Here is a 115,343-nt window from a genome sequence, read left to right on the forward strand (position 1 = left end):
TGATTAGCTCAAATTGTTTTGCTGGCATCATGTTTGATGTCCAAAATTGTGTTTCGTTCACTAGCAAAACTAGCTACTTAAAACTTTATTGATTACGTTTTGCTTGTTCAGTTTTCAAGGTTCATGTTCTTTATTTCGTCGTCATCTCTTGGCGACTCATTTATAATATCAAGATTCTAAAACAAAGTCAACACTTTCTCCAAAAATATTTTAATACAATATATATAAATGTTTCAAAACACAATTATGGTTAAAATGCTCACTATTTAATTGATTAATATTGCGAAGTGTTTCTAAAATATCACCTATTTATAAAAGCAAAATATAGCACTTTGCGTAGAGTACATCTCTTACCTTAAAAAAATAGGCAAACTACATAATATAGTTTGCCTGTCTATCTATTAATTAGTTATGATACGTGAAATATAAAAGCTGCGATTTTTCCCTAAATCAAAAATTTCCCCTGAATGAATTAATTTAATAAGTGGTCGTGTTGGGGCAAATTTATTTACAAACATTACTTCTCCACGTTCTAAATTAGAAAGTTCTACAATTGTACCTATCGGTAGATCTGCAACAATATCAATTAACGCACGTACAACTTTAATATCAAATTTACCAAACTCAGATTCATTAATCATTTCTATTACTTTAAATGAAGATTGCTTCGTTCTATATACTCGTTCACATGTCATAGCATGAAAAACGTCTGCAACAGCAATGATTTGTGCAAATATAGAAATATTAGCGATCTTTTCGTTCTTCGGATATCCACTACCATTTAAACGTTCATGGTGTTGAAAGATTGCTTCTTTCATTGTTTCTTTTAAAATGGTCAAATCTTTCACCATACTATGGCTATAAATCGGATGTTTATAAATCTCATCATATTCTTGCTCTGTTAATGGTGTCTTCTTATCCCTGATACGCGGATGTACTTTAGCCATACCACAATCAGCCAATAAACCACCGATGGCTACTTGAATAGTAGTTCCTCTATCATAACTAAGTTTTTGAGCAATAACTGAGGCAATCAAACCAGTTGCTACACAATGATGATACAGGTAGTCTTTAGGATTTGAATACTCATTTAAATCAAAAATAATAGTACGGTCTTCTAGTACCATCTCTACTAAAGGTAAAATAATTGTTCTGGCCTTTGCAATATCTACCTTAGCTCCCGCTTCCCAGTTTTTAAATTCTTTTTTAAACTGTTCAACAGAATGATTATAGATTTTCCTGAAAGTTGGAATTTCTTCTATTGTAACTTCGACATCGCTCTCATTCTTTTCTACACGAATATCATTTTCACTTTTGTAAACGGGGACGGTGAAAATATTAAATGCGTGAAAAACTTGCAAGTGTACATATGAAATCATTGTATCTTTAAAAATAATCGGATACTGTGTATTAGCAAATATATCTTCAGAAATTACCTTGCCAACACCTAGCTCTGAAATTGGAACATGTATAGTTTCCACAGAATGAACACCTCTCCACTATTTCTTGCTTCAAAATAAGGTAATTCCATTTTATCATGGAATTCAAAATAATTACTTATTTTTCATTCTTTACGTAAAAAAACCGATGACGACATTCAATAATGTCATCATCGGATTATATTATTCTTCGACTTCCTCTTCGTCTTCTAAAGATTCTTCCGCTTTTTCCACTTTAGCGACAGTTGCAACCAATTCGTCATCTCCAAGTCGAATTAAACGTACACCTTGCGTACTGCGCCCAATTAATGAAATATCATTCACATCCATACGGATAAGCATACCATTAATAGTTATAAGCATTAAATCCTCAGAACCATCGACGGTTTTTACAGCCACCATTGGACCATTCTTATCTGTAATCTGGATAGTTTTCAGTCCTACTCCACCACGACTTTGTAAACGATAGTCCTCTTCAGAAGTACGTTTACCATAACCTTTTTCAGTTACTACTAAAATTTCTTGCCCTGGTTCAACAATCTCCATACCAACTACTTCATCACCATCTCGTAGCTTAATGCCTCGAACACCACCAGCTGTACGGCCCATAGATCGAATGTCGTCTTCTTGGAAACGAACGAGCATACCATCGCGAGTACCAATAATCACTTGTTTCTCTCCATCTGTAAGACGTACCGAAATAAGATCGTCGTCTTCTCTCAAGCTGATTGCGATTAAACCATTTGTTCGGATGTTAGCAAATTGTGATACAGGGGTACGTTTTGTAATACCTGTTTTTGTGGTAAAGATAAAGTAAGCATCTTCATCAAACGACGCAACACGAATCATAGCTGTTACTTTTTCGCCTTTTTCTATATTAAGCAAGTTTACGATTGGTAACCCTTTAGCAGTACGACCGAACTCAGGAATTTCATATCCTTTTGCTCTAAATACTTTACCTTTAGACGTGAAGAATAAAATTGTATCGTGGGTAGAAGTATTCATTAGATGCTCTACAAAGTCGTCTTCATTTGTACCCATTCCTTGTACACCACGACCACCACGCTTTTGACTACGATATGTATTCGCAGCTAAACGCTTGATATAGCCATTATGTGTTAAAGTAACAACTGAGTTTTCAACAGGAATTAAATCCTCATCCTCAATCATTTCAATTCCACCTGATGTAATCTCAGTACGGCGCGTATCATTAAAACGTTCTTTCAACTCTAAGATTTCAGTACGAATAATATCTACAATTTTCTCTTCATCTGCTAATATTGCCTTTAATTCAGCTATAAGAACTTGAAGCTCTTGATATTCTGCTTCAATTTTTTCACGTTCTAAGCCACTTAATCGAACGAGGCGCATATCTAAAATAGCTTGAGCCTGACGCTCCGATAAGCTAAAGCGTTCCATTAATTGAGGTTTTGCTTCTTCACCACTACGTGAACCACGTATAATAGCGATTATTTCATCAATATGATCGAGTGCGATTCGTAAGCCCTCTAAAATGTGAGCGCGGTCTTCAGCTTTTCGAAGATCAAACTCTGTACGACGACGAATAATTACTTTTTGGTGTTCTAAATAATGGTATAGCATTTCTTTTAAGCCTAATACTTTAGGCTGACCATTTACTAAAGATAGCATATTGATACCGAAGCTAGATTGCATAGCTGTTTGTTTATATAAATTATTTAGTACAACATTAGCATTTGCATCTTTACGAACTTCAATCACTACACGCATACCACGACGGTCTGATTCATCACGTAAATTTGTGATTCCATCTATTTTTTTATCACGTACAAGCTCTGCAATTTTTTCAATGAGCTTAGCCTTATTCACTTGGTAAGGCAATTCATGAATAAGAATTGTTTCCTTACCATTTGCTTTTTGCTCAATTTCCACTTTCGCCCGGATGATAATGGAACCTCGACCAGTTTCATAGGCTCTACGAATACCACTACGTCCTAAAATTAATCCTCCAGTGGGAAAATCAGGACCAGGAATGATTTCCATCAGCTCTTCAGTCGTAATGGCTGGATTTTCAGAAAGTGCTATAACAGCATCAATTGTTTCGCCCAATTGATGTGGTGGAATATTTGTTGCCATACCTACAGCAATCCCTGCAGCACCGTTGACTAAAAGATTTGGATAGCGACTTGGTAAAACTATTGGTTCTTTTTCTGATCCATCATAGTTGTCTGTATAGTCAATTGTATCTTTATTAATATCACGGAGCATTTCCATTGCTATTTTAGACATACGTGATTCTGTATAACGCATGGCTGCTGCGCCATCACCATCAACAGAACCGAAGTTTCCGTGACCATCAACAAGCATATAGCGATAGCTAAAATCTTGTGCCATACGTACCATTGCATCATAGATGGAAGAGTCACCATGTGGATGATACTTACCCATGACATCCCCAACGATACGCGCTGACTTTTTGTAGGCTTTATCTGCTGTATTACCTAATTCCTGCATCCCATATAAAATACGACGATGAACTGGTTTTAATCCATCACGTACATCAGGTAATGCACGTGATACAATTACACTCATTGCATAATCAAGAAAGGATGTTTCAATTTCTTCTGTGATATTAACTCCTTTAACACCGGAGCGTTCTTGTTCTGACAAAGTGTAGACCTCCTCTCAAGAAAAATTAGATATCTAAATTAGCGTATACGGCATTTTCCTCTATAAATTGACGACGAGGTTCAACTTCATCGCCCATTAAACGTTCAAATGCTTGGTTTGCTTTAATTGCATCATCTAATTCTACTTGTAATAATGTGCGGTACTCAGGATCCATTGTTGTTTCCCAAAGCTGCTCAGCGTTCATTTCACCAAGACCTTTATAACGCTGCACATTTGGCTTTGGCATTTTTGGTAGCCGTTCTAAAATTTCTTTTAATGTCTCTTCATCATAGCAATACTCAATATGTTTACCTTGTTTCACTTGATAAAGTGGTGGCTGTGCAATATAAATATAGCCTGCTTCTATAAGTGGTCGAAGGAAACGGAAGAAGAATGTTAAAAGTAATGTACGAATATGTGCCCCATCGACATCGGCATCTGTCATGATAATGATTTTATGATAACGAGCTTTCTCTAAATTAAACTCCTCACCAATCCCAGTACCAAATGCTGTTATCATCGCACGGATTTCCGCATTCGATAAAATTTTATCTAGTCGAGCTTTCTCAACGTTAAGGATTTTACCACGTAAAGGTAAAATTGCTTGGAAGTGTCGATCACGTCCAGATTTAGCCGAACCGCCGGCAGAATCACCCTCAACAATATAAATTTCACAATCAGCTGGGTTAGTAGAAGAACAATCTGCTAATTTACCTGGTAAGCTTGATACTTCGAGCGCATTTTTACGACGAGTAAACTCACGTGCTTTTTTCGCAGCTACACGAGCACGGGCTGCCATCAGTCCTTTTTCCACAATCTTTCGTGCAACCGTTGGATTTTCTAGCATAAAACGCTCAAAGCCATCTGAGAACAAAGAATTGGTAATTTGACTTACTTCTGAATTCCCTAACTTTGTTTTTGTTTGTCCTTCAAATTGCGGATCTGGGTGTTTAACAGAAACGATAGCTGTTAACCCTTCTCGTACATCCTCACCTGTAAGATTAGCGTCAGATTCTTTTAGTAATCCACTTTTTCGTGCATAGTCATTAATAACGCGTGTAAGGGCTGTTTTAAACCCTGACTCATGTGTACCGCCCTCATACGTATTAATGTTATTGGCAAATGAAAAAATATTAGAAGAGAATCCAGCGTTATATTGCATAGCAATTTCTACTGTGATACCATCCTTCTCTCCAAGAACATCAATTGGATCATGGATTGGCTCTTTAGATTGATTTAAATGTTCAACATAAGAACGAATACCACCTTCATAGTGGTATGTTGTTGAGCGAATCTCTTCTTCACGTTCATCAGCAATCGTAATCTTAATACCACGATTTAAATAAGCCAATTCTCTAATACGATGAGCTAAAATATCATATTCATAAACAGTTGTTTCTTTAAATATTTCTGGGTCAGCTTTAAAACGCGTTGTTGTACCATTATGATCTGTATCACCGATAACTGTTAACTCTTGAACTGTTTTTCCACGTTCAAATTTTATTTCATGGATATGACCTTCACGATGTACTTGGACAATTGTTTCAACAGAAAGTGCATTTACTACTGATGCTCCAACTCCATGAAGCCCTCCAGAAACTTTATAGCCTCCACCGCCAAATTTACCACCAGCATGTAAAACAGTCATAATAACTTCAACAGCTGGCTTACCCATTTTTTCTTGAATACTGACGGGAATACCACGACCGTTATCTTCTACACGAATCCAGTTTTCTTTTTCAATTGTTACTTTGATATCTGTACAAAATCCTGCAAGTGCTTCATCGATACTATTATCAACAATTTCCCATACTAAATGGTGAAGCCCTTTAGAGCTAGTTGAACCGATATACATCCCTGGTCTTTTACGTACTGCTTCTAAACCTTCTAATACCTGTATCTGATCGGCCTCATAAGCTTGGTTTTGTAAACCTTCGTTCTCTATAGCCACGGCTTTCATCTACTCCTTCATAACATCATTGTGTGTAAATGAATGAACAGTCAACCGAGCTGACTATTACCATTCTTTTTGTAATCTAAAAAACTACCCTGGCTAACTTCTTTCAATCGCACCTTGTTTCACGTGGAACAGTTGAGCCTGTTCCATCGTTTCATGATGAATTCCCTCCACACTAGTGGTTGTAACAAAGGTTTGGACTTCACCCTGAATGGTATTTAATAAATGCGATTGGCGATAATCATCGAGTTCCGATAAAACATCATCTAAAAGTAGTATGGGTGTTTCATTTGTTTCTTGTTTAATTAATTCAATTTCAGCAAGCTTTAAAGACAATGCAGTAGTACGCTGCTGTCCTTGTGAACCATAAGTTTGTACATCATAGCCATTCACTAAAAACTGTAAATCATCTCGGTGTGGACCAACTAATGTCACGCCTCTATCAAATTCACGTTCTCTCGCTTCAATTAATTTTTGATGTAAAGTATTTTCAATTTCACTAGTAGAGTGCTCTTTTTCAATACCAGCTACCGTACGATATTTTATAACCAGTGTTTCCTTACCTTGCGATATACCTGCGTGTATGGGTTCCGCCCACTCCTGCAATAAATCCATAAATTGAAATCTTTTACGAATAATTTGGGTAGCAGCGTGAATATATTGTTCATTGTAGACCTCATACATCACATCATTGGACATGGACTTCCCTTGGTTCATTTTTAAAAAATGGTTACGTTGTTTTAAAACTTTTTGAAAGGTTAATAAATCATGTAAATAGACAGGCGAAATTTGCCCAATCTCCATATCAATAAAACGTCGACGTATTTGCGGACTTCCCTTTACAACGTTCAAATCCTCTGGCGCAAACATAACGACATTCATTTGACCAATATAATGACTAAGGCGACTTTGCTCTATATGATTTATCTTGCCCTTTTTACCTTTCTTTGTAATCGTAAGTTCGATCGGTAAAATACCATGCCTTTTTTTAACGGCCCCTTCTATTTTACCATAGTCTGAATCCCAACGTATCAATTCTTTATCGTTCGTTGTTCGATGGGACTTAGCCATTGCTAAAACATAGATGGACTCCATAACATTTGTTTTTCCTTGTGCATTTTCACCAATGAAAACATTAATTTTTGGAGAGAAGTTTAAAGCTAAGGCATCATAGTTACGGTAATTTGTAAGTTTTAATTGCTCAATATACATAATTTATTGTCCAGTTGGTCCTATAATTTGAAAACGACCACATCCAGGAATATTTATAATATCTCCATTACGTAATTTCCGACCTCGACGATCGTCTACTTCTCCATTTACATATACAGCATGTTCTTGTAAAAACCACTTGGCCATTCCACCTGAACTAATGGCATCAGTAATTTTTAAAAGTTGCCCTAACGTGATGAACTCCTCATCAATTTTAATGTCCTGCATAGTGTGTTCCCCTCCGAATACAGACTGTCTATCTCTCTATCATACCTAAAATTACGTCATAAGTAAAAAAAGATAGTCACTATGAGCGACTATCTTAACAGATCTTATATTCTTTAGTAAGTTCGTACAGGTAAAATTAATTGTAAAATAGCATCATCATGAACGGAACGTAAAATAAACGGTCTCATTGCCCCAGTAAATTGAATAACCACGTCTTGTCCATCTATTGCTTTTAATGCTTCCATCATATATTTTGCACTGAATGAGATTTTCAAACCATCCCCTTCTAATGCTTCCACAGGAATTTCTTCTTGTACTTTACCGATTTCAGGGGAATTAGAAGAAACCTCAACTGCTTGGTTATCTAGGATTTCAAAACGGACAACATTATTACGATCTCCTCGTGCAACAAGTGATGCACGGTCAATAGCTTGCAATAATGATTTACCATTAATTGTTACATTTGTTTGATATTCTTCAGGAATTAAACGAGTTGTGTCAGGATAATTTCCTTCCAGTAAGCGAGAGAAGAATAATACATCACCAGTTTTAAATAATACTTGCTGACTTGTAATAACGATTTGGACAAGATTTGTAGAATCTTCAAGTACTTTATTTAATTCATTCAAACTTTTCCCTGGAATTACTACACTATGTTCAACTTCTGGTAAATTTTCGAGTTGTACTTTTCGTCTTGCTAAACGATGACTATCTGTTGCAACACAGATTAATGTTTCATTTTTGATCTGCCAGTTTACACCTGTCAACACGGGTCTACTTTCTGAAGTGGCAACAGCGAATACTGTTTCACGGATAATTGTTTTTAAGAGATCAGCAGGAATAGTAAATTTTTGATCTTCTGTAAGCTCTGGTAATAAAGGATACTCTGCTGCATCTGAGCCAATTAAATGGAATTCCGATTTCCCTGAACGAATATGCGTTTGGAAACCAGGTGTTACTTGTATTTCAACATCGTTTGTTGGTAATTTACGTACGATTTCATTAAACATACGTGCTTGTACAACAATTGAGCCTGTTTCTGTAATGTGAATAATTTGCTGTCCATCTTCCTCTACTGGAATAAATGTTTGAATAGTTATATCTGCATCACTACCAGTTAAGCGGATACCTTCCTCTGTTACGTCAATTTTAATCCCAGTTAAAATCGGAATAGTTGTTTTTGAACTTACTGCTTTCATGACATCATTTAAACCTTCTAATAAACGGTCACGTAAAATATCAAATTTCATTCGTTTTCCCTCACATATTTATATTATTTATTTATATAAAATAAAAAGATATAGTAATAGGTCCTGTGGATTTGTGGATAAGTGTATTTTTATGAATAAAATCAGTCTATCCACATGTAGATAGACTGTGTATAAGTTTGTGTTTAAATAGTTAGTTTGTCCACAGCAATTACTTGCCTAGCATACTACGAATTTGTTTAACATCTTGTTGAAGTTGAACGTCATTTTTCAACATAGAAGATATTTTTTCGTGCGCATGGATGACAGTTGTATGATCACGGCCACCAAATTCTTCGCCAATTTTGGGCAGCGAAAAATCTGTCAACTCGCGTGATAAGTACATAGCGATTTGACGTGGAAAAGCAATTAATTTAGTACGTTTTTTGGCAGCGAAATCTTCCAATCGTATACTAAAATGTTCCCCTACTGCATTTTGAATGTCTAATATTGTCACTGTTCGCGGTTTTGAATTTGGAATGATATCCTTCAATGCCTCGGCAGCTAATGTCGCTGTAATATCTTTGTTTACAAGTGATGAGTAGGCAACGACGCGAATAAGCGCACCTTCAAGCTCCCTAATATTGGAGTCAATCTGGTTCGCAATATAAAGCATTACTTCATTTGGTACCTCTAGACCGTCTGCTTTTGCTTTTTTACGCAAAATAGCGATACGTGTTTCCAAATCGGGTGGCGCAATATCAGTTATTAACCCCCACTCGAAACGTGAACGGAGCCGATCTTCTAAAGTTGGGATCTCCTTAGGAGGTCGGTCACTTGAAATAACAATTTGTTTGGATTCTTCATGTAAAGTATTAAAAGTGTGGAAAAATTCTTCTTGAGTTGATTCTTTTCCAGCAAGGAATTGAATATCATCAATTAGCAGTACATCCACGTTGCGGTACTTATTGCGAAAATCAAGTGCTTTGTTATCACGAATTGAGTTAATAAATTCATTTGTAAATTTCTCGGATGATAAGTACACTACTTTAGCATTTGGATTATGCTCTAATACATAATGACCAATAGCATGCATTAAGTGCGTTTTACCTAGCCCTACTCCCCCATAAATAAAGAATGGATTGTATGCCTTAGCAGGTGCTTCAGCTACAGCTAGCGAAGCTGCATGTGCAAAGCGGTTACCAGAGCCAATAACAAACGTATCAAAAGTATATTTCGGGTTTAACATACCTGGTGAAATATCATGATGTTCATTATTTTTTGCTTGGATAATCGGCGCTGGCAAATCAAAATCGTCCGAATCCTGGTTTTTTTGAACAACAAATTTAATAAGCAAGTCTTCGCCTGTTAGCTCCGTTAATATACCTGTAATCAAATGAATATAATGATTTTCAAGCCAGTCTCGAGCAAACGAATTTGGCGCAGCAATTGTCACAGTGGACCCACTACCATTGTAAGATAGTAACTTCGTAGACTTTAGCCACGTTTCGAAGCTTGGTTTAGAAATTTTTTGTTCAACTTGAGCCAGGACATTGTTCCATAGTTCTTCTAAATGTTCCAAGCTGCTAATCTCCTTTACAGTGTTCAATACAAAAAAAAATCGCATTTATAGAATTGTAAATACGTTCATTTTATAACTCGTCCACATAATCACAAGTTGTGGATAAAAGTTAACCAAAGGCTGTGATGAAAATTATCCACAGCATATTAACAGTTGTGGATAATTAAAATGTTCGTTTTAGTTTTCAACAAAGTGAAGCACAGTAATCGTATCAGAAAAACAAAGCTATTTCAATAGTTTGTGAAACTTATCCACATAGCTTGCAGTTATGCACTTTATAGTTGTCCACAAGCACTGCTTATGTGAGAAACCTGTAGATAAATGTTGTGGATAAAAAATAATGCAAAAAATACTATACACAACTCTGTGTAAAAAAAACAAGTACTCTGTGGATAAATATTTTTTATGTTTATGTAGAAAAATTATTTCTAGTAGAGATCCGAACACTAGGAAATTGAGAAAGAATATATAGATAGTTCGACGGATTAAAAGAAATTTGTGAAATTCATTGACAAAATAACTAGATACTTTATATAATATTCGAGTCTGTATGTTGAAAAATTCAACTCATATCAGGAGGTGTCTATATAAATGAAACGTACTTACCAACCAAAAAAACGTAAGCACAGCAAAGTACACGGTTTCCGCGCACGTATGAGCACGAAAAACGGTCGCAAAGTTCTTGCTGCTCGTCGTCGTAAAGGAAGAAAAGTTTTATCAGCATAAAATAAGTCCACTGAGCCACATCAGTGGTCTTTTTTTTCTTTATTTTTGGTAAACCTAGAAATGAGGATCAAAAGATATTATCTAATAGCAGGTGAAAGAAATGAAAAAACGCCAACGAGTGAAGAAGAATGATGATTTTCAAAAGGTGTTTAAAAAAGGTAAATCTTTCGCTAATCGTCAGTTTGTTGTTTATTTTTTAGTAAAAGAGGGACAAACGGAATTTCGTGTAGGTTTATCAGTTAGTAAGAAGCTTGGGAATGCGGTAACACGCAACCAAGTAAAACGCTATATTCGACAAAGTATTCATGAATTAAAAGATGAGCTAAAGCCGAATATGGATTATGTTATTATCGCCAGACATCCGGCGGCCACTATGGATTTTCATGAAGTGAAACAAAGTTTGCAGCATGTACTACGAATCGCAAAGGTAATGAAAAAAGTGTAATGTATGCAACCAAGTGGTGAAATTACGCCTGTACTGTTAGCAATAGAGTAGATAATATATAATTTTGCATAAAATTATATATAAGGGAATTATACACATGGGGGTATTTAAGGCGGGAGTTTTCGCTTAAAAATATGTAAAATTCACAACTTATCTTAGGAATAAGTGTGTGCAGTTAGAATATTTAGTAGAGTGAATGTTATTGGCATGATAAAATAACTGATAACTTTATCTTCATCTTGGACTCTCAAAAGTGGACTGAAATAAAGATAAGGCTACTGACATTTAACCGATTATGTGATAGGAAACTGTCGGTACAAAAAAGAAGCATATAGAATAAGAAAAAGTGAATAGTAATTGTAGGGGGAAGAAGGTTGAAAAAACAACATTGGGTAATTTTGTCACTAGTATCGGTAGCCTTACTACTTTCTGGTTGTACAGAATTCAATGAACCAATTTCCAAAGATAGCACAGGCTTCTGGAATGAATTCATTGTTTGGCCGTTGGTATCAGCAATAAAATACTTTGCTGATCTACTAGGTACGTATGCATGGGGGATCATTGCCGTAACGATTATTATTCGTTTAGCAATTTTGCCATTGATGATCAAACAAACAAAGAGTTCTAAAAAGATGCAAGAAATTCAACCAAAATTGAAGGAACTGCAAAAGAAGTATGCTTCTAAGGATGCTCAGACACAACAACAATATCAGCAAGAAATGATGAAGTTAATGAGTGAATCTGGAGTAAATCCTCTTGCAGGATGCTTACCAGTAATCATTCAAATGCCAATCTTAATTGGTTTCTATCATGCAATTAGCCGTATGAATGCAACATCAACATTTGATTTAGGGAATTTCTTTATCTTCCCGCTAGCAGATCCTGCACCTGCATTAGCTATTACAGCTGGCTTAATGCAATTTATCGTATTACGTACAGGACCAGCCATGGATAATCCTCAAATGAAAATTATGATGTATATTATGCCATTCATGATTATTGGTTTTGGTATGGCCTTACCAGCTGCATTATCATTATACTGGGTAATCGGAAACATTATTTCGATTTTCCAAAACTTGTACATTTATAAACCTTGGAATAAAGATAAAACACAACCTGCTCAAAATGGAGGGGCTAAAAAGTGAAACAACTTACGCAAATAGGCGCAACAACACAAGAAGCGATCTCATTGGCGTTACAGAAACTTGGCAAAACCCGTGAACAAGTAGATGTTGAAGTTTTACAAGAAGGTAAAAAAGGATTTTTAGGTTTTGGGGCACGTTCTGCAGAGGTACGTGTAACAGTAAAAGAAGTTCAGGTTCCGACAATTGAAAGCGACAATGCGCAATTGCAGGTAGTAACTCAATTATATGAACCAATAGAATTAGATGATGTTGAAACACTAAGTTCACAAGTTTCTGAACAACCAAGTGAAATGGAAGAAGTTCAACAAGTCGTTAAAGAACAAGCTGAGGATGGAGACTCCGCAAATCCAATTGAAGAGGCAAAGGCTTATTTAAGTAGTATCGCTGAACAATTGGCTATTCATGATCTTGAAATTGCTACGACACGCGAAGGGAAATATGTATTATTTCAACTAAAAAGCGAGAAAGCTGCCCTGCTTATAGGGAAACGAGGTCAAACATTAAATTCCTTACAGCAATTAACGCAACTCGTATTAAATAAAAGCGCAAAGCAGTTCTTAATGGTGAAACTAGATGTAGAAAACTATCGCGAGCGTCGACAAGTAGCTTTAGAATTACTTGCGGATCGAATGGCGGATAAAGCATTACGCTTAAATCAACGTGTGGCATTTGAACCAATGCCGTCTTACGAACGGAAGATAATTCATAATCAATTAGCAAATCGTCTAGATCTTGAAACGTATTCAGAAGGTACGGAGCCTAATCGTTATTTAGTAATAGAACCAGTAAAAAATAATTAGATGATTTCACATAATCATACAGACAATATATTTTGAAAGGTCATTTTATCTTTTAGATAAAATGACCTTTTTTAATGAAACATAGCAAATTTTGTCGAAAATAGGATTAGCGAAAAATTGATTTTATCCACATTTGGAAATGATCCTTACTTTAGATTTTGCTGAAAATATGTTAGTCTAAGGTGTTAGTAAGTATTGGTCGGTTTTGATTATCCACATGTGGATAACGTTGAGGAGGTCATTAAATGGAGTTCGATACAATTGCTGCGATATCCACACCGATGGGTGAAGGTGCCATAGCCATCGTTCGTTTAAGCGGAGACGAGGCTGTGACGATTGCAGACAAAATATTCAAATCACCCGGGGGTAAAAGTTTAACAACGAAAGATTCGCACACTATTCATTATGGACATTTAGTCGATCCTAAGTCTAATGAGGTAGTAGAGGAAGTAATGCTATCACTGATGCGTGGGCCAAAAACATTCACACGTGAGGATGTAGTTGAAATAAACTGTCATGGTGGATTAGTTTCAGTCAAACGCGTGTTGCAACTTGCTTTAACAAATGGAGCAAGATTAGCTGAGCCAGGTGAATTCACAAAACGTGCCTTTTTAAATGGACGTATTGATTTATCACAGGCTGAAGCAGTAATGGATTTGATAAGAGCTAAAACAGATCGTGCGATGAATGTGGCGCTGGGTCAAATGGATGGAAAATTATCGAGACTTATTGGTGATTTGCGCCAAGCTTTACTAGAGACATTAGCCCAAGTAGAGGTTAATATAGATTATCCAGAGTATGATGATGTAGAAGAAATGACTGTACCTGTATTAGTAGAGAAATGTACATGGGTAAAAAATGAAATTATAAAACTTTTGCAAACATCTTCTCAAGGAAAAATTTTACGTGAGGGATTATCAACAGTTATTTTAGGACGTCCGAATGTAGGAAAATCTTCACTATTAAATAGCTTAGTACAAGAAAATAAGGCCATAGTGACAGATATTGCAGGGACTACTCGTGATATTATAGAGGAGTACGTCAATGTCCGAGGTGTTCCACTTCGTTTAGTGGATACAGCGGGTATTCGGGAAACAGAAGATATTGTTGAACGAATTGGAGTAGAACGCTCACGGGAAGCTCTTCGTGGAGCTGATTTAATTCTGTTTGTATTAAACTATGCAGATGAATTAACTGCTGAGGATGAGCGTCTATTCGAAACAATTGAAGCGATGGATTACATCGTTATTGTCAATAAAACAGATTTACCGCAAAAAATTGATTTGGCTCGTGTCAAAGAATTAGCTGGTGAGCATCGCATTGTAACAACTTCTCTGCTACAAGAGGAAGGTATTACAGAGCTAGAAGAAGCCATTGCTGCATTGTTCTTTGAGGGACAAATCGAAGCGGGCGATTTAACATATGTTTCAAACGCAAGACACATTGCCCTTCTACACCAAGCACAAGCAACGGTAGAAGATGCAATAGCAGCTGCACAGAACGGTGTACCAGTTGATATGGTACAAATTGATGTAACAAGAACATGGGAAATACTTGGCGAAATCATTGGTGATACTGTTCAAGAAAGCCTCATCAATCAACTATTTTCTCAGTTCTGTTTAGGAAAATAATTTTCAGAAAGAAAGGAAGGTACGAGCATGCCAACAAAATATGAGGCAGGCACGTTTGATGTGATTGTGATTGGTGCTGGTCATGCAGGTTCAGAAGCTGCACATGCCGCAGCTAAAATGGGTGCTAACACATTAATGCTAACAATCAATTTAGATATGATTGCATTTATGCCATGTAATCCATCTATTGGTGGTCCTGCCAAAGGAATTGTCGTACGTGAGATTGACGCTTTAGGAGGCGTCATGGGGAAAGTGATAGATAAAACGCATATTCAAATGCGAATGTTGAATACAGGGAAAGGCCCAGCTGTACGTGCATTGCGCGCTCAAGCGGACAAAGTTTTGTATCAACAAGAAATGAAACGAGTATTAGAGGAAACACCAAACTTAACAATCCATCAAGGAATGGTTGAAGAGTTAATTATTGAGGATGGGGAAGTAAAAGGGGTCATTACACAAATTGGTGCCGTTTATCGTGCTAAAACAGTTGTCGTGACAACAGGTACTTTCCTACGTGGTGAAATCATTATTGGTGATATTAAATATTCAAGTGGACCTAATAACCAACAACCGTCAATTCGCTTAGCTGATAATTTAAAAGAGCTAGGTTTTGATCTAGTTCGATTTAAAACAGGTACACCACCACGTGTGAATAATCGTACAATAAATTATGACAAAACAGAGATTCAACCAGGAGATGATGTTCCACGTGCATTTAGTTTTGAAACAACTGAATTCATCATGGATCAGCTACCTTGCTGGTTAACATACACAAGCCCTGAAACTCATGAAATTATTGAAGCAAATTTACATCTTTCACCGATGTATTCAGGGATGATTAAAGGGACAGGTCCACGTTATTGCCCATCTATTGAAGATAAAGTTGTACGTTTTAATGATAAGCCAAGACACCAAATCTTCTTAGAGCCAGAAGGCCGCAATACACGTGAGGTTTATGTTCAAGGTTTGTCAACAAGCCTACCAGAGCATGTTCAAACACGTTTACTAAAATCTATACCTGGCTTAGAGAATGCGGAAATGATGCGTGCTGGTTATGCTATTGAGTACGATTCAATTGTGCCAACACAATTATGGCCAACTTTAGAAACCAAACGTATTAAAGGCTTATATACAGCAGGTCAAATTAACGGTACATCTGGCTATGAAGAAGCTGCCGCACAAGGCTTAATGGCGGGCATGAATGCTGCTGCTAATGTACTAGGTAAAGAGGAATTAATTTTAAGCCGTTCGGATGCTTATATTGGCGTTTTGATCGATGACCTAGTGACTAAAGGAACAAATGAGCCATATCGTTTATTAACATCTCGTGCAGAGTATCGTTTACTATTACGTCACGATAATGCAGATCTACGATTAGTAGAGTTAGCTTATCATATGGGGATGATTCCACAAGAAAGATATGCTAGTTTCAATGAGAAAAAAGAGCTGATTGAAAATGAAATTGCACGTCTTCGTGAAGTCATTATTAAGCCAAATGAAGCGACACAATCTGTTATTCGCTCTGTTGGTGGTAGTGAATTAAAAGACGGTATTCGTGGTGCAGATCTATTAAAACGCCCTGAAATGCATTATGAGTTAATTGCTTCTTTAATTCCGGCAGAAATCGAATTAGCGGATGAAGTGAAAGAACAAATTGAAATTCAGCTTAAATATGAAGGCTATATCGAAAAAGCATTGCAACAGGTAGAGAAACTACACAAAATGGAAAACAAAAAAATTCCTGAGAATATTGATTACGATGCTATTTCAGGTTTAGCAACAGAAGCGCGTCAAAAATTAAAACAAGTTACACCACTGTCTATTGCGCAAGCCTCTCGTATTTCTGGTGTTAATCCAGCTGATATTTCAATTCTGCTTGTTTATATTGAACAAGGTAAAATTGCGAAAGTAAGCAGCTGATCATCAACAACAGTAAAGTGAATAAGAGGCGGGCATACCATTGTGCCCGCTTCCTATTTTTAAGGCTATACTATTAGTTGGAGTTGTATAGCTAGATCAACAAAGGAGACTTTACATGAACGAACAACAATTTATTGAGGCTCTGAAAGAGAAAGGTATCGAACTTTCTGATATACAGATTGCTCAATTTAAAAAGTATTTTGAATTACTTGTTGAGTGGAATGAAAAGATGAATTTAACTGCCATTACAGATTTAGAAGGCGTGTATTTAAAGCATTTCTTCGATTCGATTAGTCCTTCATTTTACTTTGATTTTTCAAAAGTCATAACTGTATGTGATGTTGGGGCAGGAGCTGGTTTCCCAAGTATCCCAATTAAAATCTGTTTCCCACATTTACAAGTTACAATTGTCGACTCTTTAAATAAAAGAATTACCTTTTTAAATCATTTAAGTGATGAGTTACAATTAGAGAATATGCATTTTGTACATGCTCGAGCGGAAGAGTTTGGCCAAAATTTAAATTACCGTGAACAATTTGATGTAGTAACAGCACGTGCTGTAGCTCGTTTATCAGTTCTAGCAGAGTTATGTGTACCTTTAGCAAAACAAGATGGATATTTTGTTGCTTTAAAAGCCGCAGCTGGGGCAGAAGAACTAAAGGATGCTAAAAAAGCTTTAACAACATTAGGTGTTAAACTGAGAGAGGAATTTTCTTTCAAGCTACCTGTTGAAGAAAGTGAACGCATTTTATATATATTTGATAAAATAAAAGGAACACCGAAAAAATATCCGCGTAAGCCAGGTGTACCAAATAAAACACCGATTCAATAATTAGTGTTTCATGTGAAACTTCTCAAAGTGGAAAATATTTTTTCTATTTTGAGCATACATACTAGTTATGGATGGTTCACGCAAAAGACATCTATGAACTATATACATTTAAAGAAATATAATAAATAATAATAGAATGACACAGAGCAAGATAGTTACTTAAAGGTGGTGCCACTTGGATGAAAAGTCCTTTTTCACGTTTTTTTGGAGGCGGAAGTAAAACAGAGCCTATTGTGAAAAATGAAGTAGAACAAGCAGAGGCGGTTCATGCAGCGGAAGAAGTCATAAAGTTGCCTATTGATCAAATTGTACCTAACCGTTTTCAGCCACGTACTATTTTTGATGATGAAAAAATTGAAGAATTATCAAGAACCATTCATACACATGGTGTGATTCAGCCAATTGTTGTACGTAAAACATCAGACAATCAATATGAAATTATTGCTGGTGAGCGTCGTTATCGAGCGATGAAAAAGCTACAATGGACAGAGGTCCCTGCTATTGTACGTAATTTAACTGATAAGGAAACAGCATCTATTGCGTTAATAGAGAACTTGCAGCGTGAAGAGTTAACTGCAATTGAAGAAGCGGTAGCCTATCAAAAATTATTAGAGCTTCATGAGCTAACACAGGAAGCACTTGCCCAAAGACTTGGAAAAGGACAATCCACTGTAGCCAACAAATTACGTTTATTAAGGCTGCCAGATGAAGTACAGCAAGCTATTTTGAAGCGGAAAATATCTGAACGACATGCACGTGCATTAATTGCTATTAAAGATCAACCATTGCAACTAGAAATTTTACAGCTAGCAATTGAAAATGATTGGAATGTGCGACAGTTAGAGGAGCAAATCCAAGCTATATTACATCCTGTAGCTGATGAGCAGGAAGAATCCATTCCAAAGAAAGCTAGGCCGAAACGTAAAGCTATAAGTAAAGATGTGCGTATTGCTTTGAATACCATCAAACAGTCGTTAACGATGGTAACGAAAAGTGGGATTACGGTGAAAACAGAAGAAGAAGATACAGAAGAATACTATCAAATTACAGTGAAGATTCCTAAAAAGAAAAAAGTGTAATAAATTATTTTGGAAAAATAATTTATGATCAAATTTATCACTGTACAAGGGAGATATCTCAGAAGGTTTATAGAGATATCTCCTTTTTTGTATTTATTCTTAATATTTTATACAACTCTCTTCAAATTTTTTGATAGAATGAAAGTTAGATAGCGGATTAAATAGTGATTTTACAAATGATTTGTCAAAGTAAACTTTGATAGATGAAAGCAGGTGCTTTTAAATGGGTAGAATTATAGCAATCGCCAATCAAAAGGGTGGCGTAGGTAAAACAACAACTTCGGTCAATTTGAGCGCTTGCCTAGCATACTTAGGTAAGAAAGTGCTTTTAATTGATACTGATCCGCAGGGGAATACAACAAGTGGACTTGGTATTAATAAAGGGGAAATACAGGGTTGCATTTATGATGTGCTCATTGATGATGAAGATGTTCAAAATGTCATTCAAAAAACAAATGTAGAAAATTTATCTATCGTGCCAGCAACAATCTCACTTGCAGGTGCAGAAATTGAATTGGTTTCGACTATTTCCCGAGAAGTACGTTTAAAACATGCCTTACAAAATGTGAAAGAGGATTTCGATTATATAATTATTGACTGTCCACCATCTTTAGGGCTTTTAACAATCAATGCGTTAACAGCTTCAGATGCGCTTATTATTCCTGTACAATGTGAATATTATGCATTGGAAGGGTTAAGTCAATTACTATCAACAGTTCGCCTCGTTCAAAAGCATTTGAATCAACAGCTTTACATCGATGGCGTTTTATTAACAATGCTAGATGCACGCACAAACTTAGGCTTACAAGTTATTGAGGAAGTGAAAAAATATTTCCAAGATAAAGTATATAAAACAATAATCCCCCGTAATGTGCGATTAAGTGAGGCACCAAGTCATGGTCAACCAATCATCACTTATGATGCAAAATCTAGAGGTGCAGAAGTTTATTTAGAGATGGCGAGGGAAGTGATTAAAAATGGCTAAAGGTCTAGGAAAGGGTATTGGGGCATTATTTCCAGGAGAGTCTTTAGAACACAGTGGTCAAGTGGAAGAAATCCAATTAGATTTAATTGTTGCGAACCCATTTCAGCCACGTAAAATTTTTGATGAAGAAAGTTTACAAGAATTAGCTGATTCTATTAAAGAACATGGAATTTTGCAGCCAATTGCTGTACGTAAAAAAGCACGCAAGTTTGAAATTGTTGCGGGAGAGCGTCGTTACAGAGCTTGTCTATTAGCTGGCCTCGAGGTTATTCCTGTCATTATAAAAGAGCTATCAGATGCACAAATGATGGAGCTTGCTATTTTAGAAAACCTCCAACGTGAGGATTTAACTGTTATTGAAGAAGCAGAAGCCTATCAGAGTTTAATGGAAAACTTACATTTAACTCAGGAGGAGTTATCGAAGCGATTAGGAAAAAGTAGACCACATATTGCCAATCACGTTCGGCTACTGGCATTACCAGAAGATGTACGTAAATTGATGAATGATGGAACTTTATCGATGGGGCAGGGACGGGCATTACTCGGCTTAAAAAATAAAAGAAGAATATCAGAAGTGGCTAATAAGGTAATAAATCTAGGATTGAATGTACGTCAAGTTGAATTATTAGTGCAAAACTTAAATGAAGAAGTTTCACGTGAAACAATCCCTCCTAAGAAAAAAGATATCTTTGTAACTGCAAAGGAGTCTCAATTACGAGACTACTTTGGAACAAATGTTCAAATAAAGAAAACAAGCAATAAAGGGAAAATAGAAATTGAATTTTATTCTGAAGATGATTTAGAACGAATATTAGAAATATTAAACATACAGGAAGAATAAAATAATATTTCTATAACTTAATCAGAGCGCCAAGCAAATAGGCGCTCTCTATTTTTTAGAGAGAAAGAAGGCTTAAGTGTGGTATTACTAGGGGCATTGATAAATGCTGTGTTAATTATAGTAGGAGCATTAGTAGGGCGCATTTTTAAAAATATCCCTGAATCTATGAAATCTACGGTTCTTTCTATTATTGGTTTAGCCGTCACATTATTAGGGATAAAAATGGGCTTTGAAAGTGATAATTTTATTATATTGGTAGTAAGTTTAGTGGTAGGTACAGTAGTAGGTGAGTGGTTAGATTTAGATAAACAAATGAATCGTCTTGGTAAATGGGTAGAGAGTTTATTTCGTACAAAAAGGGATGACCAAAATCAAATTAGCATAGCAGAGGGCTTTGTCACTGCCTCACTAATTTTTGTTGTAGGATCAATGGCTGTTATAGGTGCTCTTGATAGTGGTCTTCGTAATGATCATAATGTACTCATTACTAAAGGATTAATAGATGGATTTACATCCATTATTCTAGCATCGACATTAGGTATAGGTGTAATGCTATCCGCTATACCTGTCTTTGTTTATCAAGGATTAATTGCTCTTTTTGCAGGTGTTATAAGTTCCTTTATCCCTGATGCCGCACTACAAATGTTCATTACAGAAATGACGGCTGTTGGCGGGGTTATGATTATGGCAATAGGGTTAAACATTGCAGGTTTAGCTAAGATCAAAGCTGCTAACTTGCTGCCAGGTATCGTCATTGTTGGTATTATGGTGGCTATCTTTTACATTTTTTAGTGAATAACGATGAGCAGCTAGTAATAATGCTCTTGAAAGCTTTTCAGCCATTGCATAAGAAATATGAAGTCTGGTATTTTGTAAAACAAGCATTTCCATAAAGCCTCCAATATTGACGATTCCTTTCACGGAAATGTCTCCAATTGGGGGTAATTCTTTTTTTACAGCTTTTCCAGGAAAAATGGGTCCACTTTGAACTGAAATATGACCAACATTTTGCTCACTGCCGAGACAGGCATCAATCGCAATAATGAATGGTTTTGTAGTATGATTGTGTAGCTGTTGCATTGTAGAATCTAGGTTTAGAGCATGTAAAGGATCTTCTAAGGAACCTACAATTTCATAAGGAAAGCTAACAGATTTTTTTAAAAAGCTACCAGTTAATGGACCAAGTGTATCACCCGTACATCGGTCACTGCCAATACAACAAAAAATTAGTCTTTCATGATGAAACGGTATATGTTCTAAAAATAATGTACTTAATTGCCAAACAGCATTTTTACTCTCATGATGAAGGGAATAAGGTAGTAACAAATTTGGTATAGTATTCATAAAAAAACTCACTTTCTTTTTATTTTTAGAAGTGCTCAATTTTTATGCAGTATACGCAAATTTTTAGCAAGTTATTCAAGAGGTGGTAATGATGGAAAAGAATAAAAAGTTAATGGAGAAATACTGGGACAAGCTCACATCTGAGGATCTTTGGGAAAAGGTTATTGATGCATCTATAGAAATTTTGCTCATTCTATTAGTATCGTGGATCGCTGTAAAATTAGGTAAAAAATTTATTAAAAAAGTGTTTTTAATCCGTATGCGTTCACCATTGAGCCACTCAGACCGACGCCAACGAACAATTTCAAGATTATTACAAAGCGTGATTTCCTATGTCGTTTATTTCTCTGCAATCATTGGTATACTTTCTTCCTTAAATATAAAGGTAGCAGGTTTATTAGCGGGTGCAGGAATTGTTGGTTTAGCAATAGGTTTTGGAGCTCAAAGCTTAGTAAAGGATGTTATTACTGGATTCTTTATTATTTTTGAAGACCAGTTTGGTGTAGGCGATTATATAAAAATAAATGCTGCAGAAGGTACAGTTGTAGAAATTGGCTTACGTACAACAAAAATTAATGGTGCTACTGGTGAACAGTTCATCATTCCCAATGGTGCCATAGGCGAAGTCGTCAATTATTCTGTTAACAACTCCAAAATTTTTATAGATTTACAAATGGCCACGGATGCTGACTTTGAGAAAGCAGAAGGGATTATTAATAAGTATTTAGAGACATTGCCTAAGATGCATAAAGAATTAATTGCAGCTCCAGTATTTCTAGGTGTGCAAAATGTTAAAGGGACAGAAGTAACCATTCGTATAGTTGCTGAAACATTACCGCAGCAACAATATGGAGTAGCACGTACCATACGCCGCGATATTACGAAACTCTTTGAAGAAAATAATATACCAATGGTCTATCCAAAAATGATGTTCTATGGCAAAGATGAGGGGAGAAGTGTGTAAGATGGAGGCAAAAAAATTTGGTTTAAATGATATTGTTGAAATGAAAAAACAACATCCATGCGGTACCAACAAATGGAAAATTATTCGTATGGGGGCGGATGTACGTATCAAATGCGAAGGATGTCAGCATAGTGTCATGATTCCACGTCGTGAATTTGAGAAAAAAATGAAAAAGGTTTTATTTTCTGCGGAAGAGTCGTAACATCAGGCATATTAGACTTTTTCTGGGTGAATCAATATAATAGATAAGGTTATATGAGAGAAAATTTGAACTGAGTATAGAAAGGTTGTGTCCATCCATGGCATTAACAGCTGGAATCGTTGGTTTACCTAACGTTGGAAAATCAACATTATTTAACGCAATAACAAAAGCGGGCGCATTGGCTGCAAACTATCCATTCGCAACGATCGATCCAAACGTTGGTATAGTTGAAGTACCTGATGCACGTTTAGATAAATTAACAGAATTAGTGGTACCGAAAAAAACTGTGCCAACTGCATTTGAATTTACAGATATCGCTGGAATTGTTAAAGGTGCCTCCAAGGGTGAAGGATTAGGAAATAAGTTCCTAGCTCATATTCGTGAAGTAGACGCAATTTGTCAGGTAGTACGTTGTTTTGTAGACGAAAACATTACTCACGTTTCTGGTGCAGTAGATCCAATTGACGATATTGAAGTTATTAATCTAGAGCTTGCACTAGCTGACTTAGAATCTGTGGATAAACGTTTACAACGAGTTAGCAAAATGGCGAAACAAAAAGATAAAGAGGCTATGCTAGAGGAGCCAGTGCTTCTAAAAATTAAAGAGCAACTAGAAAACGGTAAACCAGCTAGAGCAGCTGAGTTATCAGATGATGAATTGAAGGTAATTAAAGGTCTTCATCTGCTAACAATTAAACCAATGCTTTATGTAGCAAACGTTTCAGAAGATGAAGTAGCAGATGCAGACAACAACGAGTATGTGAAAAAAGTACGTGAGTATGCATCCGCTGAAGGTGCACAGGTCATTACTATTTGTGCAAAAATTGAAGAAGAAATTTCTGAGTTAGATGATGAAGAAAAAGCTATGTTCTTAGAAGAATTAGGAATTAAAGAATCTGGTTTAGATCAACTAATTCGTACTTCTTATGACTTATTAGGTCTAGCTACTTACTTCACTGCAGGTGTACAGGAGGTACGTGCCTGGACGTTCCGTAAAGGAATGAAGGCACCTCAATGTGCAGGTATTATTCATACTGACTTTGAACGCGGCTTTATTCGTGCAGAAACAGTGGCATATGATGATCTTCTTGAGGCAGGTTCTCAAGCAGCGGCTAAGGAAGCTGGTAAAGTACGTCTTGAAGGTAAAGAATATGAAGTACAAGATGGCGATATTATGTTATTCCGCTTTAATGTATAAAAAACTTACAAGGGCAATCTAAAATGGTTGCCCTTTTTCGATTGCATCGTTATCAGAATTTTTAATGTATGGAGGCGACTTATGAATGAATCCTGTGCAAATTAAGGAACGTGGTTTAGAGTTTGAGCAGCTGGGGATGCTACCACAAGATGTCTTAGATTATATTTATGAACAACGATTATTCAAATTGTTCACGCCAAGAGAATTAGGTGGTATGGATTTAAATTTAGTAGAAGGTGTAAAGATATTTCAACAGATGTCTGCACTTGATGGCAATTTTGGATGGCTCATTACTATTGGTACAGGTGGAAACGCATTTATTCCAACATTCAGTAAGGAAATTTGTGAAAAAATCTATTCTCCTAAAGAAGCAGTTATAGCAGGGAGTGGATATCCAACAGGGATAGCTGTAAAAACAATTGGAGGCTATTATGTAACAGGGCAATGGAAGTATTGTAGTGGCTCTAATTATGCATCAACATTTACGATGAATTGTTTAATTGAAGAAGATGGTATCAAAACCGAAAAAATTATTAGCTGCTCAGTAAATCCACATGATGTAGAAATTTTGAATGATTGGTCTGCAATGGGTTTAAAGGCAACAGCTAGTCATACAATCCGTGTAAACAATGTTTGGGTACCACAGGAAGCTACTTTTCAATTAGGGGTCATCAGAAATGATTATAGCAATTCAGTACATAGCTTTCCATTTACCACTTTTGCAGAGGCTTCTTTTTTAGGCGTTTGTCTTGGGATGACAGAGAATTTTTTAGAAGAAGCTTTTGCTTTAATGAAGCAACGAAATCATGATGGAAGCAGAACTGAACGAATTGGAGCCTTCCAATTTTTATGGATGCAGCAGCATAAACGTTTCAAGCAATGCGAGGAACAGTTTTATGCAACATTATCTGTCTTTTGGCAACAGCATCAAAAAGGTGAACAATTAACGGAAGAGGAATTATCACAATTTACTCAATTGGCTAAGGATATAGCTACTGCATGCTTAGAGATAGCGAATAATTTAATACGCAGTCTCGGTATGGATGCCATTACAGAAACATCTACGATTAACCGTATTTGGAGAAACTTATATACAGCAGCCCAGCATGGATTTTTAACTCCTTAAAGTATAAATAGAATCTGTAGTTGTTCATTTCTAATCTACAGATTCTATTTAATTATGTAGTCTTACTTTAATGATGATCCTTTTCCTGCAATAGATAAACATACAGCTTTGGTAATTTAGGATCATCCTGTACGATAGCATTACGTGGATATTTGCGTAGCTCTTTATACATGGCAAAATCGCCTACAGCTCCAGCTATTAACACCGCCCCTATCAATATTAAAACAGTACTGTTAAGATAAAACCCAACAATGGTTGGGAGTACTCCAGTCATCCAGAATGGCAGTAATAAAGCTTTTTTCATAGCATGGTTGGGGAGAGGTTGCTCAGTAGTTGCATAGGCAATACCTTGCTCTAAATTTACGCCATATTTCAAAGCTTTAAAGGGAACTTTGCCAAAAATCATAAAGCCAATTAAATGAAAAGCCTCGTGTAGGATAATAAAAATTATATACAGCACAACAAATAGTGCTGTGCCACCAATCATCTTCCAAAAAGAAAAATGGAAATCTTTAAAGCAAATATATTGGATGGCAATAAATAATATGACAAGACCACTTGTCATCACAAGATTGTCAATCATTAACTTCTTTAAATCTAATTCGATAACGATAGGCTCCTTATCGTTGGTTAACATGAAGGCACTCCTTTCATAGATAATGAAATATACTGCCATTATATAACGAATTATTAGTTTGTGACTTGAAAGACATGTACCTATATGTTACAATTCATTGATGTGAGTAATAATTAATTACTTGCTCCTTGCTCCCTTAATTAGGAGAGCCTAAGTCCATAAGGAGGTGTAAACAGATGAGAAAATACGAATTAATGTACATCGTACGTCCGAACATTGAAGACGAAGCGAAGAAAGCTTTAGTTGAACGTTTCAACGAAATGTTAACTTCTAACGGTGCAGAAGTCATCGAATCAAAAGAGTGGGGCAAACGCCGCTTAGCTTATGAAATTCAAGACTTCCGCGAAGGTTACTACCAAATCGTAAAAGTAAACGCTACTTCAGATGCAATCAACGAGTATACACGTCTTGCTAACATCAGCGAAGACATCATTCGCCACATTGCAGTTCGCGAAGAAGCTTAATAATTAATTTTTTACAAAACGCTGAAAAGGAGGTTGTATTCTGATGATTAACCGTGTCGTATTAGTTGGAAGACTAACAAAAGATCCTGAGCTACGTTATACACCGAATGGAGTTGCGTCTACAAGATTTACAGTAGCTGTAAACCGTGCATTCTCAAATCAACAAGGTGAACGCGAAGCTGATTTCATTAGCTGTGTTGCTTGGCGTAAACAGGCTGAAAACCTAGCGAACTTCATGCGAAAAGGAAGTTTAATTGGGGTAGAAGGTCGTATCCAGACAGGCAGTTATGAAGGACAAGATGGTAAGCGCGTATACACAACAGATGTCGTGGCGGATAGCGTACAGTTTTTAGAACCCCGTAATGGTAGCGGTGCTCCTGCTCCTCAATATGGTGGACAAACTTACGGTAATAACCAACCGTCATATGGCGGTGGTCAACCACAACAACAGTTTGGTGGCGCTATGCCAGGGCAGGGTTCCTATGGCGGCGATTCGTATCAGCAAAATCAACCACCTATGAATCAGCCGAATTATACACGTGTAGATGAGGATCCATTTGCGAATAGCAAAGGGCCAATAGAAGTATCTGAGGATGATCTTCCATTCTAATGCTTCTAAATGATAAAAAAAGATAAGGAGGAGACACACTATGGCACCACGTCGCGGAGGCCGCAAACGCCGTAAAGTTTGCTACTTCACTGCTAATAACATTACGCATATCGACTATAAAGATGTAGATTTATTAAAAAAATTCATCTCTGAGCGCGGTAAAATTTTACCACGTCGCGTAACTGGCACTAGCGCTAAGTACCAACGTAAATTAACTTCAGCTATCAAAGTATCTCGTATCATGGGATTACTTCCATTCGTAGCAGAAGATAAATAAAATTTATTTATTAATAAAAGCACAACAAGGTTTTCATAACCTTTGTGGTGCTTTTTTTTATTTATACTGTTTTCTCAAATATTGTTGCTATAAAGGAAAGTTAGGATTATTCAACAATCGTGCACGATTGTTGAAGATCGTTATTGAACTTAAAGCACCAGGTTAGTTCAATAAGAAAAAAGAGCTGCATACGCAACTCAATGATTTTCATCTAATCATTAACATATATTTACCCCCTAGAATATATGTTAATGGTATAAAAATTGGATAAATCTTCACAAAACGGAAAAGCTTACAAATGGCACTTGGAGAGGACATTACAGGGGAACAGTTTCTGCTTGGGTTGAATAAATTATCAAATGTAAAATTATTTCAAGCTCACCTATTCGGTGGGCTTGTTTTATTTAAGGAACGATAGATATGGCAAAGGATCAACGATAGGTACCTAAAATGACATTCTTAATTACACAATATAATAAGATTAGATTCGGATAGAAGACTATTGGAAAATATTTTTCCAATTTTTATGCATCGATCAGTTTTTAGGTAAGATTATTTTCTAAAATTATTTTATATAAAATGTCACCAAATGGTAATTTCATGTGTGTTATAAGTGAAAGGAGTTGATGGATGTTGCAACAATTAGTTTGGTCGAACGAACTAGATATAGAACGAATTGTTGATAAATATGGAAATATGCTTTTTAGAATGTGTCTTGTTATTCTATGCAATGAGAATGACGCAGAGGATGTCGTACAAGACACTTTTATTACCTATCTAACTAAATCTACACCATTTAACGATTCAGAACATGAGAAAGCATGGTTGATTACTATTGCTACAAATCGTTGCAAAAATATGAGAAGGTACAATATTATTCGTAAACATATGGATATCAATGATTTGCAACTATATTGTAAGGATGATGAAAACTATGGTTTAATCGAACATCTTATGAGATTGCCAAATAAACATAAGATTGTATTGTTACTTTATTATGTAGAGGGCTATAAAGTAGATGAAATAGCAAAAATACTTGCCATTACTACTTCAGCAGTTAAAAAGCGATTACAACGTGGAAGAGAGCTTATTCGAGAAAGATATCGAAAGGAGAATGAAATATGAACTTTGATAAGATTAAAGAAGCTGTTAATTCTATTGAAATGTCAAAAACTATGAAAAATCGTGTGAAAAAGAATTGCAATATTATAGAAAAGAAAAATTTTAAAGGGCGGATTTCTGTAGCTTGTGCATTTGGATTCCTATTGTTAATTATGATAGGTATTCCATTTTTAGATAATAACGAAAACTTTCGAGTCGCAAATTTTACAATCACAGCTTATGCATTGAGTGATAATGCGAATCAGCCTAATACCAAACTTTCATCAGATAAAGCTACTTTTGAATTATCAACTGAAGCTAGAGGTAGTACAACTGATATAACTGGAGATGTAGGTAATTTAATCTTTACAAAGCTTATGCTAAATATAAGTGGAGAACATATCGACTCAATCACTTATACCATTAGCAAAGGCAAGTTTATAGAGGATGTTACACTTACAGCTAAAGAATATACAGACAAAGACTGGTTATTATCAGAAAAGATATTTATGATTGGAAGTTCGCCTGGTTCAGATATATACAATGGTACAAAGGAAATTGGAAATACCTATACGGTTAAGTATAATGAACAGGATAAATATAAATATTCACTTGCAATTCCTCATGATGGCAATTTGGTAATAGATGACGACATAATAATCAAAGTAATTGTAAAATATACAGATGGAAGCTCTGAACAACAAGATATTGTTGTAACTCAAGAATCAAATTCTATTTCATTAAAGCTTAATTAAAATAATCGAGATGATAATACTACTGTACAAAGAACCAAGTTAACTAGAGAAAAGAAAAACTAGTAGAAAAATCTATAGGATAGATTAGAAACCAAACATTGACGAGGATACTAATTACTCTTGGTAGTATTGTTGGGTACGGAATTTATGTTGAATTTAGTTAAATTAGTTAGTATCATGGGATTACTTCCATTCGTAGCAGAAGATAAATAAGATTGATGACATTAAGGTAACTGATCTTACATCAATTTTAACTACCAGCATATTACGATATTCGTATCGGGTATGCTGGTTTTTTGTTATGGTTAAAAAGAAAATTATCAGCTACTTAGGTAAAAGTTCGAATTAAAATTGAAAAAATAATGACAATGTACATAGTGATCTAAGTGATTTTTGTTCAATACTATGAAAAAATGGTACAATAAAGGGTAGTAAGTTTGACTGAAAAAAAGGAAGGTTTTCAATGCCGAATAATCAAACAAAAGCGCTTGTACAAGGCTCAATGATGGTTGCACTTTTTACAATCTTAATGTTAATTTCTGCATATGTACCATTCATCTTTATAGTAGCTTTATTATTCGCTCCACTACCGATTGCTTGGTATAGCGCAAATTACAAGCGTTCCACATCCATACTCGTAGCAATAGTAGGCTGTATCCTAACCACTATAACGAGTGGAATATCCATGCTGCCATTTGCCTTTATTTTAGGGTTAGTAGGTGTCGTTATGGGTAACGCCATTTATTTGAAGAAGAGTAAGCTTTATTTATTTATGTCAACGGGGATTGCTAATCTCCTTTCAATGGCAATTGTTTATGTTGCTTATGTAAAGCTTTCAGGGATTGACTTCATCAGCATGAGTTTAGAGATGGCACGTAAAAATTATGAGCAATCTAATGAATTTGCGAAGAATGTCACAGGCCAAGTAGCCATTAATCCAGAGCAGCTTGAGGCAATCTTTAAAACAATTGAACTGACTATGCCTGCAACGATAACAATCTCAGCATTTTTTGCTGCATTTATTATCATTACAGTCAATTTACCAGCTCTAAAACGACTAGGGGTAGATGTTCCAAAATTTGCTCCATTCCAAAATATGAGATTACCACGCTCTATTTTATGGTATTACATGATTGTTTTATGTATTAATTTATTCATGCGTCCTGAGGCTGGCTCTACACTAGATATTATTGTATTAAATGTTTCTTATATTTTATGGTTGTTACTGATTTTACAAGGAATATCTTTTATCCATTATTTTATCTCTAAAAAGGGGATGCCAAATGGAGTTAAATGGGTAGCCACTTTATTAGCAATTCCATTATCATCCTTTATGATCTTACTCGGTATTGTTGATTTAGGTTTTGACGTACGTTCACTTGTAAAGGGGAAGACTAAAGAATAAGGGGCTGATTGTAATGGGGACATTTAGAAAACGACCAATTCGCTATCCGCTTTTTGTTCTTTCCATATTTGGAACTGTGACGTTCGTGCTTCTATGTATTTGGAATATCGGGATAGGCATCGGTTATGGTGTAGGTTTTGTTTTACTGATGGCCTACACATGGAAAGTAGAGAAGATAGCTTTTGAGGAAACAGAAAAGCACATTGAATCTATCTCCTTCCGTATGAAAAAAGTAGGGGAAGAGGCACTGCTTGAAATGCCAATAGGGATACTGCTGGTTAATGAGCAGTATGAAATCGAATGGTCTAATCCATATATGCAAGGCATTTTAAATATGGAATCATTAGTTGGAGAAGGTATTGTAAATATATCGGATGACATCTATGTATTAATGAAGACCGAGGAGACTAATGAGGCGACGATTACACTACGTGATCGGAAATATCGTGTTTATTATAAAAAAGAGGAACGACTACTGTATTTCTTTGATATAACTGAACAGATTGCCATTGAAAAGCAATACTATGCAGACCGTACAGTAATCGCTATATTGTTTGTCGATAATTACGATGAAATTACGCAAGCCATGGACGATCAACCACGTAGTTTAACCAACACAATGGTTACTTCAATTGTCAATGAATGGGCTGCAGAGCATGGTGTGTTTGTCAAACGAATATCATCTGATCGCTTCTTAGCAGTATTAAATGAATCCATTTTAACGGAGCTAGAAAAGAAAAAATTTGCTATATTAGATACCATTCGAGAAAAAACAGCTCAAAAGAATTTATCATTAACATTAAGTATTGGGGTAGGAGCTGGTTCATCCTCATTAGTGGAGCTTGGTGAGTTGGCACAATCAAGTCTTGATCTTGTATTAGGACGTGGTGGAGACCAAGTGGCGATAAAGCAACCTACTGGAAAACTTAAATTCTATGGTGGAAAAACAAATCCAGTCGAAAAACGTACACGTGTTAGAGCGCGCGTTATTTCACATGCATTACGCGATTTAATTCAAGACAGTGACCAAGTGTTTGTTATGGGACATAAAAATCCTGACATGGACTCCATTGGTGCTTCTGTAGGTGTACGGAAAATGGCACAAATGAATGATGTAAAGGGCTATGTCATTATCAATTTTGATGAATTAAATGGTAGCGTTACACGATTAATGAATGAAATAGAGAGTAAATCAGATTTCTATGAAAATTTCCTTACACCAGAGGAAGCCGCTGGTAAAATGACTGAGAAATCGTTGCTCGTTATTGTTGATACACATAAGCCGAATTTAGTAATTGATGCACACCTATTGAAATTAGCTGAAAAGGTGGTTGTAATCGACCATCATCGTCGAAGTGAGGACTTTATCGAAAATCCTACACTCGTTTATATGGAGCCATATGCGTCGTCCACAGCAGAGCTAGTGACAGAGTTACTAGAATATCAGCCGAAGCGTGCAAAAATTAATATGCTAGAAGCTACTGCATTACTAGCGGGTATTATCGTTGATACCAAAAGCTTTACACTTCGAACAGGAGCACGTACATTTGAAGCAGCTTCTTACTTACGAACAAATGGTGCCGATACAGTATTGGTCCAACGTCTCTTGAAGGAGGACGTGGACACATATATAGAGCGCTCCAAAATTGTGCAAACAGTTAAGTTCGTAAAACCAGGAGTAGCTGTTGCTGTAGGTGAGGAATCAAAAGTGTATGACTCTGTCTTAATTGCGCAAACAGCAGATATTTTACTAACGATGAAGGATGTTAGTGCATCCTTTGTCATTGCACATCGGGCAGATGGCAAAATTGGTATAAGTGCACGCTCACTTGGTGAGGTCAATGTACAGCTAATTATGGAGAGGCTTGGCGGTGGTGGACATTTAACGAATGCTGCCTGCCAAATAGATGCTAAATCCATCGATGGTGTGAAAAAACATTTAGAAGAGGCCATAAATGAGGTCTTTGAAGGGAGTTCTGACTAATGAAAGTAGTATTTTTAAAAGACGTTAAAGGAAAAGGAAAAAAAGGTGAAATTAAAAACGTAGCTGATGGCTATGCACAAAATTTCCTAATCAAGAATGGCTATGCAGCGGAAGCAAATGCGCAAGCTTTAAGCCAAATAGAGGGGCAAAAGAAATTAGAGGCCAAAAATGCTGCTGCCGAATTAGCTGAAGCACAAGCATTAAAGGAAAAAGTAGAAGCACTAACAGTTGAGCTAAAAGCAAAATCAGGTGATGGTGGCCGCTTATTTGGCTCAGTATCTACAAAGCAAATTGCTGATGCATTACAAAAAGTGCACGGCATTAAAATTGACAAACGTAAAATGACTTTACCTGATGGGATTCGTTCACTTGGCTTTACAAATGTTCCTGTAAAACTACATCATGAAGTATCAGCAACGTTAAAAGTACATGTAACGGAAGAATAAGGAGCGACAATCCATGAGTGAACCGATGATGGACCGCGTTCCACCGCATAACCGGGAGGCGGAGCAATCGGTTATCGGTGCTATCTTCCTTGAGCCACAGGCATTAATAACAGCATCAGAAATTTTATTGGCAGATGATTTTTATTTAAATGCCCATAAGAAAATTTTCGAAACGATGTTGCGCTTGAGTGATCAAGGAAAAGCGATAGATGTTGTAACAGTTACAGAAGAATTATCAGCTAAAAAAGAGATTGAGGACGTTGGCGGGCTTTCTTATTTACTAGAGCTCGCCAATGCTGTCCCTACAGCTGCCAATGTCGCTCATTATGCCAAAATCGTTGAGGAAAAGGCCCTCTTACGACGATTGATTCGAGTGGCAACGAAAATTGTCGAGGACGGCTATACGCGTGAAGACGAAGTAGAGGCATTATTAGGCGAGGCAGAGAAGAAAATGATGGAGGTTGCCAATCGAAAGAATGCAGGTGACTTTAAGCATGTTAAAGATGTGCTAGTGGAAACTTTCGATAATATTGAGCAACTGCAATCACAAAAGGGAGAAGTAACGGGTATCCCGACTGGCTTCCGTGATTTAGATAACATTACTGCAGGCTTTCAACGCAACGATTTAATCATTGTTGCTGCTCGTCCATCTGTAGGGAAAACAGCCTTTGCATTGAATGTCGCGCAAAGTGTTGCTGTACAAGCTCGTGAAAATGTTGCAATCTTTTCTTTAGAGATGGGTGCAGAGCAACTGGTCATGCGTATGCTTTGTGCAGAAGGAAATATAGATGCACAAGTTTTACGTACAGGTGCTTTAACTACAGAAGATTGGGGTAAACTAACTATGGCAATGGGTAGTTTATCGAATTCAGGGATTTTTATTGATGATACTCCAGGTGTACGTATCAATGAAATCCGTGCAAAATGTCGTCGTTTAGCTCAGGAGAATGGACTAGGAATGATCTTAATTGATTATTTACAGTTGATTCAGGGGAGCGGCAAGCCAGGAGAAAACCGTCAGCAAGAGGTATCAGAGATTTCTCGTTCCTTAAAGGGATTAGCCCGTGAATTAAAGGTACCTGTTATTGCGTTATCACAGTTGTCTCGTGGTGTTGAGCAACGACAGGATAAACGGCCAATGATGAGTGACTTACGTGAATCGGGAAGTATTGAGCAAGATGCTGATATTGTTGCGTTTTTATACCGTGATGATTATTACGATAAAGAATCTGAGAATAAAAATATGATCGAAATTATCATTGCGAAACAACGTAATGGTCCAACAGGAACCGTTACATTGGCCTTTAAAAAAGAATTCAATAAATTCATTAATGTGGATTGGTCACAAATGCCACCGCCACCGCCACGTGATTAGTCAAGTTACTCGTCATTCAGATAAGTTGCCTATTAGTAATGAAATATTACCCTTAGAATAAATTAATCTGAATGTTCGATAATATTCATACCATTCTGTTATTAAACACGAACGTTGAATCAGATTTTTTGATTTTATGTTCGTGTTTTTTCGCTATTTTTTATTGACGAGTTGTTTCTATCATTGTTACAATAATTGAGGCTTGAAAATTGAGATACAAAGGTATCTAACGGAGGTGCTGATTATGACATCAGTAGTAGTTGTAGGAACACAGTGGGGAGACGAAGGAAAAGGTAAAATTACAGATTTCCTTTCGCACAAAGCCGATGCCATCGCTCGTTTTGCCGGTGGAGATAATGCAGGACATACCATTAAAATTGATGGTGAAACTTATAAATTACATTTAATTCCATCAGGGATCTTCTATAAAGATAAAACTTCAGTAATTGGTAATGGATTAGTTGTGAATCCAAAATCATTAGTAACAGAGCTTAAAGGTTTACAAGAGCGTGGTATTAATACAGATAATCTACGTATTTCTAATCGTGCACATGTGATTTTGCCTTATCATATTAAACAAGATATTGCGGATGAAGAAAGTCGTGGAGACAATAAAATCGGCACAACTTGTAAAGGTATTGGACCTTGTTATCAAGATAAAGTAGCACGTATTGGGATCCGTATGGCTGACTTACTTGATAAGGAAATCTTTGAGGAAAAACTACGTCATAATTTAGCCATTAAAAATAAGTTATTTGAGAAATTCTATGAAGTTGAAGGCGTAACATTCGAAGAAATTTTCGAGGAATACTATGGTTACGGACAAGAAATTGCTAAGTATGTTACGGACACGTCTAAAATTTTGAACGATGTCCTTGATGAGGGCGGTAAAGTGCTATTCGAAGGTGCACAAGGAATTTTACTTGATGTCGATCAAGGTACGTATCCATATGTAACATCTTCAAATCCTGTTGCTGGGGGAGTAGCAATTGGTGCAGGTGTTGGGCCATCACGCGTAACAAGCGTTATTGGTGTATCTAAGGCCTATACATCTCGAGTAGGAGATGGACCATTCCCAACGGAGTTGTTCGATGAAGTAGGTCAACAAATTCGTGAGGTTGGTCGCGAATATGGTACAACAACAGGTCGTCCACGTCGTGTAGGCTGGTTCGACACAGTCGTTGTACGTCACTCACGCCGTGTAAGTGGCATTACTCATCTTGCTCTTAACTCTATCGATGTTTTATCGGGCTTAGAAACAGTGAAAATTTGTACAGCCTATAACTATAAAGGTGAAACAATCACAGAGTATCCAGCAAATCTTCATATCATTGAACAATGTGAGCCGATTTATGAGGAGCTTCCAGGCTGGTCTGAGGATGTAACAAGCTGCAGAACTTTAGAAGAGCTACCTGAAAATGCACGCCGCTATGTGGAGCGTATCAGCGAACTAACGGGCATTCAAATTGCTACTTTCTCTGTTGGACCTGCACGTGAGCAAACAAACGTGTTAGTGGACGTTTGGGAAGCATAATGAAATAAAATGAAAGGGCGTGCCAAATGCGGCATGCCCTTTTTTAGTGAATATCTTTCTTCTTAAAGCGACCACCTTTTACCTCGGCGATATTACCGATGGCTAGAAAAGCATTGTCATCTATTTCAGCGACGATTGTTTTCAATTTAGATTCTTCTAAACGAGTAATAACGGTAAATATGACTTTCTTGTCATTCCCCGTATAAGCTCCTTCTCCGTGAAGGAAAGTAACGCCACGACCAAGTCGATCCATAATCGTTTGTCCAATTTCATCAATGTCATCACTTATGATATACACAGATTTAGATTCTTCCAATCCTTGAATAACAATATCAATCATTTTATAGGCAATATAGTATGCAATGATGGAGTACATGGCTTGCTCCCAATTAAAAATAAATCCTGCCACCGTAAAAATAATGATATTGAAGAACATGATGATTTCTCCAACTGAAAAAGGTGTTTTGCTATTAGCTAAAATAGCTAATATTTCAGTTCCATCCAATGAACCTCCATAACGAATGACAATACCGACACCAACTCCTAAAATCATTCCTCCAAAAACTGTTGCCAATAATGTGTCTTCCGTAAATGGATGGATATTATGTAAGGCAAGTGTTGAAAATGAAAGTACGGTAATACCTAGACCTGTGGACAATGCAAAGGTTTTACCAATTTGTTTATAGCCTAAAAAAATAAAAGGTAAGTTTAAAATGAAGATGAAAATACCAAGGGGTAATTTTAATAAATGAGATGTGATAATGGAAACACCCACGATACCACCATCCATAATGTGGTTGGGTACTAAAAACAGTTCCAAGCCCAATGCCATTATAATCGCGCCTAGCGAAACCATAATAATTCTTGCAAAAACTTTACGCATGCTATTTTTCTGAGGTCTCAACACTTTTGTTGTGATCTCAGAGGTTTGTGAATCACTCAATTTAATCGCTCCAATCAAATAGTGTACCTTCTATATATATTTTATCGGAATATTAAAAAAGTAAAAAGTATTAAGTCAAAATTCACTTGAAAAAATTTGAGAATAGTATACAGATGATAGTTAAATTAATTTTGAGAACCAATATATGAATAAAATTACAGTATTTATAAACTATATAAAATATATTCTATGTAACAATAAGTAGATAAATAATACATTTACATTACAAAAGAGTGAAATCGTTCAAACGTCATTTTCTTTATGGTACATTATAGGGGTGCAAAAAATCCTTGTGGGTAAATCATCCTACAGTAGGGTAAAGTTGGAAGGGGCTTTATTGATGAATTCGTTTTGGAAGAGAAAAGAAGAAAACAATAGATTCACCTACAATTTTTCTTCTTTTAAAAAGGCTTCAATCGTTGTAGTTTTAATGACAAGCCTAACAATTAACATGGGATTTGCTAAGGAATATAACAAAGAAAACTTAAATAAAATTTACCACGTCTATGTGGGGAATGAATATATTGGTGCAGTATCTGATGAGAAAGCAATTCAAGAAATAATTGCATCAAAAGAGAAAATGGCAAGTCAGCAATTCAAAGGTTTATCCATTGATGCTAGCTCAGCTGTTAAAATAATCCCAGAACAAGTATTTACAAATGAAACAAAAGATGCAGAAACATTATCAAAACTTAAGCAATCTTTAGTGGCCAAATCAGATGCCTTTACATTATTAGTAAATCATAAACCAGTAGTATCACTAAAGAATACGGAAGCTTATGAGAAAACTGTTCAAATGTTAAAGCTACAATATGTTTCTCAGCAAGAATTAGATAACTTATCAAAACGCCAAGCTAGCAATAATCTACCAGAATTAAAAGATGGTGAGGCTAGACTTCTAAATGTTTCCTTTAAACAAGGCGTTTCAGGGTTATCACAAAAAGTGACACCAACTGATATATTATCACCTGAGCAAGCCGTGAAGTTTTTAATGACAGGCTATCTTGAGCAAGAAACATATAAAATTGAATCAGGAGACGTGTTAGGGTCAGTTGCTAAAAAACATAATTTAACAACAAGTGAACTACTAGCTCTAAATCCTGGTATTACTGTAGATACAGTTTTACAAATTGGACAAGAAATAAATGTTACTGTGGCAAAGCCATTTGTAACACTTGAAGTAAAAAAGGAAAAGAAAGTTGCGGAAGTCATTCCGTTTAAAAAAGTAATTGAAGAAGATCCTACAATGTATAAAGGTGAAAAGGTCATCAAGCAAGAAGGTGTTAATGGAAAAAAAGAAACAACTTATGCATTAACATCTGAAAATGGTACACAGACATCAAAAGTTGCCTTAGAGGAAAAAATACTTCAACAACCAGTAGATGAAATTGAAGTAGTTGGTACAAAGGTTATTTCTTCACGTGGAACTGGAGAATTTGCATGGCCAGCAGTCGGGGGTTATATTTCAAGTGGTATGGGTGAACGTTGGGGAGCCTTCCATCGTGGTATCGATATCGCTCGACCAAGTAACTATAATATTTTAGCTGCTGATAATGGTGTAGTTGTTGCTGCTGGCACTTCTGGCACCTATGGTAATCGTATTGTTATTAATCACAATAATGGTTTTACAACACTTTATGGACATTTATCTTCAATTAATGTTGAAGTCGGACAAGTAGTGGAAAAAGGTTCTGTGATTGGTATTATGGGTTCCACTGGAAATTCGACAGGTACACATTTGCACTTTGAAGTTGAAAAGAACGGTTCATTAGAAAATCCGTTATCTTATGTAGGCCGATAAAACATGTTGAATAGAAGGCAGTCCGAATAATGGACTGTCTTTTTCTATTATTTCCCGAGAAATAATTGTTGAATTACATCGCTTTTTGTCACAGTATTAGAGGGATTGAATATCGATTAATGCATAGAATCCGAAAGCATGATAGAGTTAAGAGTAGTGAATTTACAAATACACATTGTTTAAGAATAGATAAGAAGCGAAAGGGAGAGTATGTATGAATAAAACAATTTTAGTTGTTGATGATGAGAAACCAATCGCAGATATTTTGCAATTTAATTTAATAAAAGAAGGCTATAAAGTTATTTGTGCTTATGATGGTGATGAGGCATTAAAGAAAGTAGAGGAAGAGCAACCAGATTTAATGCTTTTAGATATTATGCTGCCAAAGCGTGATGGAATGGAAGTTTGTAGAGAAGTACGTAAAAAATACGATTTTCCGATTATTATGCTAACAGCTAAAGGCTCTGAGATTGATAAAGTATTAGGATTAGAGATGGGTGCAGATGATTATGTTACAAAGCCATTTAGTACAAGAGAGCTGATTGCACGTGTAAAGGCCAATATGCGCCGTTTACAAGTAGTCGCTCCAACAGCAGAAGAGGCTGAGGAAGAGTCGAATGAGATTGTCGTAGGTTCACTTGTTATTCAACCAGATGCTTATTTAGTAATGAAGCGTGATGAAGCAATTGAATTGACACATCGAGAATTTGAGTTACTTCATTATTTAGGGAAACATATTGGACAAGTAATGACACGGGAGCATCTCCTACAAACAGTATGGGGCTATGATTACTTTGGTGATGTACGAACTGTTGATGTAACAATTCGCCGTTTACGTGAAAAAATTGAGGATAATCCTAGTCATCCCGCTTGGATTGTCACACGACGTGGTGTAGGTTATTATTTACGAAATCCTGAACAGGAGTAATAGGAATGCAGAAAGTGAGCTTCTTTAAATCCATTCATGTCAAACTAGTGCTGATTTATATTTTATTAATATTGCTTGCTTTACAAATTATCGGTATCTATTTCGCTCGTGAATTAGAAAGAAATTTGAAGAGCAACTTCCAAGATTCCATTTTTCAGCGAGTTGACTTGATGCAATATAGTCTTCGTGAGGAAATTTTAAAGGAACGCGATGAAAGCATGCCTAAACTAGAGGAGAGCCTAAAGTCAATTGTTATGGAGTTTTCTACTGGTTTAAGGGATGTTTCAAATGGTGATATTTTAGAAATTCGTGTCATTGACAATAGACAAAGAATACTTGCAACATCTGAGCTTGAAAACCAAAATTTAATAGGTCAGCGCTCTAATACTGACCTTGTACGTCGAGCGATATCTGCCGAAACATTGTTTGATATTATTAAGCTGGACAATAAGACGAGAAATCGTGTGTGGGTATTAGCGAATCCCATTCGTGCGGGTGCAGGACCAGACGATGAAATCATTGGTGTACTCTATATTGAAGCCAATATTGAATCAGTTTTTGAACAAATGAATGATATTAATCAGATTTTCCTTGGTGGTACGGCAATGTCCTTGGTCATTACCATCTTCTTAGGTATTCTTGTGGCAAGAACGATTACACAGCCTATTGCTGATATGCGAAAGCAGGCTCAGGCAATGGCGAAGGGGAACTACTCTCGAAAGGTACGTGTATATGGTACAGATGAAATCGGCCAGCTAGCCATCACCTTTAATCATCTAACCAATCGTTTGCAGGAAGCACAATCGACCACAGAAGCTGAACGTCGAAAGCTCGATTCAGTTCTAAGTAATATGACAGATGGTGTAATTGCAACAGATCGTAAGGGACGTATTATTCTCATTAATGACCCTGCATTGGAATTACTGCATATTTCAAGAGATATTACATTAGGGCGTCCTATCGCCTCTGTATTGGGGATTGATCAGGAATATAGTTTTGAAGACTTAATTCATATGAATGATGCCGTGAATTTAAACTTCAGTACAGCGGATGCTCCCTATATACTTCGTGCTAATTTCTCTGTTATTCAAAAAGAAACAGGCTTTATTAATGGTCTGATTACTGTTTTGCACGATATAACAGAGCAAGAAAAGATTGAAATGGATCGTCGGGAATTCGTATCGAATGTATCACATGAGTTAAGAACGCCATTAACAACAATGCGCAGTTATTTAGAGGCACTTGCAGATGGTGCATGGAAAGATGAAAATATTGCTCCTACGTTTTTAAATGTGACACAAACCGAAACAGAGCGTATGATTCGTCTAGTAAATGATTTACTGCAGTTATCAAGAATGGATAGTTCAGATTACGAGTTGAATAAAGATATTGTCTTATTTAATTCATTCTTTAACCGCATTATAGACAGATTTGAAATGTCTAAGTCTGACAAGGTACATTTTGAACGATTATTCCCTGAAACCTCCTTTTATGTAGAAATTGATACGGATAAAATCACACAGGTTATTGATAATATCATTTCCAATGCTATTAAATATTCTCCAGATGGTGGCAATATTCGCTTTGGCTTTACGGGACAGGATGACATGTTGAAAGTCATGATTTCAGATGATGGCATGGGTATTCCTAAAGAAAATGTTGGCCGTATTTTTGATCGCTTCTATCGTGTGGATCGTGCCCGTGCTCGTTCTATGGGAGGAACAGGCTTGGGATTAGCTATTGCGCGGGAAATGATTGAAGCACACGGCGGTAAGATTTGGGCTGAAAGTGAAGAAGGACAGGGTACAACAATTTTCTTCACATTACCATATGATGCAGATGAATTTGGTGAGGCAGGTGAGTGGGAATGAAATATATAGAGCCAGTTAAATCTGTTGTATTATTTCTACTTGTTATGCTGAGTGTGATTTTAACTTTTTTAATTTGGACCTATACACCTGATTATAAATATATTGAAAAAACAGAGGGCGAGGAAATTTTAATTAAGCCGCAAAAGGATATGGAGGATATTATTCGACCATACAAGGCTATTTTCCGATCTGAAGAAGAGTTTACAGGCACAGTTTCTAATGCAGCTATGAAAGACATGATGAAAGTATTTAAAGGCTGGAATGTTTTAGATTTGGTGTCTGTAAACAATAATCTTTCTGCAAACTATGTGAATCAAATTATTGGCGCAGATCATCGAATGACAATATTTTTTACAGGAGAGATTCCTTTTTCAGCTTTTAACACAACCTTTCAGTTCACTGATAAGGAATTACCAGAAACAACGTTCAATCGTATGATTATAGATTGGAGTAATTACAATAGTAAAGAATTGATGTTGTATTACATTAGTGGTAATAACCAATCATTATTCCGCTCACATGTCAGTGTGCCAAACATGAATCAATTTATACAGGAAGTCATAGAGCCTGCCAAAAAATATGAGGTTTTTAAAGAAGTAGAAAGAGAAGGCTATACATCTCTTTATTTGGCGAACAGTAATATTGAATCTGTAAAATATACGTATTTTATTGAGGATATTACGCCAGAACTATTTAAAAATGTATTATTCCCAGATCCAAATATTGTGCAGCGGAATGTGGAAAGTGCATCCTCTGAAAAATATACAGATGGTATGTCGTTAATGACCTTAGAAACAAATCTTAAATCATTAAACTATGTTTATCCTGCTGCAGAAAGTAGTATTAGAGTCGAGCCATCCAAGCTTTTAAAGGATAGCTTTGAATTTATTAATGAGCATGGAGGATTTACGGCAGATTTCCGCTATGCTGCATCCAATACCAATAAAAATCAAATAGACTATCAAATGTATTTGCAAGGTTTCCCTGTCTATAGCAATCATGTTATTACACGAATGACAACGATTTGGGGAGATAGTCGAATTTTCCATTATAAGCGTCCATACTTCTCATTGGATATGGATATATCATTGGAGAAAGAAATCAAAGAATTAGCATCAGGTGCGGAGATCGCAGAGAGATTAAAAAGCGCTAACAGTATTCCTCTGTCTGATATCGACGAAATCGTCTTAGGCTATTATTTAACACAAAATCAAGAACAGAATATATTTATATTTGAACCTTGTTGGTTTGTTATTCGTAATGGTACATGGACTAAACTGACTCCTGAAGTATTAGGAGGTGTTAAAAATGGATTGGAATAGAACAAAATCTATTTTTATATTCGTTTTTTTAATACTGAACATCTTCTTGTATTCACTTTATGTCAATCGCTATAATGAAGCGAAAGATATTGAGGTACCAGGTGAAAGAACAATAGAAGCCCGTTTAAAGGATGATAATATTACGTATGGTACATTACCAAATAATATTGAATCTGCTTCGTATATGACAGCTCAAGTGCATAAATTCACACCAGACGAATTTAGTAATAGTAACCAGCAAGTTAAATTTAAGGATGATAATAATACAAAGGCTCGTGTTATTTTTATGAGGCCTGTTAAATTACGTAATGTAAGTGATGATGCAAGCTTTACAGATTTTGCCCTGGCAAACATCATTGAAGGTGCATCTTATGCTTTATGGAAAGTAGACCGCGAAGAACGAGTCGCGATTTTTTTCCAAAAGACAAACAATCGAATGTTCTATTATAGTGGTTCATTAAAAATAAAATGGAATGCTAATAACGAAGTAACAATGTATGAACAAACAATGATTGATAATATTGAAGAAATGGAACAGCAGGAAACAGTTATTCCACCACTTCAAATAATTCAAACTTTGTATGCAAAGGGACCGCTCAAGCCAGATTCTCGCATTACACAAATGAAACTAGGTTACTCAACGCTTGTTAAATTGACACGAACTCAGGTATTGGTGCCAACATGGGAAGTTCAAGTGAAATTATCTGATGGAACAAAAGAGGAGTACTTTGTGAATGCAGTAGAAGGTAAAGTCATCGAAATCCAGGAGGACAAGCAAGAGAGCGAAGAAGAAGACTGGGGAGTTGAATAATGCGATTTAGTGTTTTAGCAAGTGGCAGTACAGGGAATTCGATTTATGTAGAGAATGACGATCATGCTTTTATCGTTGATGCGGGTCTTAGTGGGAAAAAGATGGAGCAGTTATTTACAAAAATCGACCGTAATATGAAGCAGCTCAGTGGTATCTTTGTTACACATGAGCATAGTGATCATATTAAAGGAATTGGTGTACTATCACGGAAATATAATGTACCAATTTATGCAAATGCCAAAACGTGGCAGGCAATGGATGGGCTTATTGGGGACATTCCAGTAGAGCAACGTTTTGAATTTGAAATGGATACAGTGAAGCATTTTGGTTCTTTAGCTGTTGAATCCTTTGCTGTTTCACACGATGCAGCAGATCCAATGTTCTATACTTTTCATGAAAATGATCGCAAGCTTGTTATTATTACAGATACAGGCTATGTCAGTGATCGTATGAAAGGAATTATTCGAGGCGCTGATTCTTTTGTCTTTGAAAGTAATCATGATGTCAATATGCTACAAATGGGACGCTATCCTTGGTCTATTAAACGTCGTATTTTAAGTGATGTAGGACATGTGTCTAATGAGGATGCAGCAATTGCAATGAGTGAGGTTGTATTTGATAAGACGACCAATATTTATCTTTCACATTTAAGTAAAGATAATAATATGAAAGAGCTAGCACGTATGAGTGTCGCACAAACCTTACAATCTTGTGGCATCCTTGTTGGTGAGCATGTTCATCTATTTGATACGGATGCAGAAGAACCAACAAAATTGGTGACGGTTTAATCATAGGCTATTTAGATAAAATTTGAAGCTGTTCAACGCATAAAAAAATGCATTGAGCAGCTTTTTTTATGCCTATTTTATTTGTTTTTCATCTGATTTTAATGTTTGAATCGTAAGATTAGGGTAACAACTAATTAGATAGCACTTAAAGGAAAGGATGACGAACATGAGCTATTTCCAAGATGATGATAAAAACAGTGATTTCCTTAAAAAGGATGAAGTACCGAAATCACCTCTTCAAGAAAGACTAGAGCGCGAGGAGCAAGAAATGCAGACTAAGCGCATGAAAAAGAAAGGTGGAGGAGGTAAAGGCGGCTATTTCTTTAGTGGTCTGGTCGGTGTCATTATAGGTGCTTTACTTGTGTGGCTTATGCTACCAGGACTTGTCAATCAAATGCCTGGAACAACAACAAGTAATACAGGAAAAAATAACACAACAATTAATCAGGTAGCTACAGAAGTAACAACAGATGTGACAACTGCAGTTGATAAAGCCTCACAAGCAGTTGTCGGTATCACAAATATTCAAGAAGTCACAAGCGGAGGTTTTTGGAGCCCACCATCAACGACAACAAAAGAAGCAGGAAGCGGTTCAGGTGTTGTTTATAAAATTGAAGGTGACAAAGCCTTTATCATCACAAATAACCATGTTATTGAAGGGGCAAAGCAGTTAGAGGTCACAATGCCAGACGGAACAAAAGAACCTGCACAATTAGTGGGTCACGATGTTTGGACGGACCTTGCAGTTATTTCTATTAACTCTAAAAATGTTAAAACAGTTGCGACATTCGGGAATTCGGATGTATTAAAACAAGGTGAAACAGTGATTGCCATTGGTAACCCACTTGGTTTAGACTTCTATGGTTCTGTGACAACTGGTGTTGTTTCAGGTAAAGACCGTTCTGTACCAGTAGACTTAAATGGTGATGGCACAGAAGATTGGCAACAAGAAGTCTTGCAAACAGATGCTGCGATTAACCCAGGGAATAGTGGTGGAGCACTTGTAAACTTAGCTGGAGAATTAGTAGGAATTAACTCCATGAAAATCGCTGAATCCTCAGTTGAAGGTTTAGGGTTCTCTATTCCAATTAATTCAGCTATTCCAATTATCGAGGAGCTAGAGAAAAATGGAGAAATGAAACGTCCAACAATGGGAGTTTCACTTGCAGATTTAACAGATGTGCCATCATTCTATCAGCAACAAACATTAAAATTACCTGCAGAGGTGACAACAGGTGTTGTTGTAACAGATGTCATGAATAACTCACCAGCCTTAAAAGCAGGGGTTCAACAATACGATGTTATTGTAGAGATGGATGGTCAAAAAATTGAAACAACCATTGATTTACGCAAGCATTTATATAATGACAAAAAAATTGGTGATAAGCTAACATTAAAAGTGTACCGTCAAGGTAAATTAGTCGAGCTATCACTAACATTAACAAACGGTAATACATTGTAAAGAATATGAAAAGCGATGGAGATCTAATCGGTCTTCATCGCTTTTTTATGAGGATGGAGAAAATACTTTTATGAAATATTGTGGATAACTAGAAAATTGTGAATACTATTTCCGCACAGCAAATCGGGAGTAAAAGGCACTTCTTCCATACCTGCTATTACTTTGTTACAATAGATTGTGGATAACATAGACTGATTTGTGAATAAGTTTGTGGAAATTTCGGAAAATAAGGAGACATCAAAAAATGGAAAAGTACAGCTGTGAAAGCCATATAGATCACGCTTTAGACATGTTTGTAGCAGAACAAAAAGTGTTCCCAATTATGGATAAAATCGAAGAGGATAAAAAGTTATCCACAAAGTGTAGCTACTGTGAACAGGCAGCAGAATATATTGTATCAAGTAAATAACTTTACACAATATATAGAAATGACATGTGGATATGTTGATAACTTTTGTGGATAATTTGTTTGTAAATGAATTGTAAAGGTGGATAACGTGTGAATATAACGATTGTATCAGTCGGCAAGCTAAAAGAAAAGTACTTAAAAATGGGGATCGATGAGTACGTAAAACGTCTTGGCGGCTATGCAAAAATGGATTTGGTTGAAGTGCCAGACGAAAAGGCACCTGAACAACTAAGTGAAGCTGAAATGGATATCGTCAAGAAAAAAGAGGGCGAACGCATCCTGGCGAAAATTAGCCCAGATGCTTACGTAATCGCCCTAGCCATCAACGGCAAAATGAAAACCTCCGAACAAATGGCTGCCGACATCGAATCCCTCATGACCTACGGCAAAAGCAAAATCGCCTTCGTCATCGGCGGCTCCCTTGGCCTACACGAAGATGTCCTAAAACGAGCCGACGAACAGCAGTCTTTTGGTAAGATGACACTTCCCCACCAGCTCATGAAGCTTGTGCTAGTCGAGCAGATTTACCGTAGTTTTAGGATTATGAAGGGGGAACCATATCACAAGTAAGTGCGGTTTTCTTAGTTCTATACATCTAAAAAGCTATATGTTTTAGAGGAAAGAGATGACTTGAAAGATAATTATATAATGAGAACTTTGTAGAAAAAGTATCAGGCGCTATTAAAAGTGCCTGATACTTTTTTGTTTTATTGGGAGTGGATTGGGTATTAACTAGCATAAGCAAGTTATATAGCAAGAGGTATTGTAGGAATAAACGAAAGAGAAAGGAGTTATAGCAACATGTTGTTGAGTAAAAAGTTACTATTGGTCTTTAGCACAATCGTAGTCTGCTTGTTATCTGGTTGTGGAGAGAAGCAGAAGCTTGAAGATGGATCTGAACTGATCAATAAAAATCAATTTGTTTTTGCTACTTCTGGTGAATTTAAGCCATTTAGTTATATAAATGACGATCTTACAATGTCGGGCTTTGATATTGAGGTTGGAGAAGCGATTGCAAAGGAAATGGGCCTTGAGCCGGTTCAGAAACGAATCAAGTTCAAAGGGATTGTGGAAGGGGTGAAAACAGGAAGAGCGGATGCAGCCGTTGCAAGTCACACGATTAACCCGCAGCGGAGTAAACATGTTTCTTTCTCTACCCCCTATTATTATTCAGGACCGAAAATTTTCACCAGACCGGATAGTAAAATTAGGACTGTTGAAGATTTAGAGGGAAAGGAAGTAGCTGTTGCAAAAGGATCAACATATGCCGATACAGCTTCCAAGTATACAGACAACATCAAAACATATGACAGCGATATTACGGCATTAAAGGCGTTGAGTAGTGGGCGTCATGATGCAGTAATCACAGATTTTGTTACAGGAAAAACTGCTGAAAAGGAAGGTTTTAAGATTAAGGGACAGCAATTAATTAATCGCAGTGAACAAGCGATTGTGTTGCCTCAGGATAATCCAAAGCTAGTGAAGCGAGTTAATGAATCTTTGGAACAACTTCGGGAAAATGGAACATTGACTCAAATCAGTATCAAATATTTTGGTGAGGACATTACCAAAAAATCAGAATAAACCAATGCTATAAAAGAAAGGAAGTAGTACTTTGCCAAGTTTTTCGCATTTTTTTCAAATACTAATCGAAACAAAAGGTGTATTCTTTAAAGCTATGCTTTTAACATTAGAGCTGACGGTGGTTTCTATCTTACTGGGAATCATCATCGGACTAGTCTTTGCCTTATTAAAAATTTCTAATATAAAAATTTTAGAACTTATTTCAGATATATATGTCTATTTGGTTCGAGGAACACCACTGATTGTTCAAATATTTATCCTCTACTTCGGAATTAGCGGGATTTTCCTTCTTCCTGATTTTTGGGCTGCTTCACTTGCTCTAGCGCTACATAATGGAGCTTATATTTCTGAAATCCTTCGTGGAGCAATTCAGTCAGTCGATAATGGCCAATTTGAAGCAGGACGCTCGTTGGGAATGACAAAGACACTGACATTAAGAAGGATTATTCTCCCACAGGCATTCCGTAGAGCGTTGCCGCCTTTAGGCAATCAATTTATCATCAGTTTAAAAGATTCATCGTTAGCCGCATTTATCTCCATGAATGAGCTGTTTAATGTGGCGACAACACTTGGGTCGAATAATTTCGATGAAATGACCTACTTACTCATTGTAGCAGTCTACTATTTATTGCTGGTAGCGTTGATGACATTTGTAGTGAACCGAACTGAACTAAAATTAGCAGTAAGCGACAGATAGGAGCTGAAAAAATTGGACACTAAGGAAATGATTAAAATAAGTAAATTGAATAAATCGTTTGGAGACTTACATGTATTGAAAAATATCGACATGACAGTCTACGAGAGCGATGTTGTTTGTCTAATAGGATCGAGTGGGTCAGGAAAAAGCACCCTCCTTCGCTGCTTGAACTTTTTAGAAAGAAAAGATAATGGCAATATTATAATTGAGGGAAATGAAGTCAATCCACGGACAGATGATCTTAACAAGATTAGAGAAAAGGTTGGGATGGTGTTTCAAAATTTCAACTTATTCCCACATAAAACGGTTTTAGAAAATATTATTGAAGCACCTGTTATGGTAAAGGGTGTAGACAAAGAAAAAGCTATCATCAAAGCAAAACAATTACTGAAAAAAGTAGGTTTGGAGGATAAGTCGGATGTCTATCCTAGTAAACTATCAGGGGGGCAAAAGCAACGGGTGGCGATTGCTAGAGCACTTGCGATGGAACCAGACATTATGCTTTTTGATGAGCCAACATCGGCACTCGATCCTGAGCTTGTGGGAGAGGTTTTAACAACCATGAAAGATTTGGCTGAAGAAGGAATGACTATGGTTGTTGTAACCCATGAAATGGGATTCGCAAAAGAGGTAGCTGATTGGATTGTCTATATGCATGATGGGAGAATTATTGAACGCGGCACACCTGAACAATTTTTCAATCATCCAAAAGAGGAGAGAACACGGGAATTTTTAACTGCGACAATGCTTAAATAAAACTAAAAGGTTCTGAATGGTAAGGTTTGGATCTCTTATGGGTTTGCATTAAATATATGATTACTAGATAAAGCTTGTACAGAAAAACTGCACATAGACCCGTTACAGCCAACCTTATCATGAGTAAGTGAAATTTAAATAGCAAAAGGAGAAATTGCAAAGCGCAATTTCTCTTTTTGCTGGAACAGTACTTATTTAATTATAACTTAACTTCGGTAACTTCATTATTACCATTGCCGTTGCCATTACCATTGCCGTTGCCATTGCCATTGCCATTACCATTGCCGTTGCCATTACCATTGCCATTGCCGTTGCCATTGCCATTGCCATTGCCGTTGCCATTACCATTACCATTGCCCGGCTTTTCAACCAATACATCAAATGTTAATGTGTGGTCACCATACGTTGCTGTAATTGTCGTAGTCCCTTGACCTTTACCTTTTACAGCCCCTGCTTTTACAGTAGCTATTTTATCATTTGCTACTTCGTAGGTTGTAAGCGTAGTAACATCTTTTTCTGTTGTTCTACCCTCAAAAGTAGTTACTTCAGTAATCTTAACCATAACCTCTTTACCTATTCTAGTTTCAACCTGAGCTTGGTCAATTTCTAGTGTTACGATTGGTGTTTCTACAACAGGTGCTTTTACTGTAACATTTACCGTAACTTCATGATCACCATATGAAATAGTAATCGTAGTCGTGCCCTCACCTATAGCAGTTACTAATCCATTTGCTATTGTTGCAACATTTTCATCTCCCACAACATAAGTAGCTTTTGAAGTTACATCTTCCTCTGTTGCTTCACCTTCTGGAGGAGTAGTTGTCTCTGTTACTGTAAGTTGTGCAGATTCCCCAGCTGTTAGGTCTAGCTCAGTTGGATTGACAGAAAGTGTTACTTTTGGTTCAACTACATCTTTTTCAAATATTAATGCTTCACCAACATTCCCTGCAGCGTCTTGAATTTTTACTGATACAGCATTAGTTTCTGTTGTTACTGGGAATGTGAAGCTACCGTCTTGATTTAATTCAAAAGGAACTGGCGCTTGTATTTCGCCATTCACAGTCGCAATATAGGAAGCTTTTAATTTATCATTTAAATTGTAGTTTAAACCATATAAATATAACTCTTCATTGTAGTCGATATACTTATCTGTTACCTTTCCTGTAGCGACACCTTCAGCTACTGAACCAGTAATTTCTGGTTTAGTTGTTTTCACGATAATTGGTCCAACATAATCGGAAACTACCCCTGATGCCGCAAGACCAGTAAAGTCAATAGTATAGAGACCATCTGGAATTGTTGTGGCAGGTTCTGTTCCCCATGGTTTGTATTGCCCAGCGATATTCAGCGTATAAGAGCCTTTTCCTAGCGCAGTACCTGCATGTAGATAACCGATGTAGCCATCACCATATTCTCCACCTTGAGGATTCATAATATCCCATAGCTCGATATAGTTAGTTGTTACATCGCCAGTTAATGTAAATGAAAGTACAGCTGAATCCTTCACGCCATCTCCATTAAAGGATAGATCTGTTTCTGTAATCTTTAAATCTTTAATTTCAGTTACTGCCTCGCTTCCAAAGTCAGCTGCGAATGGCAATGAAATTTCTGTAGCACCACCGCTGATGTGAATATACCCCAGTATTTCCGAGCCGTTTGGAGCTGTAGCTTGTGAAGCCGTTAATGTAAGATTTAACACTTGCTCACCAACTAGATTAAATGTTGGCTGGTCGACTGTAACAGTTGCATCACCAAATGATTTTGTCACATCAATTGATACATTATAATTACCGCCGTTCCCCTTTATATCTTTTACTAAAACTTGTTTCGTTACGGAAATATCCTGGTCTTTAAGTGATTGTGGACCAAAAGTAACTGTCCCTTTTAAGTTTTCTGAAACAGCTCCTGTTCCATCTAAAATTGCACTATCCAATGCATAGGCAAGAATTTCTGGATGTGCTGCAGCATAAGCATTTACACGACCTGCACCTTGAGAGAACACATCGTATTTTGTTTTATCTAAAACCTTTGCTGTATTAGAAAGCGCCACTTTTATATCGAACGCATTCCAATCAGGATTTGCTTGTTTAAGTAATGCAACAATACCTGTAATATGCGGTGTTGCCATAGAGGTTCCTGTTTTACGATCATATGCCTCTGCATAATCTGCATTAGGGAAGTCCTTTTTATACATTGGAATCGTTGACATAATGTTTGTTCCAGGTGCACTTACATCTGGTTTAATATCAAAGTTTGGCGTAGATGGGCCACGGGAACTTGAATCGTTTACTTCATCTCCCAGTGTCTTTGTGGAAGTAAATTGACTAAAGCTAACTTTTCCAGTTCCACCGGCTAATGCAGCACGAATTGCATTGCCATCCGTTTGGGACATATCAAATGTTGGTAGAAAAGCAAAAGAATCACCCAGGAATGTACCTGAAATATTAGGTGCATTTGTTCCACCAGCAAAGTTATGAATAATTGTGGCGACTGCTCCATTTGCCTTTGCATTCGCAATTTTATCAACAAATGCGATACTGCCACGAGAGATTAATGCCACTTTACCTTCTACATCGATTCCCTCATAGTCTTTTACTTCTCCGTTTCCAGGAATAGCAACTAGGTCAAATTCTCCTTGAAGCTGTGTTGCTAAATCCCTTCCAAAAGTTGTTCCCATTAATGGGAGCTGTTTTGTTAAGTTGTAGTCACCAACTGTAACATTCACTTCACCGTTATACATTGTTTCAGGATTTGTTGTGTTACCCACAGCAATTCCTAAACGAGCGGTTGCAGGCGTGCCCATTGTCCCTCGATTTGGGCCGGAGTTCCCTGTTGCAATTACTCCGATTGTTCCAGCCATCATTGCATTATTAATAGCAAATGAACCAGCGTCCGTTTCAGAGTTAGCCCCCCCACCAAGAGAGAGGTTGATTATGTCCATTTTTTCTGTGACAGCCGTTTCAATTGCTTTAACAATACCAGATGTAGCCCCACTTCCATATGCACCAAGAACACGGTAAGCATAAAGGTCTACTTTTGGAGCAATTCCTTTAATGCCGAAATTGTTAGCTCCAATTGCTGCAATAGTTCCAGCAACATGAGTACCGTGAGAAGTATAGAACGAGCTTCCCTTTTCATTAAATTCAGGTGTTCCAGCAGGACGCTCAGAAGGCAAGGTTTCCGATGCATCGTCATCTGCCCGAGGCTTTGTGTAAGTTGATGAATTTGGAATGAAGTTTTTCCCACCCTTGTAAATTCCGGCGAACTCAGGGTGATCTGTGTCAATACCAGTATCTAATACTGCTACCTTTATACCTTGTCCTTCAATTCCTTCATTCCAAAGCTGTTCGATGCCGAGGAAAGAAATACTTGTATTCATTTGAGCCTCTAATTGATCTTCCTTAATCAGTTCTGATGATTTCATTGTATTATCTTCAGATGCGTAAACAATTGCATCAGGTTCAATTAATGTTATTCCTTCTATTGAAAGCAGCTTTGGGAGATCATTTGCTTTCACAGTTGCTGCAAAACCGTTTAAAACAGTATCAAATGTGTAGCCTTGAGTCATTTGAACATTTTTAGTAGCTAATTCTTTCTTAACTTGTGCTTGTTGAGATTTTACATTTGATCGAACTTCATTTGCTCGCGCATTAGAGAACTTTTGGCCTTTCAATTGGCTCATTCCTTGCTCTAGTGCCACAGGCTTTTCAGATAAATGTACGATGACTGCAACTTCTTGATTGCCTGATACATTTTGTAAGCTTTCGTGAAGAGTTGGACCATCTTTAGACAAGCTTAGCTGTTCAGCGATAGCCGCCTTTAATTGAAGTATACTTTCACTTTGGCTATCCTGCTTGAATGGCTTCGAATCTTCAGCATTAGCACTCGATAATGGAACCAATAGAAAAAGCACCATAAAGAAAGCTATCATACTACTTAAAAACTTCGTAAACTTAAACTTTTTCAAATCTCATTTCTCCCTCCGCTCTTAATTATCACACTTTTCAGTTTAATGTGATATTTCCAATTTATCACAGGTGAGATAATTCGAATATCGGAATATTGAAAAATCTCAAAATATTGATAATTAGTATTACTTTGTCAAAAATGGATTAATTCTATTTTCCTAGTAATTTAATAAAAAAGTAGAACTTTCAAATGAGTATAGACTTACAGTAATTCGTACTTTTTATCATTTAAGAGTTTTATAAAAAATCTATTTGACGTCCTGTATTATTTTTTGTACGATATTGAAGAAAAGAATGCCCGGACTAGAACGGGAGAGGTTCATAGCTGATACCCTCTATAAAAAACTATGGAAACATGACAATATGCCATGTCCATATCGGACGTGGCTTTTTTTTATCTGTTTACTTATGTTTTAAATAGAATGATTGGTGATGCCTCTCTTGAAAAGTGTTGGGAAACATTTTACAAGGAGGTTTTTTTATGTCTGGCAGAAGTCATGAAGAAGGATTAAAGGATTTGACCCTATTAGGTAATCAAGGTACAAAGTATTCCTATGATTATGCACCTGAGGTATTAGAGGCAGTGGATAATCTTCATGCTAATCGAGATTATTTTGTTAAGTTTAATTGCCCAGAGTTTACTAGTTTATGTCCGCTTACAAATCAGCCGGATTTTGCTACGATGTACATTTCATATATCCCAGATAAAAAAATTGTTGAAAGTAAATCTCTAAAGTTGTATTTATTCAGTTTTAGAAATCACGGCGATTTCCATGAAGATTGCGTGAATATCATTATGAATGATTTAATTGCATTACTTGATCCAAGATATATAGAGGTTTGGGGGAAATTTACTCCACGTGGGGGTATCTCGATTGATCCATGGTGTAACTATGGGAAGCCAGAAACTAAATACGAAGAAATCGCCAATTATCGTTTAATGAACCACGATCTTAACCCAGAAAAAATTGATAATCGATAAATGAAGCAAGACAGAGGTTTTTAGCTACCCTCTTAAAAAAACTAAGAAGAAAGCAGCACTTTTTCTTAGAGTGCTGTTTTTTCGATATAAGGGAGTTTTTATAGATGAAAAAGGAAAAAGCAATTGTAGTATTTAGTGGAGGTCAGGACAGCACAACTTGTTTGTTCTGGGCAAAAGAACGCTTTGAAGAGATTGAGGCAGTAACTTTCGATTATGGTCAAAGGCACCGTCTTGAAATTGACTGTGCGAAGGTGATAACAGAGGAGCTTGGTATCAAGCATCACATACTTGATATGTCTCTCCTGAATCAACTTGCTCCGAATGCATTGACACGACAAGACATAAAGGTGAAGGACGGAGAAAATGGTGAGCTCCCATCGACTTTTGTGCCTGGCCGCAATCTCCTTTTTCTTTCATTTGCGGGCGTTTTAGCGAGCCAAGTAGGGGCAAAGCATATTGTAACAGGTGTTTGTGAAACTGATTTTAGTGGCTATCCGGATTGCCGAGATGTCTTTATTAAATCCTTAAATGTAACGTTAAATTTATCGATGGATGATTCCTTTGTGATTGATACACCCTTGATGTGGCTGAATAAGGCACAAACATGGGAATTAGCTGATCAGCTTGGGGCACTTGAGTTTGTACGACAAAGAACGTTGACTTGCTATAACGGTGTTATAGCAGATGGATGTGGTGAATGCCCAGCATGTAAATTACGAAATAAAGGGCTTGATGAGTATTTAAGTTATAGGAAGGAGTCTTAAGGCATGTCAGATTTTAAAATCGTTGAGAGACTCCAGAGAATTGATGTGGATATTCAAAGAAATCAATTGAAATATCATGCAAAGCGTGTTCTCATAAGCAAAGAATTTACCTTCGATGCTGCCCATCATCTACATCATTATGAAGGGAAATGTAAAAATCTACACGGGCATACCTATCGAGTCATATTAGGACTGAGTGGCTACACTGATGAACGTGGTTTGATGATCGATTTCGGCGATATAAAAGAAATATGGAAACAAAAAATAGGGATTCATTTGGATCACCGTTATTTAAATGAAACGCTTCCACTCATGAATACGACGGCAGAGAACATTGTTGTTTGGATTTACGAAAAGTTGACTGAGGCCTTGCGTGATGAAGGATATAACGGTGTACGTGTAGAGTTTATCAGGCTTTACGAGACTCCAACAAGCTATGCAGAAGCTAGAAGGGAGTGGATGGAAGTTGAGTAAAGTACCTGTTATCGAGATTTTTGGGCCAACGATTCAAGGAGAGGGTATGATCGTTGGCCAGAAGACAATGTTTGTAAGAACTGCGGGCTGCGATTATTCCTGTTCTTGGTGTGATTCATCGTTTACGTGGGATGGCAGTGGAAAGCACCTTATTGTCCAAATGACAGCGGAAGAGATTTGGGCTGAGCTGAAGCGGCTTGGAGGCAATGGTTTTTCATTTGTTACGATTTCAGGGGGTAATCCTGCACTCAATCCGAATCTAGCAGAGCTTATTGCCATTTTAAAAGAAAATGATATACAAATTGGGGTGGAAACACAGGGGAGTAGGTGGCAAAAATGGATGTATGAGGTTGATGAACTGACAATTTCACCAAAACCACCTAGCTCTGGGATGACCACAGATTACTCGGTGCTTTCTTATATCTTCGAAAAACTTGAATATCGAAACAATAATCACCATGTATCCCTTAAAATAGTCGTTTTTAATCAAGAGGATTACGATTATGCTAAACAAATTCACCATCGATATCCCATGATTCCCTTTTATCTTCAAGTCGGTAATGATAATCTCACGACAACTGATGATTCACTATTAATAATGCATTTATTGGATAAATATCGTGCACTAATTGATAGAGTAATGAAGGATGAGGATTTAAGAGATGTTAAGGTACTGCCACAGTTACATGCCCTTGTTTGGGGAAATAAAAGAGGCGTGTAGGGTACTCTTACAAAAATTAAATTTACTTGAGGAGTAATAGTTTGAGAATATTATTTTATTTATTATCTATTGTTATTGCTAATGTGGTAACGGCAGCATTTGCACCATTCCATTTTGGTATGTTTATTGTCCCAATGGGAACGCTTTTAATTGGGGCAACCTTTATTTTTCGGGATCTAGTACAAAATAAATATGGTAGAAAAAAGACGTATTTATTTATTATTACAGCTTTAATTTTATCAGCTGTGGTGTCATTCCTACTAGGTGATACACTTTTAATTGTAGTAGCCTCAGCACTATCATTTGTTGTCGCTGAAACGGCTGATACTGAAATTTATACTCGATTAAAATTACCAATGGCTTGGCGTGTGTTCTACAGTGGTATTGTTGGAGGATTTCTAGATTCTGCAATTTTCGTAGTAATCGGCTTAAGTCCACTTGGTGCCAATATATTGCCATGGGAAGCGGTACCTGCCGCCATTTTGGGGCAAATTATTGTGAAGACAATTATACAAATGATTGGTGCAATTATTTTAAATAAAATTGGTCCAATGAAAGGGGAATATATTATTTCAGAATAATTATTCCTTATTATGAAGATACGGATTACATGTAAGCAGACCCATTCGCTTTATTCGAATGGGTCTGTTTGATTTATATTCTTTCTAAGGTACCTCTTGCATTTTTTATGCTGTTTTCTTTTGTTTAAGGTCTAAATGATAACTAAAGAAAGTTAGTAGACTTGCACTGACGGCAACTATACCACCGACCCATGTGACATTCATCAAATTTCCTTGATGATATACAATGCCGCCTAATGCAGACCCAAAAGCGATGCCTACGTTACTTGCCACGGGCATAAGAGAAGCAGCGAGTCCTTTAGCATCTGGTTTATAAATTTCGGCCAAATCTATTAAATAAAGTTGAGTAGATGTTGTTAAGAGGATGGCCATTAGTGACATTAGTCCGATGTTCGCTAATCCTAAAATAAAATGGTTTGTTGTCCAAAATAAGCTTGTCAATACAATAGCTTGTGCGAGAAAGACAAACCGAAGTCGGCCGATGGCATTGTGAGTGGCAATTTTACCGGCAAGAATGTTGCTGAAAATCGAAAGAAAGCCGTAGCCGAATAAGATTAAACTTATAGAATTATTTGGTGCACCCATTCCCTTTAAAATAGGAACAAGGTACGTAAAGACTGCATAGGTTGCACCAAACCCGAGAGCAGGAATGAAAAAGGCAATTAAAATTCGAGGCTGAATCATTAAAGAAAATTGATCCCGTATTGAGCTTCGTACTTGGCTGAGTCGAGTAGGTAAGACAAAAAAAGATGCCGCAAACGCCAACCCTCCGAGAAGAGTGGTTAACATAAAAGTGGCATTCCAGCCGTACCATTCAGCGATTACAATTCCAATGGGTACTCCAACTACATTGGCCAGTGTAAAACCACCGAAAACAAATGATATAGCAAGGCCGCGTTTATTAATTGGCATGGTTTCGCTTGCAACAATCATGGCTAGAGAGATCAATACACCTGTTACAATCGCGGTCATAACCCGAAGTATAAGGAGCATAATATAGCTCGTTGAAATTACACACAGAGCATTTAAGGCAATGAAGGAACCTATCAAAAACAACATCCATTTACGCTTTGGAAAATGGCTTGTTGCTGACATCACGAGTGGTGTAGCGATGGCAAATGTGATGGCGAACGCAGAAACGAGTGTGCCTGCTTTTGCATTTGTCATATGAAGGCTTGAAGAAATTTCAGTTAAGATCCCAACAATAACAAATTCGCTTGTCCCGAGAACAAATGTTAATAATGCAAGTGTTAAGATAAGTAACCAATGTTGTTTGGATAACTGTGTATGATGCATAAATACCTCTTTCTTTGATGAATATAACGGTGTTACTTAGTAGACACACAATTTAAACATCATATCATAAAATGTTTTTATGAGAAATTAGATTAGTTTTCCCTATATGCTAGTGTTTGTTTTAGACAATTCTCCTCTAAAGAAGGATTTGATTACAAGTAAAAGCAAATAAAAAGGAGAGTGGCGATAGCCAATCTCCTCTTATTTTTTCTCCTTTAGTTTGTGGGCAATATACGTAGCTAGTAATTCACGGACTTCATCCGTAGAATGTGCACCCAGTAATTGAACTCTCAATTGACTAGCCCCTTTGAAGCCACGTACATATATTTTAAAGAAACGTTGTAATGCTTTAAATGAACGTGTTTCGAATTCCTTGGAATAGTGGTCATGAAGATTAAGGTGTAAGTATAGTAAATTAAGGTATTCTTTGGCACTATGCTCTTTAGGTTCCTTTTCAAAGGCAAATGGGTTTGAAAACACCCCGCGCCCAATCATTACACCATCGATACCGTATTGCTCAACTAGTTTTAGACCTGTTAAACGATCAGGAATATCACCGTTGATCGTCAGTAATGTGTTGGGAGCAACTTCATCACGTAGTTTTTTGATATCTCCAATTAATTCCCAATGTGCAGCGACCTTGCTCATCTCTTCCCTTGTACGGAGATGAATAGAAAGATTGGCGATATCCTGTTTTAAAATATGTGTAAGCCACTCACGCCATTCTGCTACATCCGTAAAGCCAAGTCTTGTTTTGACACTAACGGGTAAGCCCCCTGCTTTGGCTGCTTGAATAATATCTGCGGCTCGTTCAGGATAAAGAATTAATCCAGCTCCTTTTCCTCTTTCTGCTACATTATCAACTGGGCAGCCCATATTAATATCAATTCCCTTAAAGCCTAGTTCCTTCATACCAATACTCATTTGACGAAAATGTTCAGGGTTGTCCCCCCAAATATGTGCAACAATAGGCTGTTCATCTTCTGTAAAAGCTAAGCGGTTACGCACATTATCTAACCCATCTGGATGACAATAGCTCGTCGTATTGGTGAATTCCGTAAAATATACATCGGGTCTCCCTGCTTCTTGAATGACATGACGAAATACAACATCTGTCACATCCTCCATTGGAGCTAAAATGAAGAATGGCCGTGGTAAATCAAGCCAGAAATTTTTTTGATTCATTGCTAAAAATCCTCTCTTTCCAAAATACTACCTTGCAAAAAGATATCATATTTATTTTATTTCTACATAGTTAATTGGCTTAGCTTAAGGATAGAAATTCATCATTGTAATTAGACTTTGGCTCTCATAGATTAGAAAGTAATTAAAAATATCCAACAAAATCCTGTATTATCTATAATGATATAATATGTAATATAATGTAGAAATTTAGGGGGAGAGTTGAAGTGGGAAAATATAAATATAAAACAATCGATGTGAATGATGTACCCACAATGGCTGAGTTACTCGAAAATAGACAGAGCCTTGAGGGTGAAGTATATCCATTTCTAAACAACAGCTGTCTTCATGCTGAACATATAACAAATATGCTTGAAAACTTATTTGCTCATAATACTATTAAGGGGATTGGAGCATTTATTAAAGATGACCTAGTAGGATATTTAATCGGAGTCATCAAGAATGACTCTCTAAGAGGCAGACATGTATGGGTACCCTATGAAGGATTGGCAATCAGAAAGGATCAATCCGCTGAGCTTATTAGAAAATTATATGCAGAGATTTCAGTGGTATGGCTAGAGCAAGGTTGCTTTATGCATTACACGATCATCCCTCTTGGAAATCAGGCTTACTATGATGCCTACCAACGATTAAGCTTTTCTATACAACAAGTACATGGGGTCATGAACATTGGGGATTATAAACCATTTGAGAATATATGTAATGCAGAGATTAGGGTTGCAAATAAAATGGATAGTGAAATGCTGGGGAAAATGTCTAAGATCATTCAATCGTATCAAAATTCCGCACCTACATTTGAGCCTGTATTCCCTGAGGTTGTCATGAGCATAAAAGACTCATATAAAAATATAGTAGAGGAGAATGATGATACATGTTTCGTTGCAGTAAAGGATGGGCAGGAATTAGGATTTCAAAAATATTATCCTATACATTCAGATTTGATGACACCTGAGCATGCAATAGAGCTAACGATTGCAGGTACTTACTCTTCTCAAATGGGAAGAGGCGTGGGAAAAAAGCTGATGAATGAAGGCTATAGAAGGATGAAAGAGGCGGGCTATGAGAATATCATTACAGATTGGAGAATAACTAATCTTGCTGCATCGACATTTTGGCCTAAGTGCGGTTTTAAGCCAGTAGCCTATAGAATGGTTAGGTACATTAACAGTGATATAGCCTGGGCAAACTTTAATAATCCAAGTATAGGGTTATTGTAAATTTAGTTAGATGTTTCCAATTCTGCTGTTATGGAGAATTCAAAAAGCTGACTAGGCACTTAAAATTTAGTTTTAGATTGCTTGCCTATATTTCGTAAATATTGACATTTATTTTTTAGACAACTAAGCTTAATGGAAAAATAGTGCTGGGGGGCTGCCAGTGGAATTTATTAAATTAAATTGTCCAAATTGTAATGGGAAAATTGAATATAAAGAAGAGCAAACATTCAAATGTCCTTTTTGTGATACGGAAATCATGTTGAAAGAGAATAAAATTTATTATGTTGATCAAACGATTAATAATTATTATGGGACAGCTTCTCCTCATACACCATCCCGTCCAAAAACAAATTTAAAGCTGCTCTTTATGATACCAATTGTCATGATGTGTCTATTCCTTGGGTATTTTCTTTTAAATAGTAATCAAACAGAGGATGGAAACCGTGAAGAACTATCCGTTCGAACAGTGCCTGAAAGTGAAGTTCTTCTGTTCTTTTTAAAAGATATTTTTGATAAAGGTGGGACGATGCCAGCAAAAGAAGAGATTGCAAGTATTCGATATTTGGCTGCCTACTATTCTGATGATCAATGGCATTTTGATTATAGTCTAGAAGATCCTTTTACAAATAAGGAAGCTAAAATTTCTACTTATATCATTATGGATAAATTATTAAATACGCAAAAAATTGAACAAAAGGACTTTGAGGCCTTTACTGGATTAACGGTTTTAAAGCTCATGAATGATTATGAAATATCACAAAGTGAAAAAGTAAGCTTCCAACATCTTGAAAACTTAAAAAGTTATACAGGTAGTTTTAATGAATCATTTAGTAAAATCGCAGGATATTTTAGTGATAAGTCAAATGTTAAAGAGTTCTCTATCCAAATTAGAAGTAATGATGAACTTGCTTTATTATTAGAGTTCCCCAATCTTCAATCGCTAGAACTATCTTATGTGGCTGAAGAGGTGACAGATTTTCAGATTCTAAATAAATTATCGCTGAAATCACTTTCCTTAAAATCAATTAATGATTTAAAGTGGCTGTCTACACTAACTAATCTAGAATCGTTAGCAATAGACATTAGTGAAGCTACGGATTTTAGCCCACTTTACTCATTGACTCAATTACAAGAATTGAAGCTTACGTCAGTAAGAAATTTAAAAACGCTTGATTTTATACAAAACATGCCTAAACTACAATCTTTAGATCTTGAAAACATGAATATCATCAATTTAGATAGACTTAGAAATATGTCATCTTTAACAAAGCTACGTTTAGCTTCTCCTGGTCAAGTGGAATTGTTGGATATGGTTAACAGTCTAACGTCATTGACGGAGTTATCGTTAACTGGCTATCATGGTGATATTTCATCGATTGTAGCGCCCCATTTGAAAAAGGCAGAGCTGAAGAGTTCATTTTTACCAAAGCTAGAGGCACCCGCTTTAAGAGATTTGACGGTTTCTATAAGTGGATCAGATTCGCAATTGAATGGTGCAGAGCTACTGAAATATCCACAGCTAGAACAGCTTACAGTCATGGAGTATGGAACTCTTAATGGTATTCGTTCATTAAATGACCTACCTCATTTGCAAGCAATCAATTTAAATGAGACTCTCTTTTATGAAACCAATGACTTATTCAATTTACAGCATGTAAAAATGCTAAACTGTCATGAATGTAATTTTCAGGTGAATAGCAAGCCATTTACGAACAACGTGCTGGAGCATTTAACTTTAAATGATGTTTCCATTCAAATTGGTAATGGGGAATGGGTGCAAGAAGTAGATAAGATCATGCCTTACTTTGCTGGCTTTACAAATTTACGTTCATTCACTTTACAAGATAATTCACTACAATCGTTAAATTTCTTGGGAAATTGGCAACAAATAGAGGTGCTTCATTTAGAAAATAATGCTATTTCGAATGTAGAACCTTTAGTGAATTTGCCTAACTTAAAAAAGCTATATATTTTAGGGAATCAGGTACAAAATCAATCTGTATTAGACAAGGGGATTATGATTTATTAAAAATAATGTGAATTAATAGCAACCTACGAAATTAATATAGTAGAAATAAAAAGAGACAATGGCAGGAATATTCTGTCATTGTCTCTCTTGGATTTGTCCTACAGTTTGGATAGTTTTATAATGAATGGATGCTTAACAAGAGGAGTTGAAAGGATATGTTCGTACGTAATAAAGATTTGTATTTTATGCTATCTCTGCTAGCCATTATTGTTGTTTTGACAGGCTGTGGTACAGCTAAGGATAGTGAGAAAACTGAGGGAAACACAGCTAAAGAAACACAAGAAGCAGTGGATTATGCGTCAAAAGTGAGGGAAAATCCAATTGTGACGATTACGATGAGCAATGATGAAAAAATTGTTATTGAATTGGAGCCTACTGTAGCACCAAATACAGTGGCTAACTTTATTGCTTTAGTAAAAGATGGATTCTATGATGGTCTTATTTTCCATCGAGTTATTCCTGATTTTATGATTCAGGGTGGAGATCCTAAAGGGAATGGTACTGGAGGACCTGATTATTCGATTGATGGTGAGTTTACCTCAAATGGATTTGAAAATAATATGAAGCATGAACGTGGTGTTATTTCGATGGCTCGTTCAGATGATCCAAACTCAGCAAGCTCACAATTTTTCATTATGGTAAAGGAAGCATCACATCTTGATGGGAAATATGCTGCTTTTGGCAAGGTGATTGCAGGTATGGAAACAGTTGATGCCATTGTTGGAGCAGAGCGAGATGCTACAAATAAACCACTAGAAGATCAGCAGATGAAAAAGGTAGAGGTGGATACAAAGGGCTTTGATTATCCAGCACCTAAGGTAAACAAATAGTTTTCGTCCCAATGCTATTGGTTAAAATCTATACTATAAACATTAAAAAGGCTAAATCAATGAGATTTAGCCTTTTATATTTGTTAAAAAATTGAAATTATAAATATTTTTGAGTAATATGAGAAGAAATTTAAGATTGAGCGATGTTTTATATAAAGGATCCTTTATGTTTGTGGAAGAAAGGGTGTTTGCATGAGGGTAACAGATGAAAATTTTATAAAACATCTTAAGAAAAAACGAGAAGAAGCACTTCAATATGTCATTGATGAATATATGGGGATTATCAAAGCGATTATTTATAATGCTCTAAAATCCTATAATGATCCTCAAATAATAGAGGAATGTATTAGTGATACATTTCTAGGGGCTTATGAAAATGCTAAACAATTTAGAGGCGATAAAGAGGATTTTAGAAGATGGATTTGCACGATAGCAAAGTTTAAAGCCATTTCGAAACAAAGAAGGTTGTCTAAAACGCCATATTTTTATGAGCTAAATGAAACAGGTGAAGTCGCAATATCGGCTGAAGAGGAATACTTAATCAAGACAACAACGGAGGAAGTGCTCATCATGATGACGCAATTAGAGCAATTAGACCGTGATATTTTTACGATGAAATACTTTTTAAATATGAAAAACGAAGAAATTGCTACTCATTGTGGTTTAACAAAAGCCGCTATTGATAATCGATTATATCGTGGGAAAAAACGATTACAGCAAATTCGTTTGGGGGGAAGTATGACATGAAAAAGCTGTATAAACAATTTAATGATTTAAATCTTGATATAAATATAGAGCCGATGGAAGTGAGCTCGCTTGAAAAAGAGAGAGTGAAAAGAAATGTCATGAGGGTCAAAAAGAAAAGGCATTTCATTAAAAATTTTATTGTTGCAGCTACTTTTTTTATTGCATCCAGCATGACACTTGGTTATACGTTTCCTACATTTGCTGCAAATTTACCGTTTATCGGAAGTATATTCGAATTGTTTATTGATGATGAAAGGTATGTATTTAACAATTATGATCAGTATTCTACAAGTGTCGGAGTGAGCCAAGAAAGTAATGAAGTTGAAGTCACTGTCACAGATGCTGTATATGATGGCGAAAATATTACTATTGCTTACACTATTAAAAGTGAAAAGGATTTAGGAGAAAGGCCAGTTTTATATGGTGACAATCGTGAACTAACTGCTAAGGAATTTGGAAATAGGTATCGATATGGAGGCTCTTCAACAAATTATATGGTTCAAAAGATAAACAGCAATGAGTATGCAGTATTGTATATTTTTGAACTCATTAGAGGCTCTAAGCCCGAGGAAGTTCACATTAATTTTCAAGGAAATCAAATTGTTGATTTAAATAATGTAAATAATTCAGTAGCAGGGGACTGGGCATTTGAATTTACTTTAGAGAAGCTTGAAAGTAAAACAATAAGGGTGGAAAAGGATAGTATGAAAACAGAAGGGGAAGGTATAAAAATTGAAGCTTTTAAAATAACGAAAACACCTATCGCTACAACATTTTATCTTTCCGAAGAAGTCTTGGTGGGAAAAGAAAATGAAGCTTGGCGAGGAGTTTTCATTGACTATATTGTGACAGATGATTTAGGGAATGATTATAATGTCATTCATTTTAGAGGAACTAGTCATACTACAGATTTCAAAGGGCGTGAAAATTTTCCACGTATTGTTGTAAACAAATTTGATGAACAAGCTACCTCGATTATGATTACCCCTGTAGTAGGTCTATACAAAATTAAGGATAGTACAGGGGCATTAGAACCGATAAAAGAGCCATATACATTAAAGCCTATTGCTGTACCGTTCCGATAAAGTAAAAAATTTAAAGAGTATGTAAGAAGAACAACCTTACATACTCTTTTTACTTATCATCTTTCTTTGGGATCGAAATAAGCCATAAAAAATCATCTTCTATTAATATTTGAATGTCTTGCCCCTGATGAATTAGCTGCTCAGCTTTATGCTGCTTGGCGCTTATACCCCTACGTTTATTACCAAGAACAACGAAATCAGTATGTTGTGTAACAGCTCCCTGTAAATACCCTCCATAGGCTTTTACTTGTTTGGCGGCTTCGGATCGTGTCATGGTAGAAAGGGCGCCTGTGAATACAATTTGTTTGTTATAAAAGGGGTGGGTTAGATTTTCAACTGGATCAGAAAAGAAAATGATTTCTGAGTTATTCTTATTGATCATATTCGTTACTCCTTAAAAAATTAATCGATAAATAAATCCACAAAATTTTATATGTATGCTACATTAAAATTAAAAATATAAAGAGGTACATAGACATGAATTCGCAATTGACTGCTTTCATTACTCTTAGCTGTACATCAGGTGTACTAAATTTGTATTTATGTTTATACGTATTTCTAAAACGCTACAATTATACAAAAATTGCTCAATTGTTTATTAGTTATACCGCATTAATTGCGGTATATTGTTTTGCCTCTGCTTTTGGTTTAATCGCTACAACATTGAGTGCCATAAAGGTTTGGACGGCCATCCAATATGTAGGTATGGCTTTTTCAACGCCTCTCGGATTATTGTTTATCATGCAATACCTAGGCTTTCATCTGACAAGGAAAAAGATAATGGCTCTTCTTGCCATTCCATTTATTAGCTTAATCATGGTTGCTACAAATGATATACACCATTTTCATTATAGAGTATTTGAAATAGATCCTATATTAGGGGCACCTTATGTTCATCAGGAAATTGGTATATGGTATATCATTCATGGCATATTTACTTTTGGCTGTATGTTCGTATCCTTCTTATTAGTATTAATCCATTGGAAAGAGACTACTAAGGCCTACCGGCAACAATTAATTGCCTTAATGTGTGGTCAACTTATTCCTATGATAACAGCATTCATCTATTTATTGGGCTTAACACCTCAAGGAGTTGATCCTGTTCCTATGGTATTATGGGCTTCTTCATTTTTATATTTATGGTCTATTAATTCCTCACGATTATTTAGGGTGATGCCTGTTGCCAAGGATGCAATATTTCATAGTATCAATGATGGGGTTATTGTGTTAGATGAATCTGCTCGATTAATAGAGTTTAATCAAGCCTGCAGCAAGGTATTTCCTCAGCTAACTAGATTCATGATTGGTAGGGATATTGGGGAAACATGGATTGAAGTAACTGGACAATTGATGCCATTTACATTGGAGGCAGTGGTGAATACGCAAGACATCGAGATGGTGCTTTCTGATCATACTTATCAAGTGCGTGTTACAGAGCTGCAACATGTTAATCATGGTAAGGGGTTATTACTTATTTTCACTGATATAACAGAGTTGAAGGAGCTACAAAGACAGTTAGAGCAACTCGCTTTTTACGATGAACTTACACAAATTTATAATCGTCGAGCTTTTTTTCAACAATGTAATCATGCTTACAGCGAGGCAAGAGAATCATCCTCAGCTTTTACTGTCATTTTAATGGACATCGATCATTTTAAAAACGTCAATGATACGTATGGGCATGCTATCGGTGATCAATTACTAGTTCATGTCGTAAAGGTTTGTCAGAGTGTGTTGAAAAAAGGAGAACTGTTTGCACGGTATGGCGGTGAGGAATTTGTTCTTGCACTCAAGGACTCTACATTATTAGAGGGGCAAGCATTAGCTAATTTGCTCTGTAATAGCGTAGAATCCCAGCCACTTATGACTACTGAGGGAGCAATTCGTACTACTATTAGCTGTGGTGTAGCAGAAGGTACAAAGGGACAAGAGACACTGTATCAGCTATTAAACAATGCGGACAAAGCACTGTATGCGGCAAAACAAGCAGGACGTAACCGAGTACATGTTTTTCTAGAATAAAAAAGCTAACATATACAATCATTGAGGCAATGATGTATATGTTAGCTTTTTACTTACCAATTTGTATGGAAAACACCTTGTGCATCAATTCGTTCATACGTATGCGCACCGAAATAATCACGTTGTGCCTGTAACATATTAGCATTAGATGAACCTGTTCGATAACTATCGTAATATGTGAGAGAAGCACTTAAGCAAGGGAACGCGTTTCCTGCTTGGATGCCTTCACAAACTATTTTTCTTAATCCATTTTGATAGTCCATCGTCTTTTCTGCAAAGTATGGGTCAATTAATAAATTATTTAGCGAAGGTTGCTTTTGATAGGCTTCACTAATAACATTTAAAAATTCTGCTCGAATAATACAACCACTACGGAAAATTAATGCAATTTCTTTTAATGGTAAACGCCATTCATAAAGCTCTGATGTCATTTTATATTGTGTAAATCCTTGCGCATAAGCACATATTTTCCCCATATATAGGGCTTGGCGGACGTATTCAATCCAGACATCTCTATCTAAATTTTGCTGTTTATAATTTGGTCCAGATAGTATTGCCTCTGCTTGAATTCGTTCCTCTTTTAATGATGAAATATAGCGAGCGAATAAGGCCTCCGTAATAATTGATGTAGGAATACCATTGTCTATAGATTGCAGGCTTGTCCATTTCCCAGTACCTTTTTGACCAGCTTTATCAAGTATCATATCAATGAGTGGTAATCCTGTTATCTCATCTTTTTTCCTTAAGATTTCAGCTGTTATTTCGATTAAATAGCTTTTCAATTCGCCCTGATTCCATGTTTCAAAGATAGTAGCAATTTCCTCAACGGATAATCCTATATTTTTTCTTAAAAACGTATAAGCCTCCGCAATGAGTTGCATATCTGCATACTCGATTCCATTGTGTACCATTTTGACGAAGTGTCCTGCGCCCTTGGGACCAATATACGTACAGCATGGTGTATCATTCACTTGTGCTGCAATCTTTGTCAGTATAGGTGCTACTTTGTTATAGACCTCTTGATCACCACCAGGCATAATAGATGGTCCTGTCAAAGCTCCTTCTTCACCACCAGAAATACCAATCCCTAAATACCCAATTCCTAAAGCTTTAAGTTCATCGTATCTACGCTCTGTATCTTTATAATGAGAGTTGCCGCCATCCATAATGACATCGCCCTTTTCAAGGAAAGGCACTACTGATTGAATAACTGAATCAATAGCATTTCCAGCTGTCACCATCAAAAAAATCTTTCTTGGTTTTTCTAAAGCTTGTACAAACTCTTCTATTTCATAGTAAGGAGTAAGCGCTTGTCCTTCAACTTTTTGTAGAAGCTTGTCGGTTAAATCTCGTGTGTAATTATAAACGGCTACTTGCTCGCCCTTATTAGCCATGTTTAAAGCGATATTACTGCCCATAACACCTAATCCAATAACGCCAATTGTATTTAACATTGTACTTGCTCCTTTTTAAACATTTTTTAAACAAATAAACTAAGTAATAAAATAAACCCTAAACCAGCCACAGATACAATTGTTTCTAGCAAGGTCCAAGTAGCGAATGTTTCCTTCATGCTCAATCCAAAATATTCTTTAAACATCCAGAAACCTGCATCATTAACATGTGAAGCAATTAAGCTTCCTGCACCTGTTGCCAACACGACCAAGGCAAGGTTTACATCACTTTGACCTAACATTGGAATGACTAACCCAGCTGTTGTTAAAGCAGCAACCGTAGCTGACCCTAATGAAATGCGTAAAATAGCCGCAATAATCCATGCTAGTAAAATTGGCGATAAGGTAGTTCCATGGAAGAGTTCAGCTACATAATCACCGACACCACCATCAATTAAAACTTGTTTGAAGGCACCACCGCCCCCAATAATTAAGAGCATCATACCGATATGGGATATTGCTGTTGTACATGACTCCATTACTTGCTTAATAGGAATTTTCCTTGCGATACCCATTGTATAGATGGCAACTAATAAGGAAATTAACATGGATGTACCAGCTTCACCGATGAAGCGGATACCTGCTAAGAAGCCATTGTCTTCAAAGCCAATTGTTTTTTGTAACAGTGTAATAATAGTAGCAATGGACATTAAAATAACGGGTAATAGTGCAGTAAAAACACTTATTCCAAAACTCGGTGTGTCCTCTAGTTCAAATGTTTTTTGTTCACCGAGAGAAGCAATATTTCCAGTTTTGTTGAATGATTCAGGCACTAACCTTTTCGCTAATTTTGTAAATAATGGTCCTGCTAAAATAACAGTCGGAATGGCGATGATAAAGCCATAAAGCAACACCTCACCAATATTTGCCCCAAATTCGCCAGCAATAACAGTTGGTCCAGGATGTGGTGGTAAAAATCCATGTGTGACAGATAAGGCTGCGGTCATTGGAATTCCTAAATATAAAATAGAAACCTTTAATTGTCTTGAAATAGCGAAGACAATTGGGATTAATAGCACAAGACCTACTTCAAAGAAAAGTGCGATACCGATAATAAAGGATGCTGCTACGACTGCCCATTGAATGTTCTTTTCTCCAAATTTATTCACAAGGGTCATGGCAATACGCTGTGCACCCCCAGAATCGGCAATTAATTTTCCTAGCATCGCTCCAAGACCAAATATTAAGGCCAAGTGACCTAATGTTCCGCCTAACCCTGCTTCAATCGTTTTTACGATAATATCTAAAGGCATCCCAAGAGCTAAAGCAACACCGAATGAAACAATGATTAATGAAATAAACGTATTTAATTTAAAGCCCATTATTAAAATTAACAGCGCAATAATACCAATACCTACAATAACTAATGGCATGTATTCTCCTCCTCTTTAGTCGGGCTTAATTAAGCTCCTTTGATACTGAGCAATTGACGTATAGTCATCTGCTAAAACTCTAGATAAACGAATGAAAATTGGGAGTAGCTGTCTATATTCTTTGGCTGCTTCTTCGATTGGCGTATGTTTATAAGTGTCACCAACCATATCAGCGACAACGTCAAAGGAATCAATTTTTCCTGTAGCATATAAGCCTAAAATACAAGCGCCTAGACAGGAGCTTTCATAGCTTTCAGGTACTACCACTTCGGATTCAAAAATATCCGCCATCATTTGTCTCCAAATCTCAGAGCGTGAAAACCCGCCTGTTGCTTGAATACGAGTGACAGGGCTTTCCATACACTCCAGTAATGCTAAATAGACAGTATATAAATTGTAGATAACCCCTTCGAGGGCAGCTCGTATCATATGTTCTTTTTTATGAGACATGGTTAAACCAAAAAATGAACCGCGGACATCTGGATTCCATAAAGGCGCACGTTCACCTGATAGATAGGGATGGAATAGCAGCCCATCAGCACCAGGTCTAACACGTTCAGCAATTTTCGTTAACACTTCATATGGATCAATACCTAGTCTTTTAGCTGTTTCAATCTCAGAAGAGGCAAACTCATCGCGAATCCAGCGTAATACCATACCACCATTGTTTACGGGTCCACCAATGACCCAATGGTTTTCTGTTAGTGCATAGCAAAAAATTCTACCCTTTACATCTGTTTTGGGCCTATCAATTATGGTACGGATAGCACCGCTTGTCCCAATAGTGACAGCAATTTCGCCTTCTCGAATGGCGTTCACACCTAGATTAGAGAGCACGCCATCACTTGCACCAATGACAAAAGGTGTTTGTGGGTCAATACCCATTTGCTTAGCTAAAAGGTCATTGCAATTTAAAAATAGTTGAGTTGTTGGTACGAGTGTGGATAATTGTGCTTTCGCAATACCTGCAACAGCTAAAGCTTCTTCGTCCCAATCTAATGTATGGAGATTCATCATACCCATACACGAAGCTAATGAATAATCGACGACATATTGATCAAAAAACTTTTTAAAAATGTATTCTTTAATACCGATATATTTCTTCGTTTTGCGCGCAATTTCAGGATGTTCATGCACAAGCCAAGTAATTTTGCTTAGTGGTGACATTGGATGAATAGGTGTACCTGTTCTTTTATAAATTTCATGGCCATTCCAGTCAGTTTTAATTTTATGTGCCCATGCTTCACTACGATTATCCGCCCAAGTGATGACAGGTGTTAACGGTTGATCATTTTCGTCCATAGCGATCACACTATGCATAGCACTACTAAAGGAAACAAATAGTAATGGTTTATCTGAATGGACTTTCATAATGTTGGTAATGGCTTGTAGTACAGCTTGAAAGATTTCTTCTGGATTTTGTTCTGCTGTCGAAATATCCGGTGTATATAATGGATACCCAATATTTTCTTGTTGAATAACCTTCCCATGTTGACTAAATAATACGGCCTTAGTGCTAGTAGTCCCTATATCAACACCTAACATATAGTTAGTCATTTTGTGGCTCAACCCCTTTAGATAGCATTTGCTGTGACCGCCATAAATCTTCTACTTTGCCTTGAACATCATCAAAATTTTCATGTAAGGATTGAATCATAAGCTCTCGATCTTTGGCTCTAATAGCGTCAATATAGAGCTCATGATTTTTCACAATACGAGTAAAATCCTCATATTTCTCTTTAAAGCGCATGCGCATAGATAGTAAAATCAAGCCTTCCATTACTGGCTTTAAATTATTCCAAATCATGGTGATATAGGAATGTCCGATGGAACGAATAATTGTCTCATGGAACATAACATCCTGATAAGAAAATTCGTCTGCATCGTTATACTTAATGGCAACTTTCATCATTTCTAATGTTTTGCTAAGTTCTAGTGCTAAGCTAGTTGTATCCATTTTTATGAGACGTTCAAACACAAATGTTTCAATCAGCAATCGAACATCATAAATTTCTTCAATCTCTTTTTCAGATAAACCAATGACAACAGCACCCATTTTCTCTAATCGAATGATATTTTCAGAAGCTAATATTCTTAAGGCTTCACGAATGGGTGAACGGCTTACTTCAAAATCAGCTGCCAGTTTGTTTTCTGAAAGAATGGTACCGCTTTCAATTAAACCTGAAATAATACGCATTCTAAGTTCATAGGCTACGCGATCACCTGTAGAAGCCTTAGAAAGCCATTTTTGTGGATATAAATAATCATTATATTCGCTCATAATATCACCCTTTTTGATTTTGAGTATACTTGTATACAAGTATTATAGTCAGAAAGAAAATAAGATTGCAAGCGACTTACTAACAATCAAAAATTGAAAATTCCTCAACTCTATACTTAGCTAAAAATAATAATTAATGCACATTCTTTTTTCCTCCTTGGACAAACTTTAGAATGAAAAGTTCGTAAAGCTTATACAAGGTTTTATAGCTTTTCAAATAATCGATGAAGGATGGTTATGTCAAATATGGATACAAATCGTAACAGATCAAATGGTACGAAAAGTGCAAATAAAACAAATCAACAGCGTCAGACACTTCATCGTGAGGAGTTTGGTGCTGAATTTGAGCTTGATTCAGCTTCAGCACAAATCAATAACTTTGCTGAAACCAAAGGAAAAACGGGTATCAAGCAACCAGTCAGTGAGAGGACTGCATGGCACTAATTTATATTTGACAACTATTCATGACATTGAGAGAAGGACTAAGGCATATGCCTTAGTTCTTTGATTATAGCCTGGGAAATATTGTGTTTATTTTCTTCCATACATATTATCAGAGCATTTCATAATACTACATCTAGAACAATGAAAACATTTTTAAGAAGGGAAGATATATACATTGGCTAAGCACTCCGATACAAGTTGGAAGCAGGATCATCCTAGCACATTGTTTAGTAACTCCGTGCAAAAGGCGGATCGTCTATTAAAGCATGCAAAATCACATCCAGAGGAAATAGCAATAGAACATGCATTTAATCAAATTAAGCATGCTGAAAATGCACGTTTCAATGCAGAACAATATGGTGAGCATTTGGATACGGTTCAGCAAAATAAAGAATATCTAGAGCAGATTAAACAACAATTACATGAAATGAAAAATGATAATGAATAACAGTCAACAACGGCTTAAATTCACGTAGTGAGGTTTAAGCCGTTGTTTAAATGTGATTAAATTAACACCAAACAATGATTTCGTAGGGAGTAGTTTGAGCAGGAATACTCCTAGTGGTAGGGCCATAAACAACAATGAGGTTTCGATTGGCAGGACTATTGGTAAAAGGCTGCCCATTTTTAAGTGAAATAATCGTAGTAGGAGAAAGGTTTAATTGTAATTGTCCATCACTACTCAGTAATTGTTGATTAAAGAAATCTACCTTTACATTATGATAGTTGCTTTCTTTTACAATAATTAAAGCACGGTATTGTGGCGGGTAAATCATCGGTACAGGTGCATCTCCATCATAATATCCTGTTACCCATTCACCAGTTGTGACAATTTCACGATTAACAAAATAGGTGGAGGGAGAAATAATAAAATTGACGACCCCACCAGCACCATCTTCTAAGGTCATTATTTTATAACAACCGTTCTTATCTCCGTTTTGTCCAACAGGAAAATCATTGATTTGAGTGATAACACCTCGAAAAGATTTAAAATTGACCATACCCATTCCCTTCTTACATATTTCTCGTTTTTAGCGTATCATTTTAATTTATGTAGCATTGTAAAATTAGGTGACAGACAATTAATAGGATGCTATTTGATAGCAATCGACTTATACTTAACATGCTAACGATTAGATCAGAGGAGTGGCATCTATTGAATTGGATTTCTAAAAATAAGAAAATCTTTCTATTGTTAATTTTTGTTGTTATTGTCGTCGCTGGTATACTGGATATTAAATATGAGGGATTATTCTTTCAGCTATTACCTACATCAATACAAATATTTTTATCTAATTTATTTTGAAATGTGGAGAACCGTACCTAAAAGAGTGCGGTTTTTTCATTAGCAGAATTTTTGCCACAACATGCAACCAATTGTTTGGATTATCTACTTTATAAGTAAGAGTATATAAAAGGAGAAAATGCAAATGGACGATGAAAAAATAGTTGCTTTATATATACAACGCTCACAGCAGGCTATTTTGGAAACAAGGAAAAAATATGGAGCATATTGTAGAGTAATAGCAAGAAGAATCTTGGCAAATTTGAGGGATGTTGAAGAATGTGAGAATGATGCCTACCTAGCTGCATGGAACACAATCCCTCCACAGATACCAAGAAAACTATCTATTTTTTTAGGGAGAATCATACGTAATATTGCACTTGATAAGCATAGCTATAATACAGCCAAAAAGAGAAACAATGAGTTTGAGGTCATTCTCACAGAGCTGGAAGAATGTCTAGCTTCTTCTCATACGGTAGAAACATCCTATGAAGCGGGTGAATTTGCTCAATACATTAGCCGATTTTTATATACCTTAGATGAACAATCTAGAAATATATTTATTCAACGATATTGGTACTCCTATACTATAAAAGATATTTCCTTACACTTTCAAATGAGTAGTAGTAAAGTTAAGTCCAACTTATTTAGGACACGTAATAAACTAAGATTTTATTTGGAAAGCGAGGGATTATATATATGAAAAAAGAGGAGTTATATCGTGAAATTGGATTTATAGAGGAAGAATTAATTGAAGCCGCCAACTATGAAGTAAAGAAGAAAAGTTTTTCTAAAAAATGGCTCGCTGTGGTAATAAGTATGATGATCGTAAGCTCAGTTTCTACTGCCACAATAGCAGCAGCTTACTATAAACATCAAAATAATGAGCTTTATATTCGTTATTTATCAGCAGAGGATATGGAACTAATGCCAGCTACAAAATATGATGCAGATAAATTTCTAAAAGCTCTAGATAGTGACAAAGAGGAGTATATCTATATTGCAATAAATAGACTAGTAGAGAGCTATAATGATGAAAAGTTGAGAAATAAGGCGTTAAAGGCTATTCAGCCATTTATACAAAGTGATAACAAAAAAATTGCAAATTCGGCTATTTTTGCTGTCGATATTTTATCGGGAAGCTTTAAAAGTCAGCAGGTATATAAATTAGCAGATGGGAGCGTCTTCTTTACTTTATTCAATAATTATTCAGATTACGGAAGCCAAAATGTTCTTTGGCGTATAAAAGATGATGTGCTAGAGGCATATTCTAGCTTCTCCAGTCCATCAATGTATATTAAAGAGATAATTCCTTCACCTGATCAGAAATTAATTACTATTGTCACGAACTCTAATAAAAGTGAATTTGTTGAAGTCATCAATGTGGAAGAGCGAATGGTAAGCCCAGAGTTAGTAGAATCTTCAAGGGTTAAATATGGTGCTGAGCAAGGGTTAGATACTTGGATTCGAACAGATCATGAAAACTATAGCTATGTGGATCATCTTAGATGGAAGGGAGATGCTACCATAGAATTTGAAGCTAGTCTCTCCTATGATGATACGGCGATTATTAAAAACGTGGTAGTCACTTATGAAGTTAGCCAAAAGAAATTAACTGTTAAAGAAATTAAATAAGAAGTAGATAAAAACAGAAAACGTATTAGAGGTTTTCTGTTTTTTCAATAGTATTATAGAAATAAATCAATTAAAAAGGGAGTGAATGATCAATGGCAAAATGGAAAATAGCCTTAGAAACGTTCCTGAAAGAATGGCAAGATAAAGAGGAAGTTGTAGGAGCGCTCGTATGTGGGAGCTATATTACTGGAAATCCTTCTAAGCGCTCTGATATCGATGTCCATATTATTTTGGCAGATAATGTGGGATGGAGGGAAAGAGGGAATCGTGTTATTGATGGTTTTTTAATTGAATACTTTGCGAATCCACCAAGTCAAATTCGTGGGTATTTTCAAGATGATTTTAACAAAAGAAGAACCATGTCGATGGTCCAATTTAAAACAGGTAGAATTTTATTTGATTATACTGGAATAATAAAAGATTTAAAATTTGAAGCAGAGGAATGGCTCAAAGAAAAGTATAAAACAATGAATAAAACGGTCTTAGAAATAAAAAAATATGAATTGTGGGATACACTAGATAATTTAAAGGATTGTTATGAGCAGGATAGAATGGACTTTTCCTTTACCTACCATAACTCATTAGCCAATTTATTTTTGGTGTACAGTCAGTTTTTAAACCATGAAACGATACCCTTTTATCAAATCTATGCCTATCTTGAAGATCCAATTTACCTGCAAAAATATAGTAAGTCAGCATTTCCAGATGAGGACTTTAGAGAAATTTTTATGAGAGCAATGCATGAGGACAATGCTGAAAAGATGATGGCGTCATATGAAGCAGTAGTAAGGTATGTGTTCATACAAATGGGCGGTTTTCAAATAGATGGCTGGCATATAAAAAGCCCAATCGAAAGTTAATCTTTGGGGTAAGAAAAGTTAGTTCAGATACAAGACGAGCTTCATATTTATATGTTATTATACAGATATAATAATAAAAAGAACCTATTTTTTATGAAAATGTCAACCATTTTTAGGCCGATTATTCCAAATAAGCTTAAATAATTCAATTTTTATCTAGAACAAAAAGTGATTTTTTTGCTTGAATTATGATTGGAAAGGCTCGAAAAAAGCTGATAACTCTCATATAAATAGTTGATATTTTATTCTTGAACTAATTGTGATAAACTGCAATAAGGTAATAATTGATACAGAAATGGTGTGCTCCGAGGTTGCTCCATGGCTACAGTACTTCTAAAGTGGGAGTGCTTACATCCTTTCTGCAAATCTTAACATATAAGGAAGGTAAAAATGAGTAACAGACAAATTAAATCAGATGTTATCTTAATTGGTGCCGGAATCATGAGTGCAACTTTGGGAACATTACTCAAAGAATTAGCACCAGATTGGAAAATTACAGTGTTTGAAAAGCTTGAAAAAGCAGGCGAGGAAAGTTCTCACGAATTAAACAATGCGGGAACTGGACATGCTGCATTATGTGAGCTGAACTACACATCAGAGAAAAAAGACGGATCAATCGATATCAAAAAAGCGATTAATGTTAATGAACAGTTCCATGTTTCAAGACAGTTTTGGTCGTATCTTGTAAACAATAAGCTGATCAATAATCCACAAGACTTCATTATGCCTTTACCACATATGAGTTTAGTACAAGGGAAAGAAAATGTTGAGTTTCTAAAGAAACGCCATGAAACGATGACAAAAAATCCTTTATTTGAAGGAATGGAATTTTCTAATGACCCTGAAACACTAAAAAAATGGATTCCACTTATTATGGAAAATCGTCCTGCTGGTGAAGACATTGCTGCAACGAAAATTGACACTGGTACAGATGTTAACTTTGGTGCTTTAACACGTATGTTAATTGATCATTTAAAAGCAAAAGATGTAGATGTTAACTATAACCATAGTGTTGAAAGTTTAAAACAAGCTAGTGATGGTACATGGGAAGTACGTGTGCACGATTTAGATGGCTGTAAAATGGAATATCATTCAGCAAAATTTGTCTTCCTTGGAGCTGGTGGAGGAAGCTTAGAATTACTACAAAAATCAGGTATTCCTGAAGGGAAACATATTGGTGGATTCCCAATTAGCGGTTTATTCTTAGCATGTAATAATCCAGAAATAGCTGAACAACATCATGCAAAAGTATACGGAAAAGCAAAAGTTGGTGCTCCACCAATGTCAGTTCCGCATCTTGACACACGTTATATTGATAACAAGAAATCATTACTATTTGGACCGTTCGCAGGTTTCTCTCCTAAGTTCTTAAAAACAGGTTCAAATATGGATTTATTTGCTTCTGTAAAACCGCATAATATCACAACTTTATTAGCTGCGGGCGTGAAAGAGATGGGCTTAACAAAGTATTTAATCCAACAGCTTATGCTTTCAAAAGAACAACGTATGGAAGAGTTACGTGAGTTCATTCCAAATGCAAAAAGTGATGATTGGGATATTATCGTAGCTGGACAACGTGTACAAGTAATTAAAGATACAGAAGCTGGCGGTAAAGGAACACTTCAATTCGGTACAGAAGTTGTAAGTGCTTCTGATGGCTCGATTGCAGCTTTACTAGGAGCTTCACCAGGTGCATCTACGGCTGTACATGTTATGCTTGAGGTTCTTAATAAATGTTTCCCTCAACATATCAAGGAGTGGGAACCAAAAATTAAAGAAATGATTCCATCTTATGGTCTATCATTAGCAGAAAACCCTGAGCTTCTAAAAGAAATAAATGCAACAACAGATAAAGCACTTGGCTTAAAATAAAAATAAGTCATGGTAAGCGTTTAAGAAAGAGCTCTCAATCTATTCTGATTGAGAGCTCTTTTTAATTTGAATAAATTCTTTCCTGGGAAATTTTAAATCCAATTGCCTTCTTTTTAATAAAAGAACCATCAAATTTGCTATAAATCTTGCCCTTTATTTTATAACACTATAGCTTTATGTCCCATTGTGATAAAGATGGTAGTTTTCTATACTTTGTATATACAATAAGAAGGGAGCCAATCTATAGATGATTAAGCTACAAGATATTGGAACATTTTCAGCACTACCAGAGCTTGCAATGTATATCTATACTGGCAATATTACAGCTTTGCGAGTTGCGAGGGATAAAGGCTGGAATATTGAAGAAGAGATATGTTTAAGTCAGCATACATCATTAAGCCCATTGGATTTAGCGTTGATTGCACAAAGATTGGATGTAGTAAAATTATTAGTTGGATATGGGGTTAATTTAAATGTGGAAAAAAATCCTTCTTTTTTAAGAGCTGTTCGATATTGTAAAGAAAATATAGTACGTTACCTTGTTGAACAAGGAGCAAAATTAGATGGCTATAACCAAGTGGGCTCTGGAGCCTATTCTCAGGCCTACTATGGCAATAAAAGAAATATCCCTCTTATTCATGAACTTGGGCTTGATATAAAGCAGCATGGAGGTCCTGTATTGCGTCAGGCTGTGTCGAATTTTGATAAAAAAACAGTCACTTATTTACTTGATCAAGGAGTAGATATTAATTATCAAATGCCTGATATGGTCTATCCCTATGAAGCAACACCATTAACAGTTGCAACAAGAATGGGAAATATAGCTATGGTGAACTATTTGATTGAACGAGGTGCAAACGTCACTTTAGCGGAGAAAGATGGTGAGAGAGCTTATACAATTGCTGTACGTATGAAAAATATGGAACTAGCAAATTACTTAAAGGCTCTAGAACCAATAGAACTCCATACTATTGAAAACAAAAAAGAGACATTGAAAAAATACAAGTTACCAGATGAATTGATTAATTTTCTGACAGGAGATCGACTGCTTCTTGAGCTTGCACCAAATGATTATGACATTCACTTTATCGATTTTTTCAAACTAACTGATACAATTGAGATGAAGCTAGGTCATCGAAAGCTCCTCCTTCTTTCCGCAAATATCGACAATTACTCTGATTTGCAAATAGTCTGGAATCCAAAAGGAGAAGGCCAAATAGGGTGCTATGATGTGGAGCATGAGGAGTATGCTAACTTATGTAGTTTTAAAGAATTTATTGGTAGACCTGAAGTATACCTTATCCGTTTTCTTGAAGGAGAGCTTTAACAATGCTTAAAACTGCTGATAAAATTGTGAAGCAACTTATTTAAAGTCGTTGAGAGTAAGCATATTCTATTTAAAAAATATGCTTACTTTTTTATTGCTTTATATTCGAAGATTTGACAAACAAAAAACAATAGAACGTTTAATATATGTGGTACAAAAGAACAATAGAAGAGCTATTAATAGGGCGAAGGGGATGCTGAACATAACAGGAAGTTCTACGCCATACCAAAGGCCCATTTTAATTTGATTGACTCCGAATGTTCGTAAAAAACCAGCGAGTATGGATAAGCCAGCGCTTAAAAGTAATCCAACATAAAGTACAGATAATACCACTAAAGCTAATGAGCAAAAAAAAGTCTTTAGCATTTTTAGAAGTATCATTCTTTTTCCCTCCGTATAATGTGGTGCACCTTTGAATTCGAAGCTATCGAATAATCATCCGTATAGTAAAGTGTCCCAATCACACTATTTTCCCCAACATGGACGACTTCCCCTTCCACAAACTCTGCATTTGTATTAGATAATTGTAGGTGTTTTCCACTAATTGTGTGACAACGTAATATTTTTTTAAATAACGGAAGAAGAGTTATCCTATCCTTTTCTATTACCACATTTTCAGCCCTTAACCTGTCAATTCCGCTTTCTCCCGATAACTTCAAATGAAAGTGATTAGCGACTATTTCCTCAGCCTTGACTATTCCAATGGCATCAAATTGCTCGCTCTGTAATTTCTCTTCAACCATTAGCTTTCCAGAACTATTGATTTTTTGGATAAAACCATTACGTATTTTAATATTCCCAGCATTTGTGAGTTCTCCGATTTGACAAAAATCCTTTAACTTACACGAGCCAGAGCTATTAAATATCTGCGCTGTAACTGGATAATAGAAGGAGCTATGACCATGAGTGGACACTTTTATTAAGTGTACTTCTTGTTGTAACGATACAGCTCCTCGAATGTTTAATTGTTCATAATTAGCATCCAAATGTTTAACTGTGCCATTCGTTTGTGTAAGGGTACGGAGTTTTTGAAACATAAAGTCACCTCATTATAATTTAATTAATATATATTTTAATAATTAAAATATATATTAATTAAATTATATGCTACTTCCATTTGTCAAGAACAAAAGCACTGCTTAAATTAAACAATAAAAAAAGGATTTCAATTTGTTGAAATCCTAAAAAATTTTATTCATTAATTGGTTTACTTCGCGTAAGATATTGGCCATGTCTATGAGTTTATCCTGAGAAAACTTTAAAAAGATTTCTTGAACCTTCATGTCACCAATATTGGTTAAAGCCATTTTGACCACACGTCGATCATTATTTTCTCTAATTCTTTGTATGAGTTCGAGTTTTTCCAGTTTATCGCACATAGAAGTTACAGCTCCGGGTGTTACACTAAAGAATTCAGCAATTTCTGTTGCCTTCATCCCATTATTTATTTTTAGCTGTAGGAGTAATATTAATTGGTTTTGTGATAACGCTTCTCCTTCAGATAGAAGATCTACAAACATTTTCGACTTCTGCTGTATTTCCAGCATTTCTTTCATAATAATTTCTACATTGTTTAGATTTTCTGGCATATAATCACGTCCGCTAAAATATTTAATAATTAAATTATATAGCAATTAAATAAATGCTACCAAGTGTAGAATTACTTTAAGAAATATTTATTTTTTAAAAGTCATACGCATCCATTCGAAAAATCTCTCTTTTTCTTCGAACTGGGGGTAGTGAGCAGATTGTTCATATGCTATGAATTCTTTTTTCTTCGCGATAATTTGGTCGAAGTACTTTTTAGCGCTATTCGATGATGTTTGATAATCATAATCCCCCATTACAAAATAGAAAGGAAGAGTCAGTGAATTGACTTTCGCAGGAAGTGGGGACTGTAGGACTTCGTTTACTAAAACTTCTTGGGATAGGGATATCCCCTTGCTATATCGAATAATATCTAACAAATTATATTCGGTACTAAAAAGCATCCCTAACATATTTCCATCAGGGTTAGTAATAAGTCTTGTAGCTCCACCGTATTTGCTCACTAAATGACGAGGCGTAAATGTTTTACCACTACTAATTTCCTCCATTAACCTCTGTAAATGTGCAACATCCTCTGTGTTACTCTTAAGCTGAGCCTGTTTGATCGTAAAGTGTAAACTGTCCATCTCACTTTCAACGGTATTACTCATTTGACCAATCCCTACATAGGCCTCATATTTATCAGGAGCTTTAGCAGCTGCTTGTGTGGCAATATAGGTACCGTAGGAATGACCAATTAAGATAATTTTTTCTTTATCTAGATGATTAGCAATATAGTCAGTCAGTGCTAGTAAATCCTCCACAAGCAAATCAGATGAAAGATTTGAGTAGTCCTCAAAAAAATGATAAGACTTCCCACTAGCCCTTTGATCATAATTTACCACTGTAAATTCGGTTTCCAATAAATCTTGATATTTTTTAGCGTAGGGTATTTCAGAGCAACCTGGTCCGCCATGGACAAAGATGATGACAGGATTATTTTTGTTATTGCCCCGTATCATGATTTCATGATCACTGCCGTTAATTTCTACCTGTTCTAGCGTACTGATGCTATTCAGGTCTTCTATAGATGATGTCCATGTTGGAAATACAAGTGCTAATAATAGTAAGGAGGTCATAATCAAGACAAGATATTTAATGAACTTTTTAATCCTTTTCATACAATCCCTACTTTACATGCGTTTCATAAAGCTAGCATGATACATTTTTCTTTTATACACATAAAAATACATACTCAGAGGCCACCAAAGTGTCACAAAAATAGGGTAAATCGCCCATATAACGCTTGGTGAAGAAACAACATTTACTGTAATGAAAAAGATACTAATTAGTATCGTAGCTGTAACGGAGAATGCTACAAAGGTTTTTCGTTGCGCGTGATATAAAGCTAGAGGCCACCATATCACTAAAAAAGCAGGATAAATTGCCCAAGGGTATTGAGGAGATACAATTATATTCAATATAGAGTAATAGATGATGGTAGAAGCACATCCAATTAGGGCTGTTTTTAACGTTTTTGCCTTTTCATCTAAGTACATGAGGATTGGCCACCAGATAATAGGATAAATCGCATAGACAAACCATAAATGATCTGGTGCGTAAATATAATTTTCAACTATTAGAAATGTAATAATTAAGGCACTACAAACAATTGAGTATTGTTTATACAATTTTTTAGCCATAAAGAATAACGTAATAGGCCAAAGCAGTAGCAATAAGCATGGATATACAAACCACATTGTTTGAGGAGATGTCGTATAATTAACAGCCCCTAAAAAAATCATTGTCATCAAGCTCCCCACTATAGAAAAGTTAATAAAATTCCTCATGTTTATTCACCCCATTTCTTACGAGACCACACAAAGTACATCGATAAAGGCCACCAAAGAATGGCGAAAATCGGATAGATTGCCCAAATAGTATGTGGTGTGTAATAAAGATTAATAAAAATAAAAAATGCAATGATTAAGCCACTACCCCAAATTGAAAATTCTAAGTTTAATTTGGCCATGTTTTTTTTGCTGGTTCTTTAACACCTAACTCTTGCTTTAAGTCTTCGATATCTCCAAATTCTACAATGGCTTTATTAATGGCATCCTCTTGTTCTTTACCTTGGTCCATCAAATAAAATACTTTTTCTTCAAGATTTTCAATGATTTCCTGTTTAACCATTTCCGTTTCGTTAGTTCGAGGAATGTCTTTAAAAAGCTCATCAATATGGTTTTTTATTCTTTTCATTCTAAGCCCTCCATAAATAAATCGATTATTTCCTTTACTTCCGACCATTCTTTCACTAGCTCATTTAAATAGGCCTTACCTAATGATGTAATACGGTAATACTTTCTTTTGCCTCCATGTGAGACATCTCCATAATAGGCTTCAATAATTTCTTTTTTTTCGAGACGTTGAAAAACTGCATACAAAGTTGCTTCCTTGATTTGAAACCGATTGTTTGTACGGAGACTTATTTCCTGAGAAATTTCGTAGCCATAACGGTCTTTTTCTGAAATTAACCGCAAAATAATCGAATCCAAATGTCCTCGGATAATATCACTGCGAACCATAAGTCACCTACTTTTTTTATTGCTCTATCTGTCAGAGTAATAGTAGCAAACATTACTCTGTCTGTCAAAGTAATTTATTCCCCTTTTTTTACAATGATGATGAGATTTTCAATAAAAAAACCCATTCGCTGAAAAGCCCAAAAGGACTATTTCATAGCGAATGGAGTTCGAGTACTCTTTTTACATATACAATGCAGCAAGGAAAATCCCTAAAGACTCCTCGTAAATGTCATCAAACTGGCTGATTGGTAAAGGATTTGTACCACTTCCTAATTCAACAGTGAAGCCTGGTCTACGCCAATCTTGAATAAACCAATCCTTATAACCAGCATAGCTTCCAGCAGATTGAACGGGCTCATAGCCACTTACTCTACTAAATTCATTTACAAGCACCTCTGATTCTGGGGGCTCTAGATTTTCAAAGCCCCAATATATGACACGTCCCTGTGTATGAAAGGCTAATACTCTTGAAAAATCACGTTGCTTGGTCAAATCAGCCATTGCAATGGCTTCAGGTTCAGATAGTGGTCTTTCACCACCATAATCTCTTGGCCCTGGTGTTTTTGGATTACGGGCACTTTCCAGCTCCCATTTGGCAGGGAATTGGTCATTCAAATCAATTCCATGAATATTTGCTTTCCAGCCAGAAAAATCAGCGTTATCATTATTCCATGCAATTAGTTGATTTCTTAATGCTTCATCATTTGGTGGACCTTGTATTACTAAATCTACGCCATCAGGATTTACCATTGGAACGATAGAAAGGAATGTTTGCTGATAAAGAGAAAATGGAGAAATTCCGCGAATACTACTTTGATTGGTGAGGGCAAGCAAATAGTCATTTAAAAATGTTAGAATAATAGGTGTAGTAATCCATTCGTTTGCATGGAATGAGCCATTATAGTGTACACGTTTTGCACCATGGCCAATTGACAGCTCAGGTAGCTCTTTCCCTAAAACGGAGCTGCCAATGTTTGAGCTATGAAGAAAAGGATATGCGTCAAGGAGCTTTTTGAGATCGTTCATCATATGGGTATACGTGTAATTTTGCTTACCTTCAACTAAACGCCATGTGATACGTTGAGGTATGCGAATCATTTGACCGATTTGTAATCGATTTGGACTGAACTCAGGATTAACAAGCAAGAGGGCGACTAGGGGAAGGTTTCGGCTCTGGGCAATCTGCCAAAAAGAGTCTCCTTGTTTAATTTGATAGTTGTTGGTCACAAAACCAGGAATACGAACCCGTTGTCCAACTCTTAAAAATTGGGGATTTATATTTTCATTAGAATCTAAAATGAGTTGAAGAGGAATTTTAAATACCTCACTGAAATGCCAAAGTGAATCTCCTGGTCTTACGATAATATCCACATGTTTTCTCTCCTTAATTAAATTAGAAATGGTTCAATATAAAATGTATATGATAAATGCATAGACTTATTGATACAAATTCAGCAAAACTTCTTTATTAAGAATCTAAAATAGGAGATAATTAGTTATTTTTACATGTATACTAGTAATCATACTAAAGTAAAAGAAAGGTAAAGGTAGGAAAACCAAATGTTAAATAGATTAAAATTGGGTATACGCTCAAAGATTTCATTAGGTTATATCGTAATCATTCTTTGCCTACTTGCGACGGTTGTCATATTAAATAATCAAATTACATCTTTGCAGAAGGAAAGAAATTTTATTATTAAGTACGATTCCAATGTTCTAACTTTAACGAATGAAATTGAAAAATATATATTGGATATGGAATCAAGTCAGCGAGCTTTCATCATTACGGGTAAGCAAAGTTATTTGGAACCCTACGATAATGCAGCTGAAAATTGGAAAATAGATTTTAATGAACTCTATCAACAAATGAAAGATAAACCAGCTCAGCAGGACAAACTTAAAGAGATAGAGGAAACAATTGAACATTGGATTGCAACGTCAGGGGAACCAACTATTCAATATAAAAAGGATAATGATGTAGAAGCAGTAAATGATTTTTTTAAAGTGGATAATGGTCGTCAGGATATGGAAAAAATGCGCAAATTATTCGATTCATTCCGTGCCACTGAAAATGCTTATACACAGGCGAAGGCTAGTCAGTTAGACAAGCGAAATAGTAAATTAACTAGTGCTTTATTTGGGATCTTAATTTTAGTCTCTACAATAGCCATTGCCATCGCTAGTGGCATTTCCCGTTCAATTGTAAAAACGATAACGGAAGTAACACAAACAATTCAAGAAATAGCAGCTACAAAAGGTGATTTCACAAGAAGAATTCATGTGAATACAAATGATGAAGTGAATGAACTTGCTAATGCAACGAATACACTTTTAGAGTCAGTTGAAAAAAGAGAGTGGCTACAAAGCAATGTAGCTGAAATCGTGACAAATTATCAAGGTATTTCAGCAATTACAAAATTAGCGGAGACTTTCCTATCAGAAGTAGCACAAAAAACCCAAGCATCCCTTGGCGCATTTTATGTTCGGGAAGTTACAGAGAACCAAGTACAGTTTGTGAAAAAGGCTGCTTTTGCTGACACGGATGATGGTGTTGGTATGGAGAGTTTCAAAATAGGACAAGGGTTAATCGGTCAATGTGCATTAGAAAAAAGAGTACTATTCTATGACAATATTCCGAGAGACTATCGTTTAATCAAAACGGGATTAGGTGAGATTAGACCACAAAATATTTTATTGATTCCTGTCATTTTTGAAAATGAAGTTATAGCGGTTGTTGAAATAGCAACAATGGCTAAGTTCAGTAAGTTACAGCAAGAACTCGTGAGACAGGTCACTGAAACCTTTGGGCTAACAGTGAATAGCGTTTTAGGGCGTATGGAAATTGTTCGTCTATTGAATGAATCAAGAGCAATGACTGAGGAATTACAGGTTCAATCAGAGGAGCTTCAGACACAATCTGAGGAATTACAAATGCAGACGGAAGAGCTGACAATGATTAATGAACAGCTTGAGGAACGCACGAAAGAGGCAGAGTCCAAATCAAGAGAGCTAGAGAAAGCGAAGAAGGAATTAGAAGAAAGTGCAGAGCAGCTTATCCTTAATTCCAATTACAAATCCGAATTTTTAGCGAATATGTCACATGAATTAAGAACACCTTTAAACAGCATATTAATATTATCGGAAATGCTAGCAGAAAATAGCCAACACAATCTAACAGACGAGGAAGCAGAGTTTGCTAAAGTTATTCATTCTTCAGGAGAGGACTTACTTGCTTTAATCAATGACATATTAGATTTATCTAAAGTCGAGGCAGGGAAGCTTGATATTATTTTTAACGAAGTGAATATGAGCGAAGTACCTGTACAAATTGAACATACCTTCTCACCAGTTGCGAGGAAGAAAAACTTAGCATTCCATATTTCAAAGGCAGATCATGTAGTGGATGTATTCTATACGGATGAGAAGAGATTCCAGCAAATCTTAAAGAATTTATTATCGAATGCCTTTAAATTTACTGAGCAGGGTTCTGTCACATTAGACATTAACCAGCTTACACCAGAACAACTAACAAACAATATGCAGGATATAAGTACTGATTGGTTAGAAATTACAGTTTCAGATACAGGAATAGGTATTCCAAAAGACAAACACCAGCTGATTTTTGAATCATTCCAGCAAGCAGATGGAGCTACGGTCCGAAAATATGGTGGAACGGGTCTTGGTCTTTCTATTTGTAAGGAATTTGCCAAATTACTTGGTGGCTGGATTACTTTACAAAGTACTGAAGGGCAAGGTAGTAGTTTTATGTTAACGCTTCCGAGCCTACCAAATGGAATTGAAGAGGAGCACTGCCAAAAGCTTGCCATGAACGAAGTGGCTGTTACGACGGTGGAAGAGGAACAAATCAAAGAGCAGCCAGTAGCAATGGAAGAAGCCCTTCAACTTGAGGTTGAGGTGTTTCAAGGGAAAAATATTTTAATAGTTGATGATGATAACCGTAATATTTATGCGTTAAAAACGGCATTAGAAAAAAGAGGCATGCACATTCTAGTTGCCAAAGATGGGCTAGAATGTTTAGAGGTCTTGCAGGCTAATCCAGATATCGATCTTGTTCTGATGGATATAATGATGCCTAATATGGATGGCTATGAAGCGATGACTATTATTCGTCAGCAAATGAAACGTATCGATTTGCCAATCATTGCATTGACTGCTAAAGCGATGAAAAATGACCGTGATAAATCATTGCAGGCAGGTGCATCTGATTATATTAGTAAGCCATTAAATTTAGATCAATTAATATCAGTTTTAAGAGTATGGTTAGTTTCTAAGGGGAGTTAATGAACATGGAACAATTTCAGCCTTTGGAGCAAAATATACAATTAAATAAGCATACAAATTTAGAAATTGATTTGTTACTAGAGGCTATTTATCGTTTATCGGGCTATGATTTTCGTCAATATAATCGTTCATCCATTTCGCGCAGAATCTACAATAGGATGGGGATAAATAACATCCCAACGATTTCACGTGTACAAGAAAAGGTCATTCATGATAAAGAATTTTTAGAGCAGATATTAAACGATTTTTCGATAAATGTAACAGAGATGTTCCGCAACCCAAGCTTTTTTAAGGCCTTTCGTGAAACGGTCATCCCTGTTTTACGAGAATATCCAGAAATCCGTATTTGGCATGCAGGTTGTGCAACAGGTGAAGAAGTATATTCTATGGCTATCTTGCTTCAAGAAGAGGGGCTAATAGAGAGATCTGTAATTTATGCAACAGATATGAACGAGCAAGTATTGGAAAAAGCTAAGAAGGGGGCCTTTCCAATTCATAAAATGCAGGCATATACAAAAAACTATATGCTTGCTGGAGGTGCCCATGCTTTTTCAGAATACTATCAAACAGATTATCAATATGCTTACTTTCATCCAACATTATTGAAAAATATTATTTTTGCTCAACATAATTTAGTAACAGATCATTCATTTAATGAATTTCATGTTGTTCTGTGCAGAAATGTTCTTATTTATTTTTCACCTAAGCTGCAGAGCCAGGTACATCAATTATTTTATGAAAGTCTAAGTGACAAAGGTTTTTTATGCTTAGGGGATAAAGAAACATTGCGATTTGAAGAGGTTATTTCAAAGTATAAGGAGATTTCTGGAAACGAAAGAATTTATCAAAAAATGTATTAATGAGTAAGAGGCTATCTTTAACGGATAGCCTCTGCTTTTTTATATAGTTTTAGTGCTAGCTTGAATCATTAAAACACACATGTCATCAGGCTGATTCTCTTGTTTATCCTTAGGCAAAAGGTTATCGATTAGGCATTGTGAATAATCCCACTTGGAGGATGTTAGCGTTTGCAAATGCTTTTCTGATTCTAATTCACAGGGTCCCATTGCCTCTAATACACCGTCTGTAAATAACACGATTTGAATGTCATGCTCATATTGAATAGATTGCTTTTTTACTTTTATTTCATCGAAGAAACCGACTGCACAGCTACCCTGATCTAATGGAATACATGATTTTTCATCGATTAGTGCATATCCAGGAGGATGGCCAGCATTTATGTACTCGACTGTTTTTTGCTCTGTATCAATGATTAAATAAATCGCTGTAAAATAATAAAGATTATTCTCTTTCCCATCTTGTAATAGCGTCATATAACGATTCAGTTCTTGGATGACAAGTTCAGGTTCCACCAATTGCTTAACCGCCTCTCTTAGAACAGAGGAGATGAACATACAAACCAACGCTGCCGATATACCGTGACCCATCATATCCAATAATATAATGGCATAACGATGATCGTCTATTTTGTACCAATAATACATATCTCCTGCCAAATTAGAGGATGGTAAATAAGAAACTTCAATACGGATGTCCTTCTCATTTAACGGTGGGCTAAGAAGACTCCTTTGTACATGGGTTGCTAAATCTAGTTCATATTGTATTTTCTTTTCATGCTGTGTGTGCCAGTCTAATTCTGCCTTTAAACGTAAGGCAACACGCATTCTGGCAAGCAACTCTGTTTTATTAATTGGTTTAGTAATATAATCTACACCACCAATGTCTAGGGCTTCTGCCAGTTTGTTTTTATCCTCAAGTGCTGTAACAAAAATGATTTGAATATCTTTTAATCTCTCATTTTGCTTAATGCGTTTGCAGGCCTCAATACCATCTACTTCCGGCATCATAATATCTAACAAAATTAAATCTACTGAATTTCCTGTCGGATTGGGTGCATCTAATTGTAAATAATCAAATAGCTCATAAGCAGATGAAAGAGAAACACAGTTTTCATAACCTGCATTTTTTAGTATTTTCTCAATGACAAATAAATTGACTTGATTGTCATCAACTAGAAGAATGGTCATAGTACTTTCCCCTTACTCTGATTGAATTGTGCAGATTATTTTTCATGTATATAAAATACTTTCAACTTTATCATTATACAAAACATCAAAGAATAAAGGTATTTTGGCGATTTGAATGTGTGATTTACTAAATACATGAATTAAAAGGAATTTATATTTTCGCTTTTTTAAATCCTTGGTAGATATCAAATGCATTTGCTAAAACAGCAATAATTATACTGACAAGTAGGATTTTATCAATAGTGAAGGCAACTTTAGCTGAGGTTGTTTCTGTTATAGCCGCAATATAAGGAATAGAGGCGCTGTGAATAAAATCTTGGTGTATCGCTATTAAAATAAACACAATTGTTCCTACACTTTGAAGTAGTGCATTAGTGATGGCGATAGGCATTGTCCACTGTCCTGCACGCCATTTTAATAAGGTTAAAGTTAGACTTAGGATAATACATAGTAAGACCATGGGAACAAACGCTTGTAAAATATTTTGATTAAAGATAGGCATAACAAATTTCAAGCTGCCGTTGTCATTCGTTGTATAAATACCTAAAAGACGATAGGCATTCCAGTAAACAAAAGAAAAAATAAGTATTCCTAAAAGGCTAAAAATCGTATCACTTATAGGAATGATTTTATCTTTGGGAATCTTTTTAATTTGTATTAAATCATCAGGTGACCATGGCTTGGTATCTCTCAGAAAAGGGATCGAAAACTTTTCAGCCCCAGAACGGTCCTTAATAATAAAAATAACCGTAACCCAAAACAAAACTTGAAATAACACAGCAATAATTGCAACAATAATCCCTACAAATGCTGTAATAATGGTTGTGAGAAGTGCTTCTTCTCCAGAATAGAGAACCATCTTCTCTATTATTTGAACAATGATCGTAATAAGAATTGCCCAAGGAATAATTAGCTTGATGGTTCTTGTATATTGTTCAAAATTCTTTGGACCAATTAAAAAGTGGGGAGTAACCTGATAGCTTGCAGCAACTTCTGAAGGGCTTCCAAGCTTCCTAAGTACTTCCTTCACCTCAGATTCTGTATATTGCTCTGGCAACATATCCTCAATAGTAGCCTTTAGTTCAACCTTGATTATCTCACGTTTATTTTTATGTAGCCTTTTAGTCACTTCGTGAATATATGAATCAATTAAAGTCATACATTTTCCTCCTTTAATCATTTTCAGTACTCATTAATTGGTCGTGGTAATATATGTTATTATGGGGTATAAAAATTAATATGAAAAATTCGTGAACAACATGCAACAATTTGAAAATGGAGGGGACATAATGAGGGTTGTAGAGAAATTATTAAAAGAGCAAGATTTTGTAGCCTTTGTAAATATCGTTGTAGGTGCATATCCAGGAAGATTGAATGGTACACATACAACAAAAGAAGAGCTGAAAAAGCATTTTATGCAAAATCAGAGCAACGATGAATCTCTTCATTATTATGGACTTTGGGAAAAGGACAAACTCATTGGTGGTATGCGACTACATGACTTTCAAATGAATCTGTTCTCTAAAATGTTACCAATTGGTGGGGTAGGACTTGTTGCAGTTGATTTATTACATAAAAAAGAGAAGGCTGCAAAAGAATTAATCCAACATTTCTTTAACATCTTTTTAGAAAAAAATATTCATTTTGTGGCTTTGTATCCGTTTAGACCAGATTTTTATAAGAAAATGGGTTTTGGCTATGGACCGAAAATCTATCAATACTTGGTTGAGCCTTCGAGCTTCCCTAAAGGACCAACCAAAAAGCACCTTAAATATTTGACAGTTGAAGATCAACAACAGCTAGTAGATTGCTACAACAGGGTAGTAGCAAAAAAACATGGGATGTTTCTTAAAACACAATCGGAACTATCTTTTATTTTTAATAATCCAGATAACTATGTGATTGCAATGGAACAGGAAGGTACAGTTCAGGGCTATATTGCCTTTTCTTTTAATAAACAAAGCGATAGTAATTTTATGCTCAATAATTTGGTCATTAAAGAGTGGATCTATGAAACTCCTGAGGCTTTGCTAGAGCTTAGTACATTTTTAAACAGTCAAGCGGATCAAGTAACCCGAATCGAATGGAATACACAAGAAGAAAATGTCCATTTCTTTTTAGAGGATGTAAGAAATGGTACAAATCATTTAATTCCAAGTGTATATCACGCAAGTGCCGTGTCAGGAGTTGGTCTAATGTACCGTATCATAAATGTGAAGGGCTTTTTTGATGAGCTCCTAACACGCAATTTTAACGGTGTCACTTTGACATTTAAATTGAATGTTATGGATTCGTTACTGGCAAAAAATAATCAGCAACTTATTGTTGAGGCTGTTAACGGTACAATTAAATTGCTAGAAAGTGATAGCTATGATGTTGAAGTAACGATAGATGTAGCTGAGCTTTCATCACTAGTAATGGGCGTCGTAACGGTCCAAGAGCTATTTATGCTGAGTCGAATACAGATTAGCGATAATCAGTATTTACAGGCTTTACAGCAATTCTTCTATGTGTTTGAAAAGCCCACATGTATATCGGCATTTTAGAATGGGCGTGAGGGCTTTTAATCTTTTTTGATGAGAATGGAAGAACGTGTTGGCCTTTCAAGTGGCGTTATATTGATAATAAAGTAGCTTATGATTAGTATGAGGATAATTAATGAATAAATTAACGTATTTAGAGGATGATCATGCTCCACAATAATTAATCGAATCATCGCTGTGATACCTATATAGATAAAATATCGAAGTGGAAAATGGTAATCCTCCTTAAAATATTTAATGATCATTGTGATGAATTCGAAATATAAAAAGAAAATAAGAATATTGGCAAGGAATAGTTTATAATCACCATCTTCCTTAGCGAATAGTAATATTTTAAGAAATTCAATTAGCTCCTTAAATAACAAAAAACAGAGAATGAGTGCTAATAGTACAAGGCAAACATTGAGAAAGAGCTGTAGAGATTTTGGCACAACTTTAATGAGCTGTAAATAAGTCGTATTTTTTTGATTCATCCCATTCCTCCAATCGAGTTTTGTAAATACATCATCATATGGTCGAGTAGCTGTGTATTATGATATAAATATAACAATTTGTCGTAAATCTTTTCTTATGATTTTGTAAAGTTTTGGTATATTTTAATGAAAGAAAGTTTTCAAAATAATTTAGTGGTATGCTAAAATAGATGTGCATGAATATAAAATATAAAAGGGGTTTTTAAAATGGCAAAAGCTGCAAAAACTGATGCGAAAATTACACCAGAACGTTTAGAAGAAGCGTTAAATGTTCGTGATCGACTTATTATCGAGCTACTGGTACAAGTACTTGATGAAAAGCTAGTAATTGAGCGTCCTGTATTACGTGAACGTCTAGGAAACCTTGTAGATCTAGCAGATCACGATGCAGAGCTTAAGGAAACAATCCACGCAGTAATTAACAAACTATAATGTAAAAGAGGAATGCTACGGATATGCGTAGCATTCTTTTTTATATAGTATTTTATCATGTAAAGCGTTCTACCAAGTCGTACATACGCTCTGCCTCTGTATGAAGCTCCATAGAGGAGTGCATGATAGATGTCACCGCTGACTTTTGTTCGTCAATAGAAGCATTAATTTGTTCAGTAGCTGCGGCAGATTGTGTAGCGACACTTGCTATTTCATTGATGGCGTTCATCACGACTATTCGATTTTCCGCCATGTCATTCATTCCTTTGTCTAAAGAAACAAGGTGCTTTGTAATGTCATGAATGGAGTCTGCTAGGAAAGTAAAGGCTCCCTTTACTTCCGTAATCGACATTGCCTGATTTTGTGACAGTTGGAGCGTGTGTATCATTTTTGAATCTGAATTAGCGGTATCGACCTCAATACGCTGTAATAGATTTCTAACCCGATTCGTGGCTTCATTCGTATCCTCAGATAAATGACGGACTTCCTCAGCTACGACAGCAAACCCTTTGCCATGTTCACCTGCACGGGCTGCTTCAATACTTGCATTTAGTGCTAATAGATTTGTTTGTTCAGAAATGGATGTAATTGTTTGTACGACTTGATGAATTTCTTTCATTTGGCTCGTCAAACTTGAAAAAGTTGTTCTCAATTCCTCAATCACTTGCGTAAACTCACTTGAATTTTGAAGTAATACATCTACTTTTTGTCTACCGTTTTCTTGAGATTGATTAATGATATTCATATTTTCTGTAATCTCACTATATTTATCTGTAGCATTTGAGATAAGTGAGGACAATGTTTCTACTTTACTAATGGCCATTTCTGCTTCCTCAGCTTGTACTACAGCTCCCTTAGATATATCATTGATGGCTTGATGAATTTCATCAGCAGAGGCAGTCGTCTCCTCAGTAATGGCACTCAGCATTTCTGAAGAAACGCGCATTTGGGACGCGCTATCCTTTGTATTGTTGACCATTTCGTATAAGCTACGTTTCATATTATTCACGTTACTAGCTAGTATACCGAGTTCATCTTCTGTAGTAACAGGTATGTCATCACCAGTTAGCTTGCCTTTAGCAATATCAGATGTAATGACCATAATTTTTCGTATATAGGTTGTCATTCGTCCAGAGAAGAACCAGAAGAGTGATACACCAATAATCGTTGCAAGGAAGGTCATGCCTAGTGTGTAATATAAAACATTATTTGTACCCGCATTAAAGTCCATTTCGTATGTACCAGCTGCTATAATCCAGCCCCAATGCTTGTCCTTTTCTACATAAGTAATCTTAGGCGCAACAATTTCAGGATTTGAGGGAAGGGCCCAATCATAACGTACATATCCTCCTCCAGCATTTGCTGCTTCAATCATTTCTCGTACAAAATAGCGCCCATCCTCTGTTTGTAAATCTGAGATATTTTGTCCTTCTAGAGAGGGGTGGGTTTCAACCATACCACTATCTCGGAAAGCATAGAAATAAAAATTATCTCCATATTTAACGGGATTATCAATGGATCTTTTGTTATCTTCATTTTTATGACCAACGATCTGTGTTCTAGCACTTTCCTGAGCTTCCTCTAGCGTTAATTTCCCATTTTGAACTTGAGTATCTAACTGTGCAATAAGTTCAAGTATGCCAAGTGTGCCGTTTTTAAGACTATCTCTACCTACCTGATCGAGTTCTCCTTTCACGACCATATAATTGACGGTTCCAACTAGGCCTGTTGATAGTAGAATAACGATAATAGCGAGACTAACAAGTTTATTACGTACTGATTTCATAAGATACAACCCCCGTTCCTTCATTCCTTCATTATAGTTCTATTATAATATATAATTTTTTAATAAAATAGAAAATTCTGAAAATAAATATTGTCTTTTAAGTGAAGAGTCCCAAAAAAATCACCCCAACCAAGAGTAAAAAGCAGCTCTTAATTGGGGTGATGTTGAAGCTTAATATAGCGGATTTACATCGATTAGTATACTTTGTCTCCATTGAAAATAGAATTCTTCACGATCACATAATCAACATTGCGAATAGCCTCTAGCTTTGTGCCACCAGCATATGAAATAGATGACTGTAAATCTTGTTGCATCTCGATTAATGTATCTTTGATGCTACCTTTATGTTCAACGTACATTTTCTTACCTTCGACGTTTTTACGTTCGCCTTTTTGGAATTCAGAAGCAGAGCCGAAGTATTCCTTCACTGTTCTACCTTCGATTTCGATTGTTTCACCAGGTGACTCTTCATGACCAGCGAATAATGAACCGATCATTACCATTGAAGCACCAAACCGTACAGATTTAGCGATATCTCCATGTGTACGAATGCCACCATCAGCAATAATTGGCTTTGTAGCAGCCTTTGCACACCAACGTAGTGCAGCTAGTTGCCAGCCGCCAGTACCAAAACCTGTTTTGATTTTAGTAATACATACTTTACCTGGTCCAATCCCAACTTTTGTTGCATCTGCACCAGCATTTTCAAGCTCACGCACCGCTTCAGGTGTCCCTACATTACCTGCAATGACAAAGCTTTTTGGCAAATGCTTTTTAATATGCTGAATCATACGAATAACAGCATTTGAATGACCGTGTGCAATATCAATTGTAATAAAATCAGGTACTAAATTAGCAGCTGCTAATTCTTCGATAAATGTATATTCCTCTTCTTTTACACCAACGCTAATAGAAGCAATTAAGCCATTTCCTTGCATTTCTAGAATAAAGTTTCGACGAGTTTCTGGTTGGAAACGGTGCATGATGTAAAAGTAACCGTTTTCAGCAAGTTTCTTAGCAAGATTTTCATCGATAATTGTTTGCATATTTGCAGGTACTACTGGCAGTTTAAAAGTGTGACCACCTAAAGTAACAGAAGTATCACATTCTGAACGACTTTCTACAATACATTTTGCGGGAATAAGTTGAATATCCTCATAGTCAAATACGTTATCCATTATATACACTCCTAAAATACGAATATTTTTTAAGATTTAATTTAAATTGTTCGCCATTTGGTAATTTACATGATTTTTGAGTAAATGTCAAAGCTTTTGTGAAAATAAATAAAAAATTTAAAAAGAAAGGAGCAAACTTACTTTGAAGATGAAATATTCTAGTTATAATTTGTGTTATGTTTTGTAATCCATGTACAATAGAATTGTTTCAAAAAATGACAAAGGAGTGTTGAAAATGGCAGTAGAGGTTTATTTGAATTTTAATGGAAATTGTCGAGAGGCAGTTGCGTTTTACGAAGACGTTTTTAATACGGACAAGGCTGAAATTATGACGTTTGGAGAGACACCACAAAATCCAGACTATCCATTACCAGAAGAAGCAAAAGATCTTGTCATGCATACACGACTTATTGTATTCGGTAGTAGAATTATGTTCTCAGATACATTTCCAGGCATGCCATTTTCCACAGGGAATAATGTCACATTAGCTGTTGTATCCGATGATGAAGAGCAAATGCGTCAAGCATTTGATAAGCTTAAAGAAGGTGGTAACGTGAGAATGGAGCTTCAAGAAACATTTTGGAGCAAATGTTACGGCTCACTTACAGATAAATTTGGCGTTGAATGGCAATTTAGCCATGAGGTAAATGAATAATGAAATAACATGATAAAAGCACGATGATGGGGCTAAACCAAGTATCATCGTGCTGTATTATTTAGTAATTAAAACGGTCTACATAGCCTTGTAATTCATCTGCCATATCAAGCAATGTTTTAGCAGAAGAGGCGATTTCCTGCATGGAAGATAATGTTTGTTCCGTTGAAGCGGCAACCTCTTCAGATGCAGCTGCGTTTAGTTTGGCATGGTCTGACAGTTCAATAGCAGTTGCGGATACCTCCTCTACAACGGCAGACATTTCTTGTGCTGAAGCTGATATATCCTCCATTTTAGGAGCAATTTCACGAAGACTTCCAACGATACTTGAAAATTTCTTTTTCGTATCCTCGGATAGCTGTAAACCTTCTTGAACGTCTGCAGAAGCTTTCGTCATCGTTTGTACAGATTTAGCGGTATCTTGTTGTATACCTGTAATTAGAGTAGAAATTTGCTCTGCTGATTGATGAGATTGCTCCGCTAGTTTACGTACTTCATCTGCTACAACTGCAAAGCCTTTACCGTGTTCACCTGCTCGTGCTGCTTCAATAGCAGCATTAAGAGCAAGAAGGTTTGTTTGGTCTGAAATTGCGCTAATAATTTCTATAATGGAGCCAATTTCTTTTGTACGATCAAATAAGGATTTAATCATCGTATCGGATTGAGCCACAGAATCATGAATGGATACCATTTGATTAACAGTGTGCTCAACAGATTGACTACCTTCCTCCGCTAATTGGATGGCCTGGCTGGATAGGTCTGAAACTTGTAGAGCACTATCTGCTACCTCTACAACACCCTTTGCAATCTCCTCAATAGAAACAGCATTTTGATCGATTCCCGTTGTTTGTTTTTCCGTACTAATCGCTACCTGTTGCATAGCCTCTGTCACTTGCTCAGATGCAGCGATATTTTGCTCAGCATTCGCTGAAAGACCTTGTGCCGAGGTTTGAACATGTTGTGAGCTTTGATCAACATTGCGGATCAGTCTTTTTAAGCTAACTTTCATTGAGACAAATGCTTCAGCAAGCTGTCCTATTTCATCTTTCGTATGAATATCAATATACTCTGTCAAATCACCTTCACTAATTTTAAGAGCACTTTGCTGTAGTTGTTTAATTGGGTTAACAATAGATTTAATCATTGAGAGCATAAAGATAATACCAACAATAATAGAAATACCAATAATGAGTAATGTAATAGTAAAGGTTGAGGTAGCAGCGTTAGTAGCCTCTGCAATGAACATTGTACCAATTATCTTCCAGCCTGTGATTTCATTTGTTTCAAAGCGTAAATGACGGTCACCTTCAGTAATAATACCTTCCTGCTTTTCGTAAATTTTTGAAACATAATTTTCCGTTGCCTCTGTGCCGCTTTCCTTATCTTTTTGAGCAATATATAACTTATTATTATCTAACAGAGAGGCAAAGCCCGTTTCTCCAATACGTGTTTGATCTGTCAGTGCACTTAGAAGAGAGATATTTAAATCTAAGGCAATTACGCCAGAATCATCAGGAAGAGCTTGCATAATTGTCACAACGATGTTATTGGTTGATTTTGAGATATATGGAGAAGTGATGGATACATGCCCTTTATTATCAATGGCTTCTATATACCAAGGACGTTTACGAGGATCATAATCACTTGCATAGTCATGGACAGGTTCATCAATGATTCGCCCATCAGCAGTCCCTATGTATACTAGCTCGACTTCTGGGTGTGTATTTATATATTCCTGAAAAAGACCTTTTAATTCAGCTTTTTTATCATCTTGTAAATAAGACTGATTTATTTTCTTGGCAAAATATTCGATATCATGAACTCTAGGAGCAATTGTATTAGTAATATTACTATTAAGCATACGCACACTTTCCTTGGCGCTTGCTTGCTGCTCTGCGAGTATTTGATTTTTGGTACTTTTAAAGGAGGTATACCCGATTAAAAGTGCGGGAATGAGAAGTATGACTAAAAATGCAAAGATGAGTTTCTTTCTTAAACTAATTCGTTTCATATAGTATTCCTCCTTAAACGACAATATTGAAGTGTAATACAACTAACTACTTGATTGGTTTTATTACACTAGTAGTCTCCTAAGTCGTTCAAATGTTTAATCTGATTCTAAGAGGAAAATGAATAATAATCAACACAATTTTCCGAAAAATCTGTAAAATAAAGTTATGTAACGCTATTATTTGTAGAAAAATATCCTATTTTGTAATTTTCTATCTTTTTGGAATAGAAAAAATCTGAGTTCAATACTATCTTGAACTCAGATTTAGCAGTTAAATAATTAATATTTAAAACGATTGACATAACCCTGCAATTCATCCGCCATATCGAGTAGGGTTTTGGCAGACGAAGCCATATCTTGCATAGAAGATAAAGTTTGTTCCGTGGAAGCGGCAACTTCTTCTGTAGCAGCAGCATTTAATTTTGCGTGATCGGAAAGTTCAATAGCGGTCGCTGATACTTCTTCTACAACGGCAGCCATTTCTTGAGCAGATGCTGAAATATCCTCCATTTTCGGCGCGATGTTTCGAAGACTTTCGATAATACTCGCGAATTTTCTACTTGTATCTTCTGTCAATTGTAAGCCCTCTTGAACATCTGTCGATGCTTTGACCATTGTCTCTACAGATTTTGCTGTATCTTGCTGAATAGTAGTAATGAGCGCAGAAATTTGCTCTGCTGATTGATGAGATTGCTCTGCTAATTTACGTACTTCATCAGCCACTACCGCGAAGCCTTTGCCATGTTCTCCTGCTCTAGCAGCTTCTATAGCTGCATTAAGTGCTAATAAATTCGTTTGAACTGATATAGCACTAATCATTTCTAAAATGGACCCGATTTCTTTCGTGCGATCATATAGTGCTTTAATCATTGTATCTGATTGCGTTACAGAATTATGGATAGAATTCATTTGCTGTACAGTTTGTTTGACAGATTGTCCACCTTCTTCTGCCAATTGGATAGCATGGCTAGATAGGTCAGAAACCTGCATGGAACTGTCTGCTACTTCAACAACGCCTTTAGCAATTTCTTCAACTGAAATGGCATTCTGATCAATACCTGTAGTTTGTTTTTCTGTACTAATTGCCATTTGGTGCATGGCATCAGCAACTTGCTCTGAGGTAGCGATGTTTTGTTCTGCATTAGCAGATAAATTTTGAGCGGCTGTTTGGACATGTTGTGAGCTTTGATCAACATTACGAATTAATTTTTTTAAGCTCACCTTCATAGAGATAAAGGCTTCTCCAAGCTGACCAATTTCATCTTTAGAATGGATTTCAATAAACTCCGTTAAATTACCGTCGCTAATTTTTAATGCGCTTTGCTTCAATTGATTAATTGGGTTAACAATAGACTTTATCATGAAGAGCATGAAAATAACGCCAACGAGAATGGAAACAATAATGATAATTAAATTTATATTTAATGTGGATGCCGCAGCTTTTGCAGCTTCCGCAGTAAACATCGTACCAATTACCTTCCACCCAGTTAACTCATTCGTAATAAATTGTAAGTGACGGTCTTTTTCAATGATCGTACCGCTTTCCTGCTCATAAATTTTTGTAATGTAGCTTTCCGTTGCCTCTGTACCACTTTCTTTATCTGGCTGAGCAATGTAAATTTGATTGTTATCTAAAAGAGAAGCGAAGCCCGTTTCTCCAATACGTATATTATTCGTAATGTCACTTAATGTAGAAATATTTAGATCTAATCCTAATACACCGGAACCATCTGGTAATGCCTGAGTAATTGTAATGACAATGTCACCTGTAGATTGTGTAACATATGGTGCAGTAATTGAGGTCTTCCCATTATTAGCTAAAGCCTGCTTATACCAAGGCCTTGTCCGAGGATCGAAGCCATCAGGATACTCTTGAACAGGCTGATCAAATAGTTTGCCTTCAGCAGTTCCAATATATATCAGATCTACTTCAGGGTGCATGTTTACATATTCACTTAATAATGACTTTAGTTCTAAAGTACTCTCGTCTTGAAAGTAAGTTTCACTAAATTTTTGTGAAAAATATTGTACATCTTTCAATTTGGGTTCAATCATGTTTGTAATATTGGAATTTAGAATGCGCACACTTTCAGTCGCACTTGCCCGTTGTTCCTCTGAAATTTGCTGTTCAGCACTTTGGTAAGATACTATTCCAATCAATAGTGTTGGAATGAGAAGCATGGCTAAAAACGAAAAAATAAGCTTTTTTCTTAAACTTAGTTGTTTCAATTGTATTATCCTCACATAATATTTTATTCTATACTTTTCCCTTAAAGGTAAATAATACTCATTCTATCAGAAATAAAAGAAAAGTTAAGTACTTTGAATTAATTATTTCTTAGTAATGTATATCATTATCAATTTTTCGAAATTTCCCTAAATTGATGGCATTAGAAGCTATATAAAGCCGCTTTTTGATGTATACTAATGCTCAAAAGAGGAGGGAATGAAGACATGATTCATCAAATTGGACAGGTAATGTTATATGTTAATGATCAAGATGCAATTGTGAAATTTTGGACAGAAAAAGTGGGGTTTGTTGTCATTTCTGAACAGGAAGAGGCAGGCATACGCTGGATTGAAATTGCACCAACTAAGGAAGCTCAAACATCCTTTGTGCTTCACAACAAAGAAATTATTGCTAAAATGCAACCTGATCTAAATTTAGGAACACCTTCTATTATGTTTTACGCTGATAAAATTGAAGAGATGTATCAAGATTTTCAGGCAAAGGGCGTTAAAGTAGGAGATCTAGTCATGATGCCAATGGGTAGGGTTTTTAATTTTGCTGACCCTGAAAATAACTACTTTGCCTTGGTTGAAAAGAAAAAGTAAATAACGGAATCTGCTTGTTTTTTGTTAGAGTTAAGTAAAAATGAGCAGATTCCTGTTTTAGCTTATTTAATAGCTAGATTTGTGGTCTATGATAAATCTTCACCAAAAATACCAACCGTTTGTCGATCTATTACAAATTCATGGCCATTCCATTTTAAAATATTTTCTACATAGCCTAATCCATCAGCATGATATCTACCTGCAATTTCTTGATATCCTAAAATTTCATACGTTCCATCTCGGTCGTAATCAACAGGATATAGTCCTCCAAAAGGATCTACCCAGCCTTCAATCGGTTGCTTCAAGGTGCCATCTGGATTATAAATTTCAGCTAAGTAGTCGGCTCCTTTATACTGTAAATCAATTGTGTATTTAATAGCAGGATTAAAACTCTGAACAACAGCCTTATAATGATCTACATAATTGACCTTATATTTAAGTTTATTATTAAAAGATTCTGCATCAAAGATGGAACGAACTTGATTGTTGATGGAGGAAAAAATCTCACCATTTACAATTCCGCCGCTACCTCCTGTATCAGACACAACCAGAATATCCTCAATATGATTACCAGTAAAATCGCCCAAGAAAATAGTCGGATTATAGCCCATATTTTGTTTCAATGGAATTTGCTCCATTTGTCGTGTTTGACCATCAAAAATAGACAGTGTTAGATTTCTCCAGAAAGGACTATCAGGCTGTTTAGTGCCCATTAAAAAAATGGTTTCAAAAAAACCATCCCCGTTAATATCTCCAAACTTAGTTTGAATAACTTGTGGAGCAGAATGGGTTATGATTCCACCGTTTAGTGGTGAATTTAAATTATTGGTCATATATGCACCTCTTTCATTAGTCTTAGCATATGTTGTAAGAAAAGCTTGGTGCATAAATCAAAGGTAAAAGTTGAAACTTTGTAATACATATTAAACTTACAAAAAAACTTGAATATCACCCATTGACATTTTCTAATGCGAAAAGTATTATAAGTGTCAACGAATCAGAAAATTCAGTACCAAATAGTATCTCACTACATTCATGTAGCAAGAGATTTTTTTTCATTATCAATCCTTAGTAAATTTATACGATTTATATATATTGGGAAGAAGGAGATTCATTTGAAGAATTTATTTGTAAAAACAGAGCGACAACGATATTGGCTAGATCAGCTAGCTGCTATAGCTGAGCCAATCAAGGCAGAGGCTGTTGAGGTAGATGAGCAATCTCGTTTTCCGTTCGAAGCACATCGGTTACTTTTACAAATTGGCTATCCTCAACTTACTTTACCGAAACAATATGGCGGAGAAGGGTTATCTGTCTATGATATGGTCCTCGTACAAGAGACGCTAGCAAGCTATGACGAAAATGCCTCTCTTTCCCTTGGGTGGACATTAGGTGTTGTCGGTGAAATTTATGAAACTAAACTATGGACTGATGATCTATTAATAGCTTTTGCTGAAGAAATAAAGAGAGGGGCCATGATTAATAGAGCGGTTAGTGAGGCGGCAACAGGTAGTCCAACGCGAGGAGGGCGGCCAGGGACAAATGCCATTTCTACTAAAGGAGGCTGGCTAATAAATGGGCGCAAGATTTTTACGACTGCGTCTCCGGTGCTCGATTATTTCCTTACCTCCGCTTGGATTGAAGAAAAGCAGCAAGTTGGCTTCTTCCTCATTCATAAGGATGCAGCAGGTCTATCCATTGAGGAGAATTGGGAGATGTCTGCAATGCGAGGCACAAGCAGCCACGACCTTGTATTAAAGGATGTGCTTGTTGCAACTGAACATTTAGTAGAGTTACCAAGTCATCCGAGTGGTGGCAAAATAAATGGCTGGATACTCCATATCCCAGCAACTTACTTAGGTATTGCACAAGCAGCCCGTGATTATGCTATTCATTTTGCTAATCACCATCAACCGAATAGCCTGAATGCGCCAATTTGTACGTTGCCAAACGTACAACAGCTTTTAGGGGATATTGAATTAAAGCTCCATCAAGCTCGTTTTGTCTTATACGGAGTGGCTGAGGCTTACGATGATCCTGCTAGACGTGGACTAATAACAAATGAAATGGCAATTGCTAAACACACAGTAACAAACATGGCAATAGATATAGTCGACAAAGCGATGCGTGTAGTGGGGGCGAAAAGCTTGCAACTATCCAATCCATTACAGCGTTATTACCGCAATGTTCGTGCAGGGCTTCATAATCCACCGATGGATGATATGACGATAATTAAATTAGCGACTGCCGCTATTGAACAGCAGAAATTATATGAAAATCAATCATTAAATCACGTGAAAAATAAGGAGAAATGACATATGAAGAAGAATAAGATTTTTCAATTTGCTGCAATTGGTTTGGCCTCTATAGCATTATTAGCAGGTTGTAATTCAGGAGAGTCTGCAGATAAAGATGCGGGTGATGGTGAAAAGGTACGTACAGTAAAAGTAGCCTACGATCAAGCGTCAAAGCCTATTAGTTACATTGACGATAATGGAAATCCAACTGGTTATGATGTAGAAGTAATGAAATTAGTAGATGAATTGTTACCTGACTATCAATTTGAGTATGTAGGTACAACAAGTGATGATTTATTAATTGGTGTGGAGCAAGGGAAATATCAAGTAGGGGTTAAAAACGCATTCTTTACTCAGGAACGTACAGAGAAATTTATTTTCCCGAAGGAATTCTTAGGTTTAAGTAGCGCAGGTATAGTTTTGCGTAAAGAAGATGAAGGTGTGAAAACATTAGCGGATTTTGCCAAAAAGGGCTATTCTTTAGCACCAATTGCTGCAAATAATGCTCAATATACAATTATCGATGAATATAATACGGCAAATCCAGATAATAAAGTAAAACTTGAGGCTGGTGACGCCTTTACTGTCGATGTAGTGCAGTGGGTAAATGAAGGTCGTGTTGATGGTGGTGTCATGATTGAAGGCCCATTTAAACAACAAGTACTTGCAGAAGATGGTCCATATTATAACCTAAAAGATGACGTTGTCTATAACGAATTTGCTGTTATAAAAACATGGCCACTGTTCAATAAAAAAGAGCAGGAATTTGCTGACGCTTATGATAAAGCAATAGCTCAGGTTAAAGAACAAAAGAAAACAAATGAATTAAGTACAAAATTCTATGGCCGTGATTTATTTGAAGTACTGGAAAACGTAAATCGTTAGTTTAAATCGGAACGAATAGTAAGGCTGTTGAGTCAGTAATGCTCAGCAGTCTTTATTCATAAAAACAAAAGTTGGTGAGGAAATGGATAAATATTTTGACGCAACCTACATTTGGAACGCAATCCCAGTGTTATTGCCATTTTTAAAAATTACGTTCTTAGTTGCAGGGTCCTCCATTATCTTAGGTACCCTATTCGGCTTATTGCTGGCGGCAGCTAAGCTATCTTCAGTCAAGTGGCTAACTAAATTCGCCAATCTGTATACAACGATTATGCGTTGTACACCCTCCATTGTTTTGTTATTTCTTGTCTATTATGGCGTCCCAGCATTAGCAGAAAATGTTGGTCTTAATCTCCATTCAATTGAAACGGCCATATTTGTTGTCGTAACATTCACCTTACAATTCGCAGCAATCATGTCAGAGGTGATACGGTCTGCCTACTTAGCCATCCCAAAAGGGCAGTTTGAAGCAGCCGTTAGTGTTGGGCTAACACCATTCCAAGCCTATCGTCGAATTATTTTCCCGCAGGCACTGGTTGTTGCTTTACCAAACTTTGGAAATGGCGTGATTGCTTTATTACAGGAAGGTGCACTCGCTTATACTATTGGTCTAATTGATATTGTAGGTAAGGCAAATCTAATTATTGCAAGTAACATCAATGCTCATGCCTTAGAAATTTATATTGCATTGGCTATTATTTATTGGGTGTTATCTATTTTTATAGAAAAAATATTTACTATATTAGAAAAAATATTTGGTAAGGGTAAGAAGACCCTAGAAACAACTTAAGGAGGCGTGAAGGTGAATTATCAATTTTTACTTGAAACATTTTTCGTAGCTTTGTCTGGTGTTCCTATCGCGCTCCTAGTCACAGTTGTTGCTTTGGTGATAGCTTTGCCACTGGGGTTTTTATTAGCACTAACTAGGATCAATAAAATTCCAGTTATCCATCATCTAGCGAAGATCTATGTTTCTTTTGTTCGAGGAACGCCGATTATTATACAAATTTTTATTATCTATAGCAGTATACCTTTAATGTTGAAAATTATTTTTGAAAAATATCATATTGCGTATGATATTTATAAAATCAATCCAATTTGGTATGCGTTTATTGTATTTGCATTCAGCTCAACAGCCATTTTAATTGAGGTCTTTCGATCGGCATTAAGTACCATTGAAAAGGGGCAACTAGAGGCTGCACACTCAGTAGGTTTATCAACATTCCAAGCATATACACGCATCATCATTCCACAGGCATTAGTAGTGGCATTGCCGAATATTTGCACAGCTACAGTTAATCTCATTAAAGCGACATCGCTAGGCTATGCAATGTCGCTTCCTGAAATTACACTGAAGGCAAAAGTAGCGGCAAACGTTGGCTACAATTATGTAGAGGCCTATATGGATATCTTTATTGTGTACTTAATTTTATGTAGTACGGTTGAATACTTGTTTAAGCGTTATGAGAAATATTTAAGTAAATACAAAATGGCAAATGTCTAAGGGGTGAATTAGCATGTTAGAAATTAAAAATATTCATAAATCATTTGGTGGCAATGAAATCTTGAAGGGTGTTGATTTAGCCATTGATAAAGGGGACGTTGTTGTTATTTTAGGTCCCAGTGGTTCAGGAAAAACAACATTATTACGTTGTATCAATTTTTTAGAGAAGGCTGATCAAGGCCATGCGACATTTGGTGATATTCAGGTTGATTTTCAACATGTAAAGAAAAAAGACATGCATGCAATTCGCCAGCGTGTCGCATTTGTCTTTCAAAACTATAATCTATTCACTAATAAAACAGCATTAGAAAATGTAACGGAAGGGTTAATCATTGGTCGTAAAATTCCTAAAGCACAGGCTGTGGAAATTGGTAAAAAGGCACTTGATAAAGTAGGTTTATCAGACAAATATAATGCCTATCCAAGTCAGTTGTCAGGAGGTCAACAGCAACGTGTTGGTATTGCACGAGCAGTAGCTTTGAATCCTGATATTATTTTATTTGATGAACCAACGTCCGCACTTGACCCTGAATTGGTAGGTGAGGTTCTACAGGTCATGAAAAATATTGCGGCGGAGGGTACAACAATGCTTGTAGTAACACACGAAATGGGCTTTGCCAAAGATGTTGCCAATCGCGTAATTTTCATGGATGGAGGAGTGGTTGTAGAGGAAGGTAGCCCTCATGATATTTTCGTCAGCCCAAAAGAGGAACGAACGAAGAAATTTTTAAAACGTGTCATTCCAGAAGACTATACATTCTATATATAAAACAGCAACTAAGGTGAGGTCAATTGCACAAAAAGCAACTTTGCAGGGTAGAGGTTGATTTCTGTTCTGCAAAGTTGCTTTACTTTTTTTTATCTGTATTCATAGAGGGGATAAGCTCTTATTTTCAATGGAGAGCAGTAATGAGTGACAAGTAGTGAACACCTTCACTTTATTTGAAAACCTTTGCTAAAAAGATAATACTTTTGTAGGTTGGAGTGGAAGGCTACTTGACCCCCATGGATAGCGAGACAGGCGAGCCACTAAACGGAGCGCTAGCGGGGGAAGCGGCTTGATGCTCGCCCACAGGAAAGCAATAGCCTGCAACGAAAATCCATTTCTACCCTTCAATTGACTGTTTTGTTTTTTAACACTAAGACAGGAGAATCTGTAATTTACAGATTCTCCTGTTACCTATTATTGAAGGAAATACGTTAATTTGTTAATGGAATAAATGTGCAGTTCATGCATAGCTCTCGTACACGCCGTATAAAAATAGTACCGTTCGCTTTCTCTTGAGTAATTAGCAGCAGATGCATTATAGATGATTACCGCATCAAATTCGATGCCTTTCGCCATATAAGCTGGAAGTAATAAAATACCCTTTTTAAACTGCTTTGTATGATGGTTAATCAATTGAATATCTACTCGATTGTTTAATTGCTTGTAAACAGCAGAACACTCGGCTGCCGTTTTACAGATGATAGCAATTGTTTCGAATTCAATAGATAAATGGTTGATGTTTTGAATAATTTGATCCATTAATTCCAATTCATTTGGCACAATAGTAATCGATGGTTCGGGGCCAGTTCGATTAAAAGCTTCTACTTCACTATCATCATTTAAAATTGTGGAAGTGAGTTGTATGATTTGTTTTGTCGAACGATAGCTTTTTGTTAATATCATTTTTTCTGCCTGCTCACCATATAATTGAGTGTCGAGTAGAGAAGGATTATTAAAGGTATGTGGATGAATCGTTTGATGGCCATCGCCTAAAATGGTCATACGTGCTTTTGGGAATAACTGCTGTAATACAGTAAGTTGGAATGGCGAATAATCCTGTGCTTCATCAATTAATACATGACGGATCATCCTATTGGTCTGTTGTCCTTCAATTTTGTCCTGTAAATATAAAAATGGTGCAGCATCCTCATAGGCAATCAAACGCTTTGCTAAATTAGGGAGTGTTTGTAGACAAATGTCCTCCCAATTGTCTGGCATAAGGTGTTGTAAATCCTTGTTAATAGAACTATTCAAATCAAAGAGCTGTCGATATGTACCCAACATATGGACAAACTTTAGCTGGTTAACGGAGTTACGTAATGGTTTAAAATGTTTTTTGACAATTTGTCTCGCTAGTTTATAGCGTTCTTGATCAAAATCATCAAAAGAGTTTTCAGTATAGCGCCCCTCGTATAAAAGCTCACTATATGATTTGGAGTAGTCTTCTTTATCTAATAGCTCAGTAGCTTCTTCTACCCACTCCTTTGTACGCTCAGCCTTTTCCAATTTCGTTAGTCGTTGCAAAAGCCATTCTTTTACTAATTGTAGACGATCTGGTATCGATATAGTAGAAGGGGAAGAATAGAAGTATTCGGTAATTTCCTGTGCAGTAATAATTCGTTCACCACGAAAAACGATATTTTTAAATAACAAGCCTTTATCGGATAAGTAACGAACATACTGATCTATCAAATCTTTATAAGTGAGGCCCGCTTTAAATGAAATGATGCTTAATTTTGTTTGATACTGATCATCATCCTTTTCTGTCAACAGATCTTCAAGCTGCTCATAAGGATATTCCAATTGAAACTGTTTACCTAATCGTTTTTCAGCATATTCTATAAACGTTAACTGCTGCATGTTATCTTCACCCAAATCAGGTAAGACTGAATGAACATATTGATTAAAAAGTTGGTTAGGTGTAATTAGCAGAATTTGATCGGCAGTCATTTCATCACGATAACGATAAAGTAGATAAGCTACCCGCTGTAAGGCTACAGCTGTTTTGCCACTACCTGCAACGCCTTCAACAATAAGACAGCGAGAATTGACATGGCGAATAATTTTATTTTGCTCTGCTTGGATTGTCGCAACAATACTACGAATATGCTCATTTGCATTTTGTGCAAGGATATCGAGCAATAGGTCATCACCAATTGTAAGGCCTGTATTAAACATGGATTGTAGTTGACCATTTTTAATAATAAATTGCCGTTTTAACAGCATTTCTCCATGAATTTCTTCACCTAATGTTTCGTAGGATGCATCACCAGGTGTGTAATCATAATACATACTCGATATAGGCGCTCGCCAATCAAAAATGACGATATTTTCATCCTGTTTATCCAATAATGTGGCTACACCGATATAAATTTTTAAAGGGTCTTGTTGACCATCTTGTAAAAAGTCAATACGAGCAAAATAGGGTGACTGTTGTAAACGTTCATATACCTTTACATTACGAATTGCACGTTCCTGTGCAAGCTCTGAGTCAGATAAAAGCTCTGCCTGCTGCTTAATTGCAAAAAAGGTTTCGTCTACATCCTCAGCGGTATCTAGATTGACTCTCACATCGTTCCAAAAGGATTTCTTTAAGGCAACAGCATTTTCTTTGAAGCCTTTTTCTTTATGCTCTAACTCTTTTATCTTATGAACAATAATGTTTAAAGAATCCTCAAGGTGATGCTTTTCTTCTAGCCATTCTTTTTGATTTTCCAACGTTTACTCACATTCCTCTCCATAGTTATTTGCTTCCTTTGACAGTAACCCTCACCTCAATAGATGGTGAGAAGAGGGTAATTGTGCTGCTTTTTTAACTGTTTGTCCAACCACAAATTTGAATATAGTGAAGGTATCCAATGCAGGTGATCTGTTCGGATTGAAGCAGGAAATTTATCATACATCTACTTCGGAAAGAAGTATAGTCTAGAAATTATTGTAAATTTATGATACAATAAATGTATAAGGTAATAAGATATTGATATACAGAGACAGCTCTACAAAAAGGTGGAGCCGTCTTTTTTATATGTAATATTGCTTCATATTATGACTGATTATCATAAATTGTTATTAAAAATAATGGATAAAATGCTATTGAGACACTAAAGAATGTGGCATGCCATACGATAAAGAAACTTGAAGGGAGGTGAAAAGAATGAAGGTAATCTTTACAGTGGGGTTGCCTGGTAGTGGGAAAAGTACATTTGTGAAACAGTTAGCTAAAAATGAAAATGCAATTGTCCTATCAAGCGACGCTATACGTCAGGAGTTATTTGGGGATTCAACAAGGCAAAAATCACGTATAGTCTTTCGTACATTATATGAACGTCTTAATGACTTAGTGGCAAAAGGGTTTTCTGTCATTGTGGATGCAACCAATATTGAACGAGAGCGCAGGATGTTTGCACTTCGTAAAATACCAAGTACAGTGCAGAAGGTATGTTATTACTTTGATACACCTTATTCAATCTGTGTAGCCAGAAATCAGCAAAGGAAGAGACATGTACCATTAATCGTGATGGAAAAAATGAGAAAGCATTTAGAGTTCCCGACAGTAGGAGAAGGGTTTAATGAATTGCATATTATTCATGAATCAAGTCCCTATGATCTTTCTCGACAACAATTTGTTTCACTCATACAAGGCCACCCCACCTATGAAGAGCTTTTTCAAACACTTCAAGCAGTCCCACTTTTCAAAGAAATTTATCAATTCGATCAAGAAAATCCATTCCATCAATTTTTACTGTGTCAGCATACGTATTTTGTGTACGCGTATATCAATGAGTACTACTTAGAAAGCGATAAACTAGCTCTACAAATAGCTGCATTGTTTCATGATGTCGGTAAACCAGCTTGTAAAAAATATAAACCTTTGCAACAGCGTTATGGTTATTTTGGGCATGAAAATGTCTCGGCTCAACTGGTTTGCCATTTTCTATTAGAGTTGGGCTTTGAAAAGGAATTTGTATTAAAGGTTGTTCATTTAGTGCAATTTCATATGTTAATCCAGTATGGGGGAGATAGAGGTGGAAGCCAAATTTATCATTTATTAGATGGTGATTTATTAACAAGGCTTTATTTTTTCCGTGAGGCAGATCAATTTGCCAAGTAAACTTTAGGAAAGGAAGGTGAAAATATGACGAAATTAATGAAATACCCAAGAAGTTTTCATTTACCATGGAGCAGGGGTTATACCGATGATGATAAAGTTGCTAGAAATGTGAATCATTTTGTTGGGAAAGAGGTTGTTGTTACTGAAAAGTTAGACGGGGAAGGTACAACACTATACAGGGACTATATGCACGCTAGAAGCATCCATTCCGCTAATCACCCCTCTAGACATTGGGTAAAAACATTTCATGCGAGTTTTGCGTATCGGATTCCAAAGGACTGGCGCTTATGTGGTGAAAATGTTTATGCCAAGCATTCTATTTATTATCAAGGATTAACAAGCTATTTCTATTTGTTTAGCATTTGGAATGAAGAAAATATTTGTTTGAGCTGGGATGAAACCGTGGCCTTTGCAGCAGAGTTAGGGATAGAAACAGTGCCCGTTTTATACCGAGGGATTTTTGACGAAGAACAGATAAAACGCACATTCACTGGAAAATCATTCTTTGAAGGGGAACAAGAGGGGTATGTCATTAGAAATACTAGCTCATTCCATTACGAAGATTTCCGCTATAATTTAGGGAAATTTGTGAGACCGCAACATGTTCAAACAAGTGAGCATTGGCTACAAGAAGAAACTATTCCAAATAAATTAAAATCCTAACCAATTAAGAAGAGAAGGGACTGAGCACAATGTAATACTATAGCAAGCATTCAATAATCATCTATTACGAGGTAGGTGCAAGGAGTGCATATCCCTTTCCAATGGGAGTACGGGTTCGATTCCTGTTATCCTCGCCATAAAAAAATGAACTCTCTTCATTAGGACGAGAGTTCATTTTTGTTTGTTTATTTAGTGTAATTATCGAAGTAGCCTTGAATGTAAATCATTGGTGTTCCTTTGTCACCCGAACCAGATGTAAGGTCAGATAAGGAACCGATAAGGTCTGTTAAACGACGCGGTGTTGTTCCTTGTGCAGCCATTTGACCTGTTAAATCTTCATCTTTATTTTGGATGTATTCAGAAATAGCAGCCTTTAGTTCTTCGCCTCGAAGGTCTGCAAAATCATTGTCCGCTAAATATTTTAATTTAACCTCGTTCGGTGTTCCATGTAATCCAGCGGTGAATGCTGGGGATACAACAGGATCTGCAAGCTCCCAAATTTTACCCACAGGATCTTTGAATGCGCCGTCACCATAAATCATAACTTCTACTGTTTTTCCTGTAGCTTCTTTAATTTTTGCTTGGATTCCATCAACAATCGGTTGGCAAGTATGTGGGAATAATTTAACACTATCCTCTGTTGCTTTGTTCGAGCCAAGTAGACCATACTCAGCATTGAAACCAGAGCCATTAATTGATTCAGCTAAAATATTATCAAGGCTGTAAACTTTTTCTGCACCGTTCGCTGTTAGAATACGTTTTGTGCGGAAGCGTGAATGAATATCACACGTTAAGATACTCTTTGTGTAATTTAAAATTGTTTTTGGATTATTTGAGAAGATGACCTCACACGTAGCCCCTTCTGCTTCGATTAACTCTTTATAGTATTCAATATAATCTACACCAGTAAATGTGTGTTTTTTATAGCCAAAATGCTCGCGGAATTCAACCTCATTGAGCGTATCCGTCCATGGGTTAATGCCTTTTACATCGAGCTCATCAATATCTACAAGATGATTACCCACTTCATCAGATGGGTAGCTTAACATTAATACTACCTTTTTTACACCTTTAGCGATGCCTCGTAAACAATTGGCGAAGCGGTTTCGACTTAAGATGGGGAAAATAACGCCTACCGTATCATCACCAAACTTAGCCGCTACATCTATGGCAATATCATCAATCGTAGCATAGTTTCCTTGTGCACGTGCCACGACAGATTCAGTTACTGTCACAATATCACGATCCTCTATTGTATATCCTTCAATATGTGCAGCATTTAACACTGTATCTACAACAATTTGTTCAATATTATCGCCTTCATTAATAATAGGACCACGAAGACCTCTTACAACTGTACCGATTACACGTTCCAATTTAATCTCTCCTCATTCTATCTAGCGTAAAGTGATATAAAAACCATATGATTTTACTATAAGGCTCGTTAATGATATAAGTAAAATTAATAGTTCATATAATAGCTATAAGAGGTGCTTATATGATAGGGAAATTAGATTTATATCGTGTTTTTAGTGTTGTAGCAAAAAATAATAGCTTTTCTAGTGCGGCAAAAGATTTATATATGACACAGCCAGCTGTAAGTCAGGCAATGATGCAATTAGAAAATGAGCTTGGCACACGTCTTTTTAATCGAACGCCTAAAGGTGTGACATTAACAACAGAGGGTAGCCTACTTTTTGAATATACTAATTCTGCTTTAGGGCTTTTAGATGCTGGTGAAGAAAAGTTACTTGAATTTAAAAATTTAACAACAGGGCAATTAAAAATAGGTGTAGGTGATACGATCTCACGCTTCTTTTTAATGCCTTATTTAGAAGCATTCCATACAATGTATCCGAATATTAAATTGCAAATGCTAAATGGCACAACCTCTGAAATTTGTAATTTTATTAAATCGGGTGAAGTAGATATAGGGTTTTGTAATTTTCCAATTGAAGATTCAACATTACAGTTAACGGTATGTACAGATATTCAGGATATTTTTGTCTGTGGGGAAAAATATAAAACACTTTCATCTAAAAGTTTAAGCTATGAGGACCTTTTAAAATTTCCACTTATCTTTCTAGAGAAAAAATCGAATTCAAGGAAGTATGTGGAAGATTATCTTTTTGCAAGAGGCGTTCACATAGAGCCAGAGTTTGAGCTAGGCTCACATGATTTGGTACTCGAATTTGCGCGTAGTAACCTTGGCATTGCATGTGTAACAAAGGAATTTTCAAAGGACTATCTTCAACGTGGACTTCTTTATGAATTAACTTTAAGGGAAAGTATTCCTACGAGAAGTATTGGTATGTGTTATTTGAAGTCAGTACCCCTTTCTAGAGCAGCAATGAAATTTGTTGAAATCATTGAAAGTAAACATTTTAATACGAGAAGAACCATAAAAAGAGCTTAGCGACGAGAAAAAAATCGCTATGCTTTTTTTATTAAGATATCAATCAGTATGTCGACATTGCGCTTATTTTTCATGGTAGGTGAGCAAAGATAAGAAAATGTTCGCATAAAGTGCTGTCCTTCAAGGCGCAGAATAGTCATATCTCCATTTTTTAATTCACGTTCTATCACACAGGCAGACAATAAAGAAAGACCAAGTCCCTGCATTACACTCTCCTTCACGCCCTGATTACTGCTAATAGTCAAAAGCGAATGAATCTGTAAACCATTTGCTCTGAATAAATGATCCAGATAATAACGTGTTCCAGAGCCTTCTTCACGCGCAACCCAGCTTTGCTGCTGGAGTTTATCAGCAGTCAGAGGTTGTTGCTTTGTAAGAGGATGTTTACTGTCGCTAACAATAAATAACTCATCTTGCATAA

At 36.2% G+C, this 115,343-nt stretch carries 106 protein-coding genes, 1 pseudogene and 1 riboswitch (1 of these 108 running past the window's edge); of the genes and pseudogenes, 70 read left to right on the plus strand and 37 right to left on the minus strand.

The features are described 5' to 3' along the window. Nucleotides 1-401 precede the first annotated feature (401 nt). From EW028_RS16965 to dnaA, 7 genes are all read right to left on the minus strand, one after another. Nucleotides 402-1,481: an HD-GYP domain-containing protein gene (locus tag EW028_RS16965; protein WP_131521710.1), complete on the minus strand. Its 1,080-nt coding sequence runs from the start codon at nucleotides 1,479-1,481 to the stop codon at nucleotides 402-404. Nucleotides 1,482-1,622: 141 nt separating this feature from the next. Further along, nucleotides 1,623-4,088 carry a DNA gyrase subunit A gene (gene gyrA, locus EW028_RS16970; RefSeq protein WP_131521711.1) on the minus strand — a complete coding sequence of 822 codons (2,466 nt, stop codon included), beginning with the start codon at nucleotides 4,086-4,088 and terminating at the stop codon, nucleotides 1,623-1,625. A 25-nt stretch (nucleotides 4,089-4,113) separates the two neighbouring features. Then, entirely contained in the window at nucleotides 4,114-6,048 is a 1,935-nt protein-coding gene (gene gyrB, locus EW028_RS16975) for a DNA topoisomerase (ATP-hydrolyzing) subunit B (protein WP_131521712.1), read from the minus strand. Between the two features lie 93 nt (nucleotides 6,049-6,141). Then, nucleotides 6,142-7,257 (minus strand): DNA replication/repair protein RecF, encoded by a 1,116-nt coding sequence (recF, locus tag EW028_RS16980; RefSeq protein WP_131521713.1) that lies wholly within the window; start codon nucleotides 7,255-7,257, stop codon nucleotides 6,142-6,144. A 3-nt stretch (nucleotides 7,258-7,260) separates the two neighbouring features. Beyond that, nucleotides 7,261-7,485 carry a S4 domain-containing protein YaaA gene (gene yaaA, locus EW028_RS16985; RefSeq protein ID WP_131521714.1) on the minus strand — a complete coding sequence of 75 codons (225 nt, stop codon included), beginning with the start codon at nucleotides 7,483-7,485 and terminating at the stop codon, nucleotides 7,261-7,263. 113 nt (nucleotides 7,486-7,598) lie between these two features. Further along, nucleotides 7,599-8,735, minus strand: coding sequence for a DNA polymerase III subunit beta (gene dnaN / locus EW028_RS16990; protein WP_131521715.1), 1,137 nt, complete (start codon nucleotides 8,733-8,735; stop codon nucleotides 7,599-7,601). 169 nt (nucleotides 8,736-8,904) lie between these two features. Further along, the gene (gene dnaA / locus EW028_RS16995; RefSeq protein WP_369700628.1) at nucleotides 8,905-10,299 is read right to left on the minus strand and encodes a chromosomal replication initiator protein DnaA; all 1,395 of its coding nucleotides are present in this window, start codon (nucleotides 10,297-10,299) and stop codon (nucleotides 8,905-8,907) included. Between the two features lie 546 nt (nucleotides 10,300-10,845). On the opposite strand from dnaA, the gene rpmH reads away from it, so the two are divergent. From rpmH to EW028_RS17050, 11 genes are all read left to right on the plus strand, one after another. Beyond that, the gene (gene rpmH, locus EW028_RS17000) at nucleotides 10,846-10,980 is read left to right on the plus strand and encodes a 50S ribosomal protein L34 (RefSeq protein WP_004233310.1); all 135 of its coding nucleotides are present in this window, start codon (nucleotides 10,846-10,848) and stop codon (nucleotides 10,978-10,980) included. A 100-nt stretch (nucleotides 10,981-11,080) separates the two neighbouring features. Continuing rightward, nucleotides 11,081-11,425 carry a ribonuclease P protein component gene (gene rnpA / locus EW028_RS17005; RefSeq protein WP_048395204.1) on the plus strand — a complete coding sequence of 115 codons (345 nt, stop codon included), beginning with the start codon at nucleotides 11,081-11,083 and terminating at the stop codon, nucleotides 11,423-11,425. A gap of 374 nt (nucleotides 11,426-11,799) precedes the next feature. Continuing rightward, complete coding sequence (gene yidC, locus EW028_RS17010; RefSeq protein ID WP_025115704.1) at nucleotides 11,800-12,570, plus strand: membrane protein insertase YidC; 771 nt, start codon at nucleotides 11,800-11,802, stop codon at nucleotides 12,568-12,570. Further along, a complete protein-coding gene (jag, locus tag EW028_RS17015; RefSeq protein WP_131521716.1) occupies nucleotides 12,567-13,370 on the plus strand; it encodes an RNA-binding cell elongation regulator Jag/EloR in 804 nt (267 codons plus the stop codon). Before yidC ends, jag begins: the two co-directional genes overlap by 4 nt. Before the next feature lie 245 nt (nucleotides 13,371-13,615). After that, nucleotides 13,616-15,001 (plus strand): tRNA uridine-5-carboxymethylaminomethyl(34) synthesis GTPase MnmE, encoded by a 1,386-nt coding sequence (mnmE, locus tag EW028_RS17020; protein ID WP_131521717.1) that lies wholly within the window; start codon nucleotides 13,616-13,618, stop codon nucleotides 14,999-15,001. A gap of 27 nt (nucleotides 15,002-15,028) precedes the next feature. Then, complete coding sequence (gene mnmG / locus EW028_RS17025; RefSeq protein WP_131521718.1) at nucleotides 15,029-16,921, plus strand: tRNA uridine-5-carboxymethylaminomethyl(34) synthesis enzyme MnmG; 1,893 nt, start codon at nucleotides 15,029-15,031, stop codon at nucleotides 16,919-16,921. Nucleotides 16,922-17,036: 115 nt separating this feature from the next. Next, nucleotides 17,037-17,753 (plus strand): 16S rRNA (guanine(527)-N(7))-methyltransferase RsmG, encoded by a 717-nt coding sequence (rsmG, locus tag EW028_RS17030; RefSeq protein ID WP_131521719.1) that lies wholly within the window; start codon nucleotides 17,037-17,039, stop codon nucleotides 17,751-17,753. 179 nt (nucleotides 17,754-17,932) lie between these two features. Continuing rightward, nucleotides 17,933-18,832: a nucleoid occlusion protein gene (gene noc / locus EW028_RS17035; protein WP_131521720.1), complete on the plus strand. Its 900-nt coding sequence runs from the start codon at nucleotides 17,933-17,935 to the stop codon at nucleotides 18,830-18,832. Between the two features lie 223 nt (nucleotides 18,833-19,055). Further along, nucleotides 19,056-19,817, plus strand: a complete 762-nt coding sequence (locus EW028_RS17040; protein ID WP_048395216.1) for a ParA family protein — start codon at nucleotides 19,056-19,058, stop codon at nucleotides 19,815-19,817. Beyond that, nucleotides 19,810-20,658 carry a ParB/RepB/Spo0J family partition protein gene (locus tag EW028_RS17045; protein WP_048395218.1) on the plus strand — a complete coding sequence of 283 codons (849 nt, stop codon included), beginning with the start codon at nucleotides 19,810-19,812 and terminating at the stop codon, nucleotides 20,656-20,658. The genes EW028_RS17040 and EW028_RS17045 overlap by 8 nt, the downstream gene beginning before the upstream one ends. Before the next feature lie 78 nt (nucleotides 20,659-20,736). Further along, nucleotides 20,737-21,450, plus strand: a complete 714-nt coding sequence (locus EW028_RS17050; RefSeq protein WP_131521721.1) for a DUF554 domain-containing protein — start codon at nucleotides 20,737-20,739, stop codon at nucleotides 21,448-21,450. On the opposite strand, the gene yyaC is transcribed toward EW028_RS17050, so the two are convergent. Continuing rightward, nucleotides 21,370-22,002 carry a spore protease YyaC gene (gene yyaC / locus EW028_RS17055; RefSeq protein WP_131521722.1) on the minus strand — a complete coding sequence of 211 codons (633 nt, stop codon included), beginning with the start codon at nucleotides 22,000-22,002 and terminating at the stop codon, nucleotides 21,370-21,372. The genes EW028_RS17050 and yyaC overlap by 81 nt on opposite strands. A gap of 91 nt (nucleotides 22,003-22,093) precedes the next feature. Here yyaC and EW028_RS17060 point away from each other — a divergent pair, with 91 nt between their 5' ends. The 4 genes from EW028_RS17060 (at nucleotide 22,094) to EW028_RS17075 (ending at nucleotide 25,492) form a co-directional block, all read left to right on the plus strand. Next, nucleotides 22,094-22,966: a mechanosensitive ion channel family protein gene (locus EW028_RS17060; protein ID WP_131521723.1), complete on the plus strand. Its 873-nt coding sequence runs from the start codon at nucleotides 22,094-22,096 to the stop codon at nucleotides 22,964-22,966. Between the two features lies 1 nt (nucleotide 22,967). After that, entirely contained in the window at nucleotides 22,968-23,168 is a 201-nt protein-coding gene (locus EW028_RS17065; protein WP_048395226.1) for a DUF951 domain-containing protein, read from the plus strand. Nucleotides 23,169-23,265: 97 nt separating this feature from the next. Beyond that, nucleotides 23,266-24,366, plus strand: a complete 1,101-nt coding sequence (ychF, locus tag EW028_RS17070; protein WP_131521724.1) for a redox-regulated ATPase YchF — start codon at nucleotides 23,266-23,268, stop codon at nucleotides 24,364-24,366. Between the two features lie 85 nt (nucleotides 24,367-24,451). Beyond that, a complete protein-coding gene (locus EW028_RS17075; RefSeq protein ID WP_131521725.1) occupies nucleotides 24,452-25,492 on the plus strand; it encodes an acyl-CoA dehydrogenase family protein in 1,041 nt (346 codons plus the stop codon). 67 nt (nucleotides 25,493-25,559) lie between these two features. Here the strand turns inward: EW028_RS17075 and EW028_RS17080 are convergent, their stop codons facing one another. Then, complete coding sequence (locus tag EW028_RS17080) at nucleotides 25,560-26,129, minus strand: DUF3267 domain-containing protein (protein WP_131521726.1); 570 nt, start codon at nucleotides 26,127-26,129, stop codon at nucleotides 25,560-25,562. A 176-nt stretch (nucleotides 26,130-26,305) separates the two neighbouring features. On the opposite strand from EW028_RS17080, the gene rpsF reads away from it, so the two are divergent. The 10 genes from rpsF (at nucleotide 26,306) to EW028_RS17130 (ending at nucleotide 36,080) form a co-directional block, all read left to right on the plus strand. Next, nucleotides 26,306-26,593 (plus strand): 30S ribosomal protein S6, encoded by a 288-nt coding sequence (rpsF, locus tag EW028_RS17085; protein ID WP_016992320.1) that lies wholly within the window; start codon nucleotides 26,306-26,308, stop codon nucleotides 26,591-26,593. Nucleotides 26,594-26,636: 43 nt separating this feature from the next. Then, the gene (ssb, locus tag EW028_RS17090) at nucleotides 26,637-27,203 is read left to right on the plus strand and encodes a single-stranded DNA-binding protein (RefSeq protein WP_048395233.1); all 567 of its coding nucleotides are present in this window, start codon (nucleotides 26,637-26,639) and stop codon (nucleotides 27,201-27,203) included. 40 nt (nucleotides 27,204-27,243) lie between these two features. Next, nucleotides 27,244-27,480, plus strand: a complete 237-nt coding sequence (gene rpsR, locus EW028_RS17095; RefSeq protein ID WP_012296211.1) for a 30S ribosomal protein S18 — start codon at nucleotides 27,244-27,246, stop codon at nucleotides 27,478-27,480. 630 nt (nucleotides 27,481-28,110) lie between these two features. Beyond that, entirely contained in the window at nucleotides 28,111-28,605 is a 495-nt protein-coding gene (locus tag EW028_RS17100) for an RNA polymerase sigma factor (RefSeq protein WP_131521727.1), read from the plus strand. Continuing rightward, on the plus strand, nucleotides 28,602-29,336 hold the full coding sequence (locus tag EW028_RS17105) for a hypothetical protein (protein WP_131521728.1): 735 nt from the start codon (nucleotides 28,602-28,604) through the stop codon (nucleotides 29,334-29,336). Before EW028_RS17100 ends, EW028_RS17105 begins: the two co-directional genes overlap by 4 nt. Before the next feature lie 463 nt (nucleotides 29,337-29,799). Beyond that, complete coding sequence (locus EW028_RS17110) at nucleotides 29,800-30,741, plus strand: YybS family protein (RefSeq protein WP_131521729.1); 942 nt, start codon at nucleotides 29,800-29,802, stop codon at nucleotides 30,739-30,741. 13 nt (nucleotides 30,742-30,754) lie between these two features. Next, nucleotides 30,755-32,725 (plus strand): DHH family phosphoesterase, encoded by a 1,971-nt coding sequence (locus EW028_RS17115; RefSeq protein ID WP_004233367.1) that lies wholly within the window; start codon nucleotides 30,755-30,757, stop codon nucleotides 32,723-32,725. Further along, nucleotides 32,725-33,171 carry a 50S ribosomal protein L9 gene (gene rplI, locus EW028_RS17120; RefSeq protein ID WP_004233368.1) on the plus strand — a complete coding sequence of 149 codons (447 nt, stop codon included), beginning with the start codon at nucleotides 32,725-32,727 and terminating at the stop codon, nucleotides 33,169-33,171. The genes EW028_RS17115 and rplI overlap by 1 nt, the downstream gene beginning before the upstream one ends. A 13-nt stretch (nucleotides 33,172-33,184) precedes the next feature. Then, nucleotides 33,185-34,546, plus strand: coding sequence for a replicative DNA helicase (gene dnaB, locus EW028_RS17125; protein ID WP_004233370.1), 1,362 nt, complete (start codon nucleotides 33,185-33,187; stop codon nucleotides 34,544-34,546). Between the two features lie 244 nt (nucleotides 34,547-34,790). Further along, nucleotides 34,791-36,080 carry an adenylosuccinate synthase gene (locus EW028_RS17130; protein WP_004233375.1) on the plus strand — a complete coding sequence of 430 codons (1,290 nt, stop codon included), beginning with the start codon at nucleotides 34,791-34,793 and terminating at the stop codon, nucleotides 36,078-36,080. Nucleotides 36,081-36,123: 43 nt separating this feature from the next. On the opposite strand, the gene EW028_RS17135 is transcribed toward EW028_RS17130, so the two are convergent. Next, on the minus strand, nucleotides 36,124-36,963 hold the full coding sequence (locus tag EW028_RS17135; protein ID WP_227744975.1) for a YitT family protein: 840 nt from the start codon (nucleotides 36,961-36,963) through the stop codon (nucleotides 36,124-36,126). 400 nt (nucleotides 36,964-37,363) lie between these two features. On the opposite strand from EW028_RS17135, the gene EW028_RS17140 reads away from it, so the two are divergent. From EW028_RS17140 to EW028_RS17195, 12 genes are all read left to right on the plus strand, one after another. Further along, nucleotides 37,364-38,824 carry a peptidoglycan DD-metalloendopeptidase family protein gene (locus EW028_RS17140; protein ID WP_131521730.1) on the plus strand — a complete coding sequence of 487 codons (1,461 nt, stop codon included), beginning with the start codon at nucleotides 37,364-37,366 and terminating at the stop codon, nucleotides 38,822-38,824. A 214-nt stretch (nucleotides 38,825-39,038) separates the two neighbouring features. Continuing rightward, the gene (gene yycF / locus EW028_RS17145) at nucleotides 39,039-39,752 is read left to right on the plus strand and encodes a response regulator YycF (RefSeq protein ID WP_131521731.1); all 714 of its coding nucleotides are present in this window, start codon (nucleotides 39,039-39,041) and stop codon (nucleotides 39,750-39,752) included. 5 nt (nucleotides 39,753-39,757) lie between these two features. Further along, nucleotides 39,758-41,623: a cell wall metabolism sensor histidine kinase WalK gene (walK, locus tag EW028_RS17150; RefSeq protein ID WP_131521732.1), complete on the plus strand. Its 1,866-nt coding sequence runs from the start codon at nucleotides 39,758-39,760 to the stop codon at nucleotides 41,621-41,623. Then, entirely contained in the window at nucleotides 41,620-42,945 is a 1,326-nt protein-coding gene (locus EW028_RS17155; protein WP_131521733.1) for a YycH family regulatory protein, read from the plus strand. Before walK ends, EW028_RS17155 begins: the two co-directional genes overlap by 4 nt. Then, on the plus strand, nucleotides 42,932-43,756 hold the full coding sequence (locus EW028_RS17160; protein ID WP_004233387.1) for a two-component system regulatory protein YycI: 825 nt from the start codon (nucleotides 42,932-42,934) through the stop codon (nucleotides 43,754-43,756). Before EW028_RS17155 ends, EW028_RS17160 begins: the two co-directional genes overlap by 14 nt. After that, complete coding sequence (locus EW028_RS17165) at nucleotides 43,756-44,544, plus strand: MBL fold metallo-hydrolase (RefSeq protein ID WP_131521734.1); 789 nt, start codon at nucleotides 43,756-43,758, stop codon at nucleotides 44,542-44,544. The genes EW028_RS17160 and EW028_RS17165 overlap by 1 nt, the downstream gene beginning before the upstream one ends. 166 nt (nucleotides 44,545-44,710) lie before the next feature. Then, on the plus strand, nucleotides 44,711-46,006 hold the full coding sequence (locus tag EW028_RS17170; RefSeq protein ID WP_131521735.1) for a S1C family serine protease: 1,296 nt from the start codon (nucleotides 44,711-44,713) through the stop codon (nucleotides 46,004-46,006). Between the two features lie 244 nt (nucleotides 46,007-46,250). After that, entirely contained in the window at nucleotides 46,251-46,415 is a 165-nt protein-coding gene (locus EW028_RS17175; protein ID WP_004233391.1) for a CxxH/CxxC protein, read from the plus strand. Nucleotides 46,416-46,505: 90 nt separating this feature from the next. After that, on the plus strand, nucleotides 46,506-46,985 hold the full coding sequence (rlmH, locus tag EW028_RS17180) for a 23S rRNA (pseudouridine(1915)-N(3))-methyltransferase RlmH (RefSeq protein WP_131521736.1): 480 nt from the start codon (nucleotides 46,506-46,508) through the stop codon (nucleotides 46,983-46,985). A gap of 231 nt (nucleotides 46,986-47,216) precedes the next feature. Beyond that, on the plus strand, nucleotides 47,217-47,999 hold the full coding sequence (locus EW028_RS17185) for a transporter substrate-binding domain-containing protein (RefSeq protein ID WP_131521737.1): 783 nt from the start codon (nucleotides 47,217-47,219) through the stop codon (nucleotides 47,997-47,999). A gap of 31 nt (nucleotides 48,000-48,030) precedes the next feature. Then, complete coding sequence (locus EW028_RS17190; protein WP_036077909.1) at nucleotides 48,031-48,696, plus strand: amino acid ABC transporter permease; 666 nt, start codon at nucleotides 48,031-48,033, stop codon at nucleotides 48,694-48,696. A 27-nt stretch (nucleotides 48,697-48,723) separates the two neighbouring features. Next, nucleotides 48,724-49,452, plus strand: coding sequence for an amino acid ABC transporter ATP-binding protein (locus EW028_RS17195; RefSeq protein ID WP_193767398.1), 729 nt, complete (start codon nucleotides 48,724-48,726; stop codon nucleotides 49,450-49,452). A 199-nt stretch (nucleotides 49,453-49,651) separates the two neighbouring features. On the opposite strand, the gene EW028_RS17200 is transcribed toward EW028_RS17195, so the two are convergent. After that, nucleotides 49,652-53,419 carry a S8 family serine peptidase gene (locus tag EW028_RS17200; RefSeq protein WP_131521739.1) on the minus strand — a complete coding sequence of 1,256 codons (3,768 nt, stop codon included), beginning with the start codon at nucleotides 53,417-53,419 and terminating at the stop codon, nucleotides 49,652-49,654. A 309-nt stretch (nucleotides 53,420-53,728) separates the two neighbouring features. After that, nucleotides 53,729-53,775, plus strand: a riboswitch (PreQ1 riboswitch). Nucleotides 53,776-53,901: 126 nt separating this feature from the next. Between EW028_RS17200 and queF the strand changes: the two genes are divergently transcribed. From queF to EW028_RS17225, 5 genes are all read left to right on the plus strand, one after another. Then, entirely contained in the window at nucleotides 53,902-54,402 is a 501-nt protein-coding gene (gene queF, locus EW028_RS17205; protein ID WP_131521740.1) for a preQ(1) synthase, read from the plus strand. A 104-nt stretch (nucleotides 54,403-54,506) separates the two neighbouring features. After that, the gene (queC, locus tag EW028_RS17210) at nucleotides 54,507-55,166 is read left to right on the plus strand and encodes a 7-cyano-7-deazaguanine synthase QueC (protein ID WP_054548829.1); all 660 of its coding nucleotides are present in this window, start codon (nucleotides 54,507-54,509) and stop codon (nucleotides 55,164-55,166) included. 3 nt (nucleotides 55,167-55,169) lie between these two features. Beyond that, a complete protein-coding gene (queD, locus tag EW028_RS17215; protein WP_131521741.1) occupies nucleotides 55,170-55,640 on the plus strand; it encodes a 6-carboxytetrahydropterin synthase QueD in 471 nt (156 codons plus the stop codon). After that, on the plus strand, nucleotides 55,633-56,361 hold the full coding sequence (queE, locus tag EW028_RS17220; RefSeq protein WP_131521742.1) for a 7-carboxy-7-deazaguanine synthase QueE: 729 nt from the start codon (nucleotides 55,633-55,635) through the stop codon (nucleotides 56,359-56,361). Before queD ends, queE begins: the two co-directional genes overlap by 8 nt. A 41-nt stretch (nucleotides 56,362-56,402) precedes the next feature. Then, nucleotides 56,403-56,942 carry a VUT family protein gene (locus EW028_RS17225; RefSeq protein WP_131521743.1) on the plus strand — a complete coding sequence of 180 codons (540 nt, stop codon included), beginning with the start codon at nucleotides 56,403-56,405 and terminating at the stop codon, nucleotides 56,940-56,942. Nucleotides 56,943-57,047: 105 nt separating this feature from the next. On the opposite strand, the gene EW028_RS17230 is transcribed toward EW028_RS17225, so the two are convergent. Together EW028_RS17230 and EW028_RS17235 are read right to left on the minus strand one after the other, a co-directional pair. Beyond that, nucleotides 57,048-58,238, minus strand: a complete 1,191-nt coding sequence (locus EW028_RS17230) for an MFS transporter (protein WP_131521744.1) — start codon at nucleotides 58,236-58,238, stop codon at nucleotides 57,048-57,050. Nucleotides 58,239-58,439: 201 nt separating this feature from the next. After that, on the minus strand, nucleotides 58,440-59,423 hold the full coding sequence (locus EW028_RS17235; RefSeq protein WP_131521745.1) for a tRNA dihydrouridine synthase: 984 nt from the start codon (nucleotides 59,421-59,423) through the stop codon (nucleotides 58,440-58,442). A 224-nt stretch (nucleotides 59,424-59,647) separates the two neighbouring features. Between EW028_RS17235 and EW028_RS17240 the strand changes: the two genes are divergently transcribed. The 5 genes from EW028_RS17240 (at nucleotide 59,648) to EW028_RS17260 (ending at nucleotide 65,349) form a co-directional block, all read left to right on the plus strand. Then, nucleotides 59,648-60,658, plus strand: a complete 1,011-nt coding sequence (locus tag EW028_RS17240; protein ID WP_131521746.1) for a GNAT family N-acetyltransferase — start codon at nucleotides 59,648-59,650, stop codon at nucleotides 60,656-60,658. A gap of 160 nt (nucleotides 60,659-60,818) precedes the next feature. Continuing rightward, nucleotides 60,819-62,687, plus strand: a complete 1,869-nt coding sequence (locus tag EW028_RS17245) for a leucine-rich repeat domain-containing protein (protein WP_131521747.1) — start codon at nucleotides 60,819-60,821, stop codon at nucleotides 62,685-62,687. A 155-nt stretch (nucleotides 62,688-62,842) separates the two neighbouring features. After that, nucleotides 62,843-63,517, plus strand: coding sequence for a peptidylprolyl isomerase (locus tag EW028_RS17250; RefSeq protein ID WP_131521748.1), 675 nt, complete (start codon nucleotides 62,843-62,845; stop codon nucleotides 63,515-63,517). A gap of 192 nt (nucleotides 63,518-63,709) precedes the next feature. Then, on the plus strand, nucleotides 63,710-64,264 hold the full coding sequence (locus EW028_RS17255) for a sigma-70 family RNA polymerase sigma factor (RefSeq protein WP_131521749.1): 555 nt from the start codon (nucleotides 63,710-63,712) through the stop codon (nucleotides 64,262-64,264). Then, nucleotides 64,261-65,349, plus strand: a complete 1,089-nt coding sequence (locus tag EW028_RS17260; protein WP_131521750.1) for a DUF4179 domain-containing protein — start codon at nucleotides 64,261-64,263, stop codon at nucleotides 65,347-65,349. The genes EW028_RS17255 and EW028_RS17260 overlap by 4 nt, the downstream gene beginning before the upstream one ends. 49 nt (nucleotides 65,350-65,398) lie before the next feature. Here EW028_RS17260 and EW028_RS17265 read toward each other — a convergent pair whose 3' ends face one another. Continuing rightward, complete coding sequence (locus tag EW028_RS17265; protein WP_131521751.1) at nucleotides 65,399-65,731, minus strand: BRCT domain-containing protein; 333 nt, start codon at nucleotides 65,729-65,731, stop codon at nucleotides 65,399-65,401. A gap of 95 nt (nucleotides 65,732-65,826) precedes the next feature. On the opposite strand from EW028_RS17265, the gene EW028_RS17270 reads away from it, so the two are divergent. Then, entirely contained in the window at nucleotides 65,827-67,371 is a 1,545-nt protein-coding gene (locus EW028_RS17270) for a histidine kinase N-terminal 7TM domain-containing diguanylate cyclase (RefSeq protein WP_131521752.1), read from the plus strand. A gap of 53 nt (nucleotides 67,372-67,424) precedes the next feature. Here EW028_RS17270 and gnd read toward each other — a convergent pair whose 3' ends face one another. From gnd to EW028_RS17290, 4 genes are read right to left on the minus strand one after another with little or no spacing between them, the layout of a single operon-like run. Then, nucleotides 67,425-68,825 carry a decarboxylating NADP(+)-dependent phosphogluconate dehydrogenase gene (gnd, locus tag EW028_RS17275; RefSeq protein WP_131521753.1) on the minus strand — a complete coding sequence of 467 codons (1,401 nt, stop codon included), beginning with the start codon at nucleotides 68,823-68,825 and terminating at the stop codon, nucleotides 67,425-67,427. A 26-nt stretch (nucleotides 68,826-68,851) separates the two neighbouring features. Continuing rightward, nucleotides 68,852-70,198, minus strand: coding sequence for a GntP family permease (locus EW028_RS17280; RefSeq protein WP_131521754.1), 1,347 nt, complete (start codon nucleotides 70,196-70,198; stop codon nucleotides 68,852-68,854). A 15-nt stretch (nucleotides 70,199-70,213) separates the two neighbouring features. Next, a complete protein-coding gene (gntK, locus tag EW028_RS17285) occupies nucleotides 70,214-71,755 on the minus strand; it encodes a gluconokinase (protein WP_131521755.1) in 1,542 nt (513 codons plus the stop codon). Beyond that, nucleotides 71,748-72,479, minus strand: coding sequence for a GntR family transcriptional regulator (locus EW028_RS17290; protein WP_131521756.1), 732 nt, complete (start codon nucleotides 72,477-72,479; stop codon nucleotides 71,748-71,750). Before EW028_RS17290 ends, gntK begins: the two co-directional genes overlap by 8 nt. A gap of 237 nt (nucleotides 72,480-72,716) precedes the next feature. Here EW028_RS17290 and EW028_RS17295 point away from each other — a divergent pair, with 237 nt between their 5' ends. Continuing rightward, the gene (locus tag EW028_RS17295) at nucleotides 72,717-72,923 is read left to right on the plus strand and encodes a hypothetical protein (RefSeq protein ID WP_131521757.1); all 207 of its coding nucleotides are present in this window, start codon (nucleotides 72,717-72,719) and stop codon (nucleotides 72,921-72,923) included. Between the two features lie 175 nt (nucleotides 72,924-73,098). Continuing rightward, on the plus strand, nucleotides 73,099-73,371 hold the full coding sequence (locus EW028_RS17300; protein ID WP_131521758.1) for a hypothetical protein: 273 nt from the start codon (nucleotides 73,099-73,101) through the stop codon (nucleotides 73,369-73,371). A 61-nt stretch (nucleotides 73,372-73,432) separates the two neighbouring features. On the opposite strand, the gene EW028_RS17305 is transcribed toward EW028_RS17300, so the two are convergent. After that, complete coding sequence (locus EW028_RS17305) at nucleotides 73,433-73,924, minus strand: hypothetical protein (RefSeq protein ID WP_131521759.1); 492 nt, start codon at nucleotides 73,922-73,924, stop codon at nucleotides 73,433-73,435. A gap of 155 nt (nucleotides 73,925-74,079) precedes the next feature. On the opposite strand from EW028_RS17305, the gene EW028_RS17310 reads away from it, so the two are divergent. The 6 genes from EW028_RS17310 to EW028_RS17335 all read left to right on the plus strand — a co-directional run bounded on the left by EW028_RS17310 (nucleotide 74,080) and on the right by EW028_RS17335 (nucleotide 79,902). After that, nucleotides 74,080-74,229: a hypothetical protein gene (locus EW028_RS17310; protein WP_227744973.1), complete on the plus strand. Its 150-nt coding sequence runs from the start codon at nucleotides 74,080-74,082 to the stop codon at nucleotides 74,227-74,229. 124 nt (nucleotides 74,230-74,353) lie between these two features. Beyond that, nucleotides 74,354-74,911: an RNA polymerase sigma factor gene (locus tag EW028_RS17315; protein ID WP_131521761.1), complete on the plus strand. Its 558-nt coding sequence runs from the start codon at nucleotides 74,354-74,356 to the stop codon at nucleotides 74,909-74,911. Next, complete coding sequence (locus EW028_RS17320) at nucleotides 74,908-75,843, plus strand: hypothetical protein (protein ID WP_131521762.1); 936 nt, start codon at nucleotides 74,908-74,910, stop codon at nucleotides 75,841-75,843. The genes EW028_RS17315 and EW028_RS17320 overlap by 4 nt, the downstream gene beginning before the upstream one ends. Before the next feature lie 92 nt (nucleotides 75,844-75,935). Then, a complete protein-coding gene (locus EW028_RS17325) occupies nucleotides 75,936-76,703 on the plus strand; it encodes a nucleotidyltransferase domain-containing protein (protein WP_131521763.1) in 768 nt (255 codons plus the stop codon). Nucleotides 76,704-77,093: 390 nt separating this feature from the next. Beyond that, on the plus strand, nucleotides 77,094-78,575 hold the full coding sequence (locus EW028_RS17330; protein WP_004233452.1) for a malate:quinone oxidoreductase: 1,482 nt from the start codon (nucleotides 77,094-77,096) through the stop codon (nucleotides 78,573-78,575). A 247-nt stretch (nucleotides 78,576-78,822) separates the two neighbouring features. Continuing rightward, nucleotides 78,823-79,902 (plus strand): ankyrin repeat domain-containing protein, encoded by a 1,080-nt coding sequence (locus tag EW028_RS17335; protein WP_131521764.1) that lies wholly within the window; start codon nucleotides 78,823-78,825, stop codon nucleotides 79,900-79,902. Between the two features lie 377 nt (nucleotides 79,903-80,279). Here the strand turns inward: EW028_RS17335 and EW028_RS17345 are convergent, their stop codons facing one another. The 7 genes and pseudogenes from EW028_RS17345 to EW028_RS17375 form a co-directional block, all read right to left on the minus strand. After that, a complete protein-coding gene (locus EW028_RS17345; protein WP_131521766.1) occupies nucleotides 80,280-80,939 on the minus strand; it encodes a hypothetical protein in 660 nt (219 codons plus the stop codon). A 144-nt stretch (nucleotides 80,940-81,083) separates the two neighbouring features. Further along, on the minus strand, nucleotides 81,084-81,491 hold the full coding sequence (locus EW028_RS17350; RefSeq protein ID WP_054548503.1) for a MarR family transcriptional regulator: 408 nt from the start codon (nucleotides 81,489-81,491) through the stop codon (nucleotides 81,084-81,086). Nucleotides 81,492-81,578: 87 nt separating this feature from the next. Then, on the minus strand, nucleotides 81,579-82,610 hold the full coding sequence (locus tag EW028_RS17355; protein ID WP_131521767.1) for an alpha/beta hydrolase: 1,032 nt from the start codon (nucleotides 82,608-82,610) through the stop codon (nucleotides 81,579-81,581). A 12-nt stretch (nucleotides 82,611-82,622) separates the two neighbouring features. After that, nucleotides 82,623-83,240, minus strand: a complete 618-nt coding sequence (locus tag EW028_RS17360) for a hypothetical protein (RefSeq protein ID WP_227744974.1) — start codon at nucleotides 83,238-83,240, stop codon at nucleotides 82,623-82,625. Between the two features lie 41 nt (nucleotides 83,241-83,281). Next, nucleotides 83,282-83,688 (minus strand): annotated as a pseudogene (locus EW028_RS17365) (permease prefix domain 1-containing protein). Next, nucleotides 83,685-84,014 (minus strand): PadR family transcriptional regulator, encoded by a 330-nt coding sequence (locus EW028_RS17370; protein WP_004233468.1) that lies wholly within the window; start codon nucleotides 84,012-84,014, stop codon nucleotides 83,685-83,687. The pseudogene EW028_RS17365 and the gene EW028_RS17370 overlap by 4 nt, the downstream one beginning before the upstream one ends. Before the next feature lie 180 nt (nucleotides 84,015-84,194). Then, nucleotides 84,195-85,385, minus strand: a complete 1,191-nt coding sequence (locus EW028_RS17375) for a M14 family metallopeptidase (protein ID WP_131521769.1) — start codon at nucleotides 85,383-85,385, stop codon at nucleotides 84,195-84,197. A 189-nt stretch (nucleotides 85,386-85,574) separates the two neighbouring features. Here EW028_RS17375 and EW028_RS17380 point away from each other — a divergent pair, with 189 nt between their 5' ends. Both EW028_RS17380 and EW028_RS17385 read left to right on the plus strand, forming a co-directional pair. Next, entirely contained in the window at nucleotides 85,575-88,316 is a 2,742-nt protein-coding gene (locus tag EW028_RS17380; protein WP_131521770.1) for an ATP-binding protein, read from the plus strand. 5 nt (nucleotides 88,317-88,321) lie between these two features. Then, nucleotides 88,322-89,176: a CheR family methyltransferase gene (locus tag EW028_RS17385; RefSeq protein ID WP_131521771.1), complete on the plus strand. Its 855-nt coding sequence runs from the start codon at nucleotides 88,322-88,324 to the stop codon at nucleotides 89,174-89,176. 39 nt (nucleotides 89,177-89,215) lie between these two features. Here EW028_RS17385 and EW028_RS17390 read toward each other — a convergent pair whose 3' ends face one another. Both EW028_RS17390 and EW028_RS17395 read right to left on the minus strand, forming a co-directional pair. Beyond that, nucleotides 89,216-90,364 carry a SpoIIE family protein phosphatase gene (locus tag EW028_RS17390; RefSeq protein WP_131521772.1) on the minus strand — a complete coding sequence of 383 codons (1,149 nt, stop codon included), beginning with the start codon at nucleotides 90,362-90,364 and terminating at the stop codon, nucleotides 89,216-89,218. Between the two features lie 151 nt (nucleotides 90,365-90,515). Next, complete coding sequence (locus EW028_RS17395) at nucleotides 90,516-91,523, minus strand: HAAS signaling domain-containing protein (RefSeq protein ID WP_131521773.1); 1,008 nt, start codon at nucleotides 91,521-91,523, stop codon at nucleotides 90,516-90,518. A 130-nt stretch (nucleotides 91,524-91,653) separates the two neighbouring features. Here EW028_RS17395 and EW028_RS17400 point away from each other — a divergent pair, with 130 nt between their 5' ends. Continuing rightward, nucleotides 91,654-92,910 carry a GNAT family N-acetyltransferase gene (locus EW028_RS17400; protein ID WP_131521774.1) on the plus strand — a complete coding sequence of 419 codons (1,257 nt, stop codon included), beginning with the start codon at nucleotides 91,654-91,656 and terminating at the stop codon, nucleotides 92,908-92,910. Nucleotides 92,911-92,927: 17 nt separating this feature from the next. Here the strand turns inward: EW028_RS17400 and psiE are convergent, their stop codons facing one another. Then, complete coding sequence (gene psiE, locus EW028_RS17405; RefSeq protein ID WP_131521775.1) at nucleotides 92,928-93,380, minus strand: phosphate-starvation-inducible protein PsiE; 453 nt, start codon at nucleotides 93,378-93,380, stop codon at nucleotides 92,928-92,930. A gap of 207 nt (nucleotides 93,381-93,587) precedes the next feature. Here psiE and EW028_RS17410 point away from each other — a divergent pair, with 207 nt between their 5' ends. After that, complete coding sequence (locus EW028_RS17410; protein ID WP_004233486.1) at nucleotides 93,588-93,812, plus strand: hypothetical protein; 225 nt, start codon at nucleotides 93,588-93,590, stop codon at nucleotides 93,810-93,812. Nucleotides 93,813-93,867: 55 nt separating this feature from the next. On the opposite strand, the gene EW028_RS17415 is transcribed toward EW028_RS17410, so the two are convergent. After that, entirely contained in the window at nucleotides 93,868-95,598 is a 1,731-nt protein-coding gene (locus EW028_RS17415; protein WP_131521776.1) for a methyl-accepting chemotaxis protein, read from the minus strand. A gap of 194 nt (nucleotides 95,599-95,792) precedes the next feature. After that, entirely contained in the window at nucleotides 95,793-96,776 is a 984-nt protein-coding gene (guaC, locus tag EW028_RS17420; RefSeq protein WP_004233490.1) for a GMP reductase, read from the minus strand. Between the two features lie 235 nt (nucleotides 96,777-97,011). On the opposite strand from guaC, the gene EW028_RS17425 reads away from it, so the two are divergent. Further along, nucleotides 97,012-97,431 carry a VOC family protein gene (locus tag EW028_RS17425; protein ID WP_016992246.1) on the plus strand — a complete coding sequence of 140 codons (420 nt, stop codon included), beginning with the start codon at nucleotides 97,012-97,014 and terminating at the stop codon, nucleotides 97,429-97,431. A 61-nt stretch (nucleotides 97,432-97,492) separates the two neighbouring features. On the opposite strand, the gene EW028_RS17430 is transcribed toward EW028_RS17425, so the two are convergent. Both EW028_RS17430 and EW028_RS17435 read right to left on the minus strand, forming a co-directional pair. Beyond that, complete coding sequence (locus EW028_RS17430) at nucleotides 97,493-99,442, minus strand: methyl-accepting chemotaxis protein (protein WP_131521777.1); 1,950 nt, start codon at nucleotides 99,440-99,442, stop codon at nucleotides 97,493-97,495. 279 nt (nucleotides 99,443-99,721) lie between these two features. Beyond that, entirely contained in the window at nucleotides 99,722-101,671 is a 1,950-nt protein-coding gene (locus EW028_RS17435) for a methyl-accepting chemotaxis protein (RefSeq protein WP_131521778.1), read from the minus strand. Nucleotides 101,672-101,896: 225 nt separating this feature from the next. Here EW028_RS17435 and EW028_RS17440 point away from each other — a divergent pair, with 225 nt between their 5' ends. Then, on the plus strand, nucleotides 101,897-102,277 hold the full coding sequence (locus tag EW028_RS17440; RefSeq protein ID WP_131521779.1) for a VOC family protein: 381 nt from the start codon (nucleotides 101,897-101,899) through the stop codon (nucleotides 102,275-102,277). 86 nt (nucleotides 102,278-102,363) lie between these two features. On the opposite strand, the gene EW028_RS17445 is transcribed toward EW028_RS17440, so the two are convergent. Then, nucleotides 102,364-103,110, minus strand: coding sequence for a hypothetical protein (locus EW028_RS17445; protein WP_131521780.1), 747 nt, complete (start codon nucleotides 103,108-103,110; stop codon nucleotides 102,364-102,366). A gap of 282 nt (nucleotides 103,111-103,392) precedes the next feature. Here EW028_RS17445 and EW028_RS17450 point away from each other — a divergent pair, with 282 nt between their 5' ends. The 5 genes from EW028_RS17450 (at nucleotide 103,393) to EW028_RS17470 (ending at nucleotide 107,732) form a co-directional block, all read left to right on the plus strand. Beyond that, complete coding sequence (locus tag EW028_RS17450; protein WP_131521781.1) at nucleotides 103,393-104,592, plus strand: acyl-CoA dehydrogenase family protein; 1,200 nt, start codon at nucleotides 103,393-103,395, stop codon at nucleotides 104,590-104,592. Between the two features lie 3 nt (nucleotides 104,593-104,595). Beyond that, a complete protein-coding gene (locus EW028_RS17455) occupies nucleotides 104,596-105,459 on the plus strand; it encodes a transporter substrate-binding domain-containing protein (RefSeq protein ID WP_131521782.1) in 864 nt (287 codons plus the stop codon). 82 nt (nucleotides 105,460-105,541) lie between these two features. Beyond that, the gene (locus EW028_RS17460; RefSeq protein ID WP_131521783.1) at nucleotides 105,542-106,249 is read left to right on the plus strand and encodes an amino acid ABC transporter permease; all 708 of its coding nucleotides are present in this window, start codon (nucleotides 105,542-105,544) and stop codon (nucleotides 106,247-106,249) included. Between the two features lie 12 nt (nucleotides 106,250-106,261). Continuing rightward, nucleotides 106,262-106,963, plus strand: a complete 702-nt coding sequence (locus tag EW028_RS17465) for an amino acid ABC transporter permease (protein ID WP_131521784.1) — start codon at nucleotides 106,262-106,264, stop codon at nucleotides 106,961-106,963. A gap of 13 nt (nucleotides 106,964-106,976) precedes the next feature. Next, complete coding sequence (locus tag EW028_RS17470) at nucleotides 106,977-107,732, plus strand: amino acid ABC transporter ATP-binding protein (RefSeq protein ID WP_131521785.1); 756 nt, start codon at nucleotides 106,977-106,979, stop codon at nucleotides 107,730-107,732. A 414-nt stretch (nucleotides 107,733-108,146) separates the two neighbouring features. On the opposite strand, the gene helD is transcribed toward EW028_RS17470, so the two are convergent. Beyond that, the gene (gene helD, locus EW028_RS17475; RefSeq protein ID WP_131521786.1) at nucleotides 108,147-110,450 is read right to left on the minus strand and encodes an RNA polymerase recycling motor HelD; all 2,304 of its coding nucleotides are present in this window, start codon (nucleotides 110,448-110,450) and stop codon (nucleotides 108,147-108,149) included. Between the two features lie 436 nt (nucleotides 110,451-110,886). On the opposite strand from helD, the gene EW028_RS17480 reads away from it, so the two are divergent. Together EW028_RS17480 and EW028_RS17485 are read left to right on the plus strand one after the other, a co-directional pair. Next, nucleotides 110,887-111,843 (plus strand): AAA family ATPase, encoded by a 957-nt coding sequence (locus EW028_RS17480; RefSeq protein WP_131521787.1) that lies wholly within the window; start codon nucleotides 110,887-110,889, stop codon nucleotides 111,841-111,843. A gap of 24 nt (nucleotides 111,844-111,867) precedes the next feature. Next, nucleotides 111,868-112,506 (plus strand): RNA ligase family protein, encoded by a 639-nt coding sequence (locus EW028_RS17485; RefSeq protein ID WP_131521788.1) that lies wholly within the window; start codon nucleotides 111,868-111,870, stop codon nucleotides 112,504-112,506. A gap of 185 nt (nucleotides 112,507-112,691) precedes the next feature. Here EW028_RS17485 and EW028_RS17490 read toward each other — a convergent pair whose 3' ends face one another. Beyond that, entirely contained in the window at nucleotides 112,692-113,882 is a 1,191-nt protein-coding gene (locus EW028_RS17490; protein ID WP_054548521.1) for a coenzyme F420-0:L-glutamate ligase, read from the minus strand. 122 nt (nucleotides 113,883-114,004) lie between these two features. Here EW028_RS17490 and EW028_RS17495 point away from each other — a divergent pair, with 122 nt between their 5' ends. Then, nucleotides 114,005-114,922 carry a LysR family transcriptional regulator gene (locus EW028_RS17495; RefSeq protein ID WP_048395493.1) on the plus strand — a complete coding sequence of 306 codons (918 nt, stop codon included), beginning with the start codon at nucleotides 114,005-114,007 and terminating at the stop codon, nucleotides 114,920-114,922. A gap of 17 nt (nucleotides 114,923-114,939) precedes the next feature. Here the strand turns inward: EW028_RS17495 and EW028_RS17500 are convergent, their stop codons facing one another. Next, on the minus strand, nucleotides 114,940-115,343 hold the final stretch of the coding sequence (locus EW028_RS17500) for a LysR family transcriptional regulator (RefSeq protein WP_054548523.1). It continues 478 nt past the right edge of the window; 404 of the gene's 882 nt are visible here — the last part of the coding sequence; its start codon lies off the right edge, out of view — the gene reads right to left on this strand; it ends in the stop codon at nucleotides 114,940-114,942.

Source organism: Lysinibacillus sp. OL1 (genome assembly GCF_004332175.1).
In the GTDB taxonomy this organism is placed as follows: Bacteria; Bacillota; Bacilli; order Bacillales_A; family Planococcaceae; genus Lysinibacillus; species Lysinibacillus capsici.

Coding starts and splice junctions, on each gene's coding strand:
- gyrB (WP_131521712.1), bottom strand. CDS start 6,048: ATGAAAGCCGTGGCTATAGAGAACGAAGGTTTACAAAACCAAGCTTAT.
- recF (WP_131521713.1), bottom strand. CDS start 7,257: ATGTATATTGAGCAATTAAAACTTACAAATTACCGTAACTATGATGCC.
- yaaA (WP_131521714.1), bottom strand. CDS start 7,485: ATGCAGGACATTAAAATTGATGAGGAGTTCATCACGTTAGGGCAACTT.
- dnaN (WP_131521715.1), bottom strand. CDS start 8,735: ATGAAATTTGATATTTTACGTGACCGTTTATTAGAAGGTTTAAATGAT.
- dnaA (WP_369700628.1), bottom strand. CDS start 10,299: ATGCGATTTTTTTTTGTATTGAACACTGTAAAGGAGATTAGCAGCTTG.
- rpmH (WP_004233310.1), top strand. CDS start 10,846: ATGAAACGTACTTACCAACCAAAAAAACGTAAGCACAGCAAAGTACAC.
- rnpA (WP_048395204.1), top strand. CDS start 11,081: ATGAAAAAACGCCAACGAGTGAAGAAGAATGATGATTTTCAAAAGGTG.
- mnmE (WP_131521717.1), top strand. CDS start 13,616: ATGGAGTTCGATACAATTGCTGCGATATCCACACCGATGGGTGAAGGT.
- mnmG (WP_131521718.1), top strand. CDS start 15,029: ATGCCAACAAAATATGAGGCAGGCACGTTTGATGTGATTGTGATTGGT.
- rsmG (WP_131521719.1), top strand. CDS start 17,037: ATGAACGAACAACAATTTATTGAGGCTCTGAAAGAGAAAGGTATCGAA.
- noc (WP_131521720.1), top strand. CDS start 17,933: ATGAAAAGTCCTTTTTCACGTTTTTTTGGAGGCGGAAGTAAAACAGAG.
- EW028_RS17040 (WP_048395216.1), top strand. CDS start 19,056: ATGGGTAGAATTATAGCAATCGCCAATCAAAAGGGTGGCGTAGGTAAA.
- EW028_RS17045 (WP_048395218.1), top strand. CDS start 19,810: ATGGCTAAAGGTCTAGGAAAGGGTATTGGGGCATTATTTCCAGGAGAG.
- yyaC (WP_131521722.1), bottom strand. CDS start 22,002: ATGAATACTATACCAAATTTGTTACTACCTTATTCCCTTCATCATGAG.
- EW028_RS17060 (WP_131521723.1), top strand. CDS start 22,094: ATGGAAAAGAATAAAAAGTTAATGGAGAAATACTGGGACAAGCTCACA.
- EW028_RS17065 (WP_048395226.1), top strand. CDS start 22,968: ATGGAGGCAAAAAAATTTGGTTTAAATGATATTGTTGAAATGAAAAAA.
- ychF (WP_131521724.1), top strand. CDS start 23,266: ATGGCATTAACAGCTGGAATCGTTGGTTTACCTAACGTTGGAAAATCA.
- EW028_RS17075 (WP_131521725.1), top strand. CDS start 24,452: ATGAATCCTGTGCAAATTAAGGAACGTGGTTTAGAGTTTGAGCAGCTG.
- EW028_RS17080 (WP_131521726.1), bottom strand. CDS start 26,129: ATGTTAACCAACGATAAGGAGCCTATCGTTATCGAATTAGATTTAAAG.
- rpsF (WP_016992320.1), top strand. CDS start 26,306: ATGAGAAAATACGAATTAATGTACATCGTACGTCCGAACATTGAAGAC.
- ssb (WP_048395233.1), top strand. CDS start 26,637: ATGATTAACCGTGTCGTATTAGTTGGAAGACTAACAAAAGATCCTGAG.
- rpsR (WP_012296211.1), top strand. CDS start 27,244: ATGGCACCACGTCGCGGAGGCCGCAAACGCCGTAAAGTTTGCTACTTC.
- EW028_RS17100 (WP_131521727.1), top strand. CDS start 28,111: ATGTTGCAACAATTAGTTTGGTCGAACGAACTAGATATAGAACGAATT.
- EW028_RS17105 (WP_131521728.1), top strand. CDS start 28,602: ATGAACTTTGATAAGATTAAAGAAGCTGTTAATTCTATTGAAATGTCA.
- EW028_RS17110 (WP_131521729.1), top strand. CDS start 29,800: ATGCCGAATAATCAAACAAAAGCGCTTGTACAAGGCTCAATGATGGTT.
- EW028_RS17115 (WP_004233367.1), top strand. CDS start 30,755: ATGGGGACATTTAGAAAACGACCAATTCGCTATCCGCTTTTTGTTCTT.
- rplI (WP_004233368.1), top strand. CDS start 32,725: ATGAAAGTAGTATTTTTAAAAGACGTTAAAGGAAAAGGAAAAAAAGGT.
- dnaB (WP_004233370.1), top strand. CDS start 33,185: ATGAGTGAACCGATGATGGACCGCGTTCCACCGCATAACCGGGAGGCG.
- EW028_RS17130 (WP_004233375.1), top strand. CDS start 34,791: ATGACATCAGTAGTAGTTGTAGGAACACAGTGGGGAGACGAAGGAAAA.
- EW028_RS17135 (WP_227744975.1), bottom strand. CDS start 36,963: ATGCGTAAAGTTTTTGCAAGAATTATTATGGTTTCGCTAGGCGCGATT.
- EW028_RS17140 (WP_131521730.1), top strand. CDS start 37,364: ATGAATTCGTTTTGGAAGAGAAAAGAAGAAAACAATAGATTCACCTAC.
- yycF (WP_131521731.1), top strand. CDS start 39,039: ATGAATAAAACAATTTTAGTTGTTGATGATGAGAAACCAATCGCAGAT.
- walK (WP_131521732.1), top strand. CDS start 39,758: ATGCAGAAAGTGAGCTTCTTTAAATCCATTCATGTCAAACTAGTGCTG.
- EW028_RS17155 (WP_131521733.1), top strand. CDS start 41,620: ATGAAATATATAGAGCCAGTTAAATCTGTTGTATTATTTCTACTTGTT.
- EW028_RS17160 (WP_004233387.1), top strand. CDS start 42,932: ATGGATTGGAATAGAACAAAATCTATTTTTATATTCGTTTTTTTAATA.
- EW028_RS17165 (WP_131521734.1), top strand. CDS start 43,756: ATGCGATTTAGTGTTTTAGCAAGTGGCAGTACAGGGAATTCGATTTAT.
- EW028_RS17170 (WP_131521735.1), top strand. CDS start 44,711: ATGAGCTATTTCCAAGATGATGATAAAAACAGTGATTTCCTTAAAAAG.
- EW028_RS17175 (WP_004233391.1), top strand. CDS start 46,251: ATGGAAAAGTACAGCTGTGAAAGCCATATAGATCACGCTTTAGACATG.
- EW028_RS17185 (WP_131521737.1), top strand. CDS start 47,217: ATGTTGTTGAGTAAAAAGTTACTATTGGTCTTTAGCACAATCGTAGTC.
- EW028_RS17195 (WP_193767398.1), top strand. CDS start 48,724: ATGATTAAAATAAGTAAATTGAATAAATCGTTTGGAGACTTACATGTA.
- queF (WP_131521740.1), top strand. CDS start 53,902: ATGTCTGGCAGAAGTCATGAAGAAGGATTAAAGGATTTGACCCTATTA.
- queC (WP_054548829.1), top strand. CDS start 54,507: ATGAAAAAGGAAAAAGCAATTGTAGTATTTAGTGGAGGTCAGGACAGC.
- queD (WP_131521741.1), top strand. CDS start 55,170: ATGTCAGATTTTAAAATCGTTGAGAGACTCCAGAGAATTGATGTGGAT.
- EW028_RS17230 (WP_131521744.1), bottom strand. CDS start 58,238: ATGCATCATACACAGTTATCCAAACAACATTGGTTACTTATCTTAACA.
- EW028_RS17235 (WP_131521745.1), bottom strand. CDS start 59,423: ATGAATCAAAAAAATTTCTGGCTTGATTTACCACGGCCATTCTTCATT.
- EW028_RS17250 (WP_131521748.1), top strand. CDS start 62,843: ATGTTCGTACGTAATAAAGATTTGTATTTTATGCTATCTCTGCTAGCC.
- EW028_RS17255 (WP_131521749.1), top strand. CDS start 63,710: ATGAGGGTAACAGATGAAAATTTTATAAAACATCTTAAGAAAAAACGA.
- EW028_RS17260 (WP_131521750.1), top strand. CDS start 64,261: ATGAAAAAGCTGTATAAACAATTTAATGATTTAAATCTTGATATAAAT.
- EW028_RS17265 (WP_131521751.1), bottom strand. CDS start 65,731: ATGATCAATAAGAATAACTCAGAAATCATTTTCTTTTCTGATCCAGTT.
- EW028_RS17270 (WP_131521752.1), top strand. CDS start 65,827: ATGAATTCGCAATTGACTGCTTTCATTACTCTTAGCTGTACATCAGGT.
- gnd (WP_131521753.1), bottom strand. CDS start 68,825: ATGTTAAATACAATTGGCGTTATTGGATTAGGTGTTATGGGCAGTAAT.
- EW028_RS17280 (WP_131521754.1), bottom strand. CDS start 70,198: ATGCCATTAGTTATTGTAGGTATTGGTATTATTGCGCTGTTAATTTTA.
- gntK (WP_131521755.1), bottom strand. CDS start 71,755: ATGACTAACTATATGTTAGGTGTTGATATAGGGACTACTAGCACTAAG.
- EW028_RS17290 (WP_131521756.1), bottom strand. CDS start 72,479: ATGAGCGAATATAATGATTATTTATATCCACAAAAATGGCTTTCTAAG.
- EW028_RS17295 (WP_131521757.1), top strand. CDS start 72,717: ATGTCAAATATGGATACAAATCGTAACAGATCAAATGGTACGAAAAGT.
- EW028_RS17305 (WP_131521759.1), bottom strand. CDS start 73,924: ATGGTCAATTTTAAATCTTTTCGAGGTGTTATCACTCAAATCAATGAT.
- EW028_RS17315 (WP_131521761.1), top strand. CDS start 74,354: ATGGACGATGAAAAAATAGTTGCTTTATATATACAACGCTCACAGCAG.
- EW028_RS17320 (WP_131521762.1), top strand. CDS start 74,908: ATGAAAAAAGAGGAGTTATATCGTGAAATTGGATTTATAGAGGAAGAA.
- EW028_RS17325 (WP_131521763.1), top strand. CDS start 75,936: ATGGCAAAATGGAAAATAGCCTTAGAAACGTTCCTGAAAGAATGGCAA.
- EW028_RS17330 (WP_004233452.1), top strand. CDS start 77,094: ATGAGTAACAGACAAATTAAATCAGATGTTATCTTAATTGGTGCCGGA.
- EW028_RS17335 (WP_131521764.1), top strand. CDS start 78,823: ATGATTAAGCTACAAGATATTGGAACATTTTCAGCACTACCAGAGCTT.
- EW028_RS17345 (WP_131521766.1), bottom strand. CDS start 80,939: ATGTTTCAAAAACTCCGTACCCTTACACAAACGAATGGCACAGTTAAA.
- EW028_RS17350 (WP_054548503.1), bottom strand. CDS start 81,491: ATGCCAGAAAATCTAAACAATGTAGAAATTATTATGAAAGAAATGCTG.
- EW028_RS17355 (WP_131521767.1), bottom strand. CDS start 82,610: ATGAAAAGGATTAAAAAGTTCATTAAATATCTTGTCTTGATTATGACC.
- EW028_RS17360 (WP_227744974.1), bottom strand. CDS start 83,240: ATGACAATGATTTTTTTAGGGGCTGTTAATTATACGACATCTCCTCAA.
- EW028_RS17370 (WP_004233468.1), bottom strand. CDS start 84,014: ATGGTTCGCAGTGATATTATCCGAGGACATTTGGATTCGATTATTTTG.
- EW028_RS17380 (WP_131521770.1), top strand. CDS start 85,575: ATGTTAAATAGATTAAAATTGGGTATACGCTCAAAGATTTCATTAGGT.
- EW028_RS17385 (WP_131521771.1), top strand. CDS start 88,322: ATGGAACAATTTCAGCCTTTGGAGCAAAATATACAATTAAATAAGCAT.
- EW028_RS17390 (WP_131521772.1), bottom strand. CDS start 90,364: ATGACCATTCTTCTAGTTGATGACAATCAAGTCAATTTATTTGTCATT.
- EW028_RS17395 (WP_131521773.1), bottom strand. CDS start 91,523: ATGACTTTAATTGATTCATATATTCACGAAGTGACTAAAAGGCTACAT.
- EW028_RS17400 (WP_131521774.1), top strand. CDS start 91,654: ATGAGGGTTGTAGAGAAATTATTAAAAGAGCAAGATTTTGTAGCCTTT.
- psiE (WP_131521775.1), bottom strand. CDS start 93,380: ATGAATCAAAAAAATACGACTTATTTACAGCTCATTAAAGTTGTGCCA.
- EW028_RS17410 (WP_004233486.1), top strand. CDS start 93,588: ATGGCAAAAGCTGCAAAAACTGATGCGAAAATTACACCAGAACGTTTA.
- EW028_RS17415 (WP_131521776.1), bottom strand. CDS start 95,598: ATGAAATCAGTACGTAATAAACTTGTTAGTCTCGCTATTATCGTTATT.
- guaC (WP_004233490.1), bottom strand. CDS start 96,776: ATGGATAACGTATTTGACTATGAGGATATTCAACTTATTCCCGCAAAA.
- EW028_RS17425 (WP_016992246.1), top strand. CDS start 97,012: ATGGCAGTAGAGGTTTATTTGAATTTTAATGGAAATTGTCGAGAGGCA.
- EW028_RS17430 (WP_131521777.1), bottom strand. CDS start 99,442: ATGAAACGAATTAGTTTAAGAAAGAAACTCATCTTTGCATTTTTAGTC.
- EW028_RS17440 (WP_131521779.1), top strand. CDS start 101,897: ATGATTCATCAAATTGGACAGGTAATGTTATATGTTAATGATCAAGAT.
- EW028_RS17445 (WP_131521780.1), bottom strand. CDS start 103,110: ATGACCAATAATTTAAATTCACCACTAAACGGTGGAATCATAACCCAT.
- EW028_RS17455 (WP_131521782.1), top strand. CDS start 104,596: ATGAAGAAGAATAAGATTTTTCAATTTGCTGCAATTGGTTTGGCCTCT.
- EW028_RS17460 (WP_131521783.1), top strand. CDS start 105,542: ATGGATAAATATTTTGACGCAACCTACATTTGGAACGCAATCCCAGTG.
- EW028_RS17470 (WP_131521785.1), top strand. CDS start 106,977: ATGTTAGAAATTAAAAATATTCATAAATCATTTGGTGGCAATGAAATC.
- EW028_RS17480 (WP_131521787.1), top strand. CDS start 110,887: ATGAAGGTAATCTTTACAGTGGGGTTGCCTGGTAGTGGGAAAAGTACA.
- EW028_RS17485 (WP_131521788.1), top strand. CDS start 111,868: ATGACGAAATTAATGAAATACCCAAGAAGTTTTCATTTACCATGGAGC.
- EW028_RS17495 (WP_048395493.1), top strand. CDS start 114,005: ATGATAGGGAAATTAGATTTATATCGTGTTTTTAGTGTTGTAGCAAAA.